This window comes from Kribbella hippodromi (assembly GCF_039531045.1).
GTDB lineage: Bacteria > Actinomycetota > Actinomycetes > Propionibacteriales > Kribbellaceae > Kribbella > Kribbella hippodromi.
The window spans coordinates 112,724-203,404 of sequence record NZ_BAAAPH010000017.1 but is presented as its reverse complement, the minus strand read 5'-3'; the positions used below and the strand labels follow the sequence as shown (position 1 = coordinate 203,404).

Here is a 90,681-nt window from a genome sequence, read left to right as displayed (position 1 = left end):
TGCTCCCCAGGAGTCGGAACCGAATTCCACAGTCCAACTTCTGGGGACCAGTTCAGATTGGAGGGTTGACCCCTGAGAATTTGAGGGGGCAACCCCACACCTCAGGGGTCAACCCCGCGGTGGCCGAGTGCGCGGGGTGCGCGGGGTGCGGCGCGGCTACCTTCGCGGGTGCGTGCGTCATCGTCGGCACAGGTTGACGCGCCCCCGATCCGTCCGATTGGTCTGTACTCGGACTTCAACGACCCCACTACCCCGAGGTCACCGCCGACGCGCCATCCGTAACCCAGCCGAGTTATCCGGCCCCGCCGCCCACGCAGAACACGCACCAGGCAGACCGGCGAGCTCCGCGGCTTGCGCACCCACACATGCGTGCAGATCGAGTTATCCACAGATCTCAAAACCCACCCCACGGCCGCGGCCGGAATCTCTACGGTCGAAGGACTGCGAACTGGGGAGATCAAGATGCCATCTGAACCGGAGTTTGCGTACGAGCCGTCTGATTTGTATCGGGCGTTTGCGGCCAGCCGGTCGCTCGACTGGGGTCCGAGACCGCTCTCCGCGGCCGACCTCGCCTGCCGCCATGGGGAAATTGCCGCGGAGAAGAGTCTGGAGTTGCTGGGGAGAACGATTGCCGTCGAGCCTCGAGTGACCGCGGAGTTTCTTGCTTCGGTTCCGTCCGGTTGTTCGCCGTACCAGCTGAGCCTGCGGGTCAAGTCGCCGGAGTCGCTGGCGAGGAAGTTCCGGGACGCGGCGGAGTCGAACCGGCAGGCCCCGATCGACGACCTGCTTCGGTACACGGTGCTGACCGAGCGGCCCGATGACCTTGTCGCGGCCGCGCGTGAAACCGCCGGGGCGCTCGTCGGAAAGGGATGGAGCGTCGTGTACGCGATGCACTCGTACACGGATGGCTCGCGATACAAGGGCATTCACGCGTACCTTCGTACGCCGGAGGTCGAGCGGGTGGAGGTGCAGTGGCACTCGGTGGTATCGGCTCAGGTCAAGGAGCTGACAACGCGCTGGTACGAGATCGAGCGCAGTGCTGATTCACCGGACAGTGCACGGACTGCCGCGCGCGAAAACTGTGTCGCGGCGTCGGCGCAGTTGCGGACGCCGGCCGGTTTGGAAACGCTGGCAGAGCTGGGCGGAACGAGGGTCGCCGTGAAGAACTACAGTGACTCCAGACAGGCGGCCGTGCCCCGAGAAGCACGGATCACCGCTGAACAACGTACGCAACCGTCGGCAGTGCACGAGCGAGACCTGGGGGTCGCACGATGAAGCTCTACCTGGTGAGAGAGGACGAGCGGCGGCTGTGGGTGGCGGCGCTGGCGCACGAGCACATGTACTCGTACGTGCCGAACACGGGGAAGTTCCACGACAACAATGCCCTGCGCAACGACTATTACATGGAGCGCCGCTTCAGCTACGAACCGATCGGTCCGGCCGAGGCACGCCGGCTGATCGGCGAAGACGTCGGCCTGCTGAGCCCGAACCTCCGCGCCGACGTCCTGGACCGCTGGCGTGCCGACCCCAGCCCCCTCGACCCCGCGGACGTGCTCTCGATCGCGGCCGGCTACACCGAATAGGAACGGGGGGGGCCTGCTCGACGACCGCGGAGCTCCTACTGGGCTTGTAGGTTGGTGGGGCCGAGGCGGCGTTGGGGTTGCTGGATGAGCGGCTTGCGGGGGCTGGGTCTCGGGCGGAGCGGGTGGCTGCGTTTGAGGCGAAGACGCGGACCCCACGTCTACAGAGCCGGGCGGGTGTAGAGCTGAGTGATGACCGATTCAATAGTCGGTTCGGCTACTGAGAGGTCTACCAACGGATAGTTCGCGGCGATCTGGGCGAGTAGAGGTGCGGCGCTGGTTGTCGTCGGGAAGGTCAGATGCTGGCGCGGTCCCTCGATCTTGGTGACCGTGGCGCCGTCGATCTCGATCGGTGGTAGCGATGCGGCAAGGTCCACCACGAGCGTACGCGGTGCCGACTGCCCCGCCTTGAGCTCGGCCAGTGTCCCGTCGAAGATCTGCCGGCCATGGTCGATCACCATCACCCGCGTACACAATGCCTCGATGTCATCCAGATCGTGGGTAGTCAGAATGATTGTCGTCCGCCGAGCGGCATTCACCTCGGCCAGGAATTCACGCAACCGCGCCTTGCTGATCACATCGAGCCCAATTGTCGGCTCGTCCAGATAAACGATCTCGGGGTCATGCAGCAAAGCGGCCGCGATATCGCCGCGCATCCGCTGCCCCAGCGACAGCTGCCGCACCGGCACATCCAGCAAATCGCCCAGATCCAGCAGCTCCACGAACGTCGCCAGGTTCTCGCGATGCCGGGCGATCGGTACTTCGTACATCTTCTGCAGTACGGCAAACGAATCGCGCAACGGCAGATCCCACCACAGCGTCGTACGCTGCCCGAACACGACACCCATGCGCTTGGCCAGCTTGAGCCGATGCCGCGAAGGATCAACCCCAGCGACCCGGATACTGCCCTCGGACGGCACCAGAATCCCAGTCAGCATCTTGATGGTCGTGGATTTACCAGCGCCATTTGGCCCGATATACCCCACGACCTCCCCCGGCTCGACCGAAAACGACAGTCCGTCCACCGCGCGAACCTCACGCCGCGTACGCCGGAAACCCACTCTCGACCGCACTGTAAACGCACGGGAAACCTCCGACAATTCGATCACAGGCACAACATCAGCTCCCTGTACTGCGATAGCGACGAAGACCGGACCGCCACGCCAGCGAGGCCAGCGCGACCATCACCGCAGCGACCACCGGCGACAACAACCCGATCCAGGACGGCAGCCCCAGCGGCGCCGGCTTGCCCAGGACGAAGAGCACCGGGTAATAGTTGACAAAGGCAAGCGGTACGACAAAGGTCACCGCGCGCACGATCTCCTTCCCGAAGACCGCGAGCGGGTACTGCGCCAGCGTCTGCCCGCCGTACGTCAACGAGTTCGCCAACTCGGCCGAATCAACCGAAACGAACTGGAACGCGGCCCCGAGCACGAAGATCGACCCGAAGATCACCGAGCCGGCGACCACCGACACCGCCAGCATGATGCCGCGGGCAACTGTCCAGTCGACCTCGAGCCAGTGAAACGCGAACACCATCACGATCAGCGCCTGCAACGGCCGCCCCAGCCGGCGCAACGCGAATCCATCGGCAGCGGCTTGCAGCAGAGCAGGCACCGGCCGGATCAGGTACCCGTCGAACGTCCCAGTGCGAATCCGCTCCCCCACCCGTTCGACCGAACCGGTACACAGGTCCGCGAACCCCAGCGTCATCGAAGCCGTTGCGTACAGCAACGCCATCTCCGGCAGCGAGAACCCACCGAACGAAGAGATGTGGCTGAACATCAGCACCACCGCCACGAAATCCAGCACCGTGGTCAGCATCGAACTGAACAACATCAGCACGAACGACAACGGGTACGCCATCGACGACCGGACCCACATCAGGATCAGCATCCAGTACTGGGCCGGCGCCCGGAGGACTCGCTCAACCACCCTGGATCACCACCTTCCGGGTCGCCACGGTCGTGACGAGCTGCGCCGCGAGCAGCAGCACCACGCTCCAGCCCAGCTGGAACATCAGCGCCGAGGCCGTACCGCCCGGGTTGCGGCCGAGCCAGATGTCGATCGGCACCTGCATCGTCGCGGCCCACGGCGTCGCCCGGGCGAACTCGCCGATCCAGCCCGGGAACACGACCAGCGGCAGGAGCATCCCGGAGAAGAAGGCGGACAGGATCAGGGCCAGCTGCTCCATCCCCCGCGTGTCGGTGATCCAGAAACCGGACAGCGCGACCAGGTACCGGAGGCCGAAACTAACGAAGATCGCGAGCAGGATGCCGGTCGCGACCGCGAGCCAGGCCAGCGGACCGGAAGGGAACTTGAGGTCGAACACCAGCGCCCCGACCAGCAACGGCGCGCCGCCGCGGACGAGCAGCTGGAACATCGCGCGGCCGAGATCGACCGACAGCCACCAGAGCAGCAGCCGCGTCGGCCGGTACAGATCGACCGCGATCTCGCCGCTGCGGACCCGCTCCCCCAGCTCGACCGTCGTGGTCGCGGCGAAGATCCCGATCGGCATCAACAAGCCCTGCTGCAGCCAGACGAACGTGAGCGCGTCGGCCACGTCGTACCCGCCGAGCCCGGGCCGTTCGTGCCACAGCGTCAGATAGATGCCGCAGAGGATGAAGCCGAACACCGTGTTCGTGAACGCGCCGGACGCGGTCGCGATCCGGTACGTCGAGAACCGCCGGAACGACCGGACGGCGATCGCCCAGTAGACACCCACCACTTACCTCCTCTCGCACTCAAAGGTGGTGTCCGAGAGGCACAGCGGCACGCGGAACTACCCCGAATCCGTAAGGACCCGGGGGTTCGGACACCACTGTGACGGCATGGCTGAACCACACCGATTGTCAAGGGCAGAAGAGGGACGGTACGCGGCGCCGGGGCAGCACGTCAACACAAAATAACCGGTCCGGGCGCAGGACCCCTCAGACCCGCGCCCGAACCGGTGCCCTGGGACCGCCGGCCTACCACAGCCGCCGATTCAGAGCGTCTCGCTCTTCAGCAGATGCGCGAGATGCGTGGCGAACGGCGCCGGATGACTCGAGTACCCGCCGTGCCCGCCCGGGAACATCACCACCGGCCAGCCGAGCTCCTCCGCGACGACCGCGATCGGCTGCGCCGGCAAATGCTGGTACGACTCCAGCCCGGCCGCCGGTACAACCCGATCGGCAACCTGCTTCAACGCGTCGAGATCCGGCCGATAACGGGTGTACGGCAACAGCTTGTGCTCGTAGAAGTTGGCCGCGTTCGCCTGCATCCGTTCCGCGAGCTCGCGGTACTCCGGGAGCAGGTCCTCCAGCGGCGGCATCGCGTCGTCGTCCATCCCGGTGCCCATCATGTATACGACATCGGCCGCGGTCAGCCCGTCCGTCCGGTAGGTGTCGTACACCTCCTGGAAGAAAGCACGCGCGTCGGCGGCGTCGGGGAGGATCTCGGTACACGGCGGCTCGTGCGCGATCAGCATCCGGACCCGGTCCGGGTGGGTGGTGATCAGCTCCAGGCCGGTGATCGCGCCGGAGCCGGTACCGAAGACGTACGCCGGCTCGCTGCCCGCGATCACGTCGATCAGCGCCAGCGCGTCCGCGGCCGACTGCGCCACGGACTCATCGGTCGCGGTCGTGTCGTACCGGCTGCGCGAGTTGCCGCGCGGGTCGTACGTCACCACTGTGTAGTCGGCGGCGAGCTGGCCGACGATGCCGGAGAACACGCCCGCATCGGTCCCCTCACCGGCGATCAGCAACAGCACCGGCCCCGACCCGGTGACCTCGTAGTGCAGCGTCGCCCCGGGCGACCCGTCCACAGAAGTCACCGCCAGCTTGTTCACAGTCTTCGCACCCATCAGGTGAGCCCCTCTCGTTCACCCTCAGGTTCCACCCACCCGCTGGCACCCCACGCACACGGCACTGGCACGAGCAGCCCTAGCCCGATCGGCACCGGCACCAGCGGCGCCGACGCACACCTCAGCTGGTTGGCTGGGTACCCGTCAGCCGGCCTCGTCCAGCGGAACCGGCGACGGCTCGTCCAGCCCGGCCCACGGCTCCCGGGTCGGCGCCTCCCGCCGGCCCTGCGGACAGATCTTGGCGAAATCGCACCACCCGCACAGCGCGGACGGCTCCGGCGGGAAGACCTCATCGGCCTCGGCCGGCGTCAGACCCTCGGCCCAGCGCGCCTCCGCCGCGGCGGCGTCGTCCGCCATCGACTCAGCCCGCTTCAGATGCCGGCCAAGCGACTCCTCATCATGATCGGCCGCCGCAACAGTGTTCGTCGGCAGATGATGCAGCTCGACCCGCGTACACGGCCGATGCAGTACGCGGCGCGCACCCAGTACGTACAACGCCATCGCCAGCGACGAGCGAGCGTCCGTCGAGGTCAGCGGCCGGCGACCGGTCTTGTAGTCGACGATCGCCAACTCGGTCCCACCGCTGCCGTCCCGGGCCAGGCGTTCGTCGATCCGGTCGATCCGCCCGCGCAACGAAGCACGTTCAGTCGTGAAACCGACCGTACGCTCCACGCCACGCGGCTCGTAGTACGGGTCGGAATCGCGCAGGTACCCGAGCACCATCTCGGTGGACCGCTCGCGCCAGTCCAGCGATTGCCGCTCGTCACGGAACCCCTCGCTCCGCCAGCTCGACCGCATCTTCGCGACCACCTCGTCCGGCGTACGACGGGCAGCGGGCCAGCGTCCGAAGAAATCGGCAAGCACCTCGTGGACGACCGCACCGACCGTATTGTGCGCCCACGGCGGCCCTTTCGGCGGACGCGGCGACTCCAGATACGTGTACCGGTATTTCCGCTTGCAGTCCGCGAAGTTCAGCAGCTTCGTCGGGGTCGCGGTGAACAACCGCTTCGGCATCCCCGGGAGCATGTCGTTCACGGCTCAGCCCGCCTTGATGAAGTCGCGGACGGCACCGGCGACCAACTGCACCGCGATCGCGCTCAGCAGCAGGCCGGCGATGCGGGTGATCAACAGGACACCGTTCTCACCCAGGACGCGCATGATCACGCCGGAGAACCGCAGCGTCAGCCACATCACGATGTGGATCGCGACGATACCGGCCGAGATCGCGACCACATCCGGCAACGACCCGTTGGCGCGCTGGACGAAGACCATGGTGGCGACGATCGCGCCCGGTCCGGCCAGCAGCGGCGTACCCAACGGGACGAACGCGATGTTCACGTTCTTGGTCTGGACCGGGTCCTCGGCGGTGTCGGTCAGCAACTGCAGCGCGATCAGCAGGAGCAGCAGACCGCCCGCGCACTGCAGGGCCGGCAGCGTGATGCCGAGATGGTGCAGGATCTGCTGCCCGAACGCGGCGAACACCACGATCACGCCGAACGCGACCAGCACCGCCTGCCAGGCCGCCTTCTTCCGGACCGCGCGGGACTGGCCGGCGGTCAGCGAGATGAACAGCGGAACCGTGCCCGGCGGGTCCATGATCACGAACAGCGTGACGAAGACCGAGCTGAACAGACCGGTGTTGATGACGCTGTTCACGGCAGGTAGGCCTCGGGAGCGTGAGCGGTGGAGGCAGCGGCGTTCGCCTTGGCGACCTCGAGCAGGCGGTCGAGCTGCTCGGGCTCAGTCGAGTTCACGCCGAGATCGTGGTCGATCTTGCCGGCGCCGTGGTGGTCGCTGGAGCCGGTGTAGATGATGCCGAGGTTCCGCGCGATCGCCCGCAGCGCCTCCCGCGACTCCGGCGAGTGGTCCTGGTGGTCGACCTCGATCCCGGCCAGGCCGTGATCCTCGACCAGCCGGCCGATGGTCTCCTCGGTCATCACCCGGTAACTGGAACGCCCCCACGGATGGGCGATCACCGGCACGCCACCGGCCTCGCGGACCAGGCCGATCGCGTGCCCGGGCTCGAGCGCGTAGTGCGCGACGTGGCCGGCGCGGCCGTCGGCGAGGTAGCGGTCGAACGCCTCGGTGCGGTTGACGACCGTACCGTTCGCGACCAGGGCGTCGGCGACGTGCGGGCGGCCGACCGACGGCGTACCCGTCGCCTGCGCGAGCACCTCATCCACGGTGAGCGGCACGCCGATGCTGTTCAGCCGGGCCACGATCGTCGGGATCCGGTCGTTGCGGCCGTCGCGGATGATCTGCAGGTCCTTGGCCAGCGGCGGGTACGACGGGTCCGGGAGATAGCTCAGCAGGTGGACACTGATCCCGTTCAGCTTGCAGGAGATCTCCAGCCCCGGCACGAACCCGATGCCCAGCTCCTCCGCGGCCCGGCGGGCGTCCGGCCAGCCGTCGGCGGTGTCGTGGTCGGTGAGCGCGATCACATCCAGCCCCGCCGCCCGCGCATGCCTGATCAGGACGTCCACCGGGTCGGTGCCGTCCGAGCGGTTCGAGTGGGTGTGGAGGTCGATGCGCACGAGCTGTTGGGATCCCTTCGCCGGTACCGGCTGGTGTTCTGGATTGGCAGTTGTTACCGCTGATGCTAGCCGCGTTCACCGGTGAGACCTGGAAGTTGTGCACAGACGGCCTATCCTTCGGGTGCATGGAGCGCGTCGACTGTGTGGGTGCCCTGGTGTACGACGAGCAGCATCGGCTGCTGGTTGTGAAGCGGGCCAATGAACCGGGCCGGGGCCTGTGGTCGATCCCGGGCGGCCGGGTCGAACCGGGCGAGGACGATCCGTCGGCGGTCGCCCGCGAGGTCGCTGAGGAGACCGGTCTGACCGTCGAGGTCGGCGAACTGGTCGGTGAGGTAGAACGCCCTGGGGCCCGCGGCCAGCTCTATGTGATTCGCGACTACGAGGCGACAGCGGTCGGCGGCAGGCTCACAGCCGGTGACGACGCATCGGACGCTCGCTTCGTCACCCGCTCCGAGTTCCTGACGATGTCGACGGCAACGCTGCTCGTCTCAACTCTCACCCAATGGAATGCGCTCCCCGGCTGATTCAGCACGTACTGAGCGGGACTTTGCCGGTCGCGTACGCCGTCGGCGTGACTCGCATCAGGGCCCGGAAGTCCGCGATCAAGTGCGATTGGTCGGCGTACCCGGCGTACGCGGCCGTATCCGCCCAGGGCCGGCGGGCTTGGGCGATCACGCTGCGTACGCGGGTGATGCGGGCGAACTGCTTCGGTGACAGGCCGACCGCCTGCCGGAAGACGCGCCGCAGGTACCGCTCGCTGACACCGAGTCGCGCGGCCGCATCCTCCACCCGAGGTGACGCCGTCAGTTCGGAGACGGCGTTGCTGACGAGATCCAAGCGTCCCGGCAACCGATCCGTCGCGCGAGCGGCCAGGTAGTTGCCGAGCACCTCGACAGCTTGCTCGGGCGTTTCACGGTAGGCGGTCAGCTGCTCGGCGAGCGTCTGCGCCGATGGGCCGCATAGGTGGTGGAGCGGAATGGTCCGGTCCACAAGGTGATCCGCGGCCGTGCCGAGTAGCGGGCTCACCCGGCCGGGGCGGATTCTGAGTCGTACGCACACCGGAAGGTCCTTCGTGGCGTGGTAGTCCGCCTTCGTTCGCGGACCGACGACCAGTACGTCGCTCTCCCCCGCCTTGGTCATCCGCCAAACGACGGTGGCCGCCGGGTCGGGCGCCAGCACGGTGATCGCAGTGCTTGGGCTCCGCAGCGTGACGTCTTCTATCCAGGGGTGCACGGTTCGAGGGTAGTACCGAAACTTCCTATCCCGGGGTGGGGCGGCGCGGTCAGGGTGAGGGCATGATTCTGGTTACTGGTGCGACCGGCACCATCGGCAGTGAGCTCGTTCGTCAACTCGTTGCCCGGGGCATCTCTTGCCGCGGAATGACCCGAAACCCTCGCCGGACCTCACAGGTGCAGGGCGATTTCGACGATCCGGTTTCGTTGCGGAAGGCAATGGACGGCGCGGACACCGTGTTTCTGCTCAGTGCGCCCGGGCCGCGGGTGCCCGAGCACGACCGGGCGTTGGTCGCGGCGGCGGCGGACGGCGGCGTACGCAAACTGGTGAAACTGTCCGCGATCGGGAGCACCGACGAAGGGATGCCGGGCAACTGGCACGCGGCCGGCGAACGCGCGGTGCGGGACAGCGGATTGGCGTGGACGATCCTGCGGCCATCCGGCTTCGCGTCGAACGCGCTGCGGTGGTTGCCGGCGATCCAGGCCGGGCAGCCGATCCCCAACCAGACCGGGACCGGGCGGCACGCGTTCGTGGATCCGCGGGATGTCGCGGCGGTCGCGGCGGAGGCACTGACGTCCTCGGCGCACGATGGGCGGACCTATACCTTGACCGGGCCGGAGCTGTTGAGTGTTCCGGAGCAGGTAGCGGTGCTGGCCGACGTACTCGGGTCGGCGTTGTCGGTGGTCGACGTACCGGCCGAGGCGTACGCGGAGCAGTTGCGGGCGGCCGGTCTGGACGAGGCGGTGGTGTCGGTGGCCGTACGCGGAGCCGAACTGATCCGCTCGGGCGGCGAGCAGACGATCACCGACGACGTGGAGCGCGTACTCGGCCGGCCGGCGCGGACGTTCCGCGAGTGGGCGGAAACCAATCGCGCCGCCTTCGGGTAATCGGCCACACTCAGAGGCATGGACTTGGTACGGGCGATCGAGGACAACGCGGCCGAGCTGTTGATGGCGATGGGTGCCGCGGGCGGTGGTGAACAGCGGGACGATGCGGTCGCGCGATGGACGATTGGTGGGTCGCCCATCAATTATCACAACGCGATCGTGGGTGCTTCCGACGTACGCGCCGTCGCGGAATCCCTTGCTGTGTTGAAGAAACATGGCGTACCAGGATGTTGGCACGTCGGTCCTTCGATGCGGATCGATCCGGCCGCGTTGACGGACGCGGGGTTTGTATCGGGCGGCCCGGAGCCGGGGATGGCGGTGCGGATCGCGGACATGGTCGCGCCGCCCGCCGTACCCGGGTTGGTGTTGACGCGGGTGGCGGACGACGCGGCGCTCGCGGTGTGGGAATCCACGCTGGGGCAGGGATTCGGCGAAGGGGAGCGGGAAGCGCGGTGGGTCGCGTCGGTGTATCAGAAGCTCGGGTACGGCGATCCGTGGCGGCACTACATCGGCTGGCTGGACGGTACGGCGGTGGCGACGGCGACCGTGTTCCTCGGGGCGGGCGTGGCCGGGGTGTACTTCGTGATGACGGTCCCCGAGATGCGGCGGCGCGGGATCGGGGCGGCGATCACGTACGGGGCGTTGCGCGCGGTGGATGCCGAGTACGCCGTGCTGGGATCGTCGCCGGCGGGGCGGGCGGTGTACGAGCGGCTCGGGTTCCGCGAGTACTGCACTGTCGAGCTCTATGAGTGGACGACGACCGGCTGAGGCGCGATCTGACGCTCGCGAAGCAGCAGGAACGCGTCGAAGAACATGACCAGCGCGGTCAGGCCGTGGATGCCGAAGGCGGTCGCGGCCGAACCGCCGTGGCTGAGCACGGTGATCATGTCGACGATCGGGATCAGCGCGGAGATGCTCATCAGCACGCCGGTCGCGCGCCGCTGGCGGAGGGCGAACAGGGCGAGCAGGTTCAGCCCGAGGGCGATGTCACGGATGCCCTTCACCGCGAAGTAGCCGGTCGCGACGCCGGTCGGCCAGGGGTCGATGCCGAAGTTGGGTGCGGCGGTGTGCCCGGCGAACAGGAACTGGGCTCCGAAGGTGAGCGGGAAGGCACCGAGCAGAACGGTCAGGACGGTGGTGAAGCGGCGCATGGGATCTCCTTGAACTAGCATCGCTAACTTTCCTAGCGATGCTAACTCTGTCATCGCTAGATTGTCTAGCGGTGCTAAGATCCGGCCTATGCCGACCCCGTCACGCCGGGAGCGCGCCCGCGAGGAGCGCCGCGACCTGATCCTCCGGACCGCCCGCGAGCTCGCCGAGTCCGACGGCTGGGACGCCGTCACCACCCGCCGCCTCGCCGAGGCGGTCGACTACAGCCAGCCGGTGCTCTACAGCCACTTCCGGAACATGGACGCGATTGTCGGCGCGGTCGCGCTCGGTGGTTTCGTCGAGCTCGCCGATGCCCTCCGCGCCGGCCGCGAGTCCGACGGCCTGCACGGCGTCGCGTGCGCGTACCTCGACTACGCCGAGCAGCACCCGGCGATGTACGACGCCATGTTCGTACGCCGCACCGACCTGGTCTTCGGCACCGCCGAAACCCTGGAACCGCTGAAAACCGCCTTCAACGAAATCCGCCAAGCCGTCGAACCAGCCGCCCCCACCGACCCCGAAACCGCCACCGAAGTCTTCTGGAGCGCCCTCCACGGCCAAGCCACCCTCAACCACGGCACCCGCCTCCGCCCCACCCACCACACCAACCGCATCACCTACCTCATCACCCACCTCTTCGGAACGTGATCACCGGCAGCTCGACAGTACGTATACGGCCACTGGCCGAGTTCCACCCAGCTCGCCCGCCTGCAGAGCTGTGCAGTGGGCGTATACGTACTGTCGAGCTGCCGGACAGTCAGTTGTTCCAGTGCAGGATGGCGGGGGAATCGCGTTCCCAGCCGAGGGTGGAGACGGTGGCGGTGTCCAGGACGAAGTGGCGGCCCTGGGTGGCGGGGAGTTGGAGCCAGCGGGCGGTGAGGGCGCGGAGGGCGTGGGAGTGGCCGAAGATGAGGACGTCGCCGGGGGTGGTGGCGATTCGGGTGATGACGCGGTCCAGGCGGGTGGTGAGTTGGGCGGGGGTTTCGCCGTTGGGTACGGGGTCGTCCCAGATCGTCCAGCCGGGTACGGTCTTGCGGATCTCCGCGGTGGTGATGCCCTCGTAGTCGCCGTAGTTCCATTCGACCAGGTCGTCGTCGACCTCCGCGTCGGCGAAACCGGCCAGTTCCGCGGTACGCCGGGCGCGCTGCCGCGGTGAGGTCAGCACCAGGTCGAAGGACTCGTCCGCGAGGCGCGGCCGGAGGCTCTTGGCGACGCGTTCGCCCTCGGCGGTGAGCGGGAGATCGGTGACGGAGGTGTGCCGCCCCGACTTGCTCCACTCGGTTTCGCCGTGCCGGACGAGGAAGAGCCGGTCCTGTCGTTCGTCTGTGGTCACGCTCCCATCTTCGCAAACAGCCACCGAACCCTTGACCGTTTGAACGATCCAGGGCAGGGTATCCAAACTGTAAGCGCTTCCACTCCGACCGCGAGGACGACCCCGATGGCATCCGGACCGACCGGCAGGCCCGCGACGATCTACGACGTCGCGGCGCATGCGAAGCTGTCGATCGCGACGGTTTCGCGTGTCCTGCAAGGGACCGGGCCGGTGTCGGCGAAGGCACGGGAACGGGTCGATCAGGCGGCGCGGGAGCTCAACTACGTACCGCTGCGGGCGGCGCGCAGTCTGGCCGTGCAGCGGCACGAGGCGCACGGGCTCGTACTGCCCGATCTGGCTGGTCCGTTCTATGGGGATCTGCTGATGGGGTACGAGCGGTGGGCCGGCGAACACGGGCAGAGTGTCGTCATCACGGTCACCCACGGGAACCCGGATCCGCGACGTACGGTAATGGATCTGGCTGGACGGGTCGACGGAATCGTTGTCCATGGCAACGCTCTGGACGTGCCGACGATCCAAGGGCTACGTAAAGCGGGTGTACCGCTGGTGCTGATCGCGCATCCGCCGGTTACCGGGTGTGATTCGGTACGGAGTGAGAGCGCGTCCAGTGCGGAGCAGCTGACTACGCGACTGCTCGATCACGGGCGGGAAAACCTGCAATTCGTTGGTGATCCCGCCAGTTCACACGACGTGTCCGAGCGGTACGCCGGGTTCGCCAAAGCGCATGAACTTCGTGAATTGCAAGTGCCCAAGCCCGTACGCGTCCCACTGACCGAAGAGGCCGGCCGATCGGTCGCCGAAAAGGTGCTTCAGGCAATGAACGATCGGCCCGACGGGCTGGTCTGTGCCAACGACGAGCTTGCGTTGGCGTTGATCGCGTTCTTTGCCGGGCACGGGATTCGGGTGCCCGAGGACATTGTCGTGACCGGGTGGGACGACGTGATGGCGGCGCGGTACGTGTCGCCGGGGTTGACGACCGTGCGGCAGCCGATGGCCGAGTTGGGGCGGGTGGCCGCGGAGCGCCTGCATGAGCGGGTGACCGGGGTACGGACCCGGGCGCGCAACGACGTACTGGCGACACAACTCGTACTGCGGGACAGCTGCGGTACGGGGATCTCGAACCGGGGGATGGAGCGGTAACCCTGCAGTACCGAGTGAGGAGACAGCACATGTTCACCCACAGCATCCGCCGCCGGCTGGTGATCGGCAGTGCGGCGCTGACCGCGACAGCGCTGGCGCTGGCCGGCTGCGGCCGGTCGAACGACGCCCCGGCCGGAGGTTCGCAACCCACCACGAGCGTCAGCGAAGGTCCCGCGACCGGCAACCTGACGGTCTGGGCGATGGGCACCGAAGGCGAGAACCTGCCCAAGCTGATGGAGCAGTTCAAACAGGCCAACCCGGGCGTGAACGTGACCGTCACGCCGATCCCCTGGGACGCGGCGCACAATAAGTTCACCACCGCGATCACCGCGAACACGCTGCCGGACGCGGCCATGGTCGGCACCACCTGGATGGGCGAGTTCGCCGATCTCGGCGCGCTGGACCCGACGCCGCAGGGGTTCGACAACTCCGGTTTCTACCCGGGCGCGCTGGACACCACGAAGGTCGGCGGTACGCAGTACGGCGTGCCCTGGTACGTGGAGACGCGGCTGGTGTACTACCGCAAGGACCTGGCCGCGAAAGCTGGTTTCAGTACGCCGCCGACTGACTGGGATGGCCTGAAGGCGATGGCCAAGGCGATGAAGGAGAAGGCCGGCGCGAAGTACGGGATCAACTTGCAGCCGGGTGGTGACGGGTCCTGGCAGACGGTGATGCCGTTCGCGTGGTCGGCCGGGGCGAACATCACCGGAGACGACCAGAAGTCGTTCACCTTCGACACCCCGGAGATGCAGGAAGGGCTGAAGTACTACCAGAGCTTCTTCACCGAGAAGCTGGCCGGTACGGATCTGCCGCCGAACCAGACCGAGGCACAGTTCGTGAACGGCCAGGTACCGATGTTCATCTCCGGGCCGTGGATGGCCGGGTCGGTGGCGAAGATCGGCGGGGACGCGATCAAGCCGAACATCGGGGTGTTCCAGATCCCGAAGAACAAGACGTCGACGTCGTTCGTCGGTGGGTCGGACTTCGTGGTGTTCAAGTCGTCGAAGAACAAGGACAGCGCTTGGAAGCTGGTCAAGTACCTGTCCGACCCGAAGACGCAGGCGGCTTGGTTCAAGATGTCGTCGGATCTGCCGGCGGTGAAGAGTGCTTGGCAGGACCCGAGTATCGCGTCGGATCCGTTGCTACCGGTGTTCGGGAAGCAACTGGAGGACGCGAAGGCGCCGCCGGCGATCGTGAACTGGGAGCAGGTGGCGAAGGCTTTCGACACCGAGGTCGAAAAGATGGCCAAGGCCGGCCAGTCCCCCGCCGACACAGCCAAAACAATCCAAACCAAAGCATCCCAGATCGGCACCGGCGGTAGTTGATGAGCCCGCAGGAAAGCACCGGGTCGCCGGGCCTGCGGCCCGGCGACCCGGTTGAAAAAGAACCCGGTGCACCCAAGGGTGCCGCACGTGACGGTGGCGCGGTTGGCCGTGAGGCTGGTGGCGGCGCACCCGGCGCTACCTCCGACGCCCGCAGTGCAGGTCGGCGTGGGTCGGGCGGGGGCGGAGCGGTGAGCAGCCGCCCCCGGCGGACTGGGCGGCTCGACCGGCAGACTGCGGCGGCTTGGGTGCTTGTGTTGCCGTTTGTGGGGTTGTTTCTGGCCTTTACTGCGGGGCCGGTGCTTGGTTCGTTGGGGATGAGTTTTACTGATATCAAGCAGCGGGACCTGCGGACGCCGTTCGGGGTGAACGGGGTCGGGTTCGGGAACTACGCGAAGGCGCTGCAGGACGAGACGTTCCGGAAAGCGGCGTTCAACACCGCGTACTTTGTGGTCATCGGTGTTCCGCTGACGCTGGTTGTCGCACTGGGCGCGGCCGTGTTGCTGGATCGGGGCGTCAAGCGATTCCAGGCACTGTTCAAGGTCGGCTACTACCTGCCGGTCGTGACCTCGATTGTCGCGATCGCGGTGATCTGGCGGTTCGTGCTCTCCCCGGACAACGGGCTGGTGAACACCGTCCTCGGCTGGGTCGGCATCGACGGACCGAACTGGCTGGCGTCCAAAACCTGGGCGATGCCGTCACTGATCGCGATGGCGGTCTGGCGGAACTTCGGTTCCGCGATGATCATCTTCCTGGCCGGGCTGCAAGGCATCCCGCAGTCCGTCGAGGAGGCCGGCCAGATCGACGGTGCGGGCTCCTGGCAACGATTCCGGTACTTGATCCTGCCCTTGCTCCGGCCGACCGTGCTGTTCACCAGCGTGACCACCGGCATCGGGTACCTGCAGTTCTTCGAGGAACCGTTCGTGATGACCCAGGGCGGTCCACTGGACAGCACGATCTCGATCTCGATGTACACCTACGACCAGTTCGGCTTCGGCAACTACGGTCTCGCGACGTCGATGGCGTACATCCTGTTCGTCGTCATCGCGGTGATCACGTTCATCCAGTTCCGGCTGCTGAGGGAGAAGTGATGCGCCGCACCTGGTGGATCTACCTGATCGGCGTACTCGGCCTGGTCGCCGTCGCGGCACCGTTCCTGTGGATGGTGCTCGGCAGTTTCAAGACCCAGGGCGAACTGATGCGGGTCCCGCCGACCTGGTGGCCGCGGAACGCCACCGGACAGAACTACGACGACCTGTTCAGCAAGGCGAACTTCCCGCGCTACTTCCTGAACTCGGCCCTGGTCGCCCTCGCCGTGACCGCCGGGAACCTGATCTTCTGCTCGATGATCGGGTACGCGCTCGCCAAACTCCGCTTCAAGGGCCGGAACGCGCTCTTCGTGCTGGTGATGGCGACGCTGATGATCCCGGGCATGGTCACGTTCGTGCCGCTGTTCGTGCTGGTCACGAACGCCGGCCTCGCGAACACGTACCCGGGCCTGATCCTGCCGTTCCTGGTCTCGCCGTTCGGCGTGTTCCTGATGCGGCAGTTCTTCCTCGGGCTGCCGGACGACCTGATCGACGCCGGCCGTGTCGACGGGAGCACCGAGCTGGGCATCTTCGCCCGGATCATGCTGCCGCTGACCCGGCCCGCGCTGGCCACGCTCGGCATCCTGACCTTCCTCGGCTCCTGGAACAACTTCCTGTGGCCGCTGGTGGTCGCGCAGACCGAGGACAAGTACACCCTGCCCGTCGCCCTGGCGCTGTACTCGACCGGCCAGAACGCGCAGAACTACGGCCTGTTGATGGCCGGCGCGGTCGTGGTCGTCCTGCCCGTCCTGGTGATGTTCCTGGCCTTCCAGCGCCACGTCACCAAGGGCATCGCCATCACGGGACTCAAATAACCTCTCTGGAGACAAGATGACCGCCAACATCAGTCGCCGTACCCTGCTCGCCGCCACCGGCACCGCCGCCCTCGTCGGCACCGCTGCCCCTGCCTACGCGGCACCAGCCGCTTCCCCCGCCGACCTCCTGAAGGCCAACTGGAAACCCACCCGCGCAGACAAAGCGCTGGTCGGTCGCTGGGCGCGGGACACCTGGCGCAGCCTGGTCGCGATGACCGACGAGCGCACCGGCCTGCCCGCCGACAACATCGGCGAATCCGTCACGAACCCGGTCCGCAGCAAGTACACCTCCCCCACCAACATCGGCGGCTACCTGTGGAGCACGGTGGTCGCCCGGCACCTCGGCATCATCTCGCCGCAGGAGTCGCTCCGCCGGGTCACGCAAACGCTGACGACGATGAAGAACGTCGTCCACCACAAGCCCAGCGGCATGTACTTCAACTGGTACGACGAGGCCACCGGCGAGGTGCTGCACGTCGACCCGGACGGCACCCGCCAGATCACCCCGTTCGTCTCCAGCGTCGACAACGCCTGGTTCGCGTGCGCGCTGATGGTGGTACGAAACGCGGAGCCGCGCGCCCGCGCCCTGGCCGACGAGCTCCTCAACCAGATGAACTTCAAGTTCTACTACAACCCCGCGGCCCGGCCCGGCGGTCTGATGCGCGGTGGCTTCTTCGAGACCCAGCCGCCGGACGAGGAAACCGACAAGGGCAATCACGCCGGCGTCGGCCCGGACGTGTACTACCGGAAGTTCCACTACGACACCTGCAACACCGAGGCACGGATCGCCGGGTACATGGGCTTCGCGCTCAATCAGGTGCCGCACACGCAGTACTTCGCGACGTACCGCACCTTCCCCGACTCCTGCGACTGGTCCTGGGTGGAGCAGCGGCCCAAGGGCGTACACCGTACGTACCTCGGCCTGGATGTCTTCGAAGGGACCTACTCGTACCGCGGGATGCGGATGGTTCCGTCCTGGGGTGGTGACATGTTCGAGTCGCTGATGCCCGACCTGTTCGTGCCCGAGGCGACCTGGGCGCCGCGCAGCTGGGGGATCAACCACCCGCTGACAGTCCGTGCGCAGATCGAGCACGGACTGGACGACGCCAAGTACGGCTACTGGGGCTTCTCCCCCGCCTCGAACCCGAAGGGCGGGTACTCGGTGTACGGCGTCGAGGCGCTCGGCATGGACCCGAACGGCTACCCGTCCGACCTCGAAGGGACGAACTTCGACGCCGGCTTCGAGGGCTGCCGCGAAGGCACCAACCCGAACCCGAAGTACGGCGACGGCGTGGTCACCCCGCACGCGGCCTTCCTGGCGATGGCGTACGCGCCACGGCAGGCGATCGACAACCTGAGCAAGATCGAGAACACCCTGCACGCGTACGGCGGTGGCGGGTTCTACGACTCGGTCGCGGTGAAGTCCGGGCTGATCGCCAGGCGCTACCTGTCGCTCGATCAGGCGATGGTGATGGGTGCTATCGGCAACGTGTTCGGCAACGACCTGATCCGCCGGAGCTTCGCGTCCCGGACGGTCGAGAGCCGAATCCGGCCGCTGATCGCGATGGAGCAGTTCGAGTCCGGCCTCGAGTAACAGGAGACATGCACTGATGCAGCCAGATGCCAAGACCGACTGGGACCAGCGGATCGCGCTCCGCAGCGACGAGCAGCGTGAGTTCGCCTTCCCGGACCTCGAGCCGCCGAAGGAGGTGACGGCGGTCGGCGGGGTCGGCCAGGTGACGATCGACTGGTCCCCGGTGGACGGCGCGGCCGGCTACCTGATCCTCCGCGGCGCCGGCGCGCACGGTCCGCTGGAGCCGGTCGATCATCACAGCGGCGACGTCCTCTCGGTGCCGTCGCCGCCGTACGTCGACACCACCTGCACTGCCGGTACGCCCTATCGGTACGCGGTCGCGAGCGTACCCGAGGTGACCGTACTGACCGGACGTCCCAGCCAAGAGGTCGGCGCCGTCCCATTGGTTGCCGACGGCACCATCCCAACCGTCTCGGTAGTCGTCGACACAGTTGCCGAGGGCACTGAACTGCCTCGGCCGTGGGAGCCGATGGTCGGCAGCGAGCGGCTCAGTCAGCTGCTCTGCAAGGATCAGACCGGCGGCCACGAGATCGGCATCGAGCTCGAGGACGCGCTTCGCCGGATGCACGACGAGCTTGGCGTACGGACGGTCCGCGCGCACGCGATCTTCCACGACGACACGCACGTGATCGATGGCGACACCTACGACTTCTCGGTGGTCGACGCGATCTACGACAAGCTGCTCGCGATCGGGCTGCGGCCGGTGGTCGAGCTCGGGTTCATGCCCCGCGAGCTGGCCAGTGACCCGGCGAAGACAGTGTTCGCGTACGGCGCGATCATCTCACCGCCGGCGTCGTACGACCGTTGGCACGATCTGGTCCGGGCGCTGGTCCAGCACCTGGTCGACCGGTACGGCCTGGAGGAGGTACTGACCTGGGACTTCGAGGTGTGGAACGAGGCCAACCTCGAGGTGTTCTGGTCCGGGACCAAGGCCGAGTACCTGCAGCTGTACGACGTGTCGGCCGCCGCGGTGAAGTCGGTCGACCCACGGATCGCGGTCGGCGGCCCGTCCTCGGCGGCGGCCGGGTGGGTGGACGACTTCCTCGACCACGCGAAGCGGTACGGCACGCCGGTCGACTTCGTCTCCACACATACGTACGGTTCGCCACCACTAGACGTACGCGCGTCCTTGGAGCGGCACGGGTACGGCGACGCGCGCGTGCTCTGGACCGAGTGGGGCGTGACGCCGACGCACTTCAACCCGATCAACGACTCGGTGTTCTCCGGGGTGTTCCTGCTTCGCGGGATGCGGTCCGCGGCCGGACGGATCGACGCGCTCTCGTACTGGGTCGCGTCGGACCACTTCGAGGAGCTCGGGCGGCCGCCGCGGTTCCTGCACGGTGGATTCGGGTTGCGTACGGTCGGTGGAATCGCGAAGCCGAGGTACCACGCGCTGACCCTGCTCAGCCGGCTCGGCCCGGTCGAACTGCCCGTGACGACGAGTGGTGACGGCGGCGGCAGCCTGGTCGAGGCGTGGGCTTCCCGCGACCGCGACCGGATCGCCGTGCTGCTGTGGAACCTCAGCCTCGATCAGACGAAAGCCGACGGGGCATCAGAACTGACCAGGACGGTCCAGGTCCAGCTGCCCGGCGTGGACCCGTCCTGGCAGGTCACCGCGACCACCTTGGCCATCGGCACCGCCGACCTGGTCAACGCCGCCGCCGGCCTCGGCGACTGGCCCACCGACGAGGAACTGACCGACCTCGCCGAACGCACCAAGCTCACCACCGTCCCCCTGGACTTCCAGAACGGCACCGTCGAGCTGACCCTCCCGATGCCCTCCGCCGTCCTACTGGAACTCAAGCCCTAATCCCCCACCCCCGCTCCCGCGCCGCCCCGCCCCAAACCGGTTTGGGGCGGGTTCCAACCGCGACTGGGGAGCCGCACCGCCCGATTCGGTCGGGCAGAACGCCCCAAACCGGTTTGGGGCGGCGTAGAGCGGGGGCCTAGCGGCGGGGGTCGTCGAGGTCGACGGCTTCCTGGATCCAGCGTTCGACGCCGACGATGTGGACGGTGGCCCAGGAGCGGGCGACTTCCGGTTCGTGGGCCTCGATCGCGGTCAGGATCGCGCGGTGCTCGGCGAGCGTACGCGCCACCGCGTCGGTCTGAGTCAGGCCGCGCCAGATCCGGGCCCGGTAGGTCGGCTGCCGCAGTGAGTCGATGATCGAGGCCAGCGCGCGATTGCCGCTGCCGACCGCGATCAACCGATGGAACTCGACGTCGCTGTCGAGCAGATCCGCAACCGACGGCTCCGGCCCGAGGTCGTCGAGCAGTTTGTGCACGGCGGCGATGTCCTCGTCGGGCATCCGGAGCGCGGCCCGCTCGGCGGCGGCCGGCTCCAGGATCCGGCGTACTTCGAAGAACTCCAGCACCGACGCGTCCTGATGCAGGTCCAGTACGAAGCCGATGTTCTCCATCAGCAAGGCCGGATCGAGACTCGTCACGTACGTCCCGTCGCCCTGCCGGACCTCGAGAACGCGGATCAGCGCGAGTGCTTTGACCGCCTCGCGGAGCGAGTTCCGGGACAGGCCGAGCCGGGCCGCCAGGTCGGCCTCGCGCGGCAACCGGTCCCCGGGCCGCAGCTCACCGGACACGATCATCTGCTTGATCCGGTCGATGGCCGCATCCGTGACTGCCATGCCACCCTCCCTCCCTCGGCCGAAACCTCCGATGTCTGTGGACCATACATCGGAGGTCTAGGGGATGCGCCAGGGCTCAGCACAAGATTTCTCGGCTTAAATATGTCGGATATCCGATACGAACTGTTGACTCTCACCCAGATCCCGGCATATTGATCGGATGAATCGCAGCTCTTCTTGGAGGTCAGCATGAGAGGAACACCAGCGCGGGCGCGCCGCTGGGTGACTGCAACGCTGTCGGTGCTGGCACTGACGGCCGTCGCCGCCTGCGGGGGCGGTAACGACGGCAGCAGTAGTGGTGGGTCCGGTTCGGCCGACAAGGCGGACCTGACCTGGCAGTTCTGGGTCGGCGGCACCGCGGACCAGGCGGCCTGGCAGAAGGTCGCCGACCAGGCCCACACCGACCACTCGGGGATCACGGTCAAGCTCCAGGGCACCGACTGGAACAACTACTGGTCGAAGATCGGCACCCTGCTGGCCAGCGGGAAGGCGCCGTGCATCATCGGCATGCAGTCGCTGCGGCTGGCGTCGTACGCGAACGCGATGCTGCCCCTCGACGACCTGATGAAGAAGTACAACCTCAAGGCCGAGGACTTCGACAAGCCGATCATGGACGGGCTGAAGTCGGACGGGAAACAGATCGCGATCCCGTACGACTCCGGACCGATGGTGATCTTCTACAACAAGGACCTGTTCAAGGCCGCCGGTATCGCCGACCCGAAGCCCGGGTGGACGATGGACGAGTTCAAGGCCGCCGCGAAGAAGCTCACGGCCGGCGGCAAGACCGGTCTGGTGACCTCGCCCGGCGATCTCGGCACGACGTCCTGGGTGCGGACGATGACCGGCGCGGAGCCGCTCGCCGACGGCAAGCTGAACCTCACCGACCAGAAGTTCGTGGACGGATTCACCACATACGCGAACTTCGTCAAGACCGACAAGATCGCCCCGCAGGTACCGTCCGGCAGCAGTGACTTCGAGACCACCCAGTTCACCTCGGGCAAGGCCGCGATGCAGCTGAACGGCCCGTGGTCGCTGATCGACACCCTGGGCAAGGTCAAGTTCAACCTCGGGATCGCCACCATCCCGGCCGGTCCGGACGGCTCCAAGACCTTCACCGCCGGCTCCGGTTTCGGCATCTCCCGGTCCTGCAAGACCCCGGATGCCGCGTTCCAGGCGATCGTGTCGATGACCAGCGAGAAGCCGCTGACCACGCTGGCCGCCGCCGGGCGGGCGTACCCGGCACGGACCGCCGCGCACCCGGCCTGGTTCACCGCCGCGAAGATCCCGGAGGCCAAGGAGGTCATCGAGTACGCGTCGGAGCACTCGGTGCCGCTGATCACCTCCAAGAACTGGGTACAGGTCAATGACCTCCTGACCCGCTTCGGCACCCAGGCCCTGAACGGTGAGATCCCACCGGACCAGGCCCTCAAGACCATCCAGGACCAGGCAGGCGCTGGTTCCTGATGGCAACGGAAACCACCGTCGCTCCCCCGGGCCCGCCGCAGCGCGCGGCCCGGGCGGGGCGCCGGCCCGCGCTGCGGCGGGACGGCCGGTACGCGTCGGTCTTCCTGGCGCCGAGCCTCGGCGGGCTGGCGCTGTTCACGCTGTTCCCGACCGCGATGGCGCTCGCGATCAGCCTGTTCGACTGGCCGGTGTTCGGTGACCGCAAGTTCCTCGGGTTCGGCAACTACTCGCACCTGCTGGGCGATCCGGTCTTCCGCCGGGTGGTGCTGAACACCGCCCTGTTCGTGGTCCTCTACGTCCCGCTGAACGTGGTCGTCTCGCTCGGCCTGGCCACCTGGCTGGGCCCGAAGATCCGCGGCCGGCAGGCGTTCCGGGTGCTGTTCTTCATCCCGGTGATGACGCCGATGGTCGCCAACGTGATGGTCTGGCGGCTGCTCTTCCAGCCCGGGGGGCTGCTCGACGCCGGCATGAAGAGCTGGTTCGGTGTCGACGCGCCGAACTTCCTCGGCTCGTCGAACTGGGCGATGCCGGCCATCGTCGCGATGTCGATCTGGCAGGGCTTCGGGTACAACTTCCTGGTCTTCTCGGCCGCGCTCGACCAAGTGCCGCAGTCCCAGCTGGAGTCGGCGCAGATCGACGGCGCCGGGCCGTTCCAGCGCTTCCGGTACATCACCTGGCCGATGATCACGCCGTCGATCTTCTTCGCCACCACGATGACGCTGATCACCTCGTTCCAGGTGTTCGCGCAACCGTTCATCCTGACCCAGGGCGGACCGGGCGTGTCCACCCAGACGATCGTCATGTACGTCTACAACCAGGGCTGGCAGTTCCTCAGCATGGGGCTGGCGTCGGCGGCCGGCTGGGTGCTGTTCGTGATCATCATGGGCATCACCGCGATCCAGTTCGTCGGGCAGAAGAAGTGGGTGAACTATGACGTCTGAAGCCCCCTCGGCCACCGCCCGCCGGCTCCGGCTCGGCCTTTCACACGTCCTGCTGGTGATCGTCGCGATCGTCTTCCTCGGCCCGCTGGTGTACGCCGTGTCGACCTCGCTCAAGCCCGCGGACGAGGTGTTCACCCCGACCCCGCACTTGTTCGGCTCGCAGATCCGCTGGCAGAACTACGCCGACGCGTTCAGCTTCGCGCCGTTCGGCAAGTACTTCCTGAACAGCATGTTCGTCGCGGTCGCCGGAACACTTGTCGTCGTCGCCGCGTCCAGCATGTCCGCGTACGCCTTCGCCCGGCTGAAATTCCGTGGCCGGGAGCAACTGTTCGTGCTTTTCCTCGGTACGTTGATGGTGCCGCAGGAGGTCCTGATCGTGCCGATGTACTGGCTGATGCAGTCGCTGGGCTGGGTGGACAGCTACTGGGCACTCATCCTGCCGTGGGCGTTCACGGCGTTCGGTACGTTCCTGCTCCGCCAGTTCTTCCTGACTGTCCCGGCCGAGCTGGAAGAGGCGGCCCGGGTGGACGGCTGCGGGCCGTTCGGCTCGTTCTTCCGGATCATGCTGCCGCTCGCGCGGCCGGCCATCGCGGTCCTGACCGTGTTCACCTTCATCAGTTTCTGGGGCAGTTTCCTGTGGCCGTTGATCATCATCAACAGTGTCGAGGACAAGGGCACGGTCCCGCTCGGCCTGGCGCAGTTCATCGGCCAGCAGGGTACGCAGTGGAATCTGATGATGGCGGCATCGGTGATGGCGATGGTGCCGACCGTCTTGCTCGTTGTCCTGTTGCAGAAACATCTCGTCCGCGGCCTGCTCGTCACCGGGCTCGGCGGCCGTTAACCCTTAAGGAGATCTGAAATGACCGACGCGCCTCCCGCGCATTCCGTCGAGAAGTTCCGCGACTGGCGGTTCGGCCTGTTCGTCCACTGGGGCCTGTACTCGCTGCCGGCCCGGCACGAGTGGGTGAAGAACTACGAACGCCTGACCGACGAGGACTACCAGCCGTACTTCGACCACTTCGAGCCCGACCTGTACGACCCGCGCAAGTGGGCGAAGGCCGCGCGCGAGGCCGGGATGCGGTACGCCGTCCTGACCACCAAGCACCACGAGGGTTTCTGCCTGTGGGACTCCGAGGTGTCCGACTACACCGTCGCGAAGACCGCCTGGGGCAAGGACCTGGTCGGGCCGTTCGTCGAGGCGTGCCGGGCCGAGGGGCTCGGAGTCGGGTTCTACCACTCGCTGATCGACTGGCACCACCCGGAGTTCCCGATCGACCTGGTGCATCCGCAGCGCGACGACGAGGAAGCGATCGCGAAGGCGGCCGGCCGCGACATCCAGGTGTACGCGGACTATCTGCACGCGCAGACCCGTGAGCTGCTGACGAACTACGGCCCGATCGACATCATGTGGTTCGACTTCTCGTACCCGGGCCGCAACTACCCGGACGGCCGGGACGGTCACGGCAAGGGCCGCGACGACTGGCGCTCGGAAGAGCTGATGGCGATGGTCCGGGAGCTGCAGCCGGACATCCTGATCAACGACCGGCTGGACATCCCCGGCGACTTCGTAACGCCGGAGCAGTACCAGCCGGACGGGCCGATGGAGCGCGACGGCGTACCGGTGCTGTGGGAGGCGTGCCAGACGCTGAACGGCAGCTGGGGGTACGACCGCGACAACCTGGACTGGAAGTCGCCCGAGACGCTGGTGAAGATGCTGGTCGACTCGGTCTCCAAGGACGGCAACCTGCTGCTGAACGTGGGTCCGACCGGGCGCGGCGAGTTCGACCCGCGGGCGCTGGCGACCCTCGCGGACATCGGCGAATGGATGCGGCTGCACGAACGGTCCATCCGGGGCGCGCGGCCGGCCGCCGGTCTTACCGCGCCGGCCGACTGCCGCTTCACCCAGAAGGGCAACCGGCTGTACCTGCACCTGTTCTCCTGGCCGATGGGTCACATCCACTTGCCAGGTCTCGCCGGCAAGGTCAAGTACGCCCAGTTCCTGAACGATGCGTCCGAGGTCAAGCGCATCGTCAACAACCCACACCAGCAAGCTCAGAACACCACGATGGGCGGCGTCTCCACCGACACCCTCACCCTGAAACTCCCGATCCAGAAACCGAACACCCTCGTACCCGTCATCGAACTGTTCCTCGACTGACCCACCGCACTTTGTGCTGACCGCACTTTGTGAAGCCACCGCGTGTTTTCGCGGCGTGAAAACGCGTGGTGGCTTCTCAAAGCCGGGGTTACGGAGCGGCGCGGGCGGGCGCGGGGGCGCGGGTGGGTCAGTCGGTGGCGGGGACGGGGCGTCCGGGTTGTTCGCCGCCGCGGGCTTCGAGGTAGTTGTTCTTGGGGACCATCACCTTGCGGCGGAACAGGCAGACCACCGTGCCGTCCTGTTTGTAGCCCTTGGTTTCGACGTGCACGATGCCGCGGTCGTCCTTGGAGGTGGACTCCCACTTGTCCAGCACGACTGTCTCGCCGTAGATGGTGTCACCGTGGTACGTGGGCGCGACGTGCCGGAGCGACTCGATCTCCAGGTTCGCGATCGCCTTGCCGCTCACGTCCGGGACCGACATGCCGAGCAGGATCGAGTACACGTAGTTGCCGACCACAACGTTCTTGCCGAACTGGGTGGTCTGCTCCGCGTAGTTCGCGTCCAGGTGCAGCGGATGGTGGTTCATGGTGAGCAGACAGAACAGATGATCGTCGTACTCGGTCACCGTCTTGCCGGGCCAGTGCTTGTAGACCGCACCGACCTCGAACTCCTCGTAGCTGCGCCCGAACTGCATCTCGGTTCCTCCTCGGTCGGGTGGCTACCCATGCTGCCGAATCCGGGCGGTCCGGGGCCGTGGTCTGGCTCTCACCGATGGGAGAGATAGGTCACCTCTCTCGCACCGGTCAGCGTCAGTCCCGCGGCTGCTGCAACGGCTGTTGAATCGGCTGTTGAACGGGCTGCTGGCCAGGGTGGTCCGGCAGGAGCGGGTGCACCTCGCCCTTGAGCGCCAGCTTGGCCAGGTGGTTGCGCGCCTCCTCGGCGAACTTGAAGTCGCACAGAACGTCGTACGTCGTCGCCACCACCGCGGTCCGGGAGGTGAAATCGCGGCGGCCGGCCGACTGCGCGTAGCTCAGCCCGCCGAACACCAGCCCGAAGAAGGCGCCCAGCACGACACCGGTGACCAGTGCCGCCAGCCAGTTGCCGTTGGTGAACAGCCCCAGCAGCAGCCCGACGAACAGCCCGAACCAGGCGCCGCTGGCCAGCCCCGCGGTCAGCGCGCGGCTCCAGGTCAGCCGGCCGGTGATCTTCTCCACCTGCCGGAGGTTGTTGCCGACGATGGTCGTGTGCTCGACCGGGAACTTCTCGTCCGAGAGGTAGTCGACAGCTCGCTGCGCCTCCCGGTAGGTGTCATAGGTCCCGATCGTCAGGCCGGTCGGCCGGGGGTCCATCGAGGGCATGCCCTGCGTGGTCATCGTCGTTCCTCTCCACGTGCTTCCACCCCCATCATTGCCGACGCCTGGTTACCGCGTCTTGATAGCCTCGCCGGTGATGGCCGGGCGACGGTGGGACATGGGCGCGACACGCCGAATGGGAAGGGTGTTCGCCCGGCGTGCCGGCGCTGACGGCCGCCCGCCCGACGACGTGGTCACCGGCAAGCTGGAAGGCGCCCTGGTCGACTGGGGCCTCTACCGGGACGGTGAGCGCGACCGGCGGGTGGATTCGTACACCGAGGCGCTGGTCCGGGCGCAGCGCGGCCAGGGGTTCGTCTGGATCGGGCTGTTCCAGCCCACCGAGCACCAGCTGGTCATCATCGGCCAGGAGTTCGGTCTGCACCCGCTGGCGTTGGAGGACGCCGCCAAGGCGCACCAGCGGCCCAAGCTCGAGCGGTACGGCGACACCTTGTTCGCGGTGTTCAAGACGGTCACGTACGTACCGCACGGCGATCTGACCGCCACGAGTGAGGTCGTGGCCACCGGTGAAGTGATGGTGTTCTGTGGACCCGGCTTCGTGGTCACGGTGCGCCACGGGGAGCACAGTGAGCTGGCCGGCCTCCGCCAGGACCTCGAGCAGGAGCCGCAGCGGTTGGCGGCCGGCCCAGGTGCCGTACTGCACGCGATCGCCGACCACGTCGTCGACCGGTACCTGGAGGTCGCGGACGCGGTCCAGGGGGACATCGACCTGATCGAGACCGAGATGTTCACTCCACGCGGCTGGCGGAACATCGACCGGGTGTACCAGCTCAAGCGCGAGGTGCTGGAGCTGAAACGGGCCGTGGCGCCGCTGACCGGCCCGATGCGTACGCTTGTCGCGCTCCGGCACCCACTGTTTCCCGACGAGATCAAGAACTACTTCCGCGACGTCGACGACCACCTGCAACGGGTCAAGGAGCAGGTGATCTCGTTCGACGAGCTGCTCAGCTCGATCCTGGAAGCCGGGCTGGCCCAGGTCCAGGTGGCCGAGAACGAGGATATGCGGCGCATCTCGGCATGGGTTGCCATTCTCGCGGTGCCCACGATGATCGCCGGGATCTACGGCATGAACTTCGGCTACATGCCGGAGCTGCGCCTGAAGTACGCCTATTTCGTCGTGCTCGGCGTGATGGCGGCCGCGTGTTTCGTCCTTTACCGCTTGTTCAAGCGGAACCACTGGCTCTGAACCCGGTGTTCTCTACCGTCTGAGGGACGGCTTGGCAACCTTTTGCCATGGCCAGGAGTACTACCTGATTGGAATGTTCAAACGGTTGTGGACCAATCCGGTGCCTTGATTGAATTCCGGCATCGCGTTCGGTCAGGAAATGATCACTTTCCGCGACCGAAGCCGTCGGGGGACGGTCGTGACATGAGGGAAACGGGAGGGGCCCGCGGTGCTAAGAATTCATTTCACGCCACGCGATCTGACCCGGGTCACGGTGGCCACCAGGCCGGCGCCGCTCTGGGAGGTGCTGCTGAGCCTGCACATGCTGCAGCAGTCCGACGGCCGGCTGATCTTCGAGGACTGGCGCCGGCAGGTGCGGACCAAGGTGGCGCCGGACCAGATGCGGCTGCTGCTGGAGCTGACGCCGCCGAAGGGCTACTCCCCCGACTTCCTCACCCCGGCCGAGTCCGCGCCGGACTTCGACTCCGCGCTGGAGCTGGCGCTGGCGACACCGCGGCAGCAGGTCCAGTGCCAGATCGACCTGCTCGGCAAGTACCGGCCGCCGTCGCCGTGGACCCGGGAGCTGGCTCAGGGCGGGCGGACGTCGATGCAGAAGCTCGGACGCGCGATCCGTACGTACCACGACGCGGCCATCGCGCCGTACTGGAAGTCGATCGGCACGCACGTGTCAGCTGACCACGCCCATCGTGGGGAGGCGCTGGCCAGGCACGGTGTCGACCGATTGCTGTCGTCGTTGCACCCGCGGGTCCGGTGGGTGGCACCGGTCCTGCAGGTGCTCGACATGAACGACCGCGATCTGTATCTCGATGGCAGGGGAATCGAGTTGCAGCCTTCGGCGTTCTGCTGGCAGGTACCGACCAAGCTGCGGGACCCGGATCTGAAACCGATCCTGGTGTACCCGATCCAGCATGCGCCCGGCATCCTGCGGCAGGCGTCGGTGGAGGCAACGCCGTCGAGTGACCCGCTGGGTTCGCTGCTCGGTTCCACCCGGGCCGCCGCGCTGGAGGCGACGGTCGCGGGGTGTACGACGACGGAGCTGGCGAAACGCTGCAAGATCTCCCCGGCCGCCGCCAGCCACCAGGCGACGGTGCTCCGCGAAGCCGGGCTGATCACCACCCGCCGGGCCGGCGCGTCGGTCCGGCACGAGATCACCCAGCTGGGCATCTGGCTGCTGTCCGGGTACGGCTCCGGCCACACCAGGCAACCCGCCTAGCCCCTCAGACCCTGCCCTGCTGTGCGCTGGGCCGACCGGCACCGCCCCGCCTGTCGACCCAGCGCACCGGGCAGGTTTACCGCTTCGCTGGGGGCAGGGTCTTACAGCTTGTAGTCCTCCAGCAGGCGGCGGCCGATGATCATTCGCTGGATGTCGGCGGTGCCCTCGCCGATCAGCAGCATCGGCGCCTCGCGGTACAGCCGCTCGATCTCGTACTCCTTGGAGAAGCCGTAGCCGCCGTGGATGCGGAACGAGTCCTCCACCACCTGCGCGCAGTACTCACTCGCCAGGTACTTCGCCACACCGGCCTCGAAGTCGTTGCGGGAGCCGCTGTCCTTCTTCCGGGCCGCCTTCACCATCAGCTCGTGCGCCGCCTCGACCTTGACCGCCATGTCGGCCAGCCGGAACAGCACCGCCTGGTGGTCCGCGATCTTCTTGCCGAACGTTTCCCGTTGCTGCGCGTACGAAATGCCGAGCTCGAACGCCCTGCGCGCCACCCCACAACCGCGGGCGGCCACGTTCACCCGGCCGACCTCGACGCCGTCCATCATCTGGTAGAAGCCCTTGCCCGGTACGCCACCGAGGATCTGCCCGGCATCGATCCGGTAGCCGTCGAACACCAGCTCGGTGGTGTCGACGCCCTTGTAGCCCATCTTCTCGATCTTGCCCGGCACCGTCAGGCCCTTGTCGACCTCGCCGAAGCCGGGCTCCTTCTCGACCAGGAACGTGGTCATGTTCTTGTAGACCGAGTCCTGGCCCTCGTCGGTCTTGGTGAGCACGGCGACCAGGTTGGACGAGCCGCCGTTGGTCAGCCACATCTTCTGCCCGTTGATCATGTACTGGCCGCCGTCGCGGGTGGCCTTGGTCTTGATCGCGGCCACGTCGGAACCACAGCCCGGTTCGGACATCGAGAACGCGCCGCGCACCTCGCCGGTGGCCATCCGGGGCAGGTACTTCTGCTTCTGCTCGTCGGTGCCGTGCTGGAGCAGCATGTACGCGACGATGAAGTGGGTGTTGATGATGCCGGAGACGCTCATCCAGCCGCGGGCGATCTCCTCGACGCAGAGCGCGTACGTGAGCAGCGATTCGCCCAGGCCGCCGTACTCCTCGGGGATCATCAGGCCGAACAGGCCGAGCTCCTTGAGGCCCTCGACGATCTCGGCCGGGTACTCGTCGCGGTGCTCGAGCTCGGTGGCGACCGGGAGGATCTCCGCTTCCACGAAGGCCCGGACCGTCTTCAGGATCTCCTCCTGGATGTCGGTCAGCCCGTCGGTCTGCTGCAACCTGCTCATCGTGCGCCTCCTTCGGACGGCTTACCCGTGAGTATCGCGGTTATCAGCATCCCGGTGCGAGGGTGACACCCGCTGTGACACCGGCCACCTGTTGAAGGTCGCGTGCCTCACTAGCCGGCCGGAGCCTGGCGGGCTACTCGTTGTCTGACTCAGGGCGCGGGAGGGTGCGGCTGAGCGTGCCGAAGAGTGTGACGATCTCAGGTGTCGCCTGCCAGCGCCGCCGTACCTGCGCCTCGAACAGCCGCTGCCGGGCCGCGTAGAAGTGCTCACCCGCTGACTGCAGGTCCCCCTCGTCAACAGCCTCTGCGGCCTGATCCAGGTCCTTGGCTGCCTCACGCGGCGCCTTGCCCTGGTTGCCGTGCCCACCGGACTGGTTGTTCTCAGTGGCCCGCACCTGCGCCGCCAGACTGCGCAGCCGCTGCACCAGTACGCCACGCGAGTTCTGCGGTGTCTGCTTGGGGGTCGGCTTCGTACTAGGCGGCTTGGAGGATGTTTTCGTCGGCACTGGCGTGGTCTTCGGTGCGGCAGTCGCCTTCTGCACCGGGGCAGACGGCGTACCACCTGCCTGTGCAGTCGGCTGGTCACTCGACAGACCGGCACGCAACAGCAACGCCGCCACCACACCGACGACTACGACAGCAGCAGCCACACCCACCTTCAGCAGCGGGGACCGGCCGCTAGCAGCCGCCCGATGCGTCCGAGGCTCCGACTCCTCCCACTTCCCCACACCGACCACACCAGCCACGCCGGTCGCGCCGACCACCTCAGCAGCGTCGCCCACGCCCGCAGCGTCCGCAGCGGGTAGCGGCAGCACCTGCGTCTTGTTGGACGGTGTGAGCAGCGCAGACACCTGTGCGGCGGACGAGGGCCGGTCGCCCGGGTTCTTGGCCAGCAAGTGCGTGACCAGACCGGACAGCTCCCCTGGTACGTCAGCACGCGCCACAGGTGGCGGTACCGCATCCAGGTGCTGTCGCATCACCACATCGACTGTCGGATCGGAGAACGGTGGCGCCCCGGTCAGCAGCTCGTGCAGTACGCAGCCGAACGCGTACCAGTCGCTGGCAGGAGTGGCCGGCTCGCCACGTACCTGCTCCGGGGATACGTAGGACGCTGTGCCGAGCAGTACGCCCAGTCCGGTCGTCTCGTTGCCGGCGCGCTTGGCGATGCCGAAGTCGGTCATCTTGAGTGTGCCGTCCGGCGTCAGCATCAGGTTCGCCGGTTTGATGTCGCGGTGCACCACACCGGCCGCATGCGCCGCGTCGAGCGCACGGGCGCCCTGAACCGCGATGTCGGCAACCAGCTGGGCACTGGGCAGACCGGAGTTGCGCATCAGCTGCGCCAGATCAGGTCCTTGGACCAGCTCCATCACCAGGAAGACGTGCTCGCCCTCAGTGCCGACGTCGTACGTCGCGACCACGTTCGGGTGCATCAGCCGAGCGGCTGACTGTGCCTCGGCCCGGAACCGGTCGACCGCGTCCATCGGGTCACCGTCGAGGCTGCGCAACAGCTTCAACGCCACCTGACGAGCGAGAACCGTGTCCTCGGCCGCCCACACCTCACCTGCGCCGCCTCTGCCGAGCAGGGTCAGCAACCGGTACCGACCTGCCAGTACCTCGCCGTTCACGCACCACACCTTCCGCAGCGGACCGGAACACCTTAGGCGGGATGCGCGTGAGGATCGAGTCCGCGAGGGAATCCCTGAACAACCTCTGCGGAACCCTCTACGCGGAGCGATTGGCGTACTACGGTACGTCGCATGAAGCGATCGATCCCCGCCCTGATCGCGGCCGCCCTGGTCGCCGCGACCCTCACGACCACGACAGCGTCCGCCGCGCCGGCCCAGCACCCGAAGCCGGTGGTGAAATGCGAGTTCACGCCGACACCGGAGAACCCGGCGGCCAAACCGGTCCGGCTGCCCAGTCCGGTAGCGAAGGCCAAGGGCACTGTCGACGTGTACTTCGTGACCAACTACGGGCCGTTCGTCGTACGGATGGACCGCGCCGGCGCACCGTGCGGCGTACACAACTTCGTGCACTTGGTGCGCAGCCGGTTCTACGACGCCACGCAGTGCTTCCGGCTGACCAACTCGGCGCGGCTCGGTGTGCTGCAGTGCGGCGAAATCTACCGCCAGGAAGAGGGCGGCCCGGGGTACAAGTTCCCTGACGAGGTGTCCGGCAAGGAGACCTACCCACGCGGCACCGTTGCCTACGGCAACCAAGGGCCGGGTACGAACGGGTCGGAGTTCTTCGTCGTGCACTCGTTCGCGAACATCCCGCCGAACTACAGCGTGCTCGGCCACGTGATCGCCGGCATGGACGCCTTCGACCGCATGGTCGCAGCCGGCATCGCCGACCCCGACCAGGACGGCCCACCGGCCAAGCCGATCCGCATCCTCAAGGTCTGGGCCCGCTGAGCCGGCTGGCGGGTTGTGGCGCGGATGCCGTGTTATAACCCGCCAGTGGTGACATAACCCGCTATCGAGGGCGTCAGTCCGCTGGGGGCTGCCAGATGTCGGTGCGGGTGAGGCCGGCGGCGCGGCCCTTGGCGGAGATGACGAGCGCCATCTTGCGGGAGGCCTCGTCGATCATCTCGTCGCCGAGCATCACCGCGCCGCGGGCGCCACCGGCGGCGGAGGTGTAGTTGTCGTAGGCGTCGAGGATGTTCTCGGCGTGGTCGTAATCCTCCTGGCGCGGCGAGTACACCTCGTTCGCGGCGGCGATCTGGTCCGGGTGCAGCACCCACTTGCCGTCGAAACCGAGCGCGGCGGAGCGGCCGGCGACGCGGCGGAAGCCGTCCACTTCCTTGATCTGCAGGTACGGCCCGTCGATCGCCTGCTTGCCGTGCGCGCGGGCGGCCATCAGGATCTGCATCAGGATGTAGTGGTACGCGTCGCCGACGTCGTACCCGGGCGGCTGCTCGCCGACGACCAGCGACTTCATGTTGATCGACGCCATGAAGTCGGCCGGGCCGAAGATGATCGTCTCCACCCGCGGCGAGGCGGTCGCGATCGCGTTGACATTGGTGAGCCCGAGCGCGTTCTCGATCTGCGCCTCGATACCGATCCGGCCGGGCTCGTAGCCGTGCACCTTCTCCAGTTGGGTGAGCAGCAGGTCGAGCGCGACCACCTGCTCGGCGGTCTGCACCTTCGGCAGCATGATGCAGTCCAGGTTCGCGCCCGCGCCGGACACGACCTCGATCACGTCGGCGTACGTCCACTCGGTGGTCCAGTCGTTCACCCGGACCACCCGCAGCTTGTTCCCCCAGCCGCCTTCGTTCAGCGCGGCGACGATGTTCTTCCGCGCGTCCGGCTTGGCGATCGGCGCGACCGAGTCCTCGAGGTCCAGGAACACCTGGTCCGCGTCCAGCCCCTTCGCCTTCGCGAGGAACCGCGGGTTCGAGCCGGGCGTGGCCAGGCACGACCGCCGACTACGCAAAACCTGTTCCGTCATCGCGTCCTCCACTCGGTTACCCACCGGTCACCGGCAGCGTACGGCCTGCGCCGCCGCTGTCCCGGTGACCCGGCTCACTTCCCTACCGAGTGTGGCCCGATTCACCGTGCAGTCAGGCCGTACGCGCGGGCGATCGTTGAGTCAGCAGATCGAGTCGCGGGGCGCGGGATTGCCCAGCTGGAAGAGCGTACGTCCGCGCAGACCGACCCACGTACCAGCCAGCGCCGCCAGACCCCACACCCAGCCGTGCAGACTGCCGGAGGCGATCCCGGCCAAGTACGCGCCGATGTTGCAGCCGCCGGCCAGCCGTGCGCCGATACCCATGATCACGCCGCCAAGCACAGCCGCCAACGCCGTACGCCACGGAATGCGCCGGTGCAGCACCCACGCTCCCCCGGCCGCCGATGCGATCGCTGCACCGAACACAATGCCCAGATCGGTCAGGCTGTTCTTGTCGGCCAGCACCGGCCCGGCCAGCATCTTCGCCTGCGCGGGCTGCTGCCAGAACGCCCAGCTCTCCGGGTGCAGCCCAATCGCCTGCAGGAACTTCGCACCCCACAGCGCGAACGCACTGGTGATCCCCCAAGGACCACCCGACACCAGCAACACACCAGCGCCCAGCACCGCCAGCACCAGGGCACCCACCCACAACGGCCAGGAGCCCCGGATCACTCGCGCAACTCCACGCGTACTCGGAACCGCGCCGACCGGCGGAGGTACGCGCCTGGCCTGCACCACCTTCGACACCGCGAACACCACAGCCAGTGCGGCGATGGTGATCAGCCATGACCCGAACCAGCCGACGTGATCAGCCAGCACAAGCGCAGGCAGCGCCGGCAGGTCGTCCACCAACCCGTACTGCCACGTGTAAAGCACTGAGCCGAGGATGAAGCCGCCCAGAGTCAACACAATCGCGGACTGCCCGGAGCCGACCGCGAACAGCGTGCCGGACGCGCATGCGCCACCGAGCTGCATGCCGATGCCGAACAGGAACGCTCCGACCACTAAGCCGATCCCCAGCGGTCCATCAGCCGGCTTCGGCGTGGTTCCGAACAGCCCTGTCCCCGTGCCGATCACCAGTGCGAACAGCGTTGCCGTGGTGCCGAGCAGCAGCGTGTGCGCCCGCAACCCGGTTCCATTGCCGACAGCAACCAGTTGCCGCCAGGCGGACGTGAATCCGAAGCGGGAGTGGAACAGCGCCAGACCGAGACCCAGCCCGAGCAGCAACAGCACGCCGGGTTTGGCACCGTGCGCCGACCAGACCACGACCTCCAGCACGATCGCGCCGGCCGCGGCGACGACGAGCGGGATGCGGTTGACCGGGCCAAGAGCGGACGGAGCGGGGGCGGGTACGGACGTGACGGCGTCGAACAGCCTCCGCGCCACGGGCGGGATGATCGTGGTGGCCATAGTGCAACGATAGAAAGCGAATTCACCGCACTACTGCCGATCTCAGAATCCGGACCTGATCGGTAGACATTCGGGGCAAGCCGGAAGGGCGCGCGGTGTGACACGCTTGGGGCGTGAGCATCGAGGAGGCGGTTGCCGAGATCGCCGGGGTGATGAAGAAGGCCGGGCTGGTCTGGCTGGCCTGGGACGGGCGGCGTGCGGTGCCGGCCTGGTTCGCCACCGTCGAAGGGCAGTACGTCGTGCTCGCGGACAGGGCCGACAGCGCGGAGCAGCCGTTGCCGGGGTTGGTCAGCTCCGGCGCGGCGCAGGTCGTCGTACCCGCCAAACCGGCCATGAACCGGTTGGCGAGCTGGCAAGCGACCGTACGGCGCCTCGAGCCCGGTAGCGACGAGTGGACGGCCGCGGCGCAGGTGCTCCGGACCGAGCGGCTCAACGCGGCCGGACTGGACACCCAGCTCGAGCGCTGGCGGTCCGAGGCCGACATCCTGGTGCTGGAGCCGACCGGTGAGATCAGCGAGTCGGCCGGGCAGTTCGACGCGACCCCGCGGGCCGAGACGCCGCCGCCGAGCCGGGCAACCACCCGCGGCAAACCCCCGATCACCCTGCACCGCCGGATTCGCCGCCGCCCGAAGCTCAGCTGAGCGTCCTCAGCCAAGACTCCGGTCCGGCGGGTTAGCCTTCGGACATGACCGGATCTCCGTCGCGGGTTTACGTCGCTCGGCTGGCCGGGCTGCCCGTGTACGACCCGAACGGCGACCAGGTCGGCAAGATCCGGGACGTCGTCACGATGATGCGCCAGGGCAACCAGCCGCCGCGCGTACTCGGTCTGGTGGTCGAGGTGTTCACCCGGCGCCGCATCTTCCTGCCGATGACCCGGGTCACCTCGGTGGACGTCGGGCACGTCATCACCACCGGTCTGCTGAACATGCGCCGGTTCGAACAGCGAGCGACCGAAGTGCTCGTACTGGGCGAGTTGCTCGACCGGACCGTCACCATTGCCGACACCGGCGCGACCGCTGTGGTGTTCGACATGGCCATGGAGCAGTGGCGGACCAGGGACTGGCTGCTGACCAAGGTGGCGGTGCGGGAGGGTTCCAAGAGGTTCCGGCGTCGCGGACAGACCCACGTACTCGACTGGACCGATGTCAGCGGGTTCACTCAGGTCGAGGAAGGACAGGGCGCGACCCACATCCTCGCTGCGTTCGAGTCGATGCGGGCGGCTGACCTGGCCGGCGTACTGCATGACCTGTCTGCCAAGCGACGTAAAGAGATCGCGGTGGCACTGGACGACGAGCGGCTGGCCGATGTGCTGGAGGAGCTGCCGGAGGACATCCAGGTCGAGATCCTGGCCGGACTGGACACCGAGCGCGCCGCGGACGTACTGGAGGAGATGTCCCCGGACGACGCCGCTGACCTGATCGCAGAGCTGCCAACCGACACAGCGGAACGCCTGCTGACGCTGATGGAACCAGACGAAGCAGAAGACGTGCGGCGGCTGCTGACGTACGAAGAGCACACTGCTGGCGGACTGATGACGTCAGAGCCGGTCATCCTGCCTGTAGACGCCACAGTGGCAGATGCGCTGGCCCACGTACGCAATGCAGACCTGAGCCCCGCACTGGCCGCCATGATCTACGTCTGCCGGCCACCGCTGGAGACGCCGACAGGTCGGTTCATTGGCATCGGCCACATCCAGCGGCTGCTCCGTGAACCACCGTCGGAGTTGGTGTCCGCAGCGCTGGACACCGACCTGGACGGACTACGTCCGGACGACAGCCTGCAGACCGTCAGCAAGTACCTGGCCACGTACAACTTGGTTGCCGCACCAGTACTGGACGACGAGGGCCGGCTACTCGGTGCGGTGACGGTAGACGACGTACTAGACCATCTGCTCCCCGATGACTGGCGGGAGCGCGATCACCCCGAGCCGCACGAGCACGAGCCGCAGGAGGTGGACCACGATGCCACGTGACGACCGCAGCACCGACGACCGCCGCCCGCGGAGCAGTACCACCGAAGAGCGCCGCCGTACATCGGATGAGCGCAGGCGTAGCTCGGACGAGCGCAAGGTGTTTCGCGGTACGGCCCGGCTGGACATCCCCCGTGACTGGCGGCGGACGTTCGTACCGCGGCCGACGTACGACGCGGACGCGTTCGGCCGGCTGTCCGAGCGGATCGCGCGGTTCCTCGGCACCGGGCAGTTCCTGGTCTACATGACCGTGACGATCCTGTTCTGGATCGGCTGGAACATCTTCGCCCCGTCGAGCCTGCGCTTCGACCAGTACCCGTTCATCTTCCTGACGCTGGCGCTCAGCCTGCAGGCGTCGTACGCCGCGCCGCTGATCCTGCTCGCCCAGAACCGCCAGGAGGCCCGCGACCGGGTCCAGTACGAGCGCGACCGGGACGTGGACTCCCGGACCCGGGCGGACATGGAGTTCCTGGCCCGCGAGATGGCGTCGCTGCGGATGGCCGTCGGCGAGGTCGCCACCCGCGACTTCCTCCGCTCCGAGCTCCGCTCCCTCCTCACCGACCTGGACAGCCGCGAAGACGACCGGGTTTGACTGCGAGCTACCCTCACTAACAGGTGAGGAAGAAGGACGTGGGATGAAGACTCGATTCGCGCCCGACCGGGGGCTGTCCAGCCGGATGGTGGTGACCAGCTTCCTGCTCGGCCTGCTGTACGTGGGCTTCGTGGCGCTGCTGATCGCACTGACCAGAAGCGCCGTCATCGCGGTGGTGATCGCCGGCGGGATGCTGTTCGTCCAGTACTGGTTCTCCGACCGGATCGCGCTGTACGCGATGCACGGCCGGATCGTCACGCCGGAGGAGGCGCCGGAGCTGCACGGCGCGATCGACCGCCTGTGCGCGCTGGCCGACATGCCGAAGCCGCGGGTGGCGATCGCCGACGTGGACCTGCCGAACGCCTTCGCCACCGGCCGCAACCCGAAGAACGCTGTGGTCTGCGTCACCACCGGCATCATGCGCCGCCTGGACCAGGACGAGCTGGAGGGCGTGCTGTCGCACGAGCTGTCACACGTCGCGCACCGGGACGTCGCGGTGATGACGATCGCATCCTTCCTCGGCGTACTGGCCGGCCTGATCACCCGCTTCGGCCTGTACGGCGGCCTGGGCCGGAACCGTGACCAGAACACCGCGATCATCGTGCTGACCATCATCGCGGTGTCGGTGGCCGTGTACGCGATCTCGTTCCTGCTCACCCGGACCCTGTCCCGCTACCGCGAGCTCGCCGCCGACCGAGCCGGGGCGATGCTCACCGGCAGACCTTCGACGCTGGCCTCCGCGCTGACCAAGATCAGCGGGGACATCGCCAGGATCCCGTCCCGCGACCTGCGCCAGGCGGAAGCATTCAACGCGTTCTTCTTCGCCCCGGCCATCTCCGGCAAGGGCGCCAGCCTGTCGAACCTGTTCTCCACCCACCCGACCCTGGAGACACGCCTGGAGCGCCTCGGTGCCCTCTCCCGCCAGCTGGGCGAGCAAGCTTAGGGCTATGGGTCTTTTAGACATCCTGCTTGGCAGGAGCAAAGCTGTTCCGCCGAACCTTGATCAGTTGTTCTCGCTTCCGTCGGCCGCGATCACTCTGGAGACCGCGGCCGACTACCGCCCAACCGGTAGCGGCTCCGTCTGCTTCAAAGCAGCCGAGGGCGGTGGGTTCTCCACACTTCGCGACGAGGTCGACAAGCTGCTCGCGCTGGACAACGGCAAATTCACCAGTACGACCGACTCGTACGGCTTCACCTGGCTGGTACGCGAAACCGCACCGGATGACCTGGAGACCCTGGTCACCGACCTGCATGCGGTGAACACCTCCCTGGTCGACTCCGGCTTCGGCACCTCACTGCTCTGCACCCTGGTCACCTTCACCAACGGCAGCCAGACCATGGGCCTGGTCTACCTGTACAAGCGCGGCTCCTGGTACCCGTTCGTCCCCGTCGGCACCGACCGCCGCGACAACGCCGCCGAACTCCAGATCAAGTCAGTCGTAGGCGCCGACCTCCGCTTCGAACCAGACCTCTCCCGCTGGTTCCCCATCTACGGCGCCCCCGGCCTCTGACCCACACGGGTGGATATCCACCCGTCTGTAGGGTTCTCCACCCGTGTACCAGTGGAGAACCCACCACACCGGTGGATATCCACCGGTGTTGGGCGGTCGGGTTTGGGTTGGTGGAGGTACGTCACATGGACCGTGGTCCGGTGTGGGGCGGGGACCACGTAGCCTTGGGGCATGGCTGCCACTACTGCTGAGCAGGTGACCGCAGCGCTCGGTGGAGTGCTGGATCCCGAGATCAAGAAGCCGATCACGGACCTGGGGATGGTCGAATCCGTCCTCGTCCGGGACGACGGCGTGGTCGCCGTGCGCGTGCTGCTGACGGTCGCCGGGTGCCCGATGAAGGACACCCTCCGGCGCGACGTCACCGCCGCGGTGAGCAAACTCGACGGCGTCACCGGGGTCGAGATCGACCTCGGCGTGATGTCCGCCGAGCAGCGCTCCGCCCTGCAGACCCAACTCCGCGGCGGCGTCGCGGAGAAGGAGATCCCGTTCTCCCGGGCCGACTCGCTGACCAAGGTGTTCGCGATCGCCTCCGGCAAGGGCGGCGTCGGCAAGTCGTCCGTCACCGTCAACCTGGCGGTCGCGATGGCGCGCCAGGGGCTCTCGGTCGGCGTCCTCGACGCGGACATCTACGGGCACTCGGTGCCGGCCATGCTCGGTGTCGCGGACGAGCGGCCGACCGCTGTCGACGACATGATCATGCCGGTGCCCGCGCACGGCCTGAAGGTGATCTCGATCGGCATGCTGAAGCCGAAGCGCGATCAGGTGGTCGCCTGGCGCGGCCCGATCCTGGACCGGGCGCTGGTCCAGATGCTGGCAGACGTGTACTGGGGCGATCTCGACGTACTGCTCCTGGACTTGCCACCGGGTACGGGTGACATCGCGATCTCGGTCGGTCAGCGGCTGACCAGCGCCGAGGTGATCGTGGTGACGACGCCGCAGGAGGCCGCCGCCGAGGTGGCCGAGCGGGCCGGAACCATGGCGCAGATGGTGCACCAGCGGGTCGCCGGCGTGATCGAGAACATGTCGTACCTGCCGTGCCCGCACTGCGGTCCGGAGCACCGGATCGAGATCTTCGGTTCGGGTGGCGGGACCCGGGTGGCGGAGACGCTGTCGGCGCGGCTCGGGTACCAGATCCCGCTGCTGGGTGAGATCCCGCTCGACGAGCGCCTACGCTCCGGCGGCGACCTCGGCCAGCCGCTCGCCGGCGCCGACCCGGAAGCCCCGGCAGCCCAGATCCTCGCCAAAATCGCCTCCACCCTCGGCGGCAAACCCCGCGGCCTCCTGGGCCGCCAGTTGGGCCTCTCTCCCGTCGGCCGCTGACCCCCTACCCGTTCAGCTAGTCGGCTGGCGGCTGCTTTGGGCTAGTCGGATGGGGTTGAGGTGGTGGGTTCGGTGCGGGATGACCAGATCGGGCGGAGTGGGGCGAGACCCTCCGCCACGTAGTCGGCGATCGGGCGTACGCCGTCGTCCTGGTACCACTGCTCCAGCGCGGAGAAGTACCCGAAAACCAGCGCATTCGCGGCAACGCGAGCCTGGGTCGGGGTCATTTGATGGCTGATCATCAACGGCGCGATGCGCTGGCTGGCCCGATCCAGCGAGGCAAGAAACGCCGTCCGCACCGAAGGCTCCTTGAAGAAATACCGCACCCGCCGATACGGAACCGGCTCCGCGCGATCCCCCTCCGCGCGATCCGTCGGCCGGTCGTCGTCGACCGCCTCGGCCGGAGCCTCATCAGCCGGTGCGGCATCCGAGCGTCGGACTTCTAATCCGTTGGTCGCAGGTTCGGGTTGTTCGTAGGCGCGGACGATCCGGATCATGCTGCCGACCGGGTCGTCGACGTCGAGTAGTTCCTCGAGCGCCTGCTGGCTCATCGTGTCGAACTCGTCGGCGACGATCAGCCCCTCCTTCGTGCCGAAGTACCGATAGACCGACGACGGCGAAACCTCCGCCGCGGCCGCGATCTCCTCGATCGTCACCGCGTCGAACCCGCGCTCGTCGAACAGGTCGAGCGCCCGCTCCTGAATCGTCCGCCGCGCCTTCAGACGCCAGCGCTCCCGCAGCCCGGTAGCCATACCCCGCACCCTACGAGACAGCCACGCGCTTCAGCAAGTGACTGTCTAAAACTCTTGACGCCCGAACCACCGCGTTCGTACAGTCACTTGCATGAGAAAGTCACTTTCTGAAAAAACCACCCCGCTGATCGCCGCCGTACTCTCGCTCACGCTGGCAGCCGCCGCCATCGCGGATCAGTCCGGCAGCCAATCCCTCTACAAGCACGCCACCGCGATCTACGCCCCGTACGGCAAAACCATCACTTCAGCCACCATCTACGGCCTGATGTACGGCGTAGCCATCTTCAACACCCTGCTCTGGCTACTGGTCCTCGCCCTGGCCCGCACCCCACGCCTGATCGCCACCACCACCGCCGCCCTGGCAGTAGCCCTCACCGCCACCACCGCCCTCACCCTCCTACTGGTCACCGAGTACGGCGCCCACCCCTTCCCACCCCTCTGGGGCATCCTCGCCCTACTGCCGACCGCGGCCGGCGCCTACGCAGTCGCAAAACTCGCGCGCCCGCGTCAAAACCAGCCAGTTGCTCGGTGAGCTGTCCAGCCGTTCCTGCACACAGCGCGTACGACCCGGGGCCTGGTGTGGGTCAGGTGGATTCGGGGTCGTAGGGGGGTTTGGCGCCGGCGGGGAGGCGGGGGGCGGGGGTGTCGGTGAATTCGGTGGATGAGGGGGCGTCGTCGTCCATTGGGTCGAGGAGGTGTTTGCGGACGAAGTTCTTCGGGTTCAGGTCCTGGAGTTCGAGGTCGGCGTACTCGGGGCCGAGCTCGTTGCGGAGGTCGTTCTGGGCGTTGTTGACCATTTGGCGGACCTGGCGGAGCAGCCGGCCGGCCGTGCGGGCGAATTCCGGCAGGCGGTCGGGGCCGAAGACGAGCACGGCGACGATCGCGATCACAACCAGTTCCAGTGGCCCGATGCCGAACATGGCCTCACCTCCCTGTACTCCCCGGACGCCGACCAGGGTATCTCGGTTCTGGGCTGAACGGTCAGCCGATCTGCTGAGCGAGCGTTACGGTGGCCGTCCGGGCGCGGCCGGCGCGTTCGTACGCGAGGCGAACGGCCTGACCCGGCTGGTAGGTGCGGATCGCGACGATCAGTACTTCCGCGCTGTCCACCGGCTGGTTGTTGACCGCCGTGACCACGTCGCCGACCCGCAGACCGGCGCGCGCGGCCGGCGAACCGGCGCTCACCGCGCTCACCCGCGCACCGCCTTCGAACTGCATGTCGACGCTGGCCCCGATCACCGGGTACGACGCCTTACCGTTCGCGATCAGCTGCTGGGCGGTCCGCCGGGCCTGGTCGATCGGGATCGCGAACCCGAGCCCGATGCTCCCGCTCTGCCCCTCGCCCGCGCCGGGTACGGTCGCGATCGCGGAGTTGACGCCGATCACCCGCGCGTTCATGTCCACCAGCGGGCCGCCGGAGTTGCCCGGGTTGATCGCCGCGTCGGTCTGCAAGGCGCTGATGTACGACGCCTGGTCCACCGAATCACCCGTGGTCACCGGACGGTTCTTGGCGGAGATGATGCCCGACGTGACCGTACCGGCCAGGCCGAGTGGTGAACCGATCGCGACCACGTCCTGCCCGACCACCGCCTGCTCCGATCGGCCGAACTGCACCGACGGCGCATCCAGCCCGGACACCTGCACGACAGCAAGGTCGTACGCCGGTGAGCGGCCGACGAGTCGTGCGGTGGCGGTCTTGTTGCCGTTGGTGACGACCTGGATCGAACCGCCCTTGGCGGCCGCGGCGACGACGTGGTTGTTGGTCAGGATGTGGCCGACGTTGTCGATCACGAAACCGGAGCCGGTCGCGTCGGAGTTGTCCGAGCCTTGCACCTTGAGCTGGACGACGCTCGGCAGCAGGGCCGCGGCGACGGCGGAGACCGAGCCGGTACGGATCTTGGGGTCGGCGCCGTTGCCGACCGGTGGGTCAGGCTGCTCGGTGACGGGCGGATTGTTACCGCCGAGCGCGACCACCGCGGTTGCCGCGCCCGCACCGGCCAGGACACCGATGACGAGAGCTACCAGCGCGGCGATCGCGACTACACGGTTCACCTTCGGGGGTTCCGCGGAGTACGAGCGCGCCTGCTGCTGGTGCCAGTCGGGTGGCGGGGGCGGGGTGTACATGGGGCGGTACTGCGGTTGCTCGGTCGGCCAGGCTTGCCCGGGGTAGACCGGGCGGAAACGCGGTTCCTGCGGGTCCGGCTGGCCGAAACTGCGCTGAGTGGTGGAGCGCCCGCCGGTCGTCTGCCGGTAGGCAGCACCCGAACCGGGCGGCCGCAGCGGAAACGCCCCGGCACCAGGCGCCGGCGGAGTCAGACCACTCAGAGGAGACGTGCTGGGGGGCGTGGGTGGGCTGGGCACGGGCTGGTTTGCCGATGGCGGGGCCGCGGTGGGGTCTGCGGGGGCCGGGGTGGGAACTGTCGGCTCGGCGTCGTCGTTCACGGTGCCCGCCTCACGTCGTCGTCGTGGTCGTCGGTCGGAGGCCCGGCCGGGAGACAACCGGAGGGGCATCCAGATCGATTATCCCAGCTTCGGCGAAAGTGCACCCATCGGAGTGAGCCAGGTCGCGATTTTGGCCAGTCCGGTGCCCAGCCGCTGGATCGCGGTCAGCTTGACCGGCTGCTCGTGCGGGAACGCCCGAACCACCTGACCGAGCTGTTCCGCGGGCAGGTCCCCGATCAGCGTGTACACGATCCCACCGGAAGACCACACCACGTACGAGGGCATTCCGTACCGTACGTACACCCCCGGACTGTCCGTAGTGCTGAACCCGGCAACAGCTTTCGGGTCCAGTGCACCGCGCTGCTCGAACAGGGACACGTTGAACAGCCCATCCGAGTACGAGAACTGCAGTGACCCGTTGCTGGTGTCCTGGTGCACGTCGTACAAGGTCAGGGAGGCAGGCAGGTCCGGCGCGCACACCCAGCCTTGGGAACGCAGCTTGTCGACCTTGCCCATCCCGATTGACTCCACACCGTTCGGGAGCATCGGTGGCAGGTGCCCGAGGAACTCCGAGCTCTCGATCTCCAACTCCGTGAACACAGTGGCCCGCACCATCGTCTTGCCGTCCACACTGAACAGCTGGCGCTGCAGCAACAACCCAGTCGCCTTGTCGATCCAGAACCGAGCCGCCAGCGTCTGGTCGTCCCGTAGCGCCTCCACCACCACCGCAGGCCGGCCGATTAGGTCAGTACAGCACTTGTCGACCAGCTGGTACGTGGACTGCAGCAAAGCCAACGGGCCGCCGTCGATGGCCGCACCGGTCGTCGTAGCGCGCTGCACGAACGCCTTCGCGCCAGGAGCGGACGAACCGACCACGCTGATCTCCGACCCCTGTGACGCCGCGTGCACGATGTCGAACATCGCGGAGCTGGCGCCCTGCGGTCCCCACGCGGTGATGATCTGGGTGCCGTGGTACGAGACCTGGTTCGGCGCGGCAGCGGCCTTGCGCAACCAGCTGACCGCGCTCGGCGAGTCCGGTTTCGAACCGAGCGGCAGGAGCGGCGCGGCGCCGGCGGGCAAGGGCAGGCCGAAGCCGATCAGGGCAGTGCTGACCAGGACGGCGAGCCGGGTGAGGCTCACCGGTCAGCGTCCGGTCAGAGCCACCGGGCCGAGCGTGGAACCCGGCCGCGAACCCATCGGAACCGAGCCCAGGGCCGGACTCGAGCCCGCCTGAGACCCCAGTGTCGGGCTCAACCCCGCGTACCCGCCACCGGTGTACGAGCTCAGCACCGCGACCGGGTCGGCGAACGGCGCTCCCCCGGTGGTAGTCGCATGATCCGAGGAGAAGCTGGCGACCGGTGGCTGCAGCGTCGGCGGCTGCTCCGAGCGAGACGGGTCGCCGACGACGAAGGCAGTACCGAGCAGGGAGGCGACCGCGGCAGCCGAGCCGGCCGCGCCCAGGACGCCCGTACGGCGCCGGGACCGGGTGCCGCGGCCCGCACCCGGCCGGGTGCCACCTGTCCGCCCAGCCGGGAACGCGGACCGCTGCGGGAAGAGGCTGACCGCCGGTGTGAGCACCGGGCGGACCTCCTCGCGCGGCTCGGTCGAGAACGAGGAGACGCCCATCAGGCGCTGCATCAGGTCAGTGGAGGGATCAGGTGACTCCACCGCGGCCATCCGTGCCTTCAGCCGGCGCTGCGCGTCCACCTCGGCCCGGCAGCTGTCACAGCCGACCAGGTGGACCAGCACCTTGTCCCGGGAGTCGTGGTCAAGCGCACCGTCGACAACGGCGCTCAGCTTGTCCAGCGGGTGGGTCATCGGAGGTCACCCCCGTCGAACAGTCCGTCGGTGGCCGGGCCGTCGGTCGGCGGACCGCCGACGCGGGTCTGGCCGGACCGCGGGGCCCGGTGCTCCAGGTGCTTGCGCAGCATCGACCGGCCGCGGTGGATCCGGCTCCGGACGGTGCCGAGCTTCACGTCCAGGACATCGGCGATCTCGTCGTACGTCATGCCTTCGATGTCGCACAGCACCACGGCGGCGCGGAAGTCCTCGGGCAGCGCGTCGAGCGCGTCCTGGACGTCGTGGTCGAACAGGTCCGAGTCCAGCTTCTCGGCCGGGCCCTCGCCCTTGGCCGGAAGCCGGTCGTGCGCGTCCTCGGGCAGGCCGTCGAAGCGGATCCGCTGCTTGCGGCGGGCGCCGTCGAGGAAGAGGTTCGTGGTGATCCGGTACAGCCAGCCCTCGAACGTACCCGGCGTGTACGAGGACAGCGACCGGAAGACCCGGACGAAGACCTCCTGGGTCAGGTCCTCGGCGTCGTGCTTGTTACCGGTCAGGCGGTACGCCAGCCGGTAGACGCGGGCGGAGTGGTTCCGGACGATCTCGTCCCAGGACGGCAGCGCCTCGGGAACGGCCTCGGTCACCGGTTGGGGTGCGGGCACCGTCGAGGTGTCGAACGGCTTCACCGCAACGCCTCCCTGGGTCCTCTCGGCAATAAGCGTGAAGGCCATGGTGCCGCGGTCACCGTCCTTTGCGCACGTCGGGAGAACCCGGGGAACACCCTGAGTTCGTCGTACGTCGGCTCAACGCGGCGCCCCGGCCGGAAGTTCCCGGCCGGTGCCCTCACCGGTAAAGACGCGCGGACGGCCATTTCGGTTGAATCACCCCTGCATGATTCTGTTTCACTTCTCGGTCACTTCGGGTCGATGACGGCGATCGGGTCTCCGTCCCGGACCACTTCGCCTTCGGTGACCTTCAGCTCGGTCACGGTGCCGGCCACCTCGGCCAGTACCGGGATCTCCATCTTCATCGACTCCAGAATGACCAGGATGTCATCCGGTTCCACCGTGTCCCCGGCCTTGGCGGTGACCTTCAGCACGTTGGCCACCAGCTCGGCCAGCACGGTGTGACTCAACTCGCACCCCTCCAGGTCCTTGTGGACTCCCAGTGCCGATCCTAGGCGTCCGGCGGGGGTGCGGCGCAGGTGCCCCTCGGGCAGCGTTCCAGGGCACCTACGCCGCGTCAGGGGCCGGCTACTTGGCAGCAGCCGGGTCGAGCCGGATGGCGTTGAACAGCGCGGGGTTCTTGGTCTCCGCGACGCCCTTGCCCCAGGTCAGCCAGCCACGCCGCCCGGTGCCGTCGTTCTCGTTCAGTACGACGGTCGCCGAGATCAGCCTGTCCTTGGCCGCGACACCGAGCGTGCTCCACGGCACAGCGATCTCGTACGTCGTCGTATGCGCCGCCTCGTCCCGTACCACCTTGGCCTGGACGCCCGGCGGCACACCGGTCTGACTGGTCGGTGTCCAACGCCACGTGTCCACCGGACCCGCATCGGTCAGTGCGGCACCGATTTCCTGCGTCTGGACGGCTTCACCAGGCGCACCGGCTGTCAGGCCGAGCTGCAGCCCGTCACCGCCCCAGATGTTGCCGCCGCGGTTCGGCTGCGAGAACACGTCGTCAGTGACCTTGGCGGACAGGTACAGGTTCTGGTCGTCGTGGGTGAGCCACAGCTTGCCGGAGAGGTCGCTGGGACCACCCCAGCCAGTGACCGGCGGCGTACCAGTGCCTTCCAGCGCAATCGCCGGCTGCCGCGCGACTACAGGGTCAATGACGCCGTCCAGCTTGACCGTGTACCGGTTGGCGACTGTTGGCGCAGTGACCGGCACCAGCTTTCCGGAGGCCTGGATGTCGGCAGCACCTGTTCTGCGCAGACTGGCTGACCAAGTAGCGGCCTGCGTAAGTGACAGCGCCACATCCGCCTCAGCCGTGCCATGTGCCGGAACCACGCCGTCGGTCAGCAGCGTGCCGCTAGCCGCTCCGGCCGTCCAGTCCAAGCCGCTCAGGGTGATGGGCTGTGACGAGGAGTTGGTAACGCGGAAGCGGAGCAGGTCCTTTCCACTGCCGTTCAGTACGTGCGAAGCAGTCACTGACAGCGGCGGGGTCGCCGTACCAGTCGCAGACACCAGTGCGACCGGCTGACCGTCAACACTGACCTTCGCCGAGTACGTACGCGGTCCGGTCGAGTCCTGCGCCGGATAGGTCACTGCAGCAGTCGCCGTCGCACCAGCGGCCGCCGAGCCACTCGTCTCAGTGCCACCAGCAGACACAGTGAACGTATGGGCCACCGCATCCGGATTGGCGAACGTCAGCGTGCCAGTGGCCGGGTCACCCGCGATCTCCGGAGCTACCGACAGTCCGAACCGGTTGGACGGCGCCACACCAGTGATTGCGCCACGTGCGTAGAACGGATCCGGTCCGGCAGTCATCCACACGTGACCACCTGCATCCGCAGTCAGCGTCGTCGTCACGCCGTACAGGTCAGTGATCTGCACCGGTGAGCCTGCTGGTGCCGCGAGGTTCACCAGACCAGGCGTCGTCGACCAGACCGCATGCACCGACTGGCCACCACCAGCGTTGAACGAGACGTCGTACCCGCTCGTACCGAACCGGGTCTGTCCGATCAGCGGCAACTCATCGATCTGCCGAGCCAGCACAGCAGTCGCCACGTACGACGGCTTGGGTACGAGCGCACCCCGCGCATCAAGCCGGTTCCGCACCATGCCGAACCGGTGCTCTATCTCCGCCGGGTCGTTGCCCGAGTCCATGAAGTTGTACGAGCTGTACCGCGCGACACCATTCCCGTACGACAGCAGCTGGCCACGTACCAGGTCACGGGCCTGTGCCGGCTCGGACACCGCACTTGGGTTCGTACCGGTCGCCCAGCCCTGTTCGGTGATGTAGATCGGCTTGCTGGAGCCATGGGCCGCCATGATGCTGCGGATGGTGTTCACGTACGCGACGGAGGCCTCCGGGTCGAGCGGCTGCACGTACGGGTGAATGGTCACCGCGTCCACGTAGTCGAGCCCACCGAGGTCAGCGAACTTGGTGAACCAGCCCTGCCAGTCGTTGATGACAGCAAGCGATGGACCGGTCAGCGTCACGTCCGGGTGCTTCGCACGCACCGCTGCACTGACCGACTTGAGCAGCGCGACGTAGTTCTCCGGGCTGGCTTTCGCGGCGCCGTTCTGGTCGCGCAGGTTCCACTCGTTCCACAGCTCGTACGTCGTGTGCTCCGTGCCGAACTCGTCGACAGCCGCGACGGCGTACCGAGTGAACGCGGCCCGCTGCTCGTCTGTCGATGGCGCCTCGTCCGGGTAGTACAGCGAGTTGCCGTAGTCGAGGATGTTCAGGAAGTCGACGTGGTTGTCGTCCAGCGCCTTCTTGTAGTCCTTGACCTTCTGGGGGAACTGGATAACGCCCTTGGTGGTCTCGGCCGCGGCCCAGAACGCCTCGTCCCGTGCCGTCGAGATGCCGCCGTTGGCCATCAGCGGCACGGCCTCCAGACCCGGGTTCGCCACGCCGCCGAAGCCCAGTGCGGACGCGACACCGATGCGGGTGTCCGTGGAGGTGGAGAAGTCGTGTGGAGCGAGTACGGCGAAGTCCGTACCGCCTAGCGTGGTCGCACCGTCGGCAGCCACTGCTGCGAGATCGGTCTGGTACCAGCCGGGCGTACTGATCGGCAGGGTGAGCTGTCCGTTGAGCGAAGCAGCCGATGCGGAGCCCTTGCTCACTTCGGTGCCGGCGGCATCGCGGACCGTCCAGTTGACGGTGGTGGCGTCGGTGCTGAAGCCCAGCTTCACCTGCTGCCCGGCGGTGAAGGTGTTGCCGACCGTGGTCGGGGTGATCGTCAACGCGGGCGCGGCGATGGTCGCGGCGCGGGCCGGTGACTGAAGTACGGCGGCCAGCAACAGGCCGGCCGTGAGAAGACTGACTGCGCCCGAGCGGCGACGGGTCATGAAGTTCTCCTCCCAGGGGAAGCGAAAGCGGTTTCGCTGACCAAACCCTGACGCCCGGCGCGCCGCCTGTCAACGGCTCGGAGCCGACTAACATGGAGGAATGGCCAAACCGGTGATCACGTTGTCCGATGTGGCCGCGGCGGCCGGGGTTTCGTTGTCGACGGCATCGAAGGCGCTGAACGGGACCGACCGGATCTCCGCGGCGACCCGGCAGCACGTCCGCACCACGGCGGACCGGCTCGGGTTCCGGCACAACGCGCTGGCCCGGTCCTTCGCCCGCGGCCGCAGCCAGACCATCGGCGTGCTCACGCACCGCGCGTCGAACCCGTTCACCCGCGTGGTGCTGGCCAGTGCCGCCACCGAGCTCGGCGCCAAGGAGCAGGCGATCCTGCTGTACGACGCCCGGATCGACGACCACGACGTGACCGAGTCGATCCTGCAACTGCGGGCCCGCCGGATCGACGGCGTGATCGTGATCGGCACCGGCACGTCGTTCCCGACCCCGTCGCTGACCAGCCGGTTCGACGTCCCGGTGATCTACGCGTTCACGTATACCGAGGACCCGGACGACGTCACGATCACCTCCGACGACGACGAGATCGGCCGCGTCGCCATCCGGCACCTGCTGTCGAAGGGCCGCCGGAAGATCGCGCACATCACCGCCGAGCCGCACGACAACGCGGCAGTCCGGCGCGCGGCCAGCGCCAAGGAGATGCTGGCGGAGGCCGGGCTGGAGTGGGCCGCGCCGGTGCGGTTCGGCCGCTGGCGCGAGGACTGGGGCGCCGAGGCGGCGGCCGCCGTACTGGCCGAGTCGCCTGACGTGGACGCGATCTTCTGCGGGAGCGACGCGATCGCCCGCGGCGCCGAGCGGGCGGTCCGAGCAGCCGGCCGCGACGTACCCGGCGATGTCTCCCTGATCGGCGTCGACAACTGGGAGGAGCTGATGCACGACCAGCGCGACTCCCGGCACCTGACCACTGTCGACGTCGGTCTCGAGGAGATCGGCCGGCAGGTGGCGGCCCACCTCCTCGAGCCCGACCCGAAGCCCGGCATCCAGTACGTAGCGCCTCAGGTCGTGACCGCGGAGACCACCTGATCGTCGTCGTGGATCGAGAACAGCGGTGTGAAGCCCAGCAACTCCTTCGCCCGCGTGGTGTCAACCAGCGCGTCCCTGCCCTGTACAGGTCGCCGCAGCGGAACAGTTGGCGCGTACTCGCGCAGCAACTCGTCGGTTTGCCGGTCGATCAGGACGTCGTCAGCCGCCAGCCCGACCACATGAGCACCGGCGACCGTTGACTCCAGCGCGGCGATGATCGCGCGTACGCCGTCCCGCAGGTCCAAGTACGCCCAGCCTTCGCGGGCCATCGCGGACGGGTCGCGTTCTGCCATCGCCGCGAACTTGAGCAGCTCCGCATGGTCTTTGACCAGTGGGAAGCGCAGTGCGATCACGTCCGTACCCCAGCGCCGCCAGGCCATCCGTGCACTTTGTTCGTCAACGCTCTTGGACAACGAGTACGCATCGGAGATGTCGGCGCGCACGTCCTCATCCAGCGGGTAGTACGCCGGTACGACCTGGTTGACGTTCATGGGTACGCCGAATGCGTTGATGCTGCTGGCGATGACCGCACGGCCTACGCCCTGCTGTCCGGCCTGTGCGAGCACGTTGAAGGTCGCCGCGACGTTGTTCTCGAACACCTCCTCCGGCGTACCCAGACTGGGGTGCGGTATGGCGGCCAGATGCAGTACCGCGTCCACTCCGTCGAGTGCGGCGCTCACATCCTCCGCAGACCGGGCATCGCCTACTAGTGGGCGATCTGCCGTACTGGTGTGGTCGTAGCGCAGTGACAGGCCGATCACCTCGTACCCGGCGGCTTGCAGGCCGATCACCGCGGCCCGGCCGATCGAACCGTCCGCACCGGTGACCAGAACTCGTTTCACGCTTTGATTCCTCCCGACAGGCCGACGCCGCGCAGAAACGCTCGCTGGAAGACCAGGAACAGCAGCACCGGGATGAGCAGGGCCAGGAACAGGCCCGCCAACTGGATGTTGAGCTCCGTCACCTTCGCGATCTTGGGCAACGCCACCGAGACCGGCTGCAGATCCGGATTCGTCAGCACCAGCAGAGGCCACAGATAGTCCTTCCAGGAGGAGATGATGCTGAGCAGCAGGACCACACCGAGAATCGGCCGCGACAGCGGGAGCACCAGCGAGGTGAACACCCGGAGTGCACCGGCACCGTCGATCCGGGCCGCCTCGAAGTACTCCCGCGGGATGCTGTCGAAGAACCGCTTCACGATCAGTACGTTGAACGCACTGGCCGCCGGTGGCAGCCAGACGGCCCAGAACGTGTTGGTCAGGTTGGCGTGTACTACCGGCACTTTCAGCACGGTCAGGTACAGCGGTACGAGTGAAACGATGTGCGGTACGAACAGCGTGGCCAGGATCGCACCGGACAACACTGCACCCCATCTTGGGCGCAGCACGCTCAGTACGTAGCCGGCCGTCGTACACACAATCAAGGACACCAGAGCGGAACCGGCCGCGATGATGGCCGTGTTGCCCAGGTAGTACCCGATGTGGCCCTGTTGCCAGGCAGTACTCAGGTTTCCCCACTGCACTTCACCGGACGGGAACCAGGCGAGTGGTGACCGCACACTGTCTTGCGTGGGTGAGATCGCTGCCTTGAGCAACCACAGCAACGGTCCGAGACCCGCAACAAGCAGGCCGATCAGTACGAGGACCTGTCCGATCACGAACGGCACCCGGATCCGGGTGAGCTTCCGGTCCGAGTCCGACAGTGCACTCCGCTCGCTCACTCCGTACTCCATCCACGTGTGGCCAACTGGAACACGGCGGACACCACCGCAAGTGCCATCGCCAGTAGCACGCTCAGCGCGGTAGCAGCGCCGTAGTCGCCGTTGACGAAGGCGTAGTTGTAGATGAGCAGCAAGATGGTCGTTGTCGCTCCCTGTGGTCCACCACCGGTGAACAGCAGCGGCTCCGTGAACAGCTGCATGGTGCCGATGATCTGGAGCAGCAGCATCAACAGCAGGACACTGCGCAAGTGCGGCAGCATCACATGCCATACGCGGCGTATGACACCGGCTCCGTCCAATTCAGCCGCCTCGTACAGATCGGCGCGCACAGAGGTCAGTGCGGCGAGGTAGATGATCACTGCGTTGCCCGCACCGGCCCAGGTCGCTTCGAGCACGATCGACGGCATCGCTGAGGACGGACTGTCCAGCCAGAGGTAAGGACCGAGCCCGACGCTGCCCAGGATGCTGTTGAACATGCCGCCCGGTGACGGGTCGTAGAAGAACCGCCAGAGCAGGATGGCGACGACCGGCGGCGTGATGACCGGCAAGTACGCCAGCGTCGAGTACAGCCAGGACCGGCCGCGCAACTCGGACAGGAACATTGCCAGCAGCAACGGCACCGGGAAGCCGAACAGCAGCGCCAGCAAGGTGAACCAGAGCGTGTTCAGGGACGCCTGACCGACAGCAGGGTCGCTCAGCACGTACCGGAAGTTCTCCAGCCCGACCCACTTGACCGGATCGATCAGGTTGGTCTGCTGCAGGCTCATCACCAGGCCCTTGACGATCGGGCCCCATGAGAACACCAGGAAGACCAGTAGTACCGGCAGCGCGAAGAGCACTGCCGGTACACCGTTGCGCAGGCGGCGGAGCAACTCAGCGCCCGAGCTTGGCATTCACGGTGCCCGCGGCCTTGGTCAGCAGCGCGGGGATGTCCGCCTTCTCGTTGCCCAGCACGGTCTGCACGACCGGGTCGAGCGCCGCGTACACCTCCTGAGCCTTCACCGGCGGCTCAGGGATGATCTTCTGGTCCGCCGCCACCTTCGTGTACGGCGCGAAGTTCTCCAGCGGGACGTTCACGTACGGCTTGATCCAGCCCTGGTACGTCGCGTCCTGGTCCGCACCGACCACCGGAAGCCCAGGTACGCCGACCGGCTGCTTCGCGGCCACACCGCTCTTCGCACTCGCCACGGCGGCGTCCTGGTTCACGTACTTGTTCAGGTAGGCGAACTTGATCCACTTGATCGCGGCGGCCTTCTGCGCGTCGTCCGCGGCGGTGCTGACGATCTGGACGCTGCCCCCGGTCAACGTCCCGTGGTCGCCACCCTGCTGCGGCATCGGGCCGATACCGAACGACGCCGGCTTCAGGCCGTTCGTGACAACGATGGCGCGGTACATGTCCGGCGCGCCCATGTACATGCCGATCTTGCCGGCCGCGAACGCCTTCTGGATGCCGTCGTAGTCGTAGAGGACCGCCTGCCCCATCGACTTGTCGGTCCACTTCATGTCGTGCAGCGTCTGCAGCGCGGCCTTCGACGGAGCGTCGTCGAACGTCGCCTTGCTGCCGTCGTCGCTCTCGATCGTGCCGCCGTACGCGTAGGTCTGGGTGGTGAACATCCAGCCGCCGGTGTTGTTCGTGGTCATCTGCGCGTACCCGGCCTGGCCGGTCTTCTGCGCGATCTGCTTGGCGGCGGCACGGACCTCGTCCCAGGTCGCCGGCGGCTTGTTCGGGTCCAGACCGGCCTTGGTGAACAGGTCGCGGTTGTAGATCAGGCCGATCGAGTACGCCGCGTTGGGGACCGCGTACACGTTGCCGGACTGGTCCTGGGCGATCTTGAGCACGTTCGGGTTCAGCTGGTCCATCAGGCCGTCGTCCTTGATCGCCTTGGTCAGGTCGGCGACCTGCTTGCGGGCGATCAAGCCCTGCGGCTCGGTGAACGGCACCGTCAGTACGTCGGGCAACTGCCCACCGGCCGCCTGCGCCTGGAACGTGGTCGCGTCCCAGACGGTCTCGACCGGCTTCAGCGTGATCGTCGGGTTCGCCTTCTGGAAGTCGGCCACCTTCTGGTCGTACTGGGCCCGGTTGGCGGGGTCGGAGCTGGTCGGACGGTCACCCACCGTGATCGTCACCTGCTGCTGCCCGGTCCCCGAGCCGGCTCCCGCGGCGCCGCCCGAGGACGGCGCGCTGGAGCAGGCCGCCAGCAGGAACGGCACGGAAAGCCCGGCAGCACAACGAATTGCAAACCTGTTCATCGGAACTCCTCTGCGCGGATGGCGATCGGCAAGCCGACCGTCCCGCACAGTAGCGCAACCGCTTTCGCAAACACCAGACCTCACGCGAAACTGGTTTCGCACACCCCACGTCGGCGGGTGCACGCGGCTGTGGGTGCGGGGGGCAGGAGCTGACTTTGGTCAGGAGTTGCGGGAGCGGTGGGCTGCTACTCGGGTTCGGGTGGCGCAGCGGGGGGTGCAGAAGCGGCGGGGGCGGCGTTCGGCTGGGTTGGCGAAGACTCGCTCGCAGTCGACCGCGGCGCATACCCCGAGCGCCCCGAAGCCGTGACCAGCCACGAAGGTCGCCAGGCCGAGCGCGGTTGTTGCCGCCAGCCACTCGGCCCAGGACGCATCCGGCTCGGCCACATGCAGATGCCACGGCGCCCCGTCGTGATCCGACAGATACGGCTTCACCGCATACTCCGCCAGCAACCCGTTCAGCACCCCGGCCGCCGCCCGAGTCCCCGCGTGCGCGTCCGTCTGGAGCTGTGCTTGGAAGACCGGGCGGAGGCGTTCTCGGATTGCGCGTACTGCGGTCAGGTCGTGGTCGTTCACGTCTACCGGCTCCGGCTCGCCGTGTTCGAGGAGGAAGGTGCGCAGCGACGCCGGCGAAATCAGCTGCTCGGGGTCGAGAGTGCGGGTGTTCACCAGATCCACCGCGAGCCGAACCAACCGGTCCGGGGACTGAATTTCCACTGGACTCCTCCCGTAACGCCTTTGCTAACGTAACGCGTAACAGCACCATCTACGTTACATGGAGCGGAACCGTGCCCAGCTACTACCTCGCCGCGACCCTCGCCCGGTTCGCCGACGAGATGGTCGCGTTCACCCTTGTCCTGCTGGTGCTGGATCGTACGAACAGCCCCGCCCTGGCCGGCCTGACCGGCGCCGCGTACGCCCTGCCGGCGACTGTCACCGGTCCACTCCTCGGCGCCTGGCTCGACCGAACGCCCCACCGCCGCAGCGCACTCGCAGCCAACCAGGCAATCCTCGCCGCGGTCATGCTCGCGCTCCTCGCCACCGTCGGCCACGGCGCAAACTGGGTCTCTCCCGCGCTAGCCGCGATCGCCGGCACCACCCTGCCGATGGTCAGCGGCGGCTTCACCAGCATGCTGCCCAGCCTGTTCCGCCCGGACCAACTGGCGCGAGCGAACTCTTTCGAAGCAGTCAGCTTCAGCACAGCCGCGATCGCCGGACCAGCAACCGCCGCCACCGTCGCCGCAGTGATTGCTGTGGACGCAGCAGTCGTCGTGATCGTGGTCGCCGCAACACTGAGCATCGTCGCGATCACCCGGCTACCAGCGCTCCCACCGGTCGGCAGCAGCGGAGAGCAGTTCCTCAGCTCAGTCGTCAGCGGCTTGAAACATCTCGCCCGTACGCCACCGCTGCGCGCATCAACCGTCACGACCACCCTGCTGATGGGCTTCACCGGCATGCTGCTGATCGCGCTACCACTACATGTGGCATCGCTCGGCCTCCCCAAGTCGGCCGCCGGCTACCTCTGGACAGCAGTCGAACTCGGCAGTGTCACCACAGCACTACTACTCGCGCGCGTACAAACACGCTGGCGTCCTGAGTACGTCGTGATGGTGTCCGTCGCGGCGTACGGTCTCGTACTGGGCAGCTGGCCGTACGCCGCATCATTCGCCGTACTAGTACTGCTCGCCGTCGCCGCTGGACTAGTAGAAGGACCCACTTTGCCGGCAATGTTCGCGGCACGGCAGCAGTACAGCCCGGAGGCCCTTCAAGGCCGCGTCAGCACAACCGCAGCCAGCCTCCGCGTCGGCGCCTCCGCACTAGGCCAAGCCACCGCCGGCCTCCTGATCCCGCTAGCCGGCACCCGAGCCACCCTCACCACCACCGCCGCAGGCCTACTAACCGCAGCCGCCCTCGGCCTCCTGACCACCCGCCACCCAAGGCCCCGAAGCGAGGGGATATCCACCGGCGTTGAGGGTTCTCCACCCGCGTACCGGTGGAGAACCCCCAACGAGAGTGGAGAACCTCGCTGATCAGCTGAGGATGACGGAGCGCGAGAGGCTGCGGGGCTGGTCGGGGTTCAGGCCGAGGGCGAGGGACTTGGCGACGGCGACGCGCTGGGCGACGATCAGGGAGGCCATCGGGTCCAGGGCGGTGTGGTGGACGATCGTCGCGCCGGTGGCGGTCACGTCGTCGACGAGACCAGCCGGGGACTCGCCGAAGATCCAGACGCCGCGGCCGGGCTGCGCGATCGCGATCGGGCCGTGCCGGTAGTCCATCGCCGGGTACGCCTCGGTCCACGCCGACGCCGCCTCGCGCTGCTTCAGGGCGGCCTCGTGTGCCAGACCGACAGTCCAGCGCGTACCCACGTACGTGACCTGCTCGAGCTTGGCCAGCTCGTCGACGTCGATGGTCAGCGCGGTCTCCGCGTCGGCGGCCGCCTGGGTCAGGTCCTGACCGAGCGAGGCGCGCAGCAGCGCGAGCGTGGTGGTGGCGAACCGGGTCTGGACGACCGACTGCTCGTCCGCGAAGTCGAGCATGACGGTCTGATCGGCCAGGTCGACGATCGGCGAGCCCGGCGTCGCGGTGATCGCCACGGTGGGCAGGTCGGTCGCGCGGATCAAGTCGAGTACCTCGGTGGTGGTGCCGGACCGGCTGATCACGACCACCACGTCGTACGCCCGATCGGCCGGGAACTCCGAGCCCGCGAACGCATCCGTCTCGCCCTGTCCGAGGTCCTCACGGAGCGCGGCGTACGCCATCGCCATGAACCAGGACGTGCCGCAGCCGACGGCCGCGACCCGCTGACCGGCTTGCGGAAGCGCACCGCCGTACTGCGCGAAACCGGCCGAAACCTGGCGCCACAGGTCCGGCTGAGTGGCGATCTCACTGCTCACGAATGGCGTCTGGGTCATGTCGTCTCCGCACTTGTCATGGTCGAAACTGCTCGAACGTGATCGAATGGTGCCAACCAGCCGCCACCCGGCTGACCGATTGTGTGAAGGAGGAGCCCCGGGTGAAGCGTTATGAACGGCTCAACACCCTGCTCGAGTCGCTCGCCGAAAAGGGCGCCATCGACGTCGACGAGCTCGCCGAGCAGTTGCACGTGTCCGCGGCCACCATCCGGCGCGACCTGGACCATCTCGGCAAGCAGCAGCTCCTCACCCGGACCCGCGGCGGCGCGGTCGCGAACGCGGTGTCGTACGACCTGCCGCTGCGCTACAAGACTGCGCGTTTCGCGTCCGAGAAGCAGCGGATCGCGCAAGCGGCGGCCACGCTCGTCCGGCGCGGGATGGTGATCGGGATGAACGGCGGCACCACCATCTCCGAGGTGGCGCGGACGCTGGCGACCCGCCCGGAGCTGTCCGCCGAGCACGGTGAGCCGGCCTTCACCCTCGTCACCAACGCGCTGAACATCGCCAACGAGCTGATCGTCCGGCCGCACGTGAAGATGGTGCTGACCGGTGGCGTGGCGCGGCCGCAGTCGTACGAGATGATCGGCCCGCTGTCGCACCGGATCCTGTCCGACCTGTCGCTGGACATCGCGTTCATCGGCGTCGACGGGATCGACGAGACCGGCGCCACCGCTCATCACGAGGGCGAGGCGAACATCAACCAGCTGATCGTCAGCCGGGCCGCCAAGGTGGTCGTGGTGGCCGACTCCTCGAAGCTCGGGCAGCGTGCCTTCGCCCGGATCTGCGAGCTCAGCGAGATCGACACCCTGGTCACCGACGCCCAGGCCGACGAGAGTCAGCTCGGCGTCTTCAAGGAAGCCGGCATCGACGTCATCCGCGCCTGACCGCACGCCACCACACCTCCCTCACTGGGCGAGTCATGTCTACTCCCAACGATCATATCTGATTGTGGGTCGGTTGTTATGAGCAGGAGTGCGCAACCTCAGCGCGTGCAGCGCGGAATGCGAACCGGTACCCGCTAGGCTTCGGTGCAGCATGAGTAGCGCAGCCGCAGATCACCCGTCCGAGTACTGGGAGGGCACCATCGCCACCGGCATCGACCCGACGTCCTGGGCTTACGCCGAGGACTACACCGGTGCGGACGAAGTCGTCACCGGTGCACGGGAGAGCGCCGCGGAGAGCGGGATCGCCCCGATCGGCGCGGGCGCGGCCGCCGCGCTGAGCCTGCTGGCGGCCTGCGCCGGCGCCAAGGCGGTGGTCGAGATCGGCACCGGGACCGGCGTCTCCGGGCTCGCGCTGCTGCGCGGGATGCGCGCCGACGGCACCCTGACGACGGTCGACCTCGACGCCGAGAACCAGCGCCTGGCCCGCAAGACGTTCCTCGACGCCGGCATCGCGTCGAACCGGTTCCGCCTGATCGCGGGCGCCGGCCTGGACGTGGTAACCCGCCTCACCGACGGCCATTACGACCTGGTGTTCTGCGACGCGGACCGCCGGGAGAACACCGCGTACCTGCACGAGGCCCTTCGGCTGCTGCGCCCTGGCGGCCTGGTCGTCTTCGCCGGCGTCCTGTCCAACGGCCGTCTGGCCGACCCGGCCCGCCGGGACGCCGACACCATGGCCCTCCGCGACCTGATCCGCGCCGTCCGCGAGGACGACGACCTGGTCTCCGCCCTCCTCCCCACCTCCGACGGCCTCCTCACCGCCGCCAAACGCCTGAAATAGCCGCAACGGAGAGCGGGCAGTGCGTAACGTACAGCAACAATCGCACGCCATAACCTGCCAAGAAAACCAACAAACATACTAAGATGAAGAGCAATTAGTACGTTTGTAGGTTTTTGTTGGAGGATTCGGTGCGCTCGTTCGCAGATCTCGACAACTTCGTTGGCCGAGTTCCAGCCCACATCGTGATGCGGTTGCGGTCGATCGACACCGGCCGCGGAAGCGAAGCCCTGTACCGGCGAGCAGGAGCTGGTCGGCTATCGCAAAGCGCTCGACTACTTGTTCCAGGAAGAGTGGCAACCGCTGAACATCGGTCTGTTGCTGCATCTTCACCGGCTGCTCTGGTCTGAGACGGCCTACCCAGGTGGTCAGTTGAAGACCGATGACAACTTGGTCGTCGATCGCTCGCCGGACGGCAGTACGACGGTCAGGTTCGTTCCGGTTCCGGCGGCGCGGACAGCCGAGTACCTGACCGATCTCATCGAGCGCTACCGAGCTGCGCATGCCGACGCGAGGCACCACCCAGTGCTACTCGTAGGACTGTTCGTCCTGGACCTGCTGGCCATCCATCCGTTCGCTGACGGGAATGGCCGGGTCGCCCGTGCGCTGACTAATGCCCTGCTGATCGACGCCGGCTACGAGGTCTGCCGGTGGGTCTCGCTTGAGCAGCTCATCGCCGACTCGGCCGACCAGTACTACGCGGCCCTTCTCCGCTCCACCGACGACTGGCATGACGACCGCGCCGACCCCTGGCCATGGCTGTCGTACTTCGTCGACGTCCTGGCATCGGCGTACCAGGTCTTCGCCCGCCGGGCAGCCAGCGACCGAAGCGGAGGGACCAAGCAGGATCGAGTCAGGACGCACGTACTCAGGCATGCGGCGCCGGTGTTCCGGCTTGCGGACATTCGAACGGCCCTGCCTGGGATCAGCGACCAAACCATCCGGCTCGTCCTCGAGGAGCTCAAGGGTGAACGGAAGGTGAGCCCGGAAGGAACCGGACGCGGAGCCGTCTGGCGCCGCATGCCTGAGCTGTAATAGCTCAGTCGTAGGTGACGTAGAGGTCGAAGCCGCCGAGGTCGAAGGGGCGGCATGTGTAGGTTTGGGCCTTGGGGCTGGTCATCAGGATGTTCTGGCCGGCCTGGCGGCACTCGACGCCGGTGGTGAAGTGGCCGCGCCACTGGGTCGACTGGGTCAGTTGGGGTGACTGGTTCGCTTGGGTGGCCGCTTGTGCGCTCAGCGGTAGAGCCGCGACGGCTAGGCCGAGGACGGCGCCGGCCAGGATCTTTCGCATGCTGTGTCTCCCGAGTTTGTGGGCTAGTCCCCGCCGAGCGTAACTAGGCGAGGGGCCACTCGAGAGCGAACGCTTGAATCAGCTGGTGAGGCGGGTCAGCTCGGCGGGGAGCTTCTGCCACGGCTCGGTCTCGGGGTCGATCAGCTCGTAGTGGCCGCAGTGGTCCAGGCAGTGGTAGTGCGCGGTGGGGTGAGCGCTGTAGTACGACTCGGTGATGCTGATCGGGACCACCGTGTCGTTGACGCCGTGGAAGAGCGTGACGGGGGCAATGGACGCCGGCAAGTGCGCTGGGTCCAGGTCGTTGCGTACGCCGCCGCCTATGAACACCTGCACCGCACCATCGTCCAGGCCCAACCGGTCAGCCTGGAGCAGGTCGGCTACCGGAGCCAATGCGATCACACCGCGCAGCCGGACCGGGTTCAGCGTCGACGCGGCCCACAGTGCCAACTGACCGCCCGCAGAGTGCCCCATGAGTACAAAGCCCGCTTCCAGGTTCACCAGGTCCGGGAGGGCCTCCAGCGCGGCGCGTACGTCGCCTGTGGTGACATCCGGGTTACCGGATTCACGCCTGTACTCCACCGAGAGCACCGGCCAACCACGGTCCGACAGCGCAGCACCCAGCGACCTGGCGTGCACCCGGTCGTACTCCGGCCGCCAGAAACCACCGTGCAGGAACACCACCGGTGCGCGGTAGTCCTTCGCATGCCAGTAGTCGATCACCTGGTCCGGGTGGTCGCCGTAGCGCAGCTCCTGGTCGGGCTCAGGTGCCTTCCGGGACAGTACCGACCGGTCCTCACTCATCCGACCTCCCAAGGAAGTGCATGGCGTTCACGGTACGCAACTTGTGCTGCTGGTCCGCGGTCAGGAAGCCGGCCTTTCGTACCACCTCCCCGACCGGCCGTTCACCCAGTGGATAGGGATAGTCACTGCCGACCAGTACGCGGTCTTCCCCCAAGGTATCGACAAGTAGCCGCAAAGGCGCTGATTCGAACACCACCGTGTCGACCAGGATCCGGTCCAGGTACGCCGAGGGTGGATGCTCCGAGCAACCACGGACCAGGTCGCCGCGCCGGTGCCACGCGTTCTCCAGCCGGCCGAGCCAGAACGCGAAACTCCCGCCACCGTGGGCGAAACAGATCCGCAGCGACGGCGGCAACCGGTCGAACGCGCCGCCGAGGATCATCGCCAGCAACGACAGATGGGTCTCGGCCGGCATCCCGGTCAGCCAGCGGGCCATCCACCGGTCCAGCCGTGGGCCACCCGGCATGTCCCACGGGTGCACGAGCACCGGCGTGCCGGTCTCGGCGCAATGGTTGAGAAAGGCAATGATCCCCGGGTCGTCGAGGTCCTTGTCCCCCACGTGGTTGCCGATCTCGACCCCGGCGTGACCGGCGGCGCGGCAACGATCGAGCTCGGCGCAGGCGGCGTCCGGGTCCTGCAACGGGACCTGGCAGAACGCGACGAACCGCTCGTCACCGGCCAGTGTTTCCAAGGTCAGGTCGTTGAAGATCCTGGCCAGCTTGACCGCCTGGCCGGCCGGGCGCTCGTACCCGAAGAACACCGGGGTCGGCGAGACCACCTGCAGCTCGATGCCGTCGGCATCCATATCGGCGCGGCGGACGGCCGGATCCCAGGCCTGCGGGCCGATCGGGCGAAATTCGGACGAACCGATCATGATCATCGCGGCCCGCTCGGAGTCGATCCGCAACCACGGCCAGCCGTCCCCACCGCACGCCGCTGCCAGATCGGGCCACCCGTGAGGGACCAGGTGGGTGTGGACGTCGACAGTCATGGCCGGGGCCTAACGACAGGACGTAGTCGTATGCGTACATGACGGCGCCCGCCCGAGCACGGTCCGAATCGGCCCCGAAAGCGGACTACCTCCTGTCGTTCGGGCCCCCATCACCCCTTACCCCGATGCACAGTGCCACACTGCGGGCAAGTACGGGCTTCCTTACTCTCGTAGAACGCCTTGAACACCGGTGGCAGGTCCGCGACGATGTCGTTCACCTGCAGCTCGACCTCGTGCACGATCGCGTTGCAGTTCGCGCAGTACCAGCGGAACTTCTCCAGCGTGCCCTGCTCCCGGACTCGCTCGATCACCAGGCCGATCGAGTTCGGGCCGCGCTGCGGTGAGTGCGGCATGTTCCTTGGCAGCACCCACATTTCGCCGGCGTTCACCGCGACCGTCGCCGGGCCGTCGTCGGTCATCACGTTGACCTTCAGCTCGCCGGAGATCTGGTAGAAGAACTCCTCGTACGGGTCGACGTGGAAGTCGGTGCGCTGGTTCGGCCCGCCAACCACCATCGTGATGAAATCGTCCCCGGTCGGAAACATCTGTTTGTTGCCGACCGGCGGCTTCAGCAGGTGCTTGTTCTCCTCGATCCACTCCGGAAAGTTCGTCGACTTCAAACTCACCATCAGTTCACTCCTTCTGCCCGCCACGCTCTTGTGGAACGGCTGCGACTCCGGATATCTCGATCAGCAGCTGGGGATGCGGCAGCTGATGTACTGCGACTGTCGTCCGGGCGGGTCCGTTCGCGTCGAAGAACTCCCCGTACACCTCGTTGTACCCGCCGAAGTCGTTCATGGACACCAGGTACGTGGTCACGCTGACCAGGTCGTCGAGGCCGGCCCCGACGGCGCCGAGGATGTCGCGGAGGTTCTCCAGTACGGCCCGCGTCTGCTCGCGGATGTCGAGCGTGACGGTGCCGAGCGAATCCACCGTGGCCCCGGCGATCGTGTTGTCCGCGCGCCGGCTGGACGTACCGGACACGAACGCGAACCCGTTCGCGACTTTCACATGCGGGTACCGCCCGCGCGGCACCGCCTTGCCCGGGACCACCGTCGCATCGGCCATGGCAGCATCCTGATCACACAATCGCCGCCGAGCCAAGCACTCACGGCGCGTCGGTACCGGCCTTTCCGGGCCGGCCGGCCCGGAAAGGCCGGTACGATCGTGGCTCCGTGGAGCCGGACGACAGCTGGGGGCCTGAGGTGAGCGACCGGAGACCGTCCCTGCAGGACCGCATCCGGGCTCGCAAGGAGGGCCTCTTCGTCGGCCGCGGCGTGGCGCTGGCCCAGTTCGAGCAGAACCTGATGATGCCGGTGGACGACCCGCGCCGCCGGTTCCTGATCAGCCTGTACGGCGTCGGCGGGGTCGGCAAGACCACCTTGGTCGAGCGCTGGCAGCAGCTCGCCGAGCACCACGGGTACGCGGTCGGGGCGGTCGACACAGCCGACGACATCTTGTCGGCGATCGAGCAGCTGACCGAGCGCCTGGCCGCGTCGGGTGCCGAGTGCACCGGCTTCCGGCGGATGCTGGCCCGGTATCGCAAGGATCGGCGTACGCTCGACTCCGACCCGAACGCCCCGGCCGGGATGTCCGCGCTGCTGACCCGTTCCGCGGTCCGGATCGGCCTGCGCGCCGCCGCGAACGTACCGGTCGTCGGCGCGTTCACCGAGGAGATCGACAAGAACGAAGCCGCCGACCAGGTCGATCAGCTCCGCGCGTTCCTGAGCCGCCGGCTCGGGCGCAAGCACGATCCCGACCTGCTGCTGGCACCGATCGAGGCGCTGAGCAAGGCCTTTGTCAGTGACCTGTGGAAACTCGGTGACCGGCGTCCGGTGGCGCTGTTCGTGGACGCGTTCGAGCAGACCGAGGCGGTCCTGGGTGACTGGCTCCTGCAACTGCTGGAAGGCCGGTACGGCGATCTGCCGGCCGGATTTGTCCTCGTACTGTCCGGTCAGCACCCGTTGGACGCGAACCGGTGGGCCGGCTTCGTCAACATCCGCGCCGACGTCGAGCTGCCGGCGTTCACCGAGGCCGAAGCGCGACAACTGCTGGCGGCGCGCGGCGTCACCAATCCCGCGACCGCGAATCTCGTGCTGGAGCTGTCCGGTGGATTGCCGGTGCTGGTCGCGCTGCTGGCCGCCGCAGCGACAGACGGAACGGCACGCGCGGCGGACCCGGTCGACACAGCGGTCAGTCGGTTCCTGAACGGCGTACCAGATCCGGAGCACCGGGCTGCTGCTCAGGCCGCTGCCCTGCCGCGCCGGCTCGACCGGGAGATCCTTGCCGTCGCCGCGGACCGGGCTGCCGACTTCGAGTGGGTCTGCGGCCTGCCGTTCGTCACCGCGCACCCCGATGGATACCGGTACCACGCTGTGGTTCGGCAGGCGATGCTCCGCTCGACCCGACGCGCCGCTCCGGACAACTGGATCAACCGCCACCGTGCGCTGGCGACGCACTATCGCCAGCGGAAGGAGCAGCTCGCGCTGCCGGACGTTGGGCGGTGGGGTGACGGGCGGTGGGTCGCGCTGAGTCGCGAGGAGACGTACCACCAGCTGTGCGCTTCCGGCGAAGCAGCGCTGGCGGGAGCTGTGCAGGACTTCATTGACGTCTATCGGTGGGCGAACGGCACGCCGGCCTGGGCGCAGATGATCGTGGAGGCGGGGGTAGACGGTGGTAGCGATGCTGTGCGGGTCCGGGGCGAACAGCTCGCAGGTTGGTTGAGCGGCCGGCTGGAGGACGGGCTGGCGATGCTGGACAACCTCGCCGAGGACCGGACGCTGGACGACGTGCACCGCTGGTACGTGCTGCTCGACCGCGCCGCGCTGCAGCACAGCCTGGGACGGGACCGGGAGGCGCTGCGGGACCTGGATCGTGCAGACCAGGCGCTAGCACCTTCCGGGATTGCCGAGGAGCTACGAGGACAGATCCAGCTCGAGCTAGGTGCGTACGAGAAGGCGCTGCGGCATCTGGATGAAGCGGTTCGGCTCAGCCCGGAGTACGCGCCCGGCTACTCGAGTAGAGGTGCGGCGCATCGCGGGTTGCAGCAGTACGAGGCCGCGCTCGCTGACCTCGACCGGGCAATCGACCTCGACCCGAGCGATCCTGCTTTGCTCGCTGTTCGTAGTTCGTTGCTCGAGGAGCTGAACCAGTCCGCCGAGGCGAAGGCGGACTTGGATCGTGCGATTGCCGTCGCTCCCGGAAACCCGCTCTGGTTGGTGCTGCGGGCCGGATTCCAGCTTGCCCGGGGCCGATTCTTCGAGGCCCTGGCCGATCTGGATCATGCGGTGGAGCTCGATCCGGACGCGGCGGAATCGCGGCTGCTGCGGGCCTCCGTACGCGGGATGCTGGGCCGCGAGGAGGAGGCAGTCGCCGACCTGGAACGGGTGCCGCGGACGGGCTTCGAGCAGGATGTGGCGGCGGTCCGGACCGTCATCGAGCAATTCACCGGCGGTGGAACCCTGCCCGCGGCCAAGCCCACGCAACTGTCCGGCGGGCGGGATTCCGGCGGACAGATTGACCCGGTGACGCGGGAGCGCTCCGACGGTGATCCGGAGGGGCGCGAGGTTTCCGATCCGGGGGCGTTGCTGGCTCGGGCCCGGGAGTTTGCGGAGGCGAAACGGTTGCCGGAGGCAATCGCGGCCGTGGACCGGGCGATTCGGCTCGCACCTCGGTCGGTCGAGTTGCTGACGGCGCGGGCGGACTTCCGGCACCGCGCCGGCGACGACACCGCCGCGTGCGCGGACCTGGATCGTGCGCTTGAGCTCGATCCCGACTCGGTCGACGCGATCCGCAGCGTGGGCGTGATCCGGGCCGACAACGGTGACTACACCGCCGTACTGGCCGCCTTCGACCAAGGCATCCGGCTCAACCCGAACGACCTGGAAACGCTGATGTCACGCGGCGTGGTGCACCAGCAGCGGGGTGACTACCCGCGGGCCGTTCAGGACTTCGACGCGCTCCTCAAGGTGTACTCGCGGCTGCCCGCGGCGCTCGTGCTTCGCGGGCAGGCGCTCGCGTTGGCCGGCGACCGCTCCGGAGCGCGCCGCGACCTCGACCAGGCGGTCAAGCTGGCGAAGCGCAGTGCGCCGATCATCTCCGTACGCGGCACGTTCCTGCTCCGGCAGGGCGATCCGGCCGCGGCGCTGAGCGACTTCGACCACGCGATGCAGCTCGCCCCGGCTCGTCCGTCGATCTGGAGCAGCCGCGGGCGGGCGTACCTCGCGCTCGGCCGTTATCCGGAGGCGATCGCCGACTTCGAACGTGCTGCCGGGTTCGACCCGCCGCCTGCGGTGGCGTTTCACGGGCAGGGGCTGGGGTGGCTGTATCAGGGCGATCGGGTACGGGCCGAGGAACTGTTCCGGACGGCGGTGACGGTGGCGATCGGGCAGCTGCGATCGCCGAGGGTCGTCCTGCCTGATGATGTGCCGGGGCAGCTGGACGCGCTGCGGAGGCTGCCGGGTAAGGGGCGGCTTCGGTTCGAGTTGGTGTGTTTCGCACTCGCAGCCGGGTACGACGAGCCGGCCGCGCGCCTGCTCGCCGCGGTACTCGCCGATCAGGTCTCCGTAGACGCAATCCCGGACCTGACCCGAGACCTCGAAGAACTCAACCGACTACTCGGCCCCAACCGAGTGACCCCACTGCTGACCATGCTCCCCCACCGCTGAGCGCTGTCCGGCGGCGCTTCCCACAGCGCGGGGTCAGGTTAGCTCTACGCAGATGTTCGTGGTTTCGGTGTAGAAATCCAGGGAGTGCCGGCCGCCCTCCCGGCCGATGCCGGAGAGCTTCATCCCGCCGAACGGTGTGCGAAGGTCACGCAGGAACCAGGTGTTGACCCAGCACAAGCCCACGTCCAGCGCGGCGCCGGCTCGATGCGCCCGGCCGACATCGCGTGTCCAGACCGTTGCCGCAAGCCCGTAATCGCTGTCGTTGGCCAGCGCATACGCCTCCTCTTCGGTGTCGAAAGGCGCCAGGTGACACACCGGCCCGAAGATCTCCTCCCGGTTCGTCCGCGCCTCCGCGGGCAGTCCGGTCAGGACAGTTGGTTGCACATAGCAACCACCGTCGCGGGCGTCGCCGAAGGACGGTACGCCGCCACCGGTCAGTACGTCGGCGCCTTCCGTACGCGCCAGGTCGTAGTACCCGAGGACCTTGTCGCGGTGCTGTTTCGAGATCAGCGGCATGTTCATGGTCGCCTCGTCGGCCGGCCAGCCGTAGGTCAGTTCGGACCCGCGCCGCGCCAGCCGTTCGGTGAACTCGGCGTAGACGGATCGCTGCACGTACAAGCGTTCCGTACACAAACACACCTGGCCACCGTTGGTGAAGACCGAGCGAACGGACCCCTCGACCGCCGCGTCCAGATCGGCGTCCGCGAAGATCAGCCCGGCGTTCTTCCCGCCGAGCTCGAAGGACACCGCCTTCACCCGGTCCGCCGCGACTTTCGCGATCGCCGTACCGGTCGCCGACTCGCCGGTGAAGGTGATCGCGTCGATGCCGGGATGCCGGGTCAGGTACTCCCCCGCCGACGACGGACCGAACCCGTGCACGAGGTTGAACACACCGGGCGGTACACCGGCCTCCGCCATCACCTCCGCGAGCACGGTCGCGGACGACGGGGTTTCCTCCGACGGTTTGACCACGACCGTGTTGCCGGCGACAAGGGCCGGGGCGACCTTCCAGGTGAGCAGCAGCAGCGGCAGGTTCCACGGGACCACGATCGCGACCACACCGACCGGTTTCCGGACCGCGTAGTTCAGCGCGCGGCGGCCGTCCGGGAGAGTGGTCTGGTACGACTCGGTGGGCACCGTGGTGGCAAAGTCCGCGAACGTCCGGAAGTTCGCCGCGCCGCGGGGGATGTCGAGCGTACGCGCCTGGCTGATCGACTTGCCGGTGTCACCCACCTCCGCCGCGACCAGGTCCTCGAACCGCCGCTCCAACGTGTCCGCGACCCGCCGCAGCACCGCCGCCCGCTCCTGCTCACTCATCCGTCCCCAGGGCCCGCGTAGCGCACCCCGAGCCGCCGCCACGGCCGCATCCACAGTCGCCGAGTCAGCCTCGCACACGTCGAAGATCTGCTCCCCCGTCACCGGCGAAACCTTCGCAAACCGCTCAGCGCTTTCCACAAACGCGCCGTCCACAAAGTGCCGCAGCACCCCGACGGACCCCACCTGTCCCGTCAACAACTCACTCGACCACAAGCTCACCCAACCCACCTCCAGTCATCGTGGGCGCCGGCGGCGGGTCAGGGCGAGGAGGGCGCCGGCGGCGGCGACCGCGGTGGCGCCCAGGAGCTGGTGCTGGCGGTGGACCCGGTGCTGGACTTCGGCGTACGGGGTCGTGCTGAACGAGACCAGCTCGTAACGGGAAACGTACGTCCCGGGCAGCAACCGCTCCAGCGCATGCTCGACGCGCTTCTGCAGCCGGAACACCGGCGACGCCACCTTGTCGCGCATCTCGATGAAGTTCGCGAGGGCCATCTCCGCGATCGCCTCGGTGTTCTCCCGGCGGCGCGCCTCGAACAGTGGCAGTGCGCGCGCCCACGATCCGCCCGTGTCGTCCAGGCAACGATCCAGCTCGACGACATCCTCGAACGCACAGTTCGCGCCCTGCCCGTAGAACGGCACGATCGCGTGCGCGGCATCGCCCAGCAGCCCCGTACGCCCATGCGCCTGCCACGGCAAGGTGTGTACGGTGCCGAGTACGCCGACCGGATTGTTCAGATAGTCATCCACCAAATCCGGTGCCAACGGCAACAAATCGGGATAGTTCAGCCGGAAGTGGTCCTCGATCTCGCCCGCCGAGTTGAGTGCGTCGAACGATCCGGCCGGCCAGAACACCGTACACGTGAACGAGCGGTCCGGATTCGGCAGCGCGATCATCATCGACGTACCGCGCGGCCAGATGTGCAGCGCGCCCGGATCGAGCGCGAAGTCGCCGTCCGCGGCCGGAATCGACAACTCCTTGTACCCGTAGTCGAGAAACTCGACGTCCTCGGCAACGATGCCCTCGGCAAGCAATTGCTCGCGCACCGCGGAGCCGGCACCGTCCGTCCCGAGCACGATGTCCGCGGTCACCGACACCTTCCCCTGCGGCGTCGCGAACACCAGCTGCCCGGCCTGCGAATCCAGCTCCACCAGCCGATGCTCGAACTCCACCGACACCTGCGGCGCAGCGGTCGCAGCGGTCAGCAATGCGTTGTTCAAGGCAAAACGGCTGATCGAGTTGATCGCGCGATCACCCGACGCCGAGTACGACTGGAAGTCCAGCGGGCCGGTCACCGGGTGGATCATCCGGCCCTTCATCGGCAGCGCATCGGCCATCACCTGGTCGACCAGCCCGATCCGCCGCAGCGCGTCCAGACCGCGCTCGGAGATCGCCAAGTTGATCGACCGGCCGCGCTCGGCCGCTCCGGTCCGCGGGTCCGGCCGCCGCTCGTACAACGTCACGGTCAGCCCGCGCCGCGCGAGGTAGCAGGCCAGCAGGCTGCCGGTCAGACCGGCTCCGACGATCGCCACCTTCATGCCGGCACCACCTCCGCCAACGCTGAGGCGGCGCGCCAGCAGTCGTGGTACGTCGAGTACAAGGGCACCGGCGCGAGGCGCAGTACGTCGGGCTCGCGGGCGTCCGCGATCACCCCGTACCCGAACCGCAACTGCCGCGACAGCTCACCGGCGCGCAGGCCACGGACCCGTAGCGACAACTGTGCGCCCCGCCGCGCCGGGTCGGTCGGAGTGATCACCTGCAACGGCCCACCGGCCAGCAGCTTCTCCAGGTACGCCGTCAACCGCACGCTCCGCTCCCGCAGCACCTCGATGCCGATCTTTTCGAACAGCTCCAACGACGTACGCACCGGGCTCATCGAGAAGATCGGCGGGTTCGACACCTGCCACGCGTCCGCGGTCGCGGGCGGCCGCGCCTCGGGTTTCATCTCGAACCGCGTCGCGGCCTCCGTACTCCACCAGCCCTCGAACCGCGGCCGGTCCCCGCCGAGGTGCCGCTCATGCACGAAGGCCCCGGCCAGGGCGCCGGGACCGGAGTTCAGATACTTGTACGAGCACCAGGCGGCGAAGTCCACATCCCAAGCGTGCAAGGACAACGGTACGTTCCCGGCCGCGTGCGCGAGGTCCCAGCCGACGATCGCGCCGGCCGCGTGACCGGCCTTCGTAATCGTGGGGATGTCCATCAATTCACCGGTCAGGTAGTTCACCCCACCGAGCAGAACGAGCGCGACGTCGGCGCCGAGTTGCTCGACCACATCGGCCGTCCGCAGACTGTCCTCCCCCGGGCGCGGCCGGAGCCGGATGATCGCGTCCTCGGCGTCGAATCCGTGGAAGGCGGCCTGGGAGCGTACTGCATAACTGTCCGACGGGAACGCGCTGTCCTCGATCACGATCCGGTGCCGGGAGCGGGTCGGGCGGTAGAACGACACCATCAGCAGGTGCAGGTTGACGGTCAGTGAGTTCATCACGACCGTTTCGCTCGGAAGTGCACCGACCAGGCGGGAGGCGGGACCGGTCAGGAGCTCGTGGTACGGGAGCCAGGGGCGATCCGCGTCGAGATGGCCTTCCACGCCGAGGGCAGCCCAGGCGTCCAGGTCTTCCAGCAGTTCGGTCCGGGTCGCCTTGGGGCGGAGGCCGAGGGAGTTGCCGGCGAAGTACGCCACTTCCGGGTACGTACCACCTTGGGCCGGCGGGATGTCGAACAGGTCCCGGTGCCCGGGGTCGGCGGCATCCAGCTCCAGTGCACCCTGCTCCGACAGCGGCTCGACCGTCACGCCTCAGCAACCTCGTCTGCCGGCTCGGTGGAATCAGCCTGGCCGGCCGCGGCCGAGGCGGGCCGGTCCGAGGCGGGCCGGTCCGAAGCTTTCAGTGGCTCGATCAGCTGGCCCTTGCCGAGGACGGTTACGCCGCCCTTCGACACGGTGAACCCGCGCTGCCGGTCGTGGTCCGGGTCGACGCCGATCTCGACCCCGTCCGGTACCACCACGTTCTTGTCCAGGATCACGTTCTTCAGCACCACGTCGCGCCCGATCTTGCAGTTGTCCATGATCACCGCCCGCTCGATCCGGGCGCCGGCACTGACGATCACGTTCGGCCCGAGGACCGAGTGGTCCACGGTCGCGCCGGACACGATCGAGCCCTGGCAGACGATCGACTCGCCGACGGTCGCGTTGTCGGTGAACTTCGCGCCCGGCAGCTGCGGGTGCGAGGTGAAGATCGGCCAGTCCGAGTTGTACAGGTTGAACACCGGCTGGATCGAGACCAGATCCATGTGCGCCTCGTGATACGAATCCAGTGAGCCGACGTCGCGCCAGTACGAGCGGTCGCGGTCCAGTGCGCCCGGTACATCGTTCTCCTGGAAGTCGTACACCCCGGCCTTGCCGTCGGCAACGAGCATCGGGACGATGTCGCCGCCCATGTCGTGCCGGGACGCCGGGTCGGCGGCGTCCTTGCGGAGCGCCTCCACCAGGACGTCCCGGCTGAACACGTAGTTGCCCATCGACGCGAACGCCTCGTCCGGCGAGTCCGGCAGGCCCGGCGGGTCGGCCGGCTTCTCCAGGAACTCTTCGATCGCGTGCCCGTCGGCGGCGGTCTTGATCACGCCGAACTCGGTCGCCTCGGTCCGCGGCACCCGGATCCCGGCCACTGTCACGCCGTTCCCGCGCTCGATGTGCGCGGCGACCATCTGCGAGGCGTCCATCCGGTACACGTGGTCGGCGCCGAAGACCACGATGTACTCCGGGTCGGCGTCGTTGATCAGGTTCATCGACTGGTAGATCGCGTCCGCGCTGCCCTGGTACCACTGCGGTCCGAGCCGCTGCTGCGCCGGTACACAGGTGACGAAGTTGCCCAGGAAGGTCGACATCCGCCAGGTCAGCGTGACGTGCCGGTCGAGCGAGTGCGACTTGTACTGGGTCAGCACGCACAGGTTGCGGTACCCGGCGTTGACCAGGTTGGACAGCACGAAGTCGATCAGGCGATAACTGCCCCCGAACGGCACTGCCGGTTTGGCCCGGTCGGCAGTCAGCGGCATCAACCGCTTACCCTCGCCACCAGCCAGCACGATTCCAAGAACTCTGGGCGCCTTTGCCATGTGGGCACCCTAATCCGACTAGGGCGCTGGCATAAGCGGTTGCGAGTGTCGTAACACTGTAAAGATGCCTATCCTCGTCGTTCCGACCGTTGCTGTTCACCGTTCGTTCCTCGCGGCCTGGGACGAGCTGGGTCCGGAGCAGGAGCGCTGGATGGGCGCGCGGTCGTACATCGGGACCGAGGAGGACTGGACCCGCGACCAAGCGGCGGACCCTGCCGAGTTCGCTCGGCTGGTGGACGCGATCCGGCTGGAAGCCGAGCCGGAGACCGAACTACCGCCGGGCATCGTGCACCAGACCGTGCTCTGGTTCGTCGACGGCGTCGAGTTTCTCGGCCGGCTCTCGATCCGGCATCACCTGACACCGCCGCTCACCGAGATCGGCGGCCACATCGGGTACTGCGTCCGCCCGTCAGCGCGCCGGCAGGGGTACGCTACCCAGATGCTGGCCCAGTCGCTCCCGATCGCGGCCGCGCTCGGCATCGACCCGGCGCTGGTCACCTGCGACGTGGACAACACCGGCTCCCGCAAGGTGATCGAGGCGGCCGGCGGCGAACTCGAGGACGAACGCCACGGAAAGCTCCGCTTCTGGGTCCCGACGGAGGTCGCCTGATCCCCTGACGGGGGTTACATGCCTTACAGTCGGAGCTTATGAAGGTCGCGATCTTGACGCGGGAGTTCCCACCGGACGTGTACGGCGGGGCGGGGGTGCATGTCGACTTCCTGGTCCGCGAGTTGCGCCGGCTGATCGACGTCGACGTGCACTGCATGGGTGAGCCCCGGCAGGGCGCGACCGCGCACTCCGAGGACGACCCACGGCTCCCGCACGCGAACGCGGCGCTGCGGATCCTGTCCACCGACCTGACCATGACGGCAGCGGTCGGCGACTCCGAGCTGGTGCATTCCCACACCTGGTACGCGAACATGGCCGGCCACTGGGCCAAGCTGCTGTACGACGTGCCGCACGTGGTGACCGCGCATTCGCTGGAGCCGCGCCGCCCGTGGAAGGCGGAGCAGCTCGGCGGCGGCTACCGGCTGTCGAGCTGGGCCGAGCGGACCGCGTACGAGGCGGCGGACGCGGTTGTCGCGGTCAGCCGCGGGATGCGTACCGACGTCCTCGACTGCTACCCGTCGGTGGACCCGGCCAAGGTGCACGTGATCTCGAACGGGATTGACGCGGACTTCTACCACCCCGATCCGTCCACGCAAGTACTCGAACGGCTCGGCGTCGACCTGAACCGGCCGTACGTGACGTTCGTCGGCCGGATCACGCGGCAGAAGGGCGTACCCCATCTGCTCCGCGCCGGACTACGCCTTGACCCGTCGGTGCAGCTCGTACTGCTGGCGGGCGCGGCCGACACGGTCGAGCTGAAGGCCGAGACGGACGCGCTGATCGACGACCTGAAGGCGGCTCGCGACGGTGTGTTCGTGGTGTCGGAGATGCTGCCGCGGGAGCAGGTCCGGCAGGTACTCACGCACGCGCTGGCGTTCTGCTGCCCGTCGATCTACGAGCCGCTCGGGATCGTGAACCTGGAGGCGATGGCTTGCGAGACTGCCGTCGTCGCCAGCGCGGTCGGCGGTATCCCTGAGGTCGTGGACGACGGCGTCACGGGGACTCTGGTGCGGTATGACGAGAGCGATCCCGACACCTTCGAACGCGAGCTCGCCGACGGGATCAACGCGCTGGTCGACGATCCGGCCGAGGCGGAGGCGATGGGCAAGGCGGGGCGGGAGCGCGCAGTCACGCAGTTCGGCTGGGACGCGGTGGCTCACCGAACAGTCGAGCTCTACAAGAGCCTGCTGACCAGCTCGTAGTCATCCGCCGCTACACCTTTTCCTGCGTCGACCTCGCGTTCGAGCAGGTCTCCGTACACCCCGCGCAGCCGCGCCGCCTGGCCGCTCCACGCTGCCTCTTCACGGAAGGCCGGATCAGCAAGCTTGTAGGTACCTCGCCGAGTCAGCAGCAGTGAGCACTTGGCGGCGAAGTCCGCACTGTCACCGGCCTTGAACGCCTCACCGATCCCCGTGCGCGTGACGAACTCACGCAAGCTGGCCATGTCACTGACCAGTACGGGCAGTCCGCCCAGGCTGTACTCGAACAGCTTGTTCGGCAGCGCCATCTCGTGGTTCGGCGCGCGCAACATCGGGATGATGCCCGCATCCGCCGTCCGCAGGAACGTCGTCACCTCCCGCGGCCCGACCGGATGCGTGAAGTGCACGCGCTCGGTCACGCCGACGTCGGCGGCGAGCTTCCGCAGCACGTCCACGCCCGGGAGATCCGGTGACGGGACAGCAACCACCGCGAGGTGTACGCCGGGCAGTTTCGGCAATGCCCTGATCGCGGTGTCGATCCCGCGGACGACCGTGATGCCGCCGCTGTACACGATCAGCGGAACGCCCACCGGCAAACCGAGGCGGCTCCGGATGTCCTCCCCTACCGTCGCCGCCTCCGGAATGTCGGGGGTGTTGAGGATGACGTCGGGCAGGCGTTTCAGGGCATGCTCTTGCCGGAGCCGCTGAGCGATCGCCGGACTGACCGTGACGACCCGGTCGACGATCGGAAGGTAGTCGCGCTCGTGCCTTGCCCATGCGGCGATGAACCGGGGCGTACGTGCGCCGTACCGTGCGATGCCGGGAACGTACTCGTGCGCGTCGTAGACGACTTTGACCGACCGCTTGGAGCGTGCCGCGGCGCGGACTGCCACGCCGATCGTGTGCATGTCGTGCGCGTGGATGACATCCGGATCGAGCCGGTCGATGACCGCGCCGAAGATGGTCTCGTAGTCGTACGCCTCGGGCACCGTGCCGGGCCAGCTGACGGCCCAGGGCGTACGCGCCACGACGCCGTCCCAGACTCGCCAGCCGAATTTGAAGGCGAGGTTCTGCTGCCGGATCAGCAGGCCGCGGGCGCGGGCTCCGGCAAAAGCCAGTTGCCGGGCCTGATGCCCGAGGACGCGGCCGGGGCTGCGGCGTCCGTTGAGATTCAATTCCGCGCGGCGGGCCTCGAGGAGTGCTTTGCGGACGACCAGTTCGCGGGGGATGTGGCTGCCGAGGAGCGGCAATCGCCAGTCCCGGCGCCGCTGCCGACGACCGCGCCGGCCGTCGCGAAACGTGAACGTCCCGGGGAGGCGGACCATCACCGCGCCGCTGTCCAGGCGGTCGACGGACGAGTGCTCGTCGAGCGAGACGCCGAGCACGGTCACGCGCAGGCCGGCGTCGGCGAGCACCGCGGCTTCCTTCAGAACTCTGCTGTCGTTGATGACGTTGTTGGCCACGAGAGCCACCACGTGTGGTCGATCGGTCACGTCTGGAAGTACGGGGTGAGGGGCGGGAATGGTTGCAGAGATTCTCAGCAAATTCTCCGGAAGGCTCTCCGGCGGGTGCTGGTGGCGGGTTCTTGGACGGGTTCTTCGACGGGTGCTGGTGGCGGGTTCTTCGGCGGCGCTCGGCCGTGTTGCTCCGGCCGGGTCGCGCGTGGATTCTCGTGTGGGTAGGGGAAACCCCACCTGGGTCCCGGGGGGTCGCACCATGTTGTGGAGGTTCGCGTGAAGGTTGGGTTGGGGTATGACTTCTCGCCTGACCAAGACCGTCGCCGGCACGCTCGCGACCGCTGCTCTGCTCACGTTCCCCCTGTCCGCGTTCGCCGCCGTCGATCAGCCGACGCTGTCCGAGGCCGCCGTCTCCCGCGTGCACGCGCCGCGTGGCGCACTCGTGTCCGCGGTGCCGGTCGCCCAGCTGACCGCCGCTCAATTGGACGCGGCCGCCGTCGACTTCCCCGGCGCGCCGAAGTCGGCGTACGACGTCACGGCGTATCGCGTGGTCTACCGAACGATCGACCACGACGGCCGGCCGACGACCGCCAGCGGGATCATCGTGCTCCCGGACGGGCGCCGCGGCGCGCTGACAGTCGCGGAGTACCTGCACGGAACCAACCCGACCAAGGCGGCCGCCGCATCGGTGGATCCCGCGTCGACAGATCGGCTGGTCACGGCGCTGTTCGCGGGGCAGGGTTTGGTCGGGGTCGCGCCGGACTATCTCGGGCTGGGCGTTGGGCCGGGGCGGCATCCGTACATCGACACCAAGACCGAAACCACCGCGTCGGCGGACCTGCTGCTCGCGGCGCGGACGTTCGCGGCGCGGCACGGTGTCGTGCTCAAGCGGGACGTGCTCGTCACCGGGTTCTCGCAGGGCGGCCGGGCGTCGATTGCCTTCGGGCGGGCGCTGAGCCGTGGTGAGGTCGGTCCGTTCCGGCTCGGCGAGATTCGCGCGGTCGCGGGGCCGTACGACCTGCTCCGTACCGAGCTGCCGGCCGCCTTCGACGGGCGATTGCTACCTGCCACCGCATCGTTCTACTTGGCGTACTTGGTGACCGCGTGGAACCGGACCGTCGGGTTGTACGACGATCCGCGCGAGGCGTTCCAGGCGCCGTACGCGTCGACGGTCGAGGGCTTGTTCGACGGATCGCATCCGGGTGACGAGATTGTCGCCGGGTTGCCGGATTCGCCGGAGAAGCTGTTCACGCCGGCGTTCATCCAGCGGCTGAAGCACCCGGAGGGACGGCTGTTGCGGGCGATTCAGTCTGCCGACACGATCTGCCGGGACTGGACTCCGCGCGTACCGGTGCATCTGTACAGCGGCACCAAGGACACCGACGTGGTCGCCGCCAACGCCGACGCTTGCGCCGCCTCGCTGCGTGCTCGGGGCGCGAATGTGACGGTCCACTCGATGGGTCCGGTGGATCACCCAGGGACGGCGTTCGCGGCGTACCCGGAGATCATCCGGGCGTACGCGCGCCATGCCTAGAACCTGAGCTGCTGCCTAGGACCTGAGCCGTTGCCTAGGACCTGTCAGTACCAGGATCGGCGGGGTACTGCCTAACGGGCGGCGCGGAGCGAAGAGTGGGGGTATGACGAACTCGACCATCACCCTCGCAGAGGATCTCACGCTGACCCGGATGGGGTACGGCGCCATGCAACTGGCCGGACCTGGCGTCTTCGGCCCACCGAAGGACCGCGCGCAGGCGATCGCGGTCCTTCGGGCAGCTATCGAGCTCGGCGTGACGCACATCGACACCAGCGACTTCTACGGGCCGGAGGTGGTGAACGAGCTGATCAAGGAGGCCCTGCACCCGTACCCGGCCGGCCTTCACCTGGTCACCAAGGTCGGCGCCCGGCGGGGTGACGACGCGTCGTGGATTCCGGCACTGGCGCCGGACCAGCTGAAGCAGCAGGTGCACGGGAATCTGGACCGCCTCGGACTGGATGTCCTGGACGTCGTCAACCTCCGTTCGAGCGCGCACGCCACACCTGATGAGGAGTCGATCGAGGAAGCCTTCACCACCCTGGTCGAGCTGCAGCAGCAGGGCCTGATCAAGCACCTCGGGCTCAGCGGCGTCACGATCAAGCAGATCCGCGAAGCGCAGGCGATCGCGCCGATCGTCACGATCCAGAACCTGTACAACCTGGTCAGCCGCGAAGACGACGACGTGGTCGACTACGCCGCCGCGCACAACCTCGCCTTCGCCTCGTTCTTCCCGCTGGGTGGTTTCACTCCCCTGCAGTCCGACACCTTGACCAAGGTCGCCGCCCGCCTGGACGCCACGCCGTACCAGGTAGCGCTGGCCTGGCTGCTGCAACGGTCCACGACAAGCGTCGTCATCCCGGGTACGTCGTCGCTGACCCACCTTCGCGAGAACATCGCCGCCCGCGACCTGACCCTGCCCGCCGACGCGATCGCCGAACTCAACGCCATCTGACCCGGCTCCGCCGAGGCACCGACACGCCGAGAGATACCGTGCGGCGGCGTACGCAGCTGCTTGTTTGCGGAACTTTTCCGCCGATATCCGCCGGAAAGGTTCCGCAAAGCATGTTGCGGTTGGTCGAGGACGCGACGGCGTGCTCGCCGAGGAGCGGGTTGCTCAGCCGAGTTCGCGTTGGAGCATGCGGACGAGGGCGTCGACGTCCGACTCGACCATTGGCTCGCCGGTCATCCCCATCCGGTGCAGCAGCGTTCCGATCACCACGTCGATCAGGAACAGGATCCGCTGGTCCGGCTCGCCGAGCGCCTCGTGCAGGACGACCCGGTACGGCTCCTGCAACTGCCCCGCGAGCAGCTCCCGCAGCGCCGGATCACCGATCGCGTCGGTGAACACGCCGGCGAACGCGGCGGCGACCCCGGGCTCACCGATCTTCGCGGCGCCATACCGGACGGCCGTCGCGAGGTCGTCGGCCCGGCTGCGCCCGGTCAGCGGCAGCGGGCCGAACGTGTCCACCAGGCAGGCAGTGACCAGCGCGCCCTTGGACGGCCAGCGCCGGTAGATCGTCGTCTTCGCGATTCCGGCCGAGGCGGCGATCCGGTCGACGGTCGCCCGCGTGTACCCGAGCTCGTCGATCGTCCGCAGGGTTGCCGAGAACACCTCCGCGTCCACGCTGGACCGAGGCCGCCCGGGCCGGGCCGAACTGTTCGCAGAAGTCATGGTCGCATCCTACAGAGTTATGCTACCGTCGGTATCGATACCAATGGTAGCGAAACTCTGGACGGTGCCCGATGACCCACTCCGCCACCAAGCCGACCTCCAAGTCGACCAGCAAGCCGACTATCAAGCCGGCCACCAAGCACCGGCAGCCGCTCGGCATCCGGGTCCTGTACGGGCTGCGCAAGGAACCGGACTTCTTCGCGATGTCGCCCGCGGAGCTGATCGCGTTCGGCCAGGCCCAGAACCGGATCGTGAGTTCGCCGTTGGCCCGCCTCGCGACCGGCTTCCCGCACCGCGGCGCCTCGATCAGCTGGCAGGACGTACGCCTCCCGGACCGCACGATCCGGGTCCGGGTGTACCGCCCGGTCGGCGCATCGGCGACGTTGCCGCTGGTCGTTCATGTGCACGGCGGTGGCTACGTCGGGACCGCGGTGCAGTGCGACTGGATCAACAGTCACGTCGCGGCCCGCGTACGCGCGGTGGTGGTTTCGGTCGAGCATCGGCAAATGGACTACGACACTCCGCTGGCCGCCGCGGTCGACGACGGCTGGGACGTGTACCGGCACGTGCTGCGTCACGCGGGCGAGTGGGGAATCGACCCGGGACGGATCGCGCTCGCCGGGGAGAGCGCCGGCTCGATGGTGGCGGCGCTGTCCGTACTCCGCGCCCGGGACGCCGGTTTGTCACTGCGCGCGCAGGTGCTGGTCAACCCGTGCGTCGACCTGACGCCGACCGCACTCGACTACAAGTCGATGGCCGAGTACGCCGGCACGCCGAACCTGACGCGCGAAGGGGTCGACTTCTTCCGCCGCATCGCCATACCGGACGGGACCGATCCGCGCGAGCTGTCACCGTTGTACGCCGACTTGACCGGGCTGCCGCCAACGCTGTTCGTGATCCCGGCGCTCGACCCGGTGGCCGATCACGGGCGCGCGTACGCCGAGCGGTTGCGGGCGGCCGGGACGACGGTTCAGGTGAACGAGTTCGACCGGGCCGGTCACGCGTTCATCAGCCTGCCCGGCCTGGTTCGGCAGGCCAGGCCGGCGCGTGACCGGATCGTCGAGTTCCTTCGCGAGCAGCTGAGTTAGCTGAGTTAGCTGGGTCAGATTCCGGCGGTCGGGGTTTCGGAGGTCAGCCAGGTGGTGAGGAGGCGGGCGCCGGCGCCGGTCGCGCCGAGCGAGTACTCGAACCGGTCGGCCGGGGATTCCGCGATCGACGACAGGTCGAGGTGCGCCCACGGGATGTCGCCGGCGAACGCCTTCAGGAACAGCGCGGCCGTGATCGATCCCGGGCCCTTCGAGCTGTTCACCGAGTCGGCGATCGGAGTCGAGATCAGGTCCTCGTACTCGGCCGGCAGCGGCATCCGCCACAGTTCCTCACCGGACACCCGGCCGGCGTCGGCGAGGTTGTCGGCGAGCGCATCATCGGTCGCGAACAGTCCGCCGTACAGCATCGCGCCGAGCGAAACCTTGATCGCACCGGTCAGCGTGGCGACGTCGACCAGGACATCCGGCTTCAGCTCATGGACGGCGTACGCGAGACCGTCCGCGAGGACCAGGCGCCCTTCGGCATCGGTGTTCTTCACCTCGGTGGTCCGGCCGCCGAAGTGCCGGATCACGTCATCGGGCCGGTACGCCGTACCGGACGGCATGTTCTCCGCGGCGCAGACCAGGCCGGTGACGCGGACGTTCGCACCGAGCTCGCGGAGCGCCGACATGGTCGCGATCACCGAGCCGCCGCCGGTCATGTCGCGCTTCATCGACACCATGCCCTCGCGCGGCTTCAACGACAGGCCGCCGGTGTCGTACGTGATGCCCTTGCCGACCAGGACGACGTACGGCGTGTTCTTCGTCGCGCCGTCCGGTACGTAGTCCAGCCGGATGAACCGCGGCGGACGGGTCGAGCCCCGGCCGACCGCGAGGATGCCGCCGAACCCGTCGGCGGCAAGCTTCTTCTCGTCCCAGACCGTCACCTCGAGACCGGTCGCGGCGGCCACCTCGGTCGCCCGCGCGGCCAGCCAGGCCGGGTCCTTCTCGTTCGACGGGGTGATCGCGAGCTGCCGCGCCAGCCAGCCGGTCCGGCCGACCACGACGCCGCGGTCCAGCACCGGCTGGCGCTCCCCGTCGGTGCCGTCGGTGATGGTCACCTGCCCGACCGCGGGCTCACCCGGGTCGACGGTCTTCAGCGTGTACGAGAACGAGCCGAGAATCACGCCCTCCGCGAACGCCCGGAGCGCCGCGTCATCGATGCCCTCAGCAACGACAGTGGTGAGTTCGGCCTTGCCGCGGCCGAACCGCGCGATCGCCGCACCGGCGTGTCGCAGGTCCTTCGCGCTCCCGTCACCGGCTCCGACCAGCACCACCTCGGCCGCCTCACCGGTCAGCAACGGGTACGCCACCGTGGCCCCCGCCGCCGGGCTGAACCCGGTCGCGAGCTGCGCCTCCAGCAACCGGCCGAGATCCACGCCGAGCCGCTCGCCGGCCTCCTTCGCGGCAGCCGGCAGGCCACTCTCGTCATCGACGACGACCACCCAGGCCGGCGCCCCGTGCACCGGCAGGCCCGGCTGCCAGGTCACGACCGGAAGACTGGGAAAGGGAGACGAAGCACCACGGCGAGCCACTAGGAAGACCTCACTGTTTGATCAAATAGGTGTGGGTGTTCGAGGCTAGCGCTCAGTGCTTCAGCTCCGGTGTCCAGGTAGGTGCATCGCAAGGCGGAGAAGCTGCCTCGATGCGGGTTTATCGTGGCAGCTTCTCCAACGCAGCGAGGTGCCTGCCTGGGCGCCGGAGATGGAGTGCTGAGCGTTAGCCTCGAACACCGAAACCGTACGACCCCGGCGGGTGCCATGGAACGGCAGCCACCGGGGCCGGAGTGATTGGCAAGGGGTGCGAGACCCCCGGAGGATGTGATCAGCCGACGACGGCCTTCAGTGCATTGCCGAGCTCGGTCGCTTCGTCCGCGTTGAGCTCGACGACGAGCCGGCCGCCGCCCTCCAGCGGAACCCGCATCACGATCCCGCGGCCCTCCTTGGTGACCTCGAGCGGACCATCGCCCGTCCGCGGCTTCATCGCCGCCATGCGCGCACCCCTTCCCAGTGTCGGTGTTGAGCGACGACACCGCGCGGGGGACCGTCGCCGGCGCCGTTGCGGTGATGCGCCGTCGGCGCGTATCGCAGTGTGTATCGCACCCCATTATTCCCGATCCCGGGCCAGAGCCGTGCACCATACGGCAGACTCGAGTCTTGTGCACGCCCGTTCAGCCCTCTTCGACCTCTACGGTGACCACCTGCGCGCCCGCGGCGCACAGGCTCCGGTCGCGGCCCTCGTCCGGCTGCTCGCCCCGCTGGGCGTGCATCCACCGGCCGTTCGGACCGCCGTCTCCCGGATGGTCCGGCAGGGCTGGCTGGAGCCGGTCCGGATCGACGGCCAGCCCGGGTACGCGCTGACCGCCCGGGCGCGTCGCCGCCTCGACGACGCGGCCGCCCGGATCTACCGGACGGCCCCCGACGGCACCCCGGTAGCCACTGGCGCGGAGGGTCCGGGCGACTGGGACCGGCACTGGCACCTGGGCATCCTCCGCGAGGTCCCGAACGCGCGCCGCCGCGAACAACTCGCGAGCCAACTCGCCTTCCTGGGTTGGGCTCCGCTCTCCGACGGCGCCTGGGTCGGGCTGCGCAACGACGCCGAAGTGGACCAGATTCTGGGCATGGAGGGCATCGCCGCGGACCGGTTCCGCGCACCCGTCGGCGAGGACGCGGTCGAGTTCGCCCGGCGAGTCTGGAAACTGGACGAGCTCGGCGCGTCGTACGACGCCTGGCTGATCGAGGCGAAGGCTTTGGTCGACGCCGCCGCGGGGGCGCCGGCGGGTGCGGACGACGCGGTGGGCGACGAGCAGGCGTTCGCTGTCCGGTCGGAGTTGGTGCACGAGTGGCGCAAGTTCCTGTTCCGGGATCCCGGGCTGCCCGACGAGCTCCTACCGACCGACTGGGCCGGTACGAAGGCCGCCGCCTTCTTCGATTTCCACGCCGAACGTTTGGCTCCCGCGGCCGGGCGTTTCGTCGACAACTGCCTGGCCCACACCTGACATCTGCCTGACACAACACCAACATCTCTCACCCACCGTCAAGGAGCCAACCACAATGAGTGACCCCACCACCCCCACCTGCTCCCCCACCCCCACCACCCCTTCCACCTCCTCCAACCCCACGACCGCTTCCACCGACGCCAACACCGCTGGGTCGGACCGCGCTGACACCACCGCCGCTCACACCGGTGGCGCGGAGGCTGCTACCACCGCCGCTCACACCGGCGGCGCGGAGGCTGCTGCTCCACGTGCCGCTGACGATGCCTCCGCCGGCAGTGCTGATGCGGGCGCCGGTGACACTGCTTCCGGGGGCAGTGCTGATGCGGGTGCCGGCTCTGTTGGGTATTCGGTTGACGCGGGGGTTGCGACCATCACCCTGAATCGGCCGGATGCGATGAACGCGCTCGACACGCCGACCAAGATCCTGCTCCGCGACACCATCCTCGCCGCCGCGGACGATCCCGGCGTGCGCGTCGTGGTGCTGACCGGTACCGGGCGCGCGTTCTGTGTCGGCCAGGATCTGAAAGAACACATCGGGCTCCTGCAGGCCAACGATCAGGAAGCACTCTGGAGTACGGTCCCGGACCACTACGCGCCGATCGCTCAGGCACTAGCCGAGATGCCCAAGCCCGTCATCGCCGCTGTGAACGGAGTCGCGGCCGGGGCGGGCGCCTCGATGGCGTTCGCATGCGACTTCCGGATCGTCGCCGACACAGCCGGCTTCAACCTCGCCTTCACCGGCATCGCACTCTCCTGCGACACCGGCATCTCCTGGACCCTCCCCCGCCTGATCGGCCACGCCAAAGCCCTCGAACTGCTCTACTTTCCCCGCACCATCCCCGCCCCCGAAGCCCTGGACCTCGGCCTCGCCACCTCGGTAGTCCCCTCCGCCGACCTAGCCACCGCCGTAGCCGACCTGGCCACCAAGCTCGCCCAAGGCCCAACCATCGCGTACGGCGCAGTCCGCCAGTCCCTCAGCTACTCCGCCGCCCACACCCTGGCCGAGTCCCTCGCCTTCGAAGCCACCCAAATGCAACGAACCGGCGCCACCCAAGACCACCAAAACGCCGTCACCTCCTTCGTAGCCAAACAAAAACCAACCTTCACCGGCCAGTAACCCCACCGTCGCACCACCCCACCGTCGCCCCACCCCGCGGACCCACCACCGCCGCCCCACCACGCACCACCTGCGCACCGCCCCACCACGCACCACCCCACCGCCGCCCCACCACGCACCACACCACCAGCCACCCCACCGCCGCCCACCCGCGCCCCCACCGCGCCGCCGTGCCCCACCCCGCGCACCCCACCACCGCCCTACCGCCCCGCGCACGCCACGCCCACCGCCCGTAGTCGCGCCGCTGCCCACCTGGGCGCTCGCGCCCCGGACCTCCCGCACCACCGCCGCCCACTCGCGCGCCGAGGGGTCGCACAACTCTGCGTTTGAGGGGTCAGCCCCGGAGGTGGTGGGTTGTCCCCTCGGATTTTCAGGGGGCAACCCACCAGCTGAGGGGGAAGCTGGGTGCGCCCGCGGGTGGCGAGGTCTTGTAATCGTTTACGTAAGCGATTACAACATGCCTGTGAGGAAACTGTTGCTGCCTGCCCTGACCATCGCCGGCCTGGTCGGGAGTCTTGTTGTTCCGGGGTCGCGCGCGGCCTCGCCCAGCGCGACGGCGATCACCGCGCCGTCCACCACCTCGGCGGACGCCGCGTCGGCAGGCGCTGCGGGTGCAGGCGCTGCGGGCGCTGCGGCTGCGGGCGCGGGCGCTGCGGGCGCGGGTGCTGCGGCTGCGGGCGCGGGCGCTGCGGGCGCGGGTGCTGTCGCGGCGGGGGTGCTTGGGAGTGGGGTGGCGCGCTCCGCCACGCTGGGTGAGGACATTGCGTACAACGTCTACCTGCCGGCCGGGTACGCGGACTCCACGCGGCGTTATCCAGTTGTGTACTTATTACACGGCCGTGGTGACTCCATGAGTGCGTGGACTCAGTTGAAGAGCCGGTTGGACCAGTTGATCGCCGGCGGGGAGATCCCACCGATGATCGCGGTCATGCCGGATGCGCCGTGGAGCAATCGCGCGAGCTGGTACGTCGACTCGGCGTACAAGGGCAGCGCCGACGGCAAAATCCCGCCCGGGCGGCCGGTGGAGACCGCGTTCGTCAAGGACCTGGTCCCGCGCATCGACGCCACGTACCGGACCATCGCGGACCGCACCGGTCGCGCGATCGCCGGGTACTCGATGGGCGGCGCCGGCGCCCTGCGGTACTCCCTGGTCCACCCAACCGTCTTCGGCGCGGCGATCGTACTCAGCCCCGCCGTGTACTTCCCGCTGCCGCCGAGCGATTCGAGCACCCGCGATTTCGGTGCCTTCGGCAAGGGTCGCGATCCGTTCGTGGAGTCGACGTACCTCAAACTCAACTGGCCGGCCGCGCTGAAGTCGTTCGCGGCGACCGGGCTGAAGTCGCATCTGTTCATCGCGGTCGGCGACGACGAGTACAAGAATCCGAAGCCGATCGACGCCACCCATGACCTCGACTTCGAGTCGCACGTGGTCTACAACCAGGCCGCGCGGGTACCGAACCTGACCTCGGAGTTCCGGGTCGTCAACGGCGGGCACGACTGGGACGTCTGGGGTCCGACGTTCGTCGAGGGCGCGAAGTACATTTTCCAGTACATCGGCAAGCCGCCGGCCACGCCGATGCGCGCCGCGATCACCGGTACGCCCGGTGACGACCGCGCCGGTGGGATCGCGACCGATGCCGCAGGCAACGTTTATCAGGCCATCGCCGCGGCGGGCGCACTGGACGGACAACCGTACGCCGGCGGCACCGACGTCAACCTGGTGAAGTACAAAGCGGACGGCACGCGCGAGTGGACCCGCTCACTCGGTACGAGCGGCACCGACCGGCCGTACGGGGTAGCGGTCGATGCCGACGGCAACATTGCACTGACCGGGTATACCAACGGCAATCTCGACGGATCGCATCCGGGCAACACGACTGACGACGCGTTCGTCGCGCAGTACGACCCGAACGGGAACAGGCGCTGGGTCACCCAGTTCGGTGTACCCGGTGTCGCGGACCGCGGGTACTCGATCGCCGTCGACGGAAGCGATCTCTACATTGGTGGGTATACCAAGGGATCGCTTGGTGGCACCAACGAAGGCGACAAGGACGTGTTCGTCGCCCGGTTCGGCAGCGACGGCCGGCAGGCGTGGGTACGCCAGGCCGGGAGCACCGGTGAGGACAAGGGGATGGCGGTCGCGGTCTCCAACGGTGCCGTGTATCTGGGCGGGATGACCGGCGGCGCGCTCGGTACGCCGGCCGGTGGTATCGACGGGTTTGTCGCGCGCTACTCAACCGCGGGCGATCCGGTGTGGATGCGGCAGTACGGCACGGCCGCGTCGGACGAAGTGTGGGGTCTCGCGGCCGATCCGGCGGGCGGCGTGTACCTGACCGGGTACACCGCGGGCGACTTCGCCGGAACGTTGAGCGGCGACAAGGACATCATGGTCGCGCGCGCCGACGGCGACGGTGTGCTGACGTGGCGGGATCAGTTCGGCACGAGCGGGAACGACAAGGGCGCAGCGATCGCCGTGAACCGCGATGGCGGACTGTACGTCGGCGGTTTCACCGATGGCGCGTTGGAGACCGCGCTCGGCAAGTTCGACGGCGTACTCGCGAAGTACGCCGCCGATCACACCCGTACGTGGACACGTCAATTCGGTACGGCCGACGACGACGCGGCCGACGCGTACGCCGAGGCGAACCTCTATCTCACGACGACGCCGACCGGTACGCAGCTCACCGGTCTGACCGGGAGCGACGTGTTCCGGACGGCGTACACCGTGGACGGCACCAACGAATTGCCATAAACGTTTGGTGGGCTCCCAGACCACGTTCCGGCAGGGCGAGTCACGGCCGGACAACCACCTGACAGTCGGGGAGCCCGCTGAACACCTCATCACGTTCAGTGCCCGGAGCACAACTCGTTCAGCCGTTTGTCTTTGGTTTCCGGCAAAGTACCGTTTGCATCTGCACAAACCAGCTGCACGTGCACGCCGGACAGCGCGCGCTGCACGTGCGGTCAGGGCGCGCTGCACGTGCGGTCAGGGCGCGCGACGCGGATCCGGTCAGCGCGCGATGCAGGTTTTCAGGTGGTCGTTGACGATCCCGGTCGCCTGCATCAACGCGTACGCCGTGGTCGGCCCGACGAAGACAAAGCCCTTCTTTTTCAGGGCTTTCGCCATCGCCACCGACTCCGGTGTGGTCGCGGGCACGTCGGCCAGGGTCCGCGGCGCGACGTGCTTCGCGGGCCGGAACGACCACAGCAGTTCGGTGAACTCGCCGTCGTCCAGCTCGAGCAGCGCGCGGGCGTTCGAGATCGTCGCGTTGATCTTCAGCCGGTTCCGGACGATCCCCGGGTCAGCCATCAAACGCTCGAAGTCCGCGTCCCCGTACGCCGCGATCGCGACCGGATCGAACCGCGCGAACGCGGCCCGGAAGTTCTCCCGCTTGCGCAGAATCGTGATCCACGACAACCCCGACTGAAACCCCTCGAGCGTCATCCGCTCGAACAGGCCGAGATCGGTACGGATCTCCTTGCCCCACTCGGTGTCGTGATACTCCACGTACTCCGGCGCCGAGGTCGCCCACCCGCACCGCGCCTGCCCATCCGGCCCAACCACCGTCACCTGCCAACCTCCCGCACCAACCGCCGCAACGAAACTCGCATCAACAACTCAAACCCCCAACGCCCAACCCACCACCCGACCGCTCCAACCCACCCGAGCGGCGGCACCACATCCTCCCGCCAAACAACCCGACACCTGCGCGCATGCTCACCGTCCGCTTGCCCCGCGCCGACGTGGCCTGCCTCCGTCCGCGCGACGCCCGAGTGGTCAGCACCCGCCTGACCGGAAGCTGCGTGCTCAGGCGCTGTCCGCGCGACGCCCGCGTGCTCGGCACCCGCCACACCGGACGCTGCGTGCTCGGGCGCTGTCCGCGTGACGCCCGCGTGTTCGGCACCTGCCTGCTCGGTAGGCGCGTTGGCCGTGCCCGTCCGCTCGGTGGGCGTGCCGTCAGCGTCCGCGTGGTTGGAGCTGTCGGCGCGTGGTGTGGAGGGGTTGGTAGCTGTGGTGAGAGGTGCGGGCTCGATGATGAACGTGCCTGTGCCCCGGACGATCTTGCCGAGATGTTCCACCGTGCACTCGCGCGGCGGCTCCCAGCGGGTGATGACCATGTCGTCAGTGAACCCGATGCCACCGACAGAAGTACGCGCAGCTACACCGCCGCCGACCCCCACACCGCCATTCCCGGTAGCCCACACTCGGGTGAACAGCATCCAGCGCGACTGCCGCTCCCAGTCCATCACCACGTCCCAGGCAACCTCCGGGCTCACCGGAAGAACTACAGCCGCCTCAACCCGGCGCCCGCCAAGAACCCGCTGTACGCGGCCGGGACGACGCCCCCGCTCACCCATCCCGACCATCAGCTAGGCCGTCTATAGGCCCCTTCCCCATCAGCTCCCTCCGGCGGCCAAAACCGCCACCCGTCCCCGTGCTCCCAATCCCCGGCGTCGCCGTCAGCCCGGTCCTCCGGCCGACCCGCCTGCTCCCCAGCACCCGGCTGGTCACCCGCGGCCCCGTTCTCCCCCGCCGACTCACCAGCAGACCTCTCCCGCCGCACACCCGCCTGCTCACCACCAGCACTCTCCCCCACAGCCCCGTTCGTCCCGGCCCCCGCCCGCCGCTCATACGCGCCGCGCTGCTGCGACGCAGACGCTTGCTCGTGCGGTGACTGCTGTTGTGGTGCAGGCTGCTGCTCGTACGCGGGCTGCTGCTCCGGTGCAGACTGCTGGTCGTACGCGGACGGCTGCTCCGGTGCAGGCTCCCGCTGCGGTGCAGACGCTTGCTCGTACGACGACCGCTGCTGGGGTGCAGGCTGCTGGTCGTACGCGGGCTGCTGTTCCGGCGCAGGCGCTTGCTCGTACGGCGACTGCTGTTCCGGCGCAGGCGCTTGCTCGTACGGCGACTGCTGTTCCGGTGCAGGCTGCTCGTGCGGTGACTGCTGTTGTGGTGCAGGCTGACGGTCGTACGCGGGCTGCTGTTCTGGTGCGGGCTCTTGGTCATACGTGGACTGGTTTGTGGGGGGCTGCTGCTGGGTGGGGGGTTGTGGGGGTGCTGGGGTGCGGCGGGGGGTTACGGGATGGGATTGAGCTTCTAGGACGGCGCGGGCTTCGGCTTGCAGGCGTTCGTACTCGTCGGCTGCGTGGTTGGTGCGTGGAAGCTCGGTGGTCGCTGGATCGTCGGCCGCAGGGTCTGCTGGGTCAGTCGCTGAGTCTGCCGCTGGGTGGGTGGCCGGTTGGGCTGGCTGGTTCGTGGGGGTCTCGGCAGGTGCGACCTGAGCTTGCGGACCGCGTGCGGGCGGAGTGGCCGGCGGTGTGCTCTGGGCAGGCGATTCAGCTGACTGGCCGGTGGTGGGCGCGGGCTGTTCGGCGGACGAGGCGCCGGTCGCCGGAGCAGGCTGCTCGACGGCGGACGGGGCGGGCGCAGGTGGTACGCCAGGCGCAGACTCGGAGCCGGAGGTGGACGGCTGCTCACCCCGGACGTCCGCAGACTGCTGAGCCAGGGCGTCGGTGGACTGCTGTGCCAGGGCGTCGGTGGACTGCTGTGCCAGGGCGTCCGTGGACTGGTGAGCCTGTGCGTCCGTGGGCTCGTGAGCCTGCGCCTCGGAGGACGGCTCCGCCAGTGCGGCGGCAGACTGCTGAGCCAGGGCGTCGGTGGATGTGTGGGGCTGGGGCTCGGGGGACTGTTCGGCCGGGGCGGCCGTGGGGTGCTGGGGGTGGGTGGTTGCGGGGGTGGCTGGGGTGTTGGCGGTGGGTGTTTCGGTGGGGGTGGGAGACGGCTCGGGGGTGGGGGGCGGGGTTGGGGTGGGGGGTTCGGGGAAGTTGCCGCCGACCATGATGGGGGGCTCGGTGGTGGGGTCTTCGAAGTCGGTGGGGGTGGGTGACTTGGTGGCGAAGCCGGTGCCGTTGGGGGTGTCGAGGATGGGGGCTACGGCTCGTTCGAGGTCGGCGATGCGGCGGTCGCGTTCGGCCACCTCTTTGGCTACGCGTTCCAGGAGGGTGTCGACTTCGTCCATCCGGTAGCCGCGGACGCCGACGGCGAAGCGGGCCGACTCGATCTCGGTGGCGGTGAGGGCCTGGCGGGCGGGGACGGTCATGTCGGGGCGGTCGTCGTACGCGGTGCTCATGGCACCCCAACGTCCGGAGGCCACGACTGCTACAGCCCCGATCAGCA

The 90,681-nt window shown here is 67.9% G+C and carries 85 protein-coding genes and 1 pseudogene; 40 read left to right on the top strand and 46 right to left on the bottom strand.

All coding sequences use genetic code 11. From position 1 onward, the window contains the following. Nucleotides 1-462 precede the first annotated feature (462 nt). Nucleotides 463-1,275 (top strand): hypothetical protein, encoded by an 813-nt coding sequence (locus ABD260_RS25490; protein ID WP_344237119.1) that lies wholly within the window; start codon nucleotides 463-465, stop codon nucleotides 1,273-1,275. Beyond that, nucleotides 1,272-1,583: a hypothetical protein gene (locus ABD260_RS25485; protein ID WP_344237117.1), complete on the top strand. Its 312-nt coding sequence runs from the start codon at nucleotides 1,272-1,274 to the stop codon at nucleotides 1,581-1,583. Before ABD260_RS25490 ends, ABD260_RS25485 begins: the two co-directional genes overlap by 4 nt. Before the next feature lie 158 nt (nucleotides 1,584-1,741). Here ABD260_RS25485 and ABD260_RS25480 read toward each other — a convergent pair whose 3' ends face one another. The 7 genes from ABD260_RS25480 to ABD260_RS25450 all read right to left on the bottom strand — a co-directional run bounded on the left by ABD260_RS25480 (nucleotide 1,742) and on the right by ABD260_RS25450 (nucleotide 7,958). Next, nucleotides 1,742-2,641 (bottom strand): ABC transporter ATP-binding protein, encoded by a 900-nt coding sequence (locus ABD260_RS25480; protein ID WP_344237125.1) that lies wholly within the window; start codon nucleotides 2,639-2,641, stop codon nucleotides 1,742-1,744. A gap of 58 nt (nucleotides 2,642-2,699) precedes the next feature. Further along, complete coding sequence (locus ABD260_RS25475; protein ID WP_344237115.1) at nucleotides 2,700-3,515, bottom strand: ABC transporter permease; 816 nt, start codon at nucleotides 3,513-3,515, stop codon at nucleotides 2,700-2,702. Next, nucleotides 3,508-4,305 (bottom strand): ABC transporter permease, encoded by a 798-nt coding sequence (locus tag ABD260_RS25470; protein WP_344237113.1) that lies wholly within the window; start codon nucleotides 4,303-4,305, stop codon nucleotides 3,508-3,510. The genes ABD260_RS25475 and ABD260_RS25470 overlap by 8 nt, the downstream gene beginning before the upstream one ends. Before the next feature lie 261 nt (nucleotides 4,306-4,566). After that, nucleotides 4,567-5,424 carry an alpha/beta fold hydrolase gene (locus ABD260_RS25465; RefSeq protein ID WP_344237111.1) on the bottom strand — a complete coding sequence of 286 codons (858 nt, stop codon included), beginning with the start codon at nucleotides 5,422-5,424 and terminating at the stop codon, nucleotides 4,567-4,569. A 144-nt stretch (nucleotides 5,425-5,568) separates the two neighbouring features. Continuing rightward, nucleotides 5,569-6,438, bottom strand: a complete 870-nt coding sequence (locus tag ABD260_RS25460) for a RecB family exonuclease (protein WP_344237109.1) — start codon at nucleotides 6,436-6,438, stop codon at nucleotides 5,569-5,571. Nucleotides 6,439-6,462: 24 nt separating this feature from the next. Beyond that, nucleotides 6,463-7,080, bottom strand: a complete 618-nt coding sequence (locus ABD260_RS25455; RefSeq protein ID WP_319037848.1) for a MarC family protein — start codon at nucleotides 7,078-7,080, stop codon at nucleotides 6,463-6,465. After that, a complete protein-coding gene (locus tag ABD260_RS25450) occupies nucleotides 7,077-7,958 on the bottom strand; it encodes a PHP domain-containing protein (protein ID WP_344237106.1) in 882 nt (293 codons plus the stop codon). Before ABD260_RS25450 ends, ABD260_RS25455 begins: the two co-directional genes overlap by 4 nt. A gap of 125 nt (nucleotides 7,959-8,083) precedes the next feature. Here ABD260_RS25450 and ABD260_RS25445 point away from each other — a divergent pair, with 125 nt between their 5' ends. Then, on the top strand, nucleotides 8,084-8,482 hold the full coding sequence (locus ABD260_RS25445) for an NUDIX hydrolase (RefSeq protein WP_344237104.1): 399 nt from the start codon (nucleotides 8,084-8,086) through the stop codon (nucleotides 8,480-8,482). Nucleotide 8,483: 1 nt separating this feature from the next. On the opposite strand, the gene ABD260_RS25440 is transcribed toward ABD260_RS25445, so the two are convergent. Continuing rightward, a complete protein-coding gene (locus ABD260_RS25440) occupies nucleotides 8,484-9,191 on the bottom strand; it encodes a helix-turn-helix domain-containing protein (protein ID WP_344237102.1) in 708 nt (235 codons plus the stop codon). A gap of 62 nt (nucleotides 9,192-9,253) precedes the next feature. Between ABD260_RS25440 and ABD260_RS25435 the strand changes: the two genes are divergently transcribed. Both ABD260_RS25435 and ABD260_RS25430 read left to right on the top strand, forming a co-directional pair. After that, a complete protein-coding gene (locus ABD260_RS25435; RefSeq protein ID WP_344237100.1) occupies nucleotides 9,254-10,078 on the top strand; it encodes an SDR family oxidoreductase in 825 nt (274 codons plus the stop codon). A gap of 18 nt (nucleotides 10,079-10,096) precedes the next feature. Continuing rightward, complete coding sequence (locus ABD260_RS25430; RefSeq protein ID WP_344237098.1) at nucleotides 10,097-10,846, top strand: GNAT family N-acetyltransferase; 750 nt, start codon at nucleotides 10,097-10,099, stop codon at nucleotides 10,844-10,846. Here ABD260_RS25430 and ABD260_RS25425 read toward each other — a convergent pair. Continuing rightward, nucleotides 10,822-11,229, bottom strand: coding sequence for a DUF4267 domain-containing protein (locus ABD260_RS25425; protein WP_344237096.1), 408 nt, complete (start codon nucleotides 11,227-11,229; stop codon nucleotides 10,822-10,824). The two genes, ABD260_RS25430 and ABD260_RS25425, sit on opposite strands and share 25 nt — an antisense overlap. 88 nt (nucleotides 11,230-11,317) lie before the next feature. Here ABD260_RS25425 and ABD260_RS25420 point away from each other — a divergent pair, with 88 nt between their 5' ends. Continuing rightward, nucleotides 11,318-11,875: a TetR/AcrR family transcriptional regulator gene (locus ABD260_RS25420; protein WP_344237094.1), complete on the top strand. Its 558-nt coding sequence runs from the start codon at nucleotides 11,318-11,320 to the stop codon at nucleotides 11,873-11,875. Between the two features lie 109 nt (nucleotides 11,876-11,984). On the opposite strand, the gene ABD260_RS25415 is transcribed toward ABD260_RS25420, so the two are convergent. Then, nucleotides 11,985-12,560 carry a histidine phosphatase family protein gene (locus tag ABD260_RS25415; protein ID WP_344237093.1) on the bottom strand — a complete coding sequence of 192 codons (576 nt, stop codon included), beginning with the start codon at nucleotides 12,558-12,560 and terminating at the stop codon, nucleotides 11,985-11,987. A 105-nt stretch (nucleotides 12,561-12,665) separates the two neighbouring features. On the opposite strand from ABD260_RS25415, the gene ABD260_RS25410 reads away from it, so the two are divergent. The 6 genes from ABD260_RS25410 to ABD260_RS25385 all read left to right on the top strand — a co-directional run bounded on the left by ABD260_RS25410 (nucleotide 12,666) and on the right by ABD260_RS25385 (nucleotide 20,329). Further along, entirely contained in the window at nucleotides 12,666-13,700 is a 1,035-nt protein-coding gene (locus tag ABD260_RS25410) for a LacI family DNA-binding transcriptional regulator (RefSeq protein ID WP_344237091.1), read from the top strand. 29 nt (nucleotides 13,701-13,729) lie between these two features. Then, nucleotides 13,730-15,025, top strand: coding sequence for a sugar ABC transporter substrate-binding protein (locus tag ABD260_RS25405; protein WP_344237090.1), 1,296 nt, complete (start codon nucleotides 13,730-13,732; stop codon nucleotides 15,023-15,025). 314 nt (nucleotides 15,026-15,339) lie between these two features. Further along, a complete protein-coding gene (locus ABD260_RS25400) occupies nucleotides 15,340-16,113 on the top strand; it encodes a carbohydrate ABC transporter permease (protein ID WP_344237089.1) in 774 nt (257 codons plus the stop codon). Beyond that, on the top strand, nucleotides 16,113-16,925 hold the full coding sequence (locus ABD260_RS25395) for a carbohydrate ABC transporter permease (RefSeq protein ID WP_344237088.1): 813 nt from the start codon (nucleotides 16,113-16,115) through the stop codon (nucleotides 16,923-16,925). The genes ABD260_RS25400 and ABD260_RS25395 overlap by 1 nt, the downstream gene beginning before the upstream one ends. Before the next feature lie 16 nt (nucleotides 16,926-16,941). Further along, entirely contained in the window at nucleotides 16,942-18,519 is a 1,578-nt protein-coding gene (locus tag ABD260_RS25390; RefSeq protein ID WP_344237086.1) for a glucoamylase family protein, read from the top strand. 16 nt (nucleotides 18,520-18,535) lie between these two features. After that, entirely contained in the window at nucleotides 18,536-20,329 is a 1,794-nt protein-coding gene (locus tag ABD260_RS25385) for a GH39 family glycosyl hydrolase (protein ID WP_344237084.1), read from the top strand. Nucleotides 20,330-20,465: 136 nt separating this feature from the next. Here the strand turns inward: ABD260_RS25385 and ABD260_RS25380 are convergent, their stop codons facing one another. Further along, on the bottom strand, nucleotides 20,466-21,158 hold the full coding sequence (locus ABD260_RS25380) for a FadR/GntR family transcriptional regulator (RefSeq protein ID WP_344237082.1): 693 nt from the start codon (nucleotides 21,156-21,158) through the stop codon (nucleotides 20,466-20,468). A gap of 189 nt (nucleotides 21,159-21,347) precedes the next feature. Between ABD260_RS25380 and ABD260_RS25375 the strand changes: the two genes are divergently transcribed. The 4 genes from ABD260_RS25375 to ABD260_RS25360 are packed head-to-tail and all read left to right on the top strand — an operon-like array spanning nucleotide 21,348 to nucleotide 25,721. After that, nucleotides 21,348-22,622 (top strand): ABC transporter substrate-binding protein, encoded by a 1,275-nt coding sequence (locus ABD260_RS25375; RefSeq protein WP_344237080.1) that lies wholly within the window; start codon nucleotides 21,348-21,350, stop codon nucleotides 22,620-22,622. After that, on the top strand, nucleotides 22,622-23,563 hold the full coding sequence (locus ABD260_RS25370; RefSeq protein ID WP_344237078.1) for a carbohydrate ABC transporter permease: 942 nt from the start codon (nucleotides 22,622-22,624) through the stop codon (nucleotides 23,561-23,563). The genes ABD260_RS25375 and ABD260_RS25370 overlap by 1 nt, the downstream gene beginning before the upstream one ends. Further along, nucleotides 23,553-24,404, top strand: coding sequence for a carbohydrate ABC transporter permease (locus tag ABD260_RS25365; RefSeq protein WP_344237077.1), 852 nt, complete (start codon nucleotides 23,553-23,555; stop codon nucleotides 24,402-24,404). The genes ABD260_RS25370 and ABD260_RS25365 overlap by 11 nt, the downstream gene beginning before the upstream one ends. Nucleotides 24,405-24,422: 18 nt before the next feature. Further along, complete coding sequence (locus ABD260_RS25360) at nucleotides 24,423-25,721, top strand: alpha-L-fucosidase (RefSeq protein ID WP_344237076.1); 1,299 nt, start codon at nucleotides 24,423-24,425, stop codon at nucleotides 25,719-25,721. 127 nt (nucleotides 25,722-25,848) lie between these two features. On the opposite strand, the gene ABD260_RS25355 is transcribed toward ABD260_RS25360, so the two are convergent. Next, nucleotides 25,849-26,355: a MaoC family dehydratase gene (locus ABD260_RS25355; RefSeq protein WP_344237074.1), complete on the bottom strand. Its 507-nt coding sequence runs from the start codon at nucleotides 26,353-26,355 to the stop codon at nucleotides 25,849-25,851. 115 nt (nucleotides 26,356-26,470) lie between these two features. Continuing rightward, on the bottom strand, nucleotides 26,471-27,034 hold the full coding sequence (locus ABD260_RS25350) for a YflT domain-containing protein (protein WP_344237072.1): 564 nt from the start codon (nucleotides 27,032-27,034) through the stop codon (nucleotides 26,471-26,473). 76 nt (nucleotides 27,035-27,110) lie between these two features. Here ABD260_RS25350 and ABD260_RS25345 point away from each other — a divergent pair, with 76 nt between their 5' ends. Together ABD260_RS25345 and ABD260_RS25340 are read left to right on the top strand one after the other, a co-directional pair. Beyond that, the gene (locus ABD260_RS25345) at nucleotides 27,111-28,217 is read left to right on the top strand and encodes a magnesium and cobalt transport protein CorA (protein WP_344237070.1); all 1,107 of its coding nucleotides are present in this window, start codon (nucleotides 27,111-27,113) and stop codon (nucleotides 28,215-28,217) included. A gap of 208 nt (nucleotides 28,218-28,425) precedes the next feature. After that, nucleotides 28,426-29,430 carry an ArsR/SmtB family transcription factor gene (locus ABD260_RS25340; RefSeq protein WP_344237068.1) on the top strand — a complete coding sequence of 335 codons (1,005 nt, stop codon included), beginning with the start codon at nucleotides 28,426-28,428 and terminating at the stop codon, nucleotides 29,428-29,430. A 101-nt stretch (nucleotides 29,431-29,531) separates the two neighbouring features. On the opposite strand, the gene ABD260_RS25335 is transcribed toward ABD260_RS25340, so the two are convergent. Both ABD260_RS25335 and ABD260_RS25330 read right to left on the bottom strand, forming a co-directional pair. After that, nucleotides 29,532-30,722 (bottom strand): acyl-CoA dehydrogenase family protein, encoded by a 1,191-nt coding sequence (locus ABD260_RS25335; protein WP_344237066.1) that lies wholly within the window; start codon nucleotides 30,720-30,722, stop codon nucleotides 29,532-29,534. A gap of 133 nt (nucleotides 30,723-30,855) precedes the next feature. Further along, nucleotides 30,856-32,346, bottom strand: coding sequence for a serine/threonine-protein kinase (locus ABD260_RS25330; protein WP_344237064.1), 1,491 nt, complete (start codon nucleotides 32,344-32,346; stop codon nucleotides 30,856-30,858). 132 nt (nucleotides 32,347-32,478) lie between these two features. Here ABD260_RS25330 and ABD260_RS25325 point away from each other — a divergent pair, with 132 nt between their 5' ends. Then, nucleotides 32,479-33,135 carry a peptidylprolyl isomerase gene (locus tag ABD260_RS25325; protein ID WP_344237062.1) on the top strand — a complete coding sequence of 219 codons (657 nt, stop codon included), beginning with the start codon at nucleotides 32,479-32,481 and terminating at the stop codon, nucleotides 33,133-33,135. A gap of 73 nt (nucleotides 33,136-33,208) precedes the next feature. On the opposite strand, the gene ABD260_RS25320 is transcribed toward ABD260_RS25325, so the two are convergent. Further along, the gene (locus ABD260_RS25320; RefSeq protein ID WP_344237060.1) at nucleotides 33,209-34,171 is read right to left on the bottom strand and encodes an HpcH/HpaI aldolase/citrate lyase family protein; all 963 of its coding nucleotides are present in this window, start codon (nucleotides 34,169-34,171) and stop codon (nucleotides 33,209-33,211) included. A gap of 141 nt (nucleotides 34,172-34,312) precedes the next feature. Further along, on the bottom strand, nucleotides 34,313-35,581 hold the full coding sequence (locus ABD260_RS25315) for a YeeE/YedE family protein (protein WP_344237058.1): 1,269 nt from the start codon (nucleotides 35,579-35,581) through the stop codon (nucleotides 34,313-34,315). Between the two features lie 113 nt (nucleotides 35,582-35,694). On the opposite strand from ABD260_RS25315, the gene ABD260_RS25310 reads away from it, so the two are divergent. The 6 genes from ABD260_RS25310 (at nucleotide 35,695) to ABD260_RS25285 (ending at nucleotide 40,973) form a co-directional block, all read left to right on the top strand. Next, a complete protein-coding gene (locus tag ABD260_RS25310) occupies nucleotides 35,695-36,222 on the top strand; it encodes a hypothetical protein (protein ID WP_344237056.1) in 528 nt (175 codons plus the stop codon). A gap of 44 nt (nucleotides 36,223-36,266) precedes the next feature. Continuing rightward, nucleotides 36,267-37,553, top strand: a complete 1,287-nt coding sequence (locus tag ABD260_RS25305) for a magnesium transporter MgtE N-terminal domain-containing protein (protein WP_344237054.1) — start codon at nucleotides 36,267-36,269, stop codon at nucleotides 37,551-37,553. Beyond that, complete coding sequence (locus ABD260_RS25300; protein WP_344237052.1) at nucleotides 37,543-38,142, top strand: DUF1003 domain-containing protein; 600 nt, start codon at nucleotides 37,543-37,545, stop codon at nucleotides 38,140-38,142. The genes ABD260_RS25305 and ABD260_RS25300 overlap by 11 nt, the downstream gene beginning before the upstream one ends. Nucleotides 38,143-38,185: 43 nt before the next feature. Continuing rightward, complete coding sequence (gene htpX / locus ABD260_RS25295; RefSeq protein ID WP_344237050.1) at nucleotides 38,186-39,085, top strand: zinc metalloprotease HtpX; 900 nt, start codon at nucleotides 38,186-38,188, stop codon at nucleotides 39,083-39,085. Between the two features lie 4 nt (nucleotides 39,086-39,089). Continuing rightward, nucleotides 39,090-39,653, top strand: coding sequence for a PspA-associated protein PspAB (pspAB, locus tag ABD260_RS25290; protein WP_344237048.1), 564 nt, complete (start codon nucleotides 39,090-39,092; stop codon nucleotides 39,651-39,653). A gap of 171 nt (nucleotides 39,654-39,824) precedes the next feature. After that, the gene (locus ABD260_RS25285) at nucleotides 39,825-40,973 is read left to right on the top strand and encodes an Mrp/NBP35 family ATP-binding protein (protein WP_344237046.1); all 1,149 of its coding nucleotides are present in this window, start codon (nucleotides 39,825-39,827) and stop codon (nucleotides 40,971-40,973) included. 41 nt (nucleotides 40,974-41,014) lie between these two features. Here ABD260_RS25285 and ABD260_RS25280 read toward each other — a convergent pair whose 3' ends face one another. Next, nucleotides 41,015-41,725: a TetR/AcrR family transcriptional regulator gene (locus ABD260_RS25280; RefSeq protein ID WP_344237044.1), complete on the bottom strand. Its 711-nt coding sequence runs from the start codon at nucleotides 41,723-41,725 to the stop codon at nucleotides 41,015-41,017. 91 nt (nucleotides 41,726-41,816) lie between these two features. Between ABD260_RS25280 and ABD260_RS25275 the strand changes: the two genes are divergently transcribed. Continuing rightward, nucleotides 41,817-42,257: a hypothetical protein gene (locus ABD260_RS25275; protein ID WP_344237042.1), complete on the top strand. Its 441-nt coding sequence runs from the start codon at nucleotides 41,817-41,819 to the stop codon at nucleotides 42,255-42,257. Between the two features lie 52 nt (nucleotides 42,258-42,309). Here the strand turns inward: ABD260_RS25275 and ABD260_RS25270 are convergent, their stop codons facing one another. From ABD260_RS25270 to ABD260_RS25240, 7 genes are all read right to left on the bottom strand, one after another. After that, nucleotides 42,310-42,645, bottom strand: coding sequence for a sec-independent translocase (locus ABD260_RS25270; protein ID WP_344237040.1), 336 nt, complete (start codon nucleotides 42,643-42,645; stop codon nucleotides 42,310-42,312). A 61-nt stretch (nucleotides 42,646-42,706) separates the two neighbouring features. Next, nucleotides 42,707-43,849, bottom strand: coding sequence for a S1C family serine protease (locus ABD260_RS25265; protein WP_344237038.1), 1,143 nt, complete (start codon nucleotides 43,847-43,849; stop codon nucleotides 42,707-42,709). 396 nt (nucleotides 43,850-44,245) lie between these two features. Next, entirely contained in the window at nucleotides 44,246-45,307 is a 1,062-nt protein-coding gene (locus ABD260_RS25260) for a sigma-E factor regulatory protein RseB domain-containing protein (RefSeq protein WP_344237035.1), read from the bottom strand. A gap of 3 nt (nucleotides 45,308-45,310) precedes the next feature. Beyond that, on the bottom strand, nucleotides 45,311-45,985 hold the full coding sequence (locus ABD260_RS25255) for an anti-sigma factor family protein (RefSeq protein WP_344237033.1): 675 nt from the start codon (nucleotides 45,983-45,985) through the stop codon (nucleotides 45,311-45,313). Next, complete coding sequence (gene sigE / locus ABD260_RS25250) at nucleotides 45,982-46,674, bottom strand: RNA polymerase sigma factor SigE (protein ID WP_344237031.1); 693 nt, start codon at nucleotides 46,672-46,674, stop codon at nucleotides 45,982-45,984. Before sigE ends, ABD260_RS25255 begins: the two co-directional genes overlap by 4 nt. Nucleotides 46,675-46,856: 182 nt before the next feature. Continuing rightward, on the bottom strand, nucleotides 46,857-47,078 hold the full coding sequence (locus tag ABD260_RS25245; RefSeq protein WP_344237029.1) for a biotin/lipoyl-binding carrier protein: 222 nt from the start codon (nucleotides 47,076-47,078) through the stop codon (nucleotides 46,857-46,859). Nucleotides 47,079-47,196: 118 nt separating this feature from the next. Further along, nucleotides 47,197-49,959, bottom strand: a complete 2,763-nt coding sequence (locus ABD260_RS25240; RefSeq protein ID WP_344237027.1) for a sugar-binding protein — start codon at nucleotides 49,957-49,959, stop codon at nucleotides 47,197-47,199. Between the two features lie 100 nt (nucleotides 49,960-50,059). Between ABD260_RS25240 and ABD260_RS25235 the strand changes: the two genes are divergently transcribed. Then, a complete protein-coding gene (locus ABD260_RS25235) occupies nucleotides 50,060-51,055 on the top strand; it encodes a LacI family DNA-binding transcriptional regulator (protein ID WP_344237025.1) in 996 nt (331 codons plus the stop codon). On the opposite strand, the gene ABD260_RS25230 is transcribed toward ABD260_RS25235, so the two are convergent. The 5 genes from ABD260_RS25230 to ABD260_RS25210 all read right to left on the bottom strand — a co-directional run bounded on the left by ABD260_RS25230 (nucleotide 51,028) and on the right by ABD260_RS25210 (nucleotide 55,739). Continuing rightward, nucleotides 51,028-51,897 (bottom strand): NAD-dependent epimerase/dehydratase family protein, encoded by an 870-nt coding sequence (locus ABD260_RS25230; protein ID WP_344237023.1) that lies wholly within the window; start codon nucleotides 51,895-51,897, stop codon nucleotides 51,028-51,030. The two genes, ABD260_RS25235 and ABD260_RS25230, sit on opposite strands and share 28 nt — an antisense overlap. Continuing rightward, nucleotides 51,894-52,775: a carbohydrate ABC transporter permease gene (locus ABD260_RS25225; protein WP_344237021.1), complete on the bottom strand. Its 882-nt coding sequence runs from the start codon at nucleotides 52,773-52,775 to the stop codon at nucleotides 51,894-51,896. The genes ABD260_RS25230 and ABD260_RS25225 overlap by 4 nt, the downstream gene beginning before the upstream one ends. Further along, the gene (locus ABD260_RS25220) at nucleotides 52,772-53,668 is read right to left on the bottom strand and encodes a carbohydrate ABC transporter permease (RefSeq protein WP_344237019.1); all 897 of its coding nucleotides are present in this window, start codon (nucleotides 53,666-53,668) and stop codon (nucleotides 52,772-52,774) included. The genes ABD260_RS25225 and ABD260_RS25220 overlap by 4 nt, the downstream gene beginning before the upstream one ends. Further along, a complete protein-coding gene (locus ABD260_RS25215) occupies nucleotides 53,649-55,025 on the bottom strand; it encodes an extracellular solute-binding protein (RefSeq protein WP_344237017.1) in 1,377 nt (458 codons plus the stop codon). Before ABD260_RS25215 ends, ABD260_RS25220 begins: the two co-directional genes overlap by 20 nt. Before the next feature lie 159 nt (nucleotides 55,026-55,184). Then, a complete protein-coding gene (locus ABD260_RS25210) occupies nucleotides 55,185-55,739 on the bottom strand; it encodes a CGNR zinc finger domain-containing protein (protein WP_344237015.1) in 555 nt (184 codons plus the stop codon). 71 nt (nucleotides 55,740-55,810) lie between these two features. On the opposite strand from ABD260_RS25210, the gene ABD260_RS25205 reads away from it, so the two are divergent. Continuing rightward, nucleotides 55,811-57,052, top strand: a complete 1,242-nt coding sequence (locus ABD260_RS25205) for an MFS transporter (protein WP_344237013.1) — start codon at nucleotides 55,811-55,813, stop codon at nucleotides 57,050-57,052. Here the strand turns inward: ABD260_RS25205 and ABD260_RS25200 are convergent, their stop codons facing one another. Further along, a complete protein-coding gene (locus tag ABD260_RS25200) occupies nucleotides 57,053-57,934 on the bottom strand; it encodes an SIS domain-containing protein (protein ID WP_344237011.1) in 882 nt (293 codons plus the stop codon). 101 nt (nucleotides 57,935-58,035) lie between these two features. Here ABD260_RS25200 and ABD260_RS25195 point away from each other — a divergent pair, with 101 nt between their 5' ends. From ABD260_RS25195 to ABD260_RS25185, 3 genes are all read left to right on the top strand, one after another. After that, nucleotides 58,036-58,818 carry a DeoR/GlpR family DNA-binding transcription regulator gene (locus tag ABD260_RS25195; RefSeq protein ID WP_131334540.1) on the top strand — a complete coding sequence of 261 codons (783 nt, stop codon included), beginning with the start codon at nucleotides 58,036-58,038 and terminating at the stop codon, nucleotides 58,816-58,818. Between the two features lie 151 nt (nucleotides 58,819-58,969). Next, on the top strand, nucleotides 58,970-59,659 hold the full coding sequence (locus tag ABD260_RS25190) for an O-methyltransferase (RefSeq protein ID WP_344237007.1): 690 nt from the start codon (nucleotides 58,970-58,972) through the stop codon (nucleotides 59,657-59,659). 276 nt (nucleotides 59,660-59,935) lie between these two features. Next, nucleotides 59,936-60,691 carry a Fic family protein gene (locus tag ABD260_RS25185; RefSeq protein WP_344237005.1) on the top strand — a complete coding sequence of 252 codons (756 nt, stop codon included), beginning with the start codon at nucleotides 59,936-59,938 and terminating at the stop codon, nucleotides 60,689-60,691. 4 nt (nucleotides 60,692-60,695) lie between these two features. Here the strand turns inward: ABD260_RS25185 and ABD260_RS25180 are convergent, their stop codons facing one another. The 5 genes from ABD260_RS25180 to ABD260_RS25160 form a co-directional block, all read right to left on the bottom strand. Then, nucleotides 60,696-60,947: a hypothetical protein gene (locus ABD260_RS25180; protein ID WP_344237003.1), complete on the bottom strand. Its 252-nt coding sequence runs from the start codon at nucleotides 60,945-60,947 to the stop codon at nucleotides 60,696-60,698. Nucleotides 60,948-61,025: 78 nt separating this feature from the next. Beyond that, nucleotides 61,026-61,748 carry an alpha/beta hydrolase family protein gene (locus ABD260_RS25175; RefSeq protein WP_344237001.1) on the bottom strand — a complete coding sequence of 241 codons (723 nt, stop codon included), beginning with the start codon at nucleotides 61,746-61,748 and terminating at the stop codon, nucleotides 61,026-61,028. Then, complete coding sequence (locus ABD260_RS25170; RefSeq protein ID WP_344236999.1) at nucleotides 61,741-62,739, bottom strand: amidohydrolase family protein; 999 nt, start codon at nucleotides 62,737-62,739, stop codon at nucleotides 61,741-61,743. Before ABD260_RS25170 ends, ABD260_RS25175 begins: the two co-directional genes overlap by 8 nt. Nucleotides 62,740-62,849: 110 nt before the next feature. Then, the gene (locus ABD260_RS25165) at nucleotides 62,850-63,368 is read right to left on the bottom strand and encodes a 3-hydroxyanthranilate 3,4-dioxygenase (protein WP_344236997.1); all 519 of its coding nucleotides are present in this window, start codon (nucleotides 63,366-63,368) and stop codon (nucleotides 62,850-62,852) included. A gap of 4 nt (nucleotides 63,369-63,372) precedes the next feature. Continuing rightward, nucleotides 63,373-63,807: a RidA family protein gene (locus tag ABD260_RS25160; protein ID WP_344236995.1), complete on the bottom strand. Its 435-nt coding sequence runs from the start codon at nucleotides 63,805-63,807 to the stop codon at nucleotides 63,373-63,375. 137 nt (nucleotides 63,808-63,944) lie between these two features. On the opposite strand from ABD260_RS25160, the gene ABD260_RS25155 reads away from it, so the two are divergent. Further along, nucleotides 63,945-67,406, top strand: coding sequence for a tetratricopeptide repeat protein (locus ABD260_RS25155; protein ID WP_344236993.1), 3,462 nt, complete (start codon nucleotides 63,945-63,947; stop codon nucleotides 67,404-67,406). Between the two features lie 33 nt (nucleotides 67,407-67,439). Here the strand turns inward: ABD260_RS25155 and ABD260_RS25150 are convergent, their stop codons facing one another. The 4 genes and pseudogenes from ABD260_RS25150 to glgC form a co-directional block, all read right to left on the bottom strand. Next, nucleotides 67,440-68,942, bottom strand: a complete 1,503-nt coding sequence (locus tag ABD260_RS25150; RefSeq protein WP_344236991.1) for a 2-hydroxymuconic semialdehyde dehydrogenase — start codon at nucleotides 68,940-68,942, stop codon at nucleotides 67,440-67,442. Between the two features lie 15 nt (nucleotides 68,943-68,957). Next, nucleotides 68,958-70,259: an FAD-dependent oxidoreductase gene (locus ABD260_RS25145; protein ID WP_344236989.1), complete on the bottom strand. Its 1,302-nt coding sequence runs from the start codon at nucleotides 70,257-70,259 to the stop codon at nucleotides 68,958-68,960. Next, nucleotides 70,256-71,512, bottom strand: coding sequence for a kynureninase (gene kynU / locus ABD260_RS25140; RefSeq protein WP_344236987.1), 1,257 nt, complete (start codon nucleotides 71,510-71,512; stop codon nucleotides 70,256-70,258). The genes ABD260_RS25145 and kynU overlap by 4 nt, the downstream gene beginning before the upstream one ends. A 110-nt stretch (nucleotides 71,513-71,622) precedes the next feature. Further along, nucleotides 71,623-72,831 (bottom strand): annotated as a pseudogene (glgC, locus tag ABD260_RS25135) (glucose-1-phosphate adenylyltransferase); the annotation flags it as partial. A 64-nt stretch (nucleotides 72,832-72,895) separates the two neighbouring features. Here glgC and ABD260_RS25130 point away from each other — a divergent pair. Then, complete coding sequence (locus ABD260_RS25130) at nucleotides 72,896-73,441, top strand: GNAT family N-acetyltransferase (RefSeq protein WP_344236985.1); 546 nt, start codon at nucleotides 72,896-72,898, stop codon at nucleotides 73,439-73,441. 38 nt (nucleotides 73,442-73,479) lie between these two features. Further along, a complete protein-coding gene (glgA, locus tag ABD260_RS25125; protein ID WP_344236983.1) occupies nucleotides 73,480-74,643 on the top strand; it encodes a glycogen synthase in 1,164 nt (387 codons plus the stop codon). On the opposite strand, the gene ABD260_RS25120 is transcribed toward glgA, so the two are convergent. Further along, on the bottom strand, nucleotides 74,616-76,103 hold the full coding sequence (locus ABD260_RS25120; RefSeq protein ID WP_344236981.1) for a glycosyltransferase: 1,488 nt from the start codon (nucleotides 76,101-76,103) through the stop codon (nucleotides 74,616-74,618). The two genes, glgA and ABD260_RS25120, sit on opposite strands and share 28 nt — an antisense overlap. Nucleotides 76,104-76,392: 289 nt before the next feature. On the opposite strand from ABD260_RS25120, the gene ABD260_RS25115 reads away from it, so the two are divergent. Beyond that, entirely contained in the window at nucleotides 76,393-77,631 is a 1,239-nt protein-coding gene (locus ABD260_RS25115; RefSeq protein WP_344236979.1) for a dienelactone hydrolase family protein, read from the top strand. A gap of 103 nt (nucleotides 77,632-77,734) precedes the next feature. After that, nucleotides 77,735-78,583: an oxidoreductase gene (locus ABD260_RS25110; protein WP_344236977.1), complete on the top strand. Its 849-nt coding sequence runs from the start codon at nucleotides 77,735-77,737 to the stop codon at nucleotides 78,581-78,583. 162 nt (nucleotides 78,584-78,745) lie between these two features. Here ABD260_RS25110 and ABD260_RS25105 read toward each other — a convergent pair whose 3' ends face one another. After that, nucleotides 78,746-79,303, bottom strand: a complete 558-nt coding sequence (locus ABD260_RS25105) for a TetR/AcrR family transcriptional regulator (protein WP_344236975.1) — start codon at nucleotides 79,301-79,303, stop codon at nucleotides 78,746-78,748. A gap of 71 nt (nucleotides 79,304-79,374) precedes the next feature. Here ABD260_RS25105 and ABD260_RS25100 point away from each other — a divergent pair, with 71 nt between their 5' ends. Beyond that, the gene (locus tag ABD260_RS25100) at nucleotides 79,375-80,391 is read left to right on the top strand and encodes an alpha/beta hydrolase (RefSeq protein WP_344236973.1); all 1,017 of its coding nucleotides are present in this window, start codon (nucleotides 79,375-79,377) and stop codon (nucleotides 80,389-80,391) included. Between the two features lie 14 nt (nucleotides 80,392-80,405). Here the strand turns inward: ABD260_RS25100 and ABD260_RS25095 are convergent, their stop codons facing one another. Further along, complete coding sequence (locus ABD260_RS25095; protein ID WP_344236971.1) at nucleotides 80,406-81,878, bottom strand: leucyl aminopeptidase family protein; 1,473 nt, start codon at nucleotides 81,876-81,878, stop codon at nucleotides 80,406-80,408. Nucleotides 81,879-82,212: 334 nt separating this feature from the next. Further along, nucleotides 82,213-82,380, bottom strand: coding sequence for a DUF3117 domain-containing protein (locus ABD260_RS25090; RefSeq protein ID WP_012923066.1), 168 nt, complete (start codon nucleotides 82,378-82,380; stop codon nucleotides 82,213-82,215). 166 nt (nucleotides 82,381-82,546) lie between these two features. Between ABD260_RS25090 and ABD260_RS25085 the strand changes: the two genes are divergently transcribed. The 3 genes from ABD260_RS25085 to ABD260_RS25075 all read left to right on the top strand — a co-directional run bounded on the left by ABD260_RS25085 (nucleotide 82,547) and on the right by ABD260_RS25075 (nucleotide 87,255). Further along, complete coding sequence (locus ABD260_RS25085; RefSeq protein WP_344236969.1) at nucleotides 82,547-83,386, top strand: PaaX family transcriptional regulator; 840 nt, start codon at nucleotides 82,547-82,549, stop codon at nucleotides 83,384-83,386. 55 nt (nucleotides 83,387-83,441) lie between these two features. Further along, on the top strand, nucleotides 83,442-84,503 hold the full coding sequence (locus ABD260_RS25080) for an enoyl-CoA hydratase/isomerase family protein (RefSeq protein WP_344236967.1): 1,062 nt from the start codon (nucleotides 83,442-83,444) through the stop codon (nucleotides 84,501-84,503). A gap of 463 nt (nucleotides 84,504-84,966) precedes the next feature. Continuing rightward, nucleotides 84,967-87,255, top strand: a complete 2,289-nt coding sequence (locus ABD260_RS25075; RefSeq protein WP_344236965.1) for an alpha/beta hydrolase-fold protein — start codon at nucleotides 84,967-84,969, stop codon at nucleotides 87,253-87,255. Nucleotides 87,256-87,513: 258 nt separating this feature from the next. Here ABD260_RS25075 and ABD260_RS25070 read toward each other — a convergent pair whose 3' ends face one another. After that, nucleotides 87,514-88,074, bottom strand: coding sequence for a DNA-3-methyladenine glycosylase I (locus ABD260_RS25070; protein ID WP_344236963.1), 561 nt, complete (start codon nucleotides 88,072-88,074; stop codon nucleotides 87,514-87,516). A 796-nt stretch (nucleotides 88,075-88,870) separates the two neighbouring features. Then, the gene (locus ABD260_RS37640) at nucleotides 88,871-90,604 is read right to left on the bottom strand and encodes a DivIVA domain-containing protein (RefSeq protein ID WP_425553387.1); all 1,734 of its coding nucleotides are present in this window, start codon (nucleotides 90,602-90,604) and stop codon (nucleotides 88,871-88,873) included. Between the last annotated feature and the right edge of the window lie 77 nt (nucleotides 90,605-90,681).

Excerpts from the sequence above, each read along its gene's own strand:
- ABD260_RS25445 (WP_344237104.1), top strand. The coding sequence starts at position 8,084 with ATGGAGCGCGTCGACTGTGTGGGTGCCCTGGTGTACGACGAGCAGCAT.
- ABD260_RS25235 (WP_344237025.1), top strand. The coding sequence starts at position 50,060 with ATGGCCAAACCGGTGATCACGTTGTCCGATGTGGCCGCGGCGGCCGGG.
- ABD260_RS25465 (WP_344237111.1), bottom strand. The coding sequence starts at position 5,424 with ATGGGTGCGAAGACTGTGAACAAGCTGGCGGTGACTTCTGTGGACGGG.
- ABD260_RS25360 (WP_344237076.1), top strand. The coding sequence starts at position 24,423 with ATGACCGACGCGCCTCCCGCGCATTCCGTCGAGAAGTTCCGCGACTGG.
- ABD260_RS25305 (WP_344237054.1), top strand. The coding sequence starts at position 36,267 with ATGACCGGATCTCCGTCGCGGGTTTACGTCGCTCGGCTGGCCGGGCTG.
- ABD260_RS25100 (WP_344236973.1), top strand. The coding sequence starts at position 79,375 with ATGACCCACTCCGCCACCAAGCCGACCTCCAAGTCGACCAGCAAGCCG.
- ABD260_RS25485 (WP_344237117.1), top strand. The coding sequence starts at position 1,272 with ATGAAGCTCTACCTGGTGAGAGAGGACGAGCGGCGGCTGTGGGTGGCG.
- ABD260_RS25270 (WP_344237040.1), bottom strand. The coding sequence starts at position 42,645 with ATGTTCGGCATCGGGCCACTGGAACTGGTTGTGATCGCGATCGTCGCC.
- ABD260_RS25105 (WP_344236975.1), bottom strand. The coding sequence starts at position 79,303 with ATGACTTCTGCGAACAGTTCGGCCCGGCCCGGGCGGCCTCGGTCCAGC.
- ABD260_RS25200 (WP_344237011.1), bottom strand. The coding sequence starts at position 57,934 with ATGACCCAGACGCCATTCGTGAGCAGTGAGATCGCCACTCAGCCGGAC.
- ABD260_RS25180 (WP_344237003.1), bottom strand. The coding sequence starts at position 60,947 with ATGCGAAAGATCCTGGCCGGCGCCGTCCTCGGCCTAGCCGTCGCGGCT.
- ABD260_RS25130 (WP_344236985.1), top strand. The coding sequence starts at position 72,896 with ATGCCTATCCTCGTCGTTCCGACCGTTGCTGTTCACCGTTCGTTCCTC.
- ABD260_RS25285 (WP_344237046.1), top strand. The coding sequence starts at position 39,825 with ATGGCTGCCACTACTGCTGAGCAGGTGACCGCAGCGCTCGGTGGAGTG.
- ABD260_RS25370 (WP_344237078.1), top strand. The coding sequence starts at position 22,622 with ATGGCAACGGAAACCACCGTCGCTCCCCCGGGCCCGCCGCAGCGCGCG.
- ABD260_RS25110 (WP_344236977.1), top strand. The coding sequence starts at position 77,735 with ATGACGAACTCGACCATCACCCTCGCAGAGGATCTCACGCTGACCCGG.
- ABD260_RS25220 (WP_344237019.1), bottom strand. The coding sequence starts at position 53,668 with ATGCCAAGCTCGGGCGCTGAGTTGCTCCGCCGCCTGCGCAACGGTGTA.
- ABD260_RS25435 (WP_344237100.1), top strand. The coding sequence starts at position 9,254 with ATGATTCTGGTTACTGGTGCGACCGGCACCATCGGCAGTGAGCTCGTT.
- ABD260_RS25410 (WP_344237091.1), top strand. The coding sequence starts at position 12,666 with ATGGCATCCGGACCGACCGGCAGGCCCGCGACGATCTACGACGTCGCG.
- ABD260_RS25385 (WP_344237084.1), top strand. The coding sequence starts at position 18,536 with ATGCAGCCAGATGCCAAGACCGACTGGGACCAGCGGATCGCGCTCCGC.
- ABD260_RS25345 (WP_344237070.1), top strand. The coding sequence starts at position 27,111 with ATGGCCGGGCGACGGTGGGACATGGGCGCGACACGCCGAATGGGAAGG.
- glgA (WP_344236983.1), top strand. The coding sequence starts at position 73,480 with ATGAAGGTCGCGATCTTGACGCGGGAGTTCCCACCGGACGTGTACGGC.
- ABD260_RS25160 (WP_344236995.1), bottom strand. The coding sequence starts at position 63,807 with ATGGCCGATGCGACGGTGGTCCCGGGCAAGGCGGTGCCGCGCGGGCGG.
- ABD260_RS25335 (WP_344237066.1), bottom strand. The coding sequence starts at position 30,722 with ATGAGCAGGTTGCAGCAGACCGACGGGCTGACCGACATCCAGGAGGAG.
- sigE (WP_344237031.1), bottom strand. The coding sequence starts at position 46,674 with ATGGCCTTCACGCTTATTGCCGAGAGGACCCAGGGAGGCGTTGCGGTG.
- ABD260_RS25255 (WP_344237033.1), bottom strand. The coding sequence starts at position 45,985 with ATGACCCACCCGCTGGACAAGCTGAGCGCCGTTGTCGACGGTGCGCTT.
- ABD260_RS25425 (WP_344237096.1), bottom strand. The coding sequence starts at position 11,229 with ATGCGCCGCTTCACCACCGTCCTGACCGTTCTGCTCGGTGCCTTCCCG.
- ABD260_RS25350 (WP_344237072.1), bottom strand. The coding sequence starts at position 27,034 with ATGACCACGCAGGGCATGCCCTCGATGGACCCCCGGCCGACCGGCCTG.
- ABD260_RS25490 (WP_344237119.1), top strand. The coding sequence starts at position 463 with ATGCCATCTGAACCGGAGTTTGCGTACGAGCCGTCTGATTTGTATCGG.
- ABD260_RS25320 (WP_344237060.1), bottom strand. The coding sequence starts at position 34,171 with ATGACGGAACAGGTTTTGCGTAGTCGGCGGTCGTGCCTGGCCACGCCC.
- ABD260_RS25190 (WP_344237007.1), top strand. The coding sequence starts at position 58,970 with ATGAGTAGCGCAGCCGCAGATCACCCGTCCGAGTACTGGGAGGGCACC.
- ABD260_RS25240 (WP_344237027.1), bottom strand. The coding sequence starts at position 49,959 with ATGACCCGTCGCCGCTCGGGCGCAGTCAGTCTTCTCACGGCCGGCCTG.
- ABD260_RS25165 (WP_344236997.1), bottom strand. The coding sequence starts at position 63,368 with ATGGTGAGTTTGAAGTCGACGAACTTTCCGGAGTGGATCGAGGAGAAC.
- ABD260_RS25300 (WP_344237052.1), top strand. The coding sequence starts at position 37,543 with ATGCCACGTGACGACCGCAGCACCGACGACCGCCGCCCGCGGAGCAGT.
- ABD260_RS25315 (WP_344237058.1), bottom strand. The coding sequence starts at position 35,581 with ATGGCCACCACGATCATCCCGCCCGTGGCGCGGAGGCTGTTCGACGCC.
- ABD260_RS25420 (WP_344237094.1), top strand. The coding sequence starts at position 11,318 with ATGCCGACCCCGTCACGCCGGGAGCGCGCCCGCGAGGAGCGCCGCGAC.
- ABD260_RS25170 (WP_344236999.1), bottom strand. The coding sequence starts at position 62,739 with ATGACTGTCGACGTCCACACCCACCTGGTCCCTCACGGGTGGCCCGAT.
- ABD260_RS25375 (WP_344237080.1), top strand. The coding sequence starts at position 21,348 with ATGAGAGGAACACCAGCGCGGGCGCGCCGCTGGGTGACTGCAACGCTG.
- ABD260_RS25355 (WP_344237074.1), bottom strand. The coding sequence starts at position 26,355 with ATGCAGTTCGGGCGCAGCTACGAGGAGTTCGAGGTCGGTGCGGTCTAC.
- ABD260_RS37640 (WP_425553387.1), bottom strand. The coding sequence starts at position 90,604 with ATGACCGTCCCCGCCCGCCAGGCCCTCACCGCCACCGAGATCGAGTCG.
- ABD260_RS25405 (WP_344237090.1), top strand. The coding sequence starts at position 13,730 with ATGTTCACCCACAGCATCCGCCGCCGGCTGGTGATCGGCAGTGCGGCG.
- ABD260_RS25390 (WP_344237086.1), top strand. The coding sequence starts at position 16,942 with ATGACCGCCAACATCAGTCGCCGTACCCTGCTCGCCGCCACCGGCACC.
- ABD260_RS25115 (WP_344236979.1), top strand. The coding sequence starts at position 76,393 with ATGACTTCTCGCCTGACCAAGACCGTCGCCGGCACGCTCGCGACCGCT.
- ABD260_RS25090 (WP_012923066.1), bottom strand. The coding sequence starts at position 82,380 with ATGGCGGCGATGAAGCCGCGGACGGGCGATGGTCCGCTCGAGGTCACC.
- ABD260_RS25460 (WP_344237109.1), bottom strand. The coding sequence starts at position 6,438 with ATGCCGAAGCGGTTGTTCACCGCGACCCCGACGAAGCTGCTGAACTTC.
- ABD260_RS25175 (WP_344237001.1), bottom strand. The coding sequence starts at position 61,748 with ATGAGTGAGGACCGGTCGGTACTGTCCCGGAAGGCACCTGAGCCCGAC.
- ABD260_RS25325 (WP_344237062.1), top strand. The coding sequence starts at position 32,479 with ATGAAGCGATCGATCCCCGCCCTGATCGCGGCCGCCCTGGTCGCCGCG.
- ABD260_RS25430 (WP_344237098.1), top strand. The coding sequence starts at position 10,097 with ATGGACTTGGTACGGGCGATCGAGGACAACGCGGCCGAGCTGTTGATG.
- ABD260_RS25380 (WP_344237082.1), bottom strand. The coding sequence starts at position 21,158 with ATGGCAGTCACGGATGCGGCCATCGACCGGATCAAGCAGATGATCGTG.
- ABD260_RS25400 (WP_344237089.1), top strand. The coding sequence starts at position 15,340 with ATGAGTTTTACTGATATCAAGCAGCGGGACCTGCGGACGCCGTTCGGG.
- ABD260_RS25280 (WP_344237044.1), bottom strand. The coding sequence starts at position 41,725 with ATGGCTACCGGGCTGCGGGAGCGCTGGCGTCTGAAGGCGCGGCGGACG.
- ABD260_RS25265 (WP_344237038.1), bottom strand. The coding sequence starts at position 43,849 with ATGTACACCCCGCCCCCGCCACCCGACTGGCACCAGCAGCAGGCGCGC.
- ABD260_RS25145 (WP_344236989.1), bottom strand. The coding sequence starts at position 70,259 with ATGAAGGTGGCGATCGTCGGAGCCGGTCTGACCGGCAGCCTGCTGGCC.
- pspAB (WP_344237048.1), top strand. The coding sequence starts at position 39,090 with ATGGGTCTTTTAGACATCCTGCTTGGCAGGAGCAAAGCTGTTCCGCCG.
- ABD260_RS25275 (WP_344237042.1), top strand. The coding sequence starts at position 41,817 with ATGAGAAAGTCACTTTCTGAAAAAACCACCCCGCTGATCGCCGCCGTA.
- ABD260_RS25365 (WP_344237077.1), top strand. The coding sequence starts at position 23,553 with ATGACGTCTGAAGCCCCCTCGGCCACCGCCCGCCGGCTCCGGCTCGGC.
- ABD260_RS25215 (WP_344237017.1), bottom strand. The coding sequence starts at position 55,025 with ATGAACAGGTTTGCAATTCGTTGTGCTGCCGGGCTTTCCGTGCCGTTC.
- ABD260_RS25080 (WP_344236967.1), top strand. The coding sequence starts at position 83,442 with ATGAGTGACCCCACCACCCCCACCTGCTCCCCCACCCCCACCACCCCT.
- ABD260_RS25395 (WP_344237088.1), top strand. The coding sequence starts at position 16,113 with ATGCGCCGCACCTGGTGGATCTACCTGATCGGCGTACTCGGCCTGGTC.
- htpX (WP_344237050.1), top strand. The coding sequence starts at position 38,186 with ATGAAGACTCGATTCGCGCCCGACCGGGGGCTGTCCAGCCGGATGGTG.